Below are 113,022 nucleotides of genomic sequence, written 5' to 3'. Positions count from 1 at the left end.
CGCGTCATGGCCCATGACCAATGGCCCGCTATGATCCATACAGGTATGGAGTGACCCTGGAATCCCATGAACGATGCTTTGCAGATCGAGCGCCGCGGCGCCGTCCTCACCCTCTGGCTCAACCGGCCGGAGCTGCACAACGCCTTCGACGCCAGCCTGATCGCCCGGCTGACCGCCGCGCTGGAGGCCGCCGGACGCGACGAATCGATCCGGGCCGTGGTGGTGGCCGGCCACGGCGCCTCCTTCTCGGCCGGTGCCGACATGCAGTGGATGCGCGGCATGGCCGCCGCCAGCGAGGCCGACAACCGCGAGGACTCGCTGGCCCTGGCGCGACTGATGCGCACCCTGGACGAGCTGCCCAAGCCGACCCTGGCCCGGGTCCATGGCGCGGCCTTCGGTGGCGGCGTCGGCCTGGTCGCCTGCTGCGACATTGCCATCGCAAGCAGCTCGGCGCGCTTCGGCCTGACCGAAAGCCGCCTGGGCCTGCTGCCCGCGGTGATCTCGCCCTATGTGATCGAGGCCATCGGTCCGCGCCAGGCCCGTCGCTGGTTCGCCACCGGCGAGCACTTCGATGCCGAGACTGCGCTGCGCATCGGCCTGGTCCACCAGCTGGTCGAGCCCGAGCGCCTGGACGAGGCGCTGGAGCGCCAGCTGGCCCTGCTCGACAAGGCCGGCCCGATCGCCTCGTCCACCGCCAAGCAGCTGGTCCGGCAGGTCCGCGACAGCCATGACCGCGACACCCTGGATCGCGATAATGCGGCCCTGATCGCGCGCCTGCGGGTGTCCGCCGAGGGCCAGGAAGGCCTGGGCGCCTTCCTCGACAAGCGCGCCCCTCACTGGGTCACGGAAGCCTGAACATGCTCGATCATCTTGGTTTGACCAGCGCCGACCTGGCGCGCAGCAGGACCTTCTTCCTGCAGGCACTGGCGCCGCTGCAGATCGGCGTGGTGATGGAAGTGAGCGCCGAACAGACCGGCGACCACGACCACATCGGCTTCGGCAGCGACGGCAAGCCGTTCTTCTGGCTCGGCAATGGCGGCACCGCCAGTCACGGCGTGCACGTGGCCTTCGCCTGCGCCAGCCGCGCGCAGGTGGACGCCTTCCACGCCGCCGCCCTCGCCGCCGGTGGCCGCGACAACGGCGCCCCGGGCCTGCGCCCGTGGTACCACCCGGATTACTACGCCGCCTTCGTGCTCGACCCGGACGGCAACAACATCGAGGCGGTCTGCCACCGCCCCGCCGATGGGGCAGCCGCATGAGCGATTACGTCCGCATTGTCGAGGTCGGCCCGCGTGATGGCCTGCAGAACGAAAAGCAGTTGGTGTCCACCGCCGACAAGATCGAACTGATCAACCGCCTGTCGGCCACCGGCCTGCGCAGCATCGAGGCGACCAGCTTCGTCAGCCCGAAGTGGATTCCGCAGCTGGCCGATGCCGCCGAGGTCTACGCCGGCATCCAGCGCCGCCCCGGCATCCACTACCCGGTACTGGTGCCGAACGAACAGGGCTACGACCGCGCCCGAGCGGTCGGCGTCGAGGAGGTGGCGGTGTTCACTGCCGCGTCCGAGGCGTTCAACCGCACCAATACCAATGCCAGCATCGACGAGTCGCTGGCCCGGTTCGAGCCGATCCTGCGCCGCGCAGCCGCCGATGGCGTGCGCGTGCGCGGCTACGTCTCCACCGTGCTCGGTTGCCCCTACCAGGGCGAGGTGCCGCTGGCCGACGTGGTGCGCGTGGCGCGCGCGCTGCACCAGATGGGCTGTTACGAAATCTCGCTGGGCGACACCATCGGCGTCGGCACCCCGCGCAAGGCACGGGCGATGCTGCAGGCGGTGGCGGCCGAGATTCCGATGGAAGCCTTGGCCGTGCACTTCCACGACACCTACGGCCAGGCCATCGCCAACATCGCCACCTGCCTGGAAGAAGGCGTGCGCGTGGTCGACAGCGCCGTGTCCGGCGCCGGTGGCTGCCCGTATGCCAAGGGTGCCAGCGGCAACGTCGCCAGCGAAGACGTGGTCTACCTGCTGCAGGGCCTGGGCCTGGACAGCGGCGTGGACCTGCCGGCACTGGCCGAGACCGGCCGCTGGCTGGCTGGCCTGCTCGGTCGCGCCACCGCCAGCCGCACCGGGCAGGCGCTGGCCGCCGCAGGTTGACCGTCGCGCTGCGCCGCCCTGCTGCGGCGGCGCAGTGCACAACAGCGACGGTCGCCGCTTCCGTTAGAATCGGCGGTTCTCGAACCAGCAGGACCGTGCAATGCAGCTGTCTTCCGTACGTGCCGTGATCACTGGCGGCGTCTCCGGCCTCGGCCTGGCCGTGGCCCAGCACCTCGTCGCCCAGGGCGGCAAGGTGGCCCTGTTCGACCTCAACGACGACAAGGGTGCAGCTGCCGTTGCCGGGCTGGGTGCCGACAAGGCCCGCTATTTCAATGTCAACGTCAGCGATGAGGCGGCCGTGGCTGCAGCCATCGACCAGGCCCACGATTTCCTCGGCGGCCTGAACGTGGCGATGAACTGCGCCGGCATCCTCGGCGCCGGTCGCGTGCTCGGCAAGGAAGGCCCGATGCCGCTGGCCGGCTTCCAGGGCACGGTGATGGTCAACCTGGTCGGCAGCTTCAACGTCGCCAAGGCCGCGGCCAACCGCATGCAGCACAATGAAGCCGGCACCGACGGCGAGCGCGGCGTGATCATCAACACCGCCAGCATCGCCGCCTATGAAGGCCAGATCGGCCAGGCCGCGTATGCCGCCAGCAAGGGCGGCGTGGTGTCGATGACGCTGCCGATGGCACGCGAACTGTCGCGCTTCGGCATCCGCGTCAACACCATCGCCCCAGGCGTATTCTGGACGCCGATGGTCGATGGCATGCCCGAAGCCGTGCAGCAGTCGCTGGCCGCCTCGATCCCGTTCCCGCCGCGCCTGGGCAAGCCGGAAGACTTCGCCAGCCTGGTCGGCTTCATCCTTGGCAACACCTACCTCAATGGCGAGACCATCCGCCTGGACGGCGCTACCCGCCTCGCTCCGAAGTGATTCCCCCGGGCGCCGGGACGGCGCCCTCCCCCAACGACCTAGATCACCATGAAAGCCAACGACATCAAGAAGGGCAACGTCGTCGAGTACAACAACGGCGTGTACCAGATCCGCGACATCGAGCGCAGCTCGCCGCAGGGTCGCGGCGGCAACGTCCGCTTCCGCTTCATCATGTACAGCGTGCCGGGCGGCAACAAGCTCGACGCCAGCTTCGATGCCGACGACAACCTGGTCGAGGTCGAACTGCTGCGCCGCCAGTCCACCTATTCGTACAAGGACGGCGATGCCTTCGTGTTCCTCGATGACGAGGACTACACCCCCTACACCCTGGACGCGGACGTGATCGGCGACGACGCCGGCTACATCACCGACGGCCTGACCGGCATCTACGTGCAGGTGATCGACGAGCAGCCGGTGGCGATCCAGCTGCCGGCCTCCGTGGTGCTGGAAGTGATCGAGACGCCGCCGGAACTGAAGGGTGGCACCGCCACCAAGCGCCCGAAGCCGGCCAAGCTCAACACCGGCATCGAGATCATGGTGCCGGAGTACATCGTCAACGGCGAGCGCGTGCTGGTGAACACCGCCACCGGTGAATTCGCCGGCCGTGCCGACTGAGCACCCTGCGCCGATCGCCTGCCGCTCCCTGCCTGCGGCGTGTTCGCCGCAGGCAGCGGACGGATCATCGGTGGCAGCGGTTGTGTAGAGCCGAGCCCACGCTCGGCTGCTGTGGGCTGGACAGCTACTGCAGCCGAGCGTGGGCTCGGCTCTACAGGTAACTTACGGCTGTTTCGCACCGAAGTTGCCGCAGCCATGGTACTGGCGGGTACCGACAGTCAGCATCGCCTTGGCCTCGAATGCCTCGCCGCTCATGTCATCCTGGCAGGTGGTGCGCTGGAAGCTGAGCTTGACGTCGGTGCCGTCGGACGCCTTCCCGCTCCATCCATCAGCGCCCTGGGTGGGTTTGGCCACGTCGAAGCGGCGCTCGCCATAGTCAACTTCCACCTGCAGGCCCGGCATATCGCCATCGACGACTGCAAGCCATCCAGGTTCATTGCCGGTGGCACGGAACGCGGCATTGCCGGCGCTGCCATCGCCTTCGGTAGCTTCCACCGCATGGCACTCGCGATCCGGTTCGCCCTTCAGGCTCAGCAGGCCATCATTGCTGCCCCTGGTCCAGAAGCTGTTGCCAAGGCCATCGCTGTACTTGGCGCCGGATGCCGCGCGCTCGGAGGTCATGGCGAAGCTACGCTCGCCGATCACCAGCGTGGCAGCATCCTCGCCATTGAATGTCGCGCCCACACTCAGATCACCACACTGGTAGGCGGTCTCGCTGCCACCTTCCGTGTTGGCGCTCGGCTGCGGCGTGGCAGGCGGGGCGTCATTGCTGCCCGCCGCGGGTGCCTGGGCCGGCTGGCACGCGGCCAGGACCAACCCCAGGGAGGCTGCCAACAGACTGGGAACTACACGCATGGCTCGACTCCTTGTCGACACTACAGGAATGCTCGACCCTACCACCTCGCGGTGAGCGGGGCCTGAAAACGGCCTGACCGCACTCATGCGGCCAGCACCGCCATCGACAGCAGCTGCGCACCACTGCCGCCGGAACTGCAGGTCCAGACCCGCAACAGGCGCAGCTTCACTTCGCGCTCGCCGCCCTGCTGCCAGACCGACATCCGTACGTCGCTGGACAGCAGTGCCAGGCGACCACACAGCAGCGTTTCAACTGCGTGCAATTGCAGGCCTCGCACCTGCAGGCTACCCGCCAGCCAATCGCCCAGCCACGGCAGCTCGAGCATGCGGCCGCCGTGGCCGTCCATCATGAACAAGGCCGGCGATACCAGCGCGGTCAGCGCATCGTGATTGTTCTCCAGCAGCGCTGCGCACAGGCGCTGCTCCAGCGCCAGCAACTGCTGCTCATGCAGATCTTCAACGATGTTCCGTTCCATCCACGGTTCCTCCCGGCATCGGCCGGCGCCTGCGCAGGCGTTGCGCGATCCACTGCCGCGCGCCCTGCACCACTACATAGAAGACCGGCACGAAGAACACGGCCAGCACGGTCGCACTGACCATGCCGCCGAACACACCGGTTCCAATCGCCTGCTGGGTTTCCTTCGACGCGCCCTGCGCCAGCATCAGCGGCACCACGCCCAGCGCGAATGCCAGCGAGGTCATCACGATCGGCCGCAGTCGCAGCCGCGCTGCCTCCAGCGCTGCTTCAACCAGGCCGCGACCCTGCTGCTGCAGCTGGCGCGCGAATTCGACGATGAGGATCGCGTTCTTCGCCGACAGCCCGATCACGGTGATCATCCCGACCTTGAAGAACACGTCGTTGGGCATGCCCCGCAACAGCACCGCGGCGACCGCGCCAAGCAGGCCCAGTGGCACCACCAGCAGCACCGCCAACGGAATCGACCAGCTCTCGTACAGTGCCGCCAGCACCAGGAACACCACCAGCATCGACAGCAGCAACAGCCACGGCGCCTGCGCCCCCGACTCACGCTCCTGCAGCGACTGGCTGGTCCACTGCAGGGCGAAGCCGGACGGCAGCTTCTCCGCCAACCGCTCCATCTCCGCCATGGCCTGGCCGGTCGATACGCCGGAGGCCGGTGCGCCGGACAGGTTCAATGCCGGGAAGCCGAGATAGCGCTGAAGCTGCAGCGGCGCCTCGGTCCAGTACGGCGTCACCAGTTCCGACAACGCCACCATGCCGCCCTCGCTGTTGCGCACGTACAGCTTCAGCACGTCTTCCAGCTCCATCCGGTGCGGCGCATCGGCCTGCAGGATCACCTGCTGCAGCCGCCCCTTGCTGGGGAAATCGTTGACGTACTGCGAGCCCATCGCCGCAGACAGCGTACTGCTGATCTGCTCGAACCCCACGCCCATCGCCTCGGCCTTGGCGCGGTCGATGTCCAGCCGCACGCTGGTACCTGCCGGCAGGCCATCGGCATGCACCTCCGACAGCAGCGGACTGGCCTCGGCCAGCTTCAGCAGCTGCTGCAGGGCCGCGCGCAGCTCGGCCTGGCCCTGCCCGGTACGCGCCTGCAGGGCCAGCGAGAACCCGGACGAACGGCCCAGGCTGTCGATCGCCGGGGGCATCACACTCATCACCTCGCCCTCGGCAACCGTGGCCATCGCCTTCTGCGCGGCCTCCACCTCGCCGGCCGCGGTGGCGCCAGCACGCTCGCCCCAGTCCTTCAGCATGGTGTAGGTCAGCGCCGCACTCGGGCCGGAACCGGAAAAACTGTAGCCGAGGATCGACTGGTTGGAGCCGATGCCCGGGCGCGAGGCCACGTGCCGTTCGTAGGCTTCGACCACCGCCAGCGTGCGTTCGGTGGTGGCTTCGGCCGGCAGCTGGATCGAGGTCATGAAATAGCCCTGGTCCTCTTCCGGCAGGAACGCGCCCGGCAGCCAGTGCAGGCCCAGCAGCAACGCCGCCACCAGCGCGGCGAACACGCCCATCACCCGCCCGCTCCGCCGCAACACCAACGCCACACCACGCTGGTAACGCCCGGTCATCCGCTCGAAGCCCCGGTTGAAGGCGCCGAACAGCCCGCCGCGACCATGATGGCCGTGGGTGGCCTGGCGTAGCAGGGTCGCGCACAGCGCCGGCGTCAGGCTCAGGGCCAGCAGCGCCGAGAACAGGATCGACACCGCCATCGCCACGGTGAACTGGCGGTAGATCGCGCCCACCGAACCGCTGGCGAACGCCATCGGGATGAACACCGCAGTCAGCACCAGGGTAATGCCGATCACTGCGCCGGTCAGTTCACGCATCGCCTTGATGGTGGCCTCGCGCGGTGGCAGGCCCTCCTCGGCCATGATCCGTTCCACGCCCTCAACCACCACGATCGCGTCGTCGACGATGATGCCGATCGCCAGCACCATGCCGAACATGGTCAACACGTTGATCGAAAAGCCCAGGGCCAGCATCACCGCGAAGGTGCCCAGCAGTGCGATCGGTGCGACCAGCGCTGGAATCAGCGTGTAGCGCCAGTTCTGCAGGAACAGGTACATCACCGCGAACACCAGCAGCATCGCCTCCAGCAGCGTCTGCACCACCTTCTGGATCGAGATCTTCACGAACGGCGCGGTGTCGAACGGGATGCTCGCTTCCACCCCGCGCGGCAGCAGCGGTGCCAGCTCAGCCATGCGTTCACGCACTGCCGCAGCGGTACGCACCGCGTTCGCGCCCGGGCGCAGCTGCACGCCGGCGGCGGTGGCAGGATGACCATCCTCGCGGGTGCCCCAGGCATAGCTCTGCGCGCCCAGCTCGACGCGGGCGACATCACCCAGCACCACCCGTGAACCGTCGGCGCCGGCACGCAGTACGATCGCCGCGAACTGTTCCGGCGTAGACAACTGACCGTCGGCGCTGAGCGGCACGGTGATGCGCTGGCCTGGAACACCCGGCGAATCACCAATGCGTCCTGGCGAAATCTCCAGGTTCTGCTGCTCGATGGCGGTTGCCACATCGCCCATGGTCAGGCCGTAGCCGGTCAACCGGGTCGGGTCCAGCCACACGCGCATCGCCTGCTCGGCACCGAACAACTGCACGCGGCCGACGCCATCGATACGGCGCAGCTCTTCGATGATGTTGCGCGCCATGAAGTCGCCCAGCGCGGCCTCGCTGACGCTGGCATCGGGCGAACGCAGGCCGACCAGCATCAGGAAGCCGGAATCAGCGGCCTCCACGAACAGGCCGTTCTGGCGCACGCTGCGCGGCAGCCGTGGTTCGATCGCCTTGATCCGGTTCTGCACGTCCACCTGCGCCAGCTCCGGATTGGTGCCGGGCTTGAAGGTGGCAGTGATCGACGCTTCGCCGGACGTGTCCACCGACGACTCGAAGTACAGCAGGTGCTTGACACTGGACAGCTCGCGCTCGATCAGGCCAACCACTGCATCATTCAGCGTCTGCGGGCTGGCACCCGGGTAGCTGGCATAGATGCTGACGCTGGGCGGGGCGACTGCTGGATAGCGCTCCACCGCCAGCCGTGGGATCGCCAGCGCGCCGGCCAGGATGATGAAGATCGCCAGCACCCAGGCGAACACCGGGCGATCGATGAAGAAACGTGCCATGTTGGATTTTCCTGGAGGGACCGGCCCGGAACAGGCTCAGCCCTTGCTGCCGGCCTGCACTGCACCGGCGCTGGCAACCGGCATCTGCCAGTCGCGCGCATCGACCACCACGCCTTCCTGCAGGCGTTCCTGGCCCTCGACCACCACCTTCTCGCCCGCCTTGAGGCCAGAACGCACCAGCCACTGGCGATCAACACTGCCCTCCACTTCCAGCGTGCGGATCACCGCCTTGCCGTCGGCGCCGATCACCCAGGCATAGGCCTGGCCACCGGCGCTGCGCAGCAGCGCCTGCTGTGGCACGGTCAATGCACTGGCCGGGGCACCGCGTGGCACTCTTGCACGCACATACATGCCGGGCAGCAGCTTCCGCTGCGGGTTGTCGACCAGGATGCGCAGGATGACATCACCGGTTCGCGCATCGACATTGATGCCGGAGAACAGCAGCTGGCCGCGTTCGGGCAGTGGCTTGCCGCTGGCGCCGATGATCGTCACCGGCCGCTCGCCGCCACCGGCGGCAGTCCGCTGCAGAGACTCCAGCTGCGCCGCCGGTTGGCGCACATCGACGTAGACCTGGTCGATCTGCTGCACCACTGCCATCGGCTCGGCATCGGCCACGCCGACCAGCGCACCTTCGGTCACCAGCGCCTGGTCGATACGGCCGGCAATCGGCGCACTGACCGTCGCATAGCGCAGGTCGAGCTGGCGACGCGACAGGATCGCGCGCGCTTCGTTGACTGCGGCGCGGGCCTGTTCGTATTCGGCGTGGGCGTCGTCGCGATGCTGCTGGCTGACGGCCTGCGCGGCGGCCAGCGCATGCAGGCGCTGCGACTGCACGCGGCTGCGGCCAAGCGCGGCCTCACTGCGCTGCAGGGCAGCCAGTGCCGAATCGACGTCGGCCCGGAACGCGGCCGGGTCGATCTGGAACAGGGCCTGGCCGGCGCTCACCTCGGCCCCCTGGTCGAACAGCCGGCGCTGCACGATGCCGCCCACCTGCGCACGGATCTGCGCGGTGCGCACGGCGGCCACGCGGCCGGGCAGTTCGTCGTCACGCTGCACCACCTGCGGGCCGACGGTGACCACGCTGACACGCGGTGCGGCTTCGGGAGTGGCTTCGGGAGTGGAGCAGGCCGTCATGGCCACGGCGAGGGCCGCGATCAACGCGACCGGAGTCCTGAAGGTTCTCATTGCTGTGCACAATGCCGCGCGGGCGGCGGATAGGTTCTGAAGCGCGCAGTGTGCGTGGCGATGATGGGGTTTCGATGGAGGAACTGTGGAGATACGATGGAGACAAGCACCTTACGGCCCCGCCCCTGCATGCATGCCTCCCCCGCCCTCGCCGCTCTCGTCCTGATCGTCGAGGATGAGGCCGAGATCGCCGATATTCTCAGCGCCTACCTGCAACGCGAAGGACTGCGCACGCTGCGCGCGGCCGATGGCCATAGCGCACTGGACCTGCATCGCAGCGCCCGCCCCGACCTGGTCCTGCTCGATGTACAGCTGCCACGCCTGGATGGCTGGAGCGTGCTGACCCAGCTGCGCCAGCGTGGTGAGACGCCGGTGATCATGCTGACTGCGCTGGACCAGGACCTGGACAAGCTGACCGCGCTGCGCATGGGTGCCGACGACTACGTGGTCAAGCCGTTCAACCCGGCCGAGGTGGCGGCGCGCGTGCGCGCGGTGCTGCGGCGTACGCTGCGCGCCTCGCGCGTGGACGCGCCCACTGCGCTGCGCGTCGGCCCGCTGCTGATCGACTCGGCCACCCACGCCGTGCACGTGGAGGGCGAAGGCTACAGTCACGAAGTGCTGCTCACGCTCACCGAGTTCAAGCTGCTGCACTGCATGGCGCTGGCACCGACCCGCATCTTCAGCCGCAGCGAGCTGATGCACGAATGCCTGCCGGAAAGCGAAGCGCTGGAGCGTACCGTCGACAGCCATGTCAGCAAGCTGCGCCGCAAGCTGGACGAAGTGGGCATGGTCAATGTTCCGGCCAGTGTGCGCGGCGTCGGCTACCGGTTGATGGCTGACCGCTGATGGCCCGACTGCGCCGTTCCGGGCTCAGCCGCCACATCATCGTCTCGATGTCACTGATGGTGATCGGCGTCATCGTGATGATGATCCTCTCGTCGTGGCTGCTGTATGCGGTGCTGGTCGAGTTCTTCCCCGGAAGTACCGAAGAGCCGGAAAGCTGGCTGCCGACCGGGCCGGAGCTGGCATGGATGGTGGGCGTGATCCTGACTGGTCTGGCGCTGGCCATCGCCGCCTCGTTCCGCCTCGCCCACCGCATCCTGTCGCCGTTGAATTCGCTGGTGGACAGCGTGCGTGCGCTCGCCAGCGGTGACCTTGGGGCGCGCGCCAGCGTCGAGGAGAATTCGCCGGGCGAAGTGGCGACCCTGGTTGAAGACTTCAATGCGATGGCGCGCCGCCTGCAGCACATGGAGAGCGAGCGCGCGATGTGGCATGCGGCCATCGCACATGAGCTGCGTACTCCGGTGACGATCCTGCGCGGCCGCCTGCAGGGACTGGCCGAGGGCGTGTTCCAGCCGGACGAGTCGCAGTTCCGCAGCCTGCTCGCCCAGGTCGAAGGGCTGTCCCGCCTGATTGAAGATCTGCGCGTACTGAGCCTGTCCGACAACGCACGGCTGGACGTGCGTCGCGCACGCACCGACGTGGTGGCCGAGGTGCATTCGGTGATGACGCTGGTCGACCCGCAGTTCCGCGCTGCGGGCTTCGTGCTGGAACTGGAAACCAGCCGCGAGGAACACAACGCGCACTGTGATCCCACGCGCCTGCGCCAGGCCCTGCTGGCGCTGCTGGAGAACGCGCGTCGCTATGCCAGCCCAGGCAAGGTACGGATCGCCGTGCATGACACGCCGGGCCATGTGCAGGTGGCCATCGAGGATGAAGGCCCGGGCATTGATCCCGGACTGCACGCCGACATCTTCACTCCGTTCATGCGCGCCGACGGCTCACGTTCGCGCCAGGGCGGTGGCAGCGGGCTCGGCCTGGCGGTGGTCAAGGCCATCGCCGATGCACATGGTGGCCGTGCCTACTGCACGCCCGGCAGCTGCGGCGGCAGCCGTTTCGTCATCGAACTGCCGCGCCAGTAGCCGGACCAGCGGCCTGCGTGCGCAGGTGTGCTCCCAGCGCGGCCAGATTGGCGTCGATCGCATCCATTTCCTCACGCTGCCGCGCCGGCAACTGCTGGCGAAGCTGCACACGCAATGCCTGCCATGCCGGTACCGCCTGCGCACTGGCAGTGGCCACGGCCGCAGACAGCAGCACCTGCTCGTCGCCCAGCGGCAACCCATAGCCGCCGTCCTGCAGCAGCGTCCCCGGGCGCAACCACTGCCCACTCTGCGCCAGCAGGCCGCGCAGGCTACGGGTTTCGGCGCTGTCCGCAGCAGCCAGCAACTGCCGCTTGAGCACATCGCGTGCTCGCAGCTCGGCACGCCGCTGTGCGGCCTGTTCCAGCAACAGCAGGCCGGCACTGGCGCGCAGGTCGCCCTTCAGCAGCCAGGGTGCCCGTTGTTCTGCCGGCAGCTTCAACCAGCCGCGCACATCGCGGGCGGGCAAGCTCAGCTGGGTCGCCGCCACTGTGAACAACTGCTGGTAGTGGTCGCGCGCGGAAGCGAAGTAATAGCCCTGTGACTGCGCTGCGTTGCGGTCCGTGAGTACCCGCTCGTCGAGCATGCCCAGCCGCGCCAGCCGGCGCTTGAGACCGCGCGGACTCAGCTGGGCCAGCCCGGCCTCGCCCAGCCGCGGCACTCCGGCCTGCAGCAGCTTGGCGGTCTCCACCGCACAGTTGTTGCTGACGAAGTAATAGCGCCCGTCATAGCTCCAGTGCACCTGGGCGGTGCGCTCGAGCAGGCTGGCGATCTCATCACGCTGCAGCCGCAATGGCAGCGACTGCAGGCCGCGCAGTTCGACCTTGGTGTACTCGTCCACCACCTGCTGCAGCGGCAGCACGAACAGCCGCGACGGGTAGCCGCCGGTCAAGCCGCGCCAGTTGGATATCTGTACGTCGCCCACGAACGCGCGGAAGGACAGCACGCGGTGGTATTCAAGATCCAGCCGGCAGTCCGGCCCCGGTGCACGCCCGGGCCTGCAGATCACCAATCGCAGCATGCTGTGGCCCCAGCGGCTCATCGGCTGTGCGCTGCCTTCGGCGAACAGGTAATCCACGGCGTAGACCCGCGCGGGGTCGAGCTGCAGCAGCGATGCCGCCCCCTCTTCCGATTCGGCCTGCAGCAATGGCAACGCGTTCGCGCAATGCGACTGCGGCAGCGATGGCGGCGTTCCGAAATGGGCCTGGTACCACTGCGCCAGTGCCGGGCGCCGGCAGGCAAACTCGCTGTCGAGCACGAAATGCTCGGCGTTCACTGCCAGGTACTCGGCCGGGCCCTTCAGTTCATACGCATCGGGACTGCGGTCACGGAAGTCGTTGTCACCACGGCCGAGATGCCAGGGCTTGCGCTGCCAACCCGCGAGGTCACGCCATCGCATGCTCTGCGACCAGTTCGCACCGCCACGGTCGGCGACGTGGGTCAGTTCATGCACCAATGCGCTGCGGCGCGCACGGCGGCTGCCGGGCATGCTGTCATCCAGCAGGTTACGGCGCAATGTGATGCGGCCGGCGAAAGCGCGGCCATGCACCTCGGCGGGAAGGTCATCACGCCAGCGCACCTGCACCTGAGGCGGCAAAGCGCGCCGCAGGCCCTCCGGCAGCAGTGACTGCACGTCGGCCAGGGTCTGGCTGGCGAGCTGCTGCTCTGCAGGGCTCAGCCCCGCCGGGTCGAGCTGCAGGCGATCGGCTGCGGGCGCGACGTGGGCGATCAGCAGTAGAGCCACGCCAAGCGTGGCGCCGTTCCGTGCAGATGTCATGGAGTTGCCGGCCAGCGGCCGGCACTACCCGAAGGCCGGATCAACGGGCCAGCAGCGCGCGGGCCAGTTCGAGGTCGCTCTGCTGCTGTGCGGTAGCGCTCTGCTCACGCAGGTGGACCAGCGCGGCCTGCAGGCGGGCGCCACGGATCTGGCCGTCGCTGGCGACGAACGCAGCGGCATCGTCGCGCGCAGCCAGCACCACCTTGTCATCACCCGAGCTGCTGCCCGAGGAGCCGGAGGAAGCACCGGTGGCCGAACCGGCCGAGGTGCCGGCGAAGCTGGAAGCAAAGCCGGCCAGCGGCAGGGACAACAGGGCGAGCAGCAGAAGCGGACGGGTCATCGTTCGAAGCCGGTTGTGAGGATGCGTGGAGCGTAACGGGTGCGTGAAGGATTTGCCCGGCTCAGGCGTCGAACAGCTTGCCGGGATTCAGCCGCGCTTGGGGATCGAACGCGCGTTTGACCGCCTTCATGAGCGCGATCTCGGCTGGGCCGCGGGTGCTGTCCAGGTAGCCCTTCTTGACCAGTCCGATGCCGTGCTCGGCCGAGATGCTGCCATCGAAGCGGGCCAGCACCTGCGCCAGCAGCTTGGTCACCTGCTCGCACTGCGCCACGAAGTCGGCGTCGCTGGTGTCGTCGGGCTTGAGCACGTTGATGTGCAGGTTGCCGTCGCCGATGTGGCCGAACCAGACCACGTCGAAGTGCGGGTAGGCCTGCCCGATCAGTGCCTGGGTCTCGGCCAGGAACGCCGGCATCGCCGAGATCCGCACCGAGACATCATTCTTGTAAGGTTTGTAGCGCGCCAGCGACTCGGTGATGCCTTCGCGCAGGCGCCACAGCTGGGCCGCCTGGGCGTCGCTGGCACTGATCACACCGTCGCTGACCCAACCGTTGCCCATGCAGTCCTCGAAGGCCGCCATCGCTGCCGCTTCCTGCGCCTCGTCGTTGGCGGCGAACTCGGTAACCACATAGTACGGATGCACTTCGTCGAACGGCGCCTGCGCGCCGTGCGCCAGCACATGCTCCAGCGCCCGGTCGGTGAAGAACTCGAAGGCCTGCAGCTGCAGGCGCGCGCGGAACGCGGCGAACACCTGCATCAGCACTTCGAAGCTGGGTACTGCCAGCAGCATCACGTTGCTGGCCGGCGGCGGATCGGTCAGCTTCACCGTCGCCTCGACGATCACCCCCAACGTACCTTCCGAACCAATCAGCAGCTGGCGGAAGTCATAGCCGCTGGAGTTCTTGATCAGGCCCTTGTTGAGCTCGAGCAGTTCGCCGCTGGCGGTGACCACCTTCAGCCCGGCAATCCACTCGCGGGTGTTGCCGTAACGGATCACGCGGATGCCACCGGCATTGGTGGCGATGTTGCCGCCGATCGTGCAGGAACCACGCGCGGCGAAATCCACCGGGTAGATCAGGCCGTGGTCCAGCGCGGCGTTGTGCACGGCTTCCAACGGCATGCCGGCCTGCACCACCAGGGTGCGATCGACCGCGTCGTAGGCCAGCGCCTTGTTCATCCGTTCCAGGCTGAGCACCAGCTCGCCGTTGGCCGCCACCGCGCCACCCGAGAGACCGGTGCGGCCGCCCGACGGCACCACCGCCACGCCCTCGGCGGCACTCCAGCGCATCACCGCCTGCACTTCCTCGACCGTGGCCGGCAGTGCGACCGCCAACGGCGCAGGCGTCCAGCGCCGGGTCCAGTCGCGCCCGTAATGCTCCAGGTCGGCCGGGTCGGTCTTCAGCTTCAGGCCGGGACAGGCCTGCTGCAGCGAGGCAATGCGGGAATCGGTCATGACGGTCCAGCGCGGGGCGTGAAGAACGGGCAAGCGTGCCAGCGGCACGCGCCAGCGTCCAGCCCCGCAGCCGGGCAGATAGCTACGGATGCAACCAATTGCGCACTGCACCATGGGCGTTGCGATCTGGCATAGTGGTCAGCCCCTGTCCCACTGGCCGTGTTGCCCCATGTCGCCGAAGAAGACCTCGTTCCCGAAGCAGGATATCCGCGTGCTGTTGCTGGAGGGGGTCAGCCAGACCGCCGTGGAGGTGTTCAGCGCCGCCGGCTACAGCCAGATCGAGGCGCACACCAAGGCACTGCCCGAGGACGAACTGAAGGCGCGCATCGCCGAGGCGCACATCGTCGGCATCCGCTCGCGCACCCAGCTCAGCGCCGAGGTGCTGGCCGAGGCCAAGCGCCTGATCGCGGTGGGCTGCTTCTGCATCGGCACCAACCAGGTCGACCTGGATGCGGCCGAACTGGCCGGCATCCCGGTGTTCAATGCGCCCTATTCCAACACCCGCAGCGTGGCCGAGCTGGTGATCGCCGAGGCGATCATGCTGACCCGCGGCATCCCGCAGAAGAACGCCGAATGCCATCGCGGCGGCTGGTCGAAGTCGGCCAGCGGCAGCCATGAAGTGCGCGGCAAGACGCTGGGCATCATCGGTTATGGCCACATCGGCACCCAGGTCGGCGTGCTCGCCGAATCGCTGGGCATGCAGGTGATCTTCCACGACGTGGAAACCAAGCTGGCACTGGGTAACGCCCGTGCAGCGGCCAGCCTGGACGACCTGCTGGCACGCGCCGACATCGTCACCCTGCACGTGCCGGAGACGCCGTCCACGCAGTGGATGATCGGCAGCACCGAGCTGGCGAAGATGCGCAAGGGCGTGCACCTGATCAACGCCGCGCGCGGCACCGTGGTCGACATCGATGCGCTGGACGCGGCCCTGGCCAGCGGCCACGTCGGTGGCGCCGCGCTGGACGTGTTCCCGGTCGAGCCGAAGGGCAACGGCGATATCTTCGAATCACCGCTGACCCGCCACGACAACGTGATCCTCACCCCGCACGTCGGCGGCAGCACACTGGAGGCGCAGGACAACATCGGCGTGGAAGTGGCGGCCAAGCTGGTGCGCTACAGCGACAACGGCAGCACGCTGTCGGCGGTCAACTTCCCGGAAGTGACCCTGCCCGAACACGAAGACAGCCTGCGCCTGCTGCACATCCACCAGAACGTGCCGGGCGTGCTGTCCAGGGTCAACGAGATTTTCTCGCGCCACAACGTCAACATCGACGGCCAGTTCCTGCGCACCGACCCGAAGGTGGGCTACGTGGTGATCGACATCACCGCCAGCGAAGCGCAGGCCGCCGCCGTGCGCGACGAGCTGGCCGCGATTCCAGGCACGCTGCGGACTCGCATTCTGTATTGAGCAAGGCGTCGCCGGGCATGACCCGGCGGATTGCTTCCGGCATCGCGCCATCCACGCCATGCGTGGATGGGACACCTCAGAACCTTACGGCGTGGAGGTTCTTGTAAAAGTCCCAATGGATCAGAACCCTGTCTTCCATAGACAGGAACAGCGTATCGACGAAATCCAGCTCGTCGGCATGAACCAGCCAGTCCTGCAGGCGGCTGCCCAGCGAAGGTACCGCCCCATCCACCTGGACAACCGTCAACGCTGCCTCGCTTGGCAAGCCAACAGCATCTGCGATGGCGCTCAACTCCTGCGCCAGCCGCTCCCGCCCCACCGCGGGGACCTCCAGGCGCGATGGCACGCGCTCCCAGTCGATGGATGTGATGACTGGCAATGCAGCCTTGATCATCGCGAGTGCCGCATTCTGCTTCGCCTCACCACAGGCATGAGCCGCAACAAACGCTGCACAGCCGTCCGAGAGCATCAACGTGCCAACCAGCGGCGCGCCATGCGCTGCATGGACTCATCCGACTCCGGGTCAGCCGCGACCTCGGTCACCGGCCGCCAGGCCAGGTCCAGTGATTCCTCGCTGGGCACGAAGGCCTCGCCACCCAGCGCCCGGATCACGAAGCGCACGTCGTAGTGCCAGTGTCCCGGCACGTCCTTGCGCTCCGGAATCCAATGCTTGTCCAGATCGAAGATGGCCGGGTCTTCCAGCACCAGGCCGCTCAGGCCGGACTCTTCCTCGGCTTCCTTCAGCGCCACCCGGGCCAGGTCGCGGTCGCCGTCGGCGTGGCCGCCCAGCTGCAGCCAGCGCTGCAGCTTGCGATGGTGGGTCAGCAGCAGGCGCTGCTCATCGGCGCTGACCAGCCAGCAGCTGGCGGTGAAGTGGCCGGCCAGCCGCTCACGCCGGAACGGATCTTCCGGATCATCCAGCAATGTGCCGAATTCGGCAGCCAGGGCGTCGTGGGCGGGTTCGCGGTGCGCGTAGTCCCGGAGCAGGCCGCGCAGGCGATCGTCAAGCGCGGCAAGGGTTTCGGCGGTCTGGCTCATGAATGGGGGCGGTTCGGAAAAATACTGCTCATTATCGCCGTTCATTGTTGCGATTGCGCTTGTGCGTTGGCTTCAGCTTTGGCTAAGGTACAGCGGGCCGTTCGCACGGCCTTCACCATTCAAGGCAGCCGGCAACGTATCGGCCGCCCACCCCATCCGATCACTAGGAAGTACTGCATGCTTAAAGCTCTGTTGAGGGTCAAGCCGGTCGAGCCGGCCGGGCACGTCGATGCCGGCGAACCCATCGAAGGCAGCCTGGACGGCGAAGCCACGTTGAAACGGACCCTCACGGCTAAACACCTCATCCTGCTTGGCGTGGGTGCGGTGATCGGCGCTGGTATCTTCGTGCTGACCGGGCAGGCCGCAGCCAACCACGCGGGCCCGGCGGTCATGCTGTCGTTCGTGCTGGCCGGTTTCGCCTGTGCGCTGGCAGGCCTGTGCTATGCCGAGTTCGCGGCGATGATGCCGGTCTCCGGCAGTGCCTACTCCTATTCCTATGCCACCCTCGGCGAAGGCATGGCCTGGTTCATCGGCTGGTGCCTGGTGCTGGAGTACCTGTTCGCCTCGGCGTCGGTCGCGGTGGGCTGGTCGGCCTACCTGATCAGCTTCATCACCACCACGCTGCACATGCCCTTCCCGGACATGCTCAGCGCCGCGCCCATCGCCTGGACCGGCAGCGAGTTCGTCTCCTCCGGCAAGCTGTTCAACCTGCCGGCAGTGCTGATCGTGGCGGCGGTATCCGGCCTGCTGTACGTGGGCGTAACCCAGTCGGCGTTCGTCAACGCCATCATCGTGGCGATCAAGGTCACCGTCATCTGCCTGTTCATCGGCATCGGCGCGGCCCACATCGACCCGGCCAACTGGCAGCCGTTCATCCCGGAAAACACCGGCGTGCCGGGTGAGTTCGGCTGGAGCGGCATCTTCCGCGCCGCCACCATCGTGTTCTTCGCCTACATCGGTTTCGATGCGGTCTCTACCGCCGCCGGTGAGACCAAGGATCCGCAGCGCAACATGCCGATCGGCCTGCTCGGCTCGCTGGCCGTATGCACCATCGTCTACATCATCGTCTGTGCGGTGCTGACCGGCATGATGCCGTACCACCTGCTGGGCACCGACAAGCCGGTGGCGACCGCGCTGGAGCCCTACCCGACCCTGTCCTGGCTCAAGACGTTCGTGGAAGTCGGCGCCATTGCCGGCCTGTCCTCGGTGGTGCTGGTGATGATGATGGGCCAGACCCGCATCGCCTACACCATCTCCCGCGACGGCCTGCTGCCGAAGTTCTTCGGCAAGGTCCACGCCCGCTTCCGCACCCCGTACTGGGCCACGATCGTCGTCGGCGTGATCGCCGCCGCACTGGCGGGCCTGGTGCCGCTGAACGTGCTGGGCGAACTGGTGTCGATGGGCACCCTGCTGGCCTTCGCCACCGTCTGCATCGGCGTGCTGGTGCTGCGCTATAGCAAGCCTGAACTCCATCGCCCGTTCCGCGTGCCGGCGGTGTGGATCATCTGCCCGCTTGGCGCCGCGGCCTGCCTGTTCCTGTTCTGGCAGGCGTTCGTGGTGCACTGGCACCTGTTCGTCGGCTGGACCGTGCTGGGCATGCTGATCTACCTCGGCTATGGCATGCGCAACAGCAAGCTCGCCAAGTCGCCTTGATCCGCCTCCGGGCCGGCCTCGCGCCGGCCCGTCCGTTTTCCCGTGCGCCGCTCATGGCGCACTTCGACAAGACCACCACACATGTTCAAGCAACTGTGGGCCACCAAGCACCCGCATGCCGCCCATGAAGACGCCAACGGCCTGAGCCTGCGCCGCCACCTCGGTCCCTGGGGCCTGACCGCCCTCGGCATCGGCGCGGTGATCGGCGGCGGCATCTTCGTCATCACCGGCCAGGCCGCCGCCAACCACGCCGGCCCGGCGATCATGCTGTCGTTCGTGCTGGCCGCCATCTGCTGCGCCTTCTGCGCGCTGGCCTACGCCGAGTTCGCCTCGATGGTGCCGGTTTCCGGCAGCGCCTACACCTATACCTACGCCACCTTCGGCGAGCTCTCGGCCTGGTTCATCGGCTGGATGCTGGTGCTCGAGTACGGCGTGTCCGCCTCGGCGGTCGCGGTCAGCTGGACCGGCTATTTCCTCAGCCTGCTCAGCCAGTTCGACATCCACCTACCGGCGGCCCTGGTCAGCGCCCCGCTCGACGCCCAGCTGCGTCCGACCGGCGCGATCGCCAACCTGCCGGCCGCCGCACTGGTGCTGCTGCTGACCTGGTTGTGCTACGTCGGCATCAGCAAGTCCTCGGCGATGAACATGGCGATGGTCGTGCTCAAGACCGGCCTGATCGTGCTGGTCATCGTGGTCGGCTGGAAGTACGTGGACACCAGCAACTGGACCCCGTTCATTCCGGCCAATGAAGGCCCGGGCAAGTACGGCATGGAAGGCGTGCTGCGTGGCGCGGCGATGGTGTTCTTCGCCTACATCGGTTTCGAGGCGGTATCGGTGGCGGCGCAGGAATCGAAGAACCCGCAGCGCGACATGCCGATCGGCATGATGCTGTCGCTGGTGATCTGCACCGTGTTGTATATCGCAATGGCCGCAGTGATGACCGGCCTGGTGCCATTCCAGCTGCTGGGCACCGACGAGCCGGTGGTGACCGCAGTCGCGGCGCATCCGCAGCTGGGCTGGCTGCGCTGGGTGGTCGAGGTCGGCGCGCTGGTCGGCCTGTCCTCGGTGGTACTGGTGATGATCATCGGCCAGCCGCGCATCTTCATGATCATGGGCCGCGACGGCCTGCTGCCGCCGGTGTTCACCAGGATCCACCCGAAGTACCGCACCCCGCACATCAACACGGTGATCACCGGCATCGGCATCGCGCTGCTGGCGGCGCTGTTCCCGCTGGACATCCTCGGCGAGCTGACCTCGATGGGCACGCTGATCGCGTTCGCGGCGGTGTGTGCCGGCGTGCTGATCCTGCGCCGCACCCAGCCGGACCTGCCACGCCCGTTCCGCATGCCGATGGCCTGGCTGATCTGCAGCCTGGGCGTACTGAGCTGCCTGGCGCTGCTGTCGGCGATGACGATGCACAACTGGATGCTGATGGGCGTCTGGACCTTCGTCGGCTTCGTGATCTATTTCTGCTACGGCTTCAGGCACAGCCGCCTGCGGGGGAAGTAAGGGGTTTTGCATTGCAGGGCCTGCCGCCCTGCACCCGCCTTTGGTGCCGGAGCAACGGCAACAGCAACGGCAACAGCTGGGCTGAGGGCTTGGCGGGGAGGCATGGGTTCGCGGGGGACGCCGTGAATCCATCCCTGGAGGCTTGGCCGCGGCATCCATGCCGCGGACACCCCCGCGAACCCATGCCTCCCCGCCCCTGACAGTATCCCGGTGCGTCCGGTGGATCCACGCCATGCGTGGATGAAGCGTTCTCATGAACGAATGTTCCGGAATGAATGTTTCTGTCGAGCGGAGCCATGCTCCGCTCCGAGCAAGCGCAGCGCCGCGACCCGCCTTTCGCTTTTCCTTCTTCACTGCGTGGCCGGCCGTACACCGGAACCTGTCAGAGGCGGGGCGGGTGGGCCGTGCAGGGGCGTTGGCGCCATGGATGGCGCCATCGAGCTTACAGGGACGTACTTGCAGCGTCCCCTGCACGGCCCACCTGCCCCGCCCCGCCCATGAACCGCTCTATACGACCAGCCCCGAGGGGCTCAGCCGTTGGCCGAATCCAGTAAAATCGCCGGCATGAACGCCCCCACCTTCCCGTACGACACCGCGCGCCTGAGCGAACTGGCCCAGCTGCTGATCGACAACGTCCGCGAACTGGCCCGCGCCGGCTGGACCCCGGCCACCAGCAGCAACTTCTCCCACCGCCTGGACGACCGCCACGCGGCGATCACCGTCTCGGGCAAGGACAAGGGCCGCCTGATCGAGGACGACATCATGGTGGTGGACTTCGACGGCCAGGCCGTCGGCCGTCCGCTGCGCCCGTCCGCCGAGACCCTGCTGCACACCCAGCTGTACCGCCGCTTCCCGGACGTCGGCTGCGTGCTGCATACGCACTCGCCGGTGCAGACCATCGCCTCGCGCCTGTACGCGCCGCAGGGTCATATCCGCCTGGAAGGCTACGAGCTGCTGAAGGCCTTTGCCGGCAACAGCACCCACGAGATGGCCATCGAGGTGCCGGTGTTCGCCAATACCCAGGACATGAACGTGCTGTCGAAGCAGGTCGATGACCTGCTCGACCGGCAGAACCTGTGGGGCTATCTGATCGATGGCCACGGCCTGTACGCCTGGGGCCGCGACATGGCCGAGGCACGTCGCCATCTGGAAGCGTTCGAGTTCCTGTTCCACTGCGAACTGGAGCTGCGCAAGCTGCGCGGCTGAACCGGCGCGCAGGTGCAGATGCCGATCCGGAATCTGCACCTCGCCCCCACCCTGCTACCCTGTCCTCCCCCCGAGACGTTCAAGCTGCCGCCATGAGCCGACTGCGCATCTACGACGACACCCGCCCCGAATCGCCGCTGCTGGACACCCAGGACGGCGCGGTCATCGCTGCCGAGCTGCGGAAGATCGGCGTCACCTTCGAGCGCTGGCAGGCCACCGCACCGGTCGCACCGGGCGCCAGCCAGGAGGAAGTGTTCGCCGCCTACCGCGCCGACATCGACCGCCTGGTTGCCGAGCGCGGTTTCAAGAGCGTGGACGTGGCCTCGATCGCCCCGGACAACCCGAACCGCGCCGAGCTGCGCAAGAAGTTCCTCGACGAGCACTTCCACAAGGAAGACGAGGTGCGCTTCTTCGTCGCCGGCTCCGGCCTGTTCACCCTGCACGTGGGTGACAAGGTCTATGAGATCGAGTGCGTGAAGGACGACCTGATCGCCGTGCCCGATGGCACCACCCACTGGTTCGACATGGGCGAGGAACCCAGCTTCGTGGCGATCCGCTTCTTCACCGAGCCGGACGGCTGGGTCGGCCATTTCACCGGCACCGACATCGCGCAGAAGTTCCCTCGTTACGTACCCACCCAGGCGTCCTGATCCATGCAAGCCCGCGTCATCCTGACCGACATCGAAGGCACCACCAGCAGCATCTCGTTCGTCAAGAACGTGCTGTTCCCCTATGCGCGCAAGGCGTTGCCCGCGTTTGTCGCCGAGCATGGCCAGCAGCCGGACGTCCGCCGCTGGCTGGATGCGGTGGCTACCGAGATCGGCGGTGCCTGCCAGGACAGCCTGGTGGCCGAGACGCTGCAGGGCTGGATCGACCAGGACCGCAAGCACACCGCACTGAAGGCGCTGCAGGGACTGATCTGGGACGAAGGCTACCGCCGTGGCGACTACACCGCGCACTTCTACCCGGAAGTAGCGCCGGTGCTGAAGGGCTGGCACGCTTCCGGCCTGCCGCTGTACGTGTACTCCTCCGGTTCGGTGCCGGCGCAGAAGCTGTTCTTCGGTTTCAGCGATGCCGGTGACCTCAGCCCACTGGTGTCGGGCTGGTTCGATACCGAGATCGGCGGCAAGCGCGAGGCCGACAGCTACCGCCGCATCGTGCAGGCCATCGGCGTACCGGCCGGCGAGATCCTGTTCCTGTCCGATGTGGTGGAAGAACTGGATGCCGCCCGCGAAGCCGGGTTGCAGACCCGCCTGATCGATCGCCTGGATGATTACCCGATGCCGCGTACCGGCCAGGCCGCCAACGGCCACGAACGGGTCGAGAATTTCCAGCAGATCCAGCTGTAAAGCGCCGGGTAGATGCCAACCTTGGTTGGCACCTACCAAAGCGCGATACCCCTCAACGATCGTTGAGGGTCTTCACCTTCAGCGCTTCGCGCAGGGCAACCAGATCCACCGGGCCGCGCACTGCGATATCGCGGGTTTCGCCCGGCAACAGGTCCAGCAGATTGTCTTCGACCTGCACATCCAGCGCGCCGAAGTCGATCCACGCCGCGCGCACGTACGCCGCGCTTTCCAGCCGCAGACGATAGTGGTCCCCTTCGATGGACAACGTGGCCTTGAGTTTCTGCCGCGGCAACACCTGGTCCTTGGCCTCAACGAAACCGACCACCTGCCGCGCACTCACGTTGCCGTCCTGCAGCAACTCGAACACCGCCACCGTACGCGTGGGGTCGGCACCGGCCAGCAGCTCTGCATCGCTGAAATCGCCCATCGAGGTGACACCCGCCGCCGCCAACGTCACCGTTTCCTCGCGACGACGCAGCACCTTGCCCTCCACGTCCATCACCCGCAGACGCCAGCGTACATCAAGTGCGGCACCGTCGTTGATCAGGCGCACCCGCGTGCTGCCCTCGTCGCGCAGCGCTGCCACCGTCACTGGCGCGAAGAAACGCCGCGCGGCGAAGTGCAGCGCCTTCCAGCGGCCGAAATAGTCCACGCTGGACCAGGAGGCGCCGGGCCAGACATCGTTGAGCTGCCAGTACAGCGAGCCCATCGTGTACGGGCGCGAGGCGCGATGGTGCAGTGCCGCCAGAGCGATGCCATCGGCCTGCATGACCTGGCTGAGGTAGACGAAGTCCTCGAAGTCCTTCGGCGTACCGTAGCCCAGCTCGATGTAGTGCAGCAGGCGGCTGTTGCCCTCGCCAGCCATGAACTTCTGGTGCGCACGGATCACTGGACTGTCGATGCGCTGCTCGGCGCGGGTGGCGATCTGGTCCACCGTCGCCACCGACGGCCACGCCTGCAGCCCGTACTCGGACATGAAGCGCGGCGTCTCACGCAGGTAGGCCTGCACCGGCAGCGCCGGATTGCCCCAGACCTGCCAGTAGTGCTTGTCGCCGCGGGTCGAGTCGTTGGCCTTTTCGTCAAGATCGTTGCTTGGTGAACTGGACCAGTACGGCACGCCCAGCCCTTCCTCGCCCACCACCGCGCGCAGATCGTTGCCGAACAGGTCGACATAGCCCTGCCAGACCTCCGCTGCAAACGCCGGGTCGGCCGCCTTCAGGTCGCGACCATGGCCCCAGTCCTTCCAGGCGGTTTCTTCCTCGTTGTTGCCACACCACAGCACGATGCTGGGGTGGTGGCGCAGGCGGCGCACGTTGTCACGTGCTTCGGCCACCACGCTGGCACGAAACGCCGGATCGTAGCCCGGCTGCATGCCGCCGCCGAACATGAAGTCCTGCCAGACCAGCAGGCCCAGTTCGTCGGCGATGTCGAAGAACGCGTCCTCCTCGTAGTAGCCGCCGCCCCAGTTGCGCAGCATGTTCATGTTGGCGTCGCGCGCGGCCGTCAGCACCTGGCGCAGGCGTGCGGCATCGACGCGCGCGGGGAAGGCGTCGAACGGAATGACGTTGGCGCCCTTGGCGAAGATCTCCACGCCGTTGATGACGAAGGCAAAGCCCTGCCCGCCCTTGCGGTCTTCCTCGCGGCGCAGTTCGACCGTGCGCAGCCCGATGCGCTGCTCGCGCGCCAGCTCCGGCGCGCCACCTTGGTCCAGGCGGGCCTGCACCGTGTAGCGGTCCTGCGCGCCGTGGCCGACTGGCCACCAGCGCCGCGGATCGGCCAGTTCAACCGGAACCTCGATGCTGTTCTGGCCGGGCTTCAGCAGCACCGTGCGCTGCACCTGGGCCACGTTGCGGCCCTGCGGATCCTGCACATCCACATTCACCACGGCCGAGCCCGCCGCCGCGCCCTGCTCCACTTGCAGCAGCACGGCCAGCTTCGCCTGCTCCGCGCTCAATGCATCCGTGCGCACCGCAAGATCGGTCAGGCGGTGCGCGTCCCAAGCCTGCAGATCGATTCCGCGCCAGACGCCGGCGGTGACATAGCGCGGACCCCAGTCCCAGCCGAAGTGGTAGGCCGGCTTGCGCGCGAAGTTGCCGACCATCGCGTCCTTCGGCTCATCGCCATACGGCGACGGGTAGTTGCCAGCGATCTTGTGCGGCATTGCCTGCACGCCCGGCAGCAGGGTGCGGATCGGCGAACGGAACACGATCTGCAGTTCATTGTTGCTCGCACGGAGGCGGCCTTCGACCCGGGCACGCCACGTGCGGTGTGCGTTGTCCGCGCGCAGCAGCGGCTTTCCGTTGAGGCTGACTTCGGCGTAGGTATCCAGCCCATCGAAGCGCAGTTCGGCATTGGGCCTGGACAGCGTCGCGGCATCGACGTCGAAGCGCGCGCGGTACTCCCAGGCAGCCAGGCCGATCCACTGCAGTTCGGCCTCGGGCGCACCGACATACGGATCACGGATCAATTCGTGAGCCAGCAGGTCGGTGTGCACGCTGCCCGGCACCGTCGCCGCCCGCCATTGCTGCAGACCTGGGTGGGCGGCGCCCTGCGCGTCGCCGGGCAGCATGCGGAACTCCCACTGTGCCTGCAGCGGCGCGGCAGCGACCGGGAAGGCGGACGCCGCGATCAGCAGCAGGAGCAGGCGGACAACGAGGGGAAAGCGATGCACGGGATGCTCCTGTTATTCCGCCGGGCTTGGCCCGGCGCTACCTGCAAGTCCAGCTCACGGCAGCACCGGGCCATGCCCGGCGCACCAACCTCAACGCACCACGTTCAACACTTCGTAACACGCACCCATGGTGTGGTAATCCACCTTGCCGGCCGGGCTCTTCTCGTCGCTGTACTTGCGATTGTCGGCATCGAGGATGCGGAACCAGGCGCCGTACCGGTGATCGACGAAGTGTTCCCACGAATACGCCCAGATACGCTGGTACCACTGCCAATAGCGGTCATCGCCGGTACGCTTGGCCATCAGTGCGGCGGTCGCCAGCGTCTCCGCCTGCACCCAGAAATACTTGTCGTCGTCGCAGACGAAACTGTCGCCACCGATCGGGGCGCCATCCATGCCCGGCTGCCGGCGCGATTCCGGCGCGAAACCGTAGTACAGGCCACCCCGCGCCTCGTCCCAGCTGCGCGCCACGGCCACGTCGAACAGGTGCTGCGCGGTCGGCACCAGCCAATCGGCCTGCACATGGCGGTCCAGGATCAACAGCAGCTTGGCCCATTCGGTCTGGTGGCCCGGCTGGAAGCCCCACGGGCGGAACAGGTGCTTGGGGTCGTCCAGGTTGTAATCCCAGTCGATCTCCCAGTTGGAATCGTAGTGCTCCCACACCAGGCCACCGGCCTTGGCGGCCTGGCGGCGGGTCATGTTGTCGGCCAGCTGCAGCGCGCGCTCCACATAGCGCTGTTCGCCGCTGGCCTCGAAGGCGGCGAGCATCGCCTCGCACATGTGCATGTTGGCGTTCTGGCCACGGTAGCCGGTGAAATTCCACTGCCCATCGGCTTCGTCCTTGTAGAGGCCGTGCTGCGGCTCCCAGAAGCGCGCTTCCAGCAGCTGCCAGGTCTCGTCCATCCATGCGCGGGCCTGTTCGAGACCGGCCTTCAGTGCGCAGCTGTAGGCCAACAGCACGAACGCCACGCCGTAGCAGTGGTTCATGTCATCCTCGACCTTGCCATCGCGCAGGGTCCAGGCGTAACCGCCGGTGGCCGGGTTGCGGTGCACCTCGCGCAGGTAGCGCACGCCGTGCTCGACCGCCTCACGGTACTCGGCGTTGCCGAATTCGCGGTAGGCCATCGCGTAGTTGAAGACGAAACGCGTGCTGCTCACCAGATGGCGATGGTTGGCGTCGTAGATGCTGCCGTCGTCCCGGAAGTAGTGGAAGAAGCCACCGTTCGGATCGATGCAGCGCGGATGGTAGAAGGCCATCGTATCGGCGATGTGCCCGCGCAGGAACGCGGGCGAACGGAAGTCGGGGGAGGTGCTCATGCGGTAATGTCCTGGGCCTGCAGCAGCTGCTGCACTTCATCGAACGAGGGCATCGCGGCGAACGCGCCCTTGCGGGTAACAGCCAGCGCGCCGACGGCGGCGCCGAAGCGCAACGTGGCGGTGATCGCCTCCGGGTCCTGGCAGAAGGCGGCAAAACCGGCACCGGCGCCGCCGCGCTCCAGCAGCCCAACCAGCACGCCACCGACGAAAGCATCGCCAGCCGCCGTGGTGTCGACGGTAGCCACGCGGAAGCTGGTGACCGTGCCGTGGTTGTCGCGCGTGTACCAGTGCAGCGTGGCCGCACCGTCGGTGACGATCACCCAGCGCGCGCGAGCAGCGAGCAGGCGCCGCAGTACCGCTGCCTCGCCATCGGCACCCAGCGGCGCGGCCAGGTAGTCCAGCTCCTCGCGCGACAGCTTGACCAGGTCGGCGCGTTCCAGCGCCTGCCACAGGCGCGGTGTCGGGTCTTCGTTCGCCGGCCACAGCGCCGGACGCAGATTGAGGTCGAGGCTGACCACCGCACCAGCCGCACGCGCGCGATCCATGCCGGCGAGGGTCGCCTCGGCGATCGCCGCTTCGGTCAGGCTGTTGGAACAGACATGGAAGCACTGTGCGCCGTCGAAGCACGCAGCCTGGAAGTCGCTGTCACGGAACAGCAGGTCGGCTGCCGGCGGACGATAGAAGCTGAAGCTGCGCTCGCCGCTGGCATCCAGTGCGACGAAGGCCAGTGCGGTCTTGGCCGCATCGGTACGCACGATGTAGTCCGTGCCAACGCCGTGCGAGACCAGGCTGTCGGCCAGGAAGTCGCCGAACATGTCGCGGCCCAGCGTGCCGACGAACTGGGTCTTCGCACCCAGCCGTGCGGCGGCCACCGCGACATTGGCCGGCGCTCCGCCGGCGTACTGCAGGAACGCGCGCGGTGTATCGGCCGAGGCCGGCGGCTGCGCTAGTAGATCGATCAAAATCTCGCCGAAGCAAACGATGGCACCCATTCCGGACTCAGCCTCCCTGCGTTGCGGAAGCCGGCGTACGTGCGCCGACCAGTCCGTAGAAAATGATGTAGCCGTAGCACAGCAGCGGCAGGATGAAGCTGGCCTGGACACCGATGTGGTCGGCCAGGACGCCCTGCAGGTACGGCACCACGGCACCGCCGACGATGGCCATGATCAGCAGGCTGGAGCCCTTGTTGGTCAGCGGCCCCAGGCGCTCGATGCTCAGCGCGAAGATGGTCGGGAACATGATCGAGTTGAACAGGCCGATCGCCACCACCGAGTACAGCGCGATGCTGCCGGAGCTCAGCATGGTCGTGACCAGCAGCGCCACGTTGACCAGCGCGAAGATCGCCAGCAGGCGGCTGGGCGAGAAGCGCGCCAGCAGCGCGGAGCCCGCGAAGCGGCCGATCATCGCCATCGTCCAGTAGGCCGACACGTAGTGCGTGGCTTCCTGTTCGCTGAAGCCACCGATGTTGGGCATCGACAGGTAGTTGACCAGGAAGCTGCCGATCGACACCTCAGCGCCGACGTAGAAGAAGATGCCCAGCACGCCCAGCAGCAGGTGGCGCTTGCGCAGCGCATCCAGGTAGCTGTGGTGGTGGCCCTGGTCGGCCTGCTCGGTGGCGTCGCTCAGCGCCGGCAGGCGGAACAGGAACACGAACAGCGCCAGCAGCACCAGCGCCACCGCCAGACCCACGTACGGTCCCTGCACGGCCTGCGCCTCGGCGGCACGGTAGGCCAGCTGCTCGGCGGCCGGCAGCGCCGCGATGTCGTCAGCGCTCTTGACCGTGTTGGACAGGATCAGCATGCCGCCGAAGATCGGCGCGATGGCCGTGCCCAGCGAGTTCAGCGCCTGCGCCAGGGTCAGGCGACTGGAACTGGTCTGTTCCGGGCCCAGCAGCGCGACGTACGGGTTGGCGGCGACCTGCAGCACGGTAATGCCCGTGGCCAGTACGAACAACGCACCGAGGAAGGCGCCGTACACGCGCAGCTCGGCCGCCGGCCAGAAGCCCAGCGCGCCAATGCCAGCGATCACCAGGCCAGCCACGATGCCCTTCTTGTAGCCCAGCGCCGCCACCAGGCGGCCCGCCGGCAGCGACATCAGGAAGTAAGTACCGAAGAAGGTGAACTGCACCAGCATCGCCTTGGCGTAGTTCAGTTCGAACACCGCCTTCAGGTGCGGGATCAGGATGTCATTGAGGCAGGTCAGGAAGCCCCACATGAAGAAGATCGTGGTGACGACAGCCAACGCCTTGCCGTTGGTGACGGCGGGTGCGTTGCCCGAAGAACCCGATGGACGGGGCGTTGCGGAGATCGGCATGCGGTACGCGCCTCGATGCGCGGAAGGTCGTTGTTGCGTGGAAGGGGTATGCGGAAGGAATCAGTTCGGTCGTGCGGCACTGCTTTCGCGGATGCGCAACTGCACCGGCGCGACCGTGCGCCGAGGCGGCGCGTCGGGTTCGTCCAGCCGCTGCAGCAGCAGCGCGGCAGCCTGGCGGCCACGCTCGCGCGGGTCGGCGGTGAGCGTGGTCAACGGCGGCACCGCGACCGACGCCTCGGAAATATCATCGAAGCCGGTCACGGCGAAGTCGCCGCCCGGGCGGATGCCGCGCGAGTTCAAGCCCAGCATCAGGCCGAGCGCGACGGTGTCGTTGTAGCAGACCGCTGCACTCGGGCGGTGGCCATCGGCAAACAGCTCATCGGTGCGCGCAGCGGCCTCCAGCCGGTTCGGCGCCGACTCGATCATCCAGCCCGGCGGCAGCGACAGGCCCGCTTCGGCCAGCGCCTGCTGGAAACCGGCACGGCGCTGGTGGCACGAGCTCGATGCAGCGTGGCCGCCGAAGAAGGCGATCTGGCGGTGGCCGCGCTCGATCAGGTGGCGCGTGGCCAGATAGGCGCCGTGCTGGTTGTCCAGGGTCAGGAAGTCCCAGTCAGCCCCGGCCAGTTCGCGGTTGAACAGCAGCACGTTGGCATTGGCACCCAGCGCCTGCCGCAGCTGTGCGGTGTCGCTGCCCTCGGCCGGCGACAGGATCAGGCCGGCCGGGGTGTGCTCCATCAGCGTGGACAGCACGGCCTGCTGGCGCTCCGGCGATTCTCCGGTGCTGCCCAGCAGGGTCACGTAGCCACGCCCGCCCAACGCCTCGTCCACGCCCGATGCGAACTCGGCGAAGAACGGGTTGGAGAGATCGTTGATCACCAGCGCGATGCTCGACGAGGTGCGCCGGCGCAGGTTGGCCGCCGCACGGTTGTAGACATAGCGCTGGCGGCGCAGCTCGGCCTCGACCTTGGCCCGGGTATCGACGTTGACCAGCGGGCTGCCACGCAGCACCAGCGACACGGTTGCCCGTGACACGCCGATCGCACGCGCGATGTCGGTCACCGTCACCGCCTTGCCGGCGCGCTTGCTGGGACTGCTGCCGTTGTCGTTCATCGTCTTCCCGGACTCCGCTGGAGGCTCAAGCCTAATGGATCAGGGCCGTGTCGTGCCGTGCCGTTCGCTGGGTCACCGCGAACGGCACAGTCCGGCTCAGCGCAGCTGGCTGCCCGGTGCCGCGCACCAGGACACCGGCAGGTCCTTCACCGCGGTGCCCCAGCCCTGCTCCGGCGCCTTCGCGTCGAGTGCGAACTGCAGGCGCGGGCCCTGCTGCAGGCGGTCCCAGTCCAGCCACACCGGTGCATGCGCCTGGCCGTCGACCCGCACACCCTGCACGTATTGCAGGCGGCGGCCATCGGCACCCGGCGCGTCGATGCGCAGGGTGCGGCCATTGCCCATGTCCACTTCGACCTTGCTGAAGCGCGGCGTGTGCAGCAGGAACTGGCCGCTGCCCGGCACCGCCGGGTACACGCCGATGGCGCTGAACAGGTACCAGGCCGACATCGTGCCGAGGTCATCGTTGCCGGTCACGCCATTGGGGGCATTGGTGAACAGCTGCTGCGCGGCACGCACCACGGCGGCAGTCTTCCACGGCTGGCCGATCAGCGTGTACAGCCACGGCGAGTGCAGGTCCGGCTCGTTGTTCGGGTTGTAGCGGAACTGGTTGTAGTAGCTGTACGGCCCGACCACCCACGCCTTGCGGGCGGCATTGAGCGGATCGGCCTGCAGCGCGTCCATCGCGAAGAACGCATCCAGGCGGCGACCGGCCTGTTCGCGGCCATCCATCGCTTCGACCAGGCCCGGCACGTCCTGCTGCGCCAGCCACTGGTACTGCCACGCCGTGCCCTCATGGAAACCGTGGTGCGAACGCGGACTGTAGTGGCCATCGGCCGGCGTGTACCACTGGCCATCCTCGGTGCGCGGGCGCGGGAAGCCGGTGAAACCAGTCTCGGCATCGCGCACCTGCGGGTCCCACACCTTGCGCCAGTTGCGGCCACGCTCACGCAGTGTCGCCGCATCCTGCGCATGGCCCAGGCCATCGGCCATCTGCGAGAGCGCGCAGTCGGCCAGCGCATATTCCAGCGTGGCCGAACCACCATGGTGCGGATCGACATCCATGCCCTTGGACGGGAACGCGCGGTCGTAGGCCACATAGCCCTTGGTCAGGTAGGTCGGGTTGCCGGAGCGTCCGGCCATGCGCGAGTTCAGTGGCGGCGTGCCGAAGGCATTGCGGCGCAGTGCATCCCAGGCCTGCGATTCACGGCCCTGGAGCGCGCCGAAGCGCCACAGGTCGACCATGAACGGGGTGACCGGATCGCCGGTCATGATGTTGGTCTCGAAGTTGGCATAACCCCAGCGCGGCAGCCAACCGACCTGTTCGTCGATCGCCAGCAGGGTACGGCCGATGTCGCGCGCCACGTCCGGGCGGGTCAGCGTCAGCCACTGGTTCTGGGCGCGATAGGTATCCCACAGCGAGAAGTACTCGTAATAGGTCCAGCCATCGGCGCGGTGGATACCGTCGTCATAACCACGGTAGCGGCCGTCGGCGTCGTTGCCGGTCATCGGCTGCAGCAGCGCGTGGTAGACCGCGCTGTAGAACACCGCGCGGTCGTCGGCAGTGCCGCCCTGCACACGCACCCGGCCCAGCTGCTCGCGCCAGGACTGCTGGGACAGCGCACGCATGCGGTCGAAGCCGAGCAGCACCCCATTCTGCATGCCTTCTGCGCGCAGGTTGGTGCGCGCGCCTTCGGCGTCCACATGCGAGATGGCGCTGACCGCCGTCACCGACTGGCCCTTGGTCAGGTCGAAACTGAGCCAGGCGCCGTTCGGCTTCTGCTCGCCTTCCATGCTGTGGCGCGCGCCCGGCAGGCCACCGCCCTCACCCCAGGTGCCATGCGCCTTGAACGGACGGTCGAACTCGATGCGGAACCAGGTGGTGTACTGGTGGCCGCCACAAAAGCTCTTGGTGACCAGTTTGCCTTCCACCACACGGTCGCCGACCACATCGACCACGCTGCCGATCACCGAATGGCGCTCGTTGGCCTGGCCGACATTGACGAGGACGTGGCCATCGCCGCTGCGCTGGCTGAAGGTGTAGCGCTCGGCCGCGGCACGGGTGCGCGCGGTGGCTTCCGCATCGATGCCGCCGTAGCTGGTCAGGCGTACCTTGTAGTAGCCGGCCTGTCCGATCTCGCCGTCATGGGTGTAGGTCGATGCGTAGGCCTTGTGGTCGAACTGCTTGGCATTGCCGGTATCGAAATCACCGCCCGGACCGATCGAGCCGGTCACCGGCAGCACCGACACCTGGCCGCCCTGTTCCCAGCAACCCGCGCCGGAGATGAAGGAGTGGCCGAACCCGCGGATCTTCTCATCGTCATAGCGCCAGCCCGAGTAGTGGCTGCCGATCGGGCTGACCTGGATCAGGCCGAACGGTGCCGACGCACCCGGGAACGTGTTGCCGTCGTCCTTGCTGCCGATGAAGGTGTTGACCTCGCGCTCCAGCGCTACCGGGGCAGCCTGCAACAGCATCGGCGTGGCCGACAGCGCAAGCAGGCAGGCCAGGCGCACCAGCGGGCGCGAGGATGATGGGACGGCGGGAGCGGACGGCACTGGACGCATGTCGGGTTCCTGTAGTCGATGGCGCGGAGGCAGACGGCCGGGGCCGTCCGGCAGCGTTCCGCTGAGCCCTGCCCTGACCTGCAGAGAGCTCCCCCTGGAATGACGCCCGACCCACCAGACCGTGAATTTAGATCGATTCAAGTAGAGCACGCAGGTTCAGCCGAATGCATTCTGCGGCGCAGCATGAGGGGGTTCGGCAGGGCTGCGCCCTGCCCCGGGTAGTGCCGGCCGCTGGCCGGCAACCTCAGAAGCAACAGCCGAAGCAACAGCAAAAGCCGGCGATCCGTGGGATGGCGGGGTAGGTCCGGTTGCGGGGGACGCCGTAAATCCCGCTCCGCGGTCCGGCCCAGCCGCTGGCGGCTATGCGTTCGGGCGCTTGCGAAGCAGTGCTTCGCAAGCAAAGCGCCCTCACCCATGTAGCAACTGTGTTGATGGAGGGAGTGGCCCCTCCAGGAGACGGGCACGGTAGTGCCGGCCGCTGGCCGGCAGCCTTTGGTCTGCGCCCTGGCTGGCCTTAGGCAGGGACCAGCCCGTTTTCAGCGTCGCGCACCCGGGCGTTGAGAATCACCAGCATTTTCCGCATCACCGCCACGATGGCTACTTTTCCTTCTTTGCCCCGGGCTCGCAGCGACTGGTAGAAATCGCGCAGTCGAGGTTCATGCCGCATGGCCGACATGCTGGCCATGTAAAGCACCTGGCGGATCTCGGCCCTGCCGCCATGGATGCTTCGTTTGCCGCGCATGGTTCCGCTGTCGTGGGACATGGGGGCCACACCGACCAGGCTGGCGATGGCCTTACCACTGATCCTCCCCAGTTCGGGAAGATAGCTTGCCAATACCGCCTGCAGGCCAGGGCCAACGCCCTTCATCGACTTCAGGACAGCCAGTTGAGGCTGCTGGGCAACCTGCTCGGCAATTTGCTTTCCCAGACGTTCAACCAGCGTCTGCAAGCGGGTGATGTTGGCCTGCAGTAGCCGGCGCAATTCACGATCACCGACCATTTCCTGCTGCTGCCGCGCGATGGTCAGCGCGTGCATCGCCTGTCGACGTGCCCGGACGAATTCCCGCATTTTCTGCTGCCAAGGCTCCAGCGGCTGGTAGGCGGGAAGTTTCACCAAGGCCGCCATCTGCGCCAATGCATAGGCATCCAACCGGTCGGTCTTGGCCATCTGGCCCATCCCCTGGGCCAGCCTGCGGGCCCGCAGGGCATTGGCGCGGACCACCGGATGGCCCGCTGCGTGCAGAAAATCCAGCACTGGCCGCTCGTAACCGCCGGTGGCTTCCAGCACGATCTGGCTGACCGGACGCTTCTTCAGCCAAACATCCAATTCAGAAAAGCCGGAGCGGTTGTTCCAGACCTGTAGGGTCTCTCCATCCGTCGTACCGACATCCAGTTGGCGCTTGCTGACATCAATCCCGATCCCGTTCATCACCGGACTCCGTATAGTCTGGAAGGGTCGAGAGCTCCCCCGCTTGCCCAGTCTTATCACTGCGAGTGTCAGCTCCAGCAACTGTTCGGGCGGATCAAGGGAGATTCCGGCGTGTGCGCCAAGCTACATGGCGATCGTCGAGATCCAGGCTTACACGGCGGCCCACGCCGGCTCTCGACACCTACGCTGCCAGATTCCGATCAGATAAGGCTCGGTCGCCGCTTGCTCGTGTGCGCAGTCCTGCGCACACGGCAAGACCAGGGTTGGGCGTCCTGCCCAACCCGCCCGAGGCATGCCTCGGGCCCATGCGGCTCACGCCCCCGCAACCGGACCCACCCCGCCTTCGACAGATCTCCGCGATCTGCGGTAGATCCACGCCAGGCGTGGATGAATCTCTGTCAGATAACGAAATCGATTGGGGTCAGATCCGTTTTCCAAAGGAAAACGGATCTGACCCCACGATCCCATGTCGTTCCAGGATCAGTCCAACCGTCACCGGGAAACTGTCGAAGGCGGGGCGGTGTCGGATTGCGGGGTGTCCGCGGCATGGATGCCGCGGCCAAGCCCCCATGGACGGGTTTACGGCGTCCCCGCAATCCGACACCGCCCCGCCCAACCCACAGGAAACCAGAGCCGTTTTTGGCTTTGGTTTTCGCTGTTGCCGGCCAGCGGCCGGCACTACCCCACAGATGCAGGGCGCAGCCCTGCCGACCCACCCTCCCCTCTGCGCACGAAAACGATTTCACTGTTTTCAGCAAACCGTCATCCCTTCGCCACGCCAGTACCATATTGCGGAGCAGCATGCGCCCACGGACGACCCGTGCTAAAAATCGCCCGCCCATCGCTTAGATCGATCCAAGAACGACACTGCGATGGCCGGGAGTTGGGGGAGCAGCAACAGGACGTACCAGGCCACACGCGCGGCGCTACTGCCATTGCACGGCGACAGCCGCAAAGTCACTTCAAATTAGATCGATTCAAGTTGTCCGTGCCACGTCACCGGATCAATCCAGGAGAGAGGGAGAGATGGGAATGAAGCATTCAACACGTACGCACGGCCAGGACGCATTGTCGCTGGCCATCGCGCTGGCCCTGGCCGCCGCCGTCGTTCCGGCTGGCGCCGCCGCGCAACAGGCCACGTCCACCGGCGGGCAGGATGCCACCACCCTGGACAGCGTCCAGGTCACCGGCTACCGCTACGCCATTGAAAAGAGCCTCGAGCAGAAGCGCGACGCCAACGCCGTGGTCGAGGTGATCACCGCCGAAGACGTTGGCAAGTTCCCCGACAAGAACGTGGCCGACGCACTGCAGCGCGTGCCCGGCGTGGTCATCACCCGCAGCGGTGGCGAAGGCAAGAGTGTCAGCGTGCGCGGCCTCGCGCCGGACCTGACCCTGACCCAGTTGAACGGCAACTTCGTCGCCTCCTCGGAAACCAACAACGAAGCGACCCGCTCCTTCAACTACACCCTGCTGCCGTCGAACATGCTGTCCAGCGCCGAGCTGTTCAAGTCGCCGGAAGCGCGCATCGACGAAGGCGGCATCGGCGGCACGGTCATCCTGCATACCCGGCGTCCGCTGGACATGGAATCCAACTCCGGCTACGTGAACCTGGAGGGCACCACCTCCGACACCAGCCACGATGTCGATCCGCAGGTGTCGGCGCTGTACTCCTGGCACAGCAAGGACGAACGCTTCGGCGTACTGGTCGGCGTCACCCAGCAGAACCGCACCACCCGCACCATGGAAGCCAGCACCGAGGACTACCAGTGGTACGGCAACGGCACCACCGCCCGCGATGCCAACGGCAATCTGCTGGAACAGGACGGCATCCACTACTGGTGGGGCCAGTCCGGCTTCAACAACCAGGCCGGCAAGAACTACAGCGAATTCTTCATGCCGACCTCGGTGAACTTCGCAGTGAAGGAAGAAAAGCGCGAGCGCAAGGGCGGCCAGCTGACCTTCCAGTTCAAGCCGGTCGACAACGTCACGATGACGGCCAACTACTTCCGCTTCGAACTGCAGGGTGACTACACCCAGAACATGCTGAAGGTGCCGGAGTGGAACCTGGCCCGCTACAACCAGGACGGCAACTGGGCCGGCGGCCGCCTGCTCAACGGCCTAGACTTCGACCCGAGTGGCAGCATCGTCACCGGCGCGCAGTACCAGAAGCTGGCCGGAAAGACCTACTACTGCAGCGAAGAAGAAGCGGCGGCCGCCGGCCTCAAGCCCGGCGGCTGGGGCCCGGACGACTGCACCATCCCCACTCCGCAGCTCACCGGCGGCTACAGCAAGGAAAAGGCGCTGTCGCAAACCGCCGACCTGACCATCGACTGGGACATCAGCCCGCTCTGGAAGGCCTCGTTCACCGGCGGCCGCACCTGGTCCGAAGGCGGTCCGTCGATGAATTTCCGCATGTCGGCCAAGCCGCGCCGCAAGGTCGGCAACCAGTGGCAGTCCGGCAACCAGTACACCGCCTGGGACCTGACCGGCACGCCGTCGGTGCAGTTCTCGCCCGACCTGCAGCAGCAGTTGATGGCGGGCGTGGCCGAAGTCGATACCGGCTCGACCGATTCGTCGTGGATGCAGACCGAGGTCAAGCAGAACTACTTCCAGGCCGACGTCACCAAGCTGTTCGAGGCCGGCTGGCTGGATTCGATCCAGTTCGGCGCCAAGTACCGCGATGGCAAGGTCCACCGCAACACCGGCAACACCTATTGGGTGTGCCCGGGCCTGGATCCGTCCGACTATGACAACAATCGCTACCAGGCCGGTTGCGATCCGACCGCAGGCGATGCGCAGCCGGGCTTCTTCCTGTCCAACCCGATCAGCAACATCACCGGCGCGTTCAACGCCAACGTGTTCCCGGGCATCAACTACCCGGCCTACATCGACTACCTGAACAAGACCTACGGTGGCTCGCACAACCGCACCGAAGAAGACTTCGTCTACGACGTCAACGAGAAGATCCATTCCGGCTACTTCCAGGCCAACTTCCGCACTGAGCGGGTACGCGGCAACATCGGCGTGCGCGTGGTGCGGACCAAGCAGTTCGCCCAGTCCAGCGATTCGGTCGAGCGCTTCAACGACTACTTCGTCGACAACGCCAGCGGCGCACCGATGAGCTGCGATGATCCGGCCGCCGACCCGAACCTGCGCTGCCAGGGTGGCTTCGTCCGCCTGCCCGACCCGCAGGTGCGCGACAAGGTGTATGCCCTGTCGTCGCTGGAGAAGACCTATACCGACGTGCTGCCCAGCTTCAACATTGCCTGGGACATCACCGACAACCTGGTGCTGCGTGGCGCGGCATCGAAGGTGGTCGCGCGCCCGAGCTACACCAGCATCGCCTATCCCGGTGGCCTGCGCTACATCAGCGAAGAGTACGCCAACGACCGCCGCGTCACCGGCGGCACCGACACGCCCGGCTGGTACGGCTCGGGCAGCAACAAGGCGCTGGAACCGTTCAAGGCGGTCCAGTTCGACCTGGGCCTGGAGTGGTACTTCAAGCCGGGCGCGGTCGCAGGTGTTTCGCTGTTCCGCAAGAACGTGGACAACTTCACCGTGCCGGTGGTGCGCGACCAGCAGATGAACGTGGGCGGGCAGTCGGTCACCGTGCAGAAGTACGAGACCCAGGCCAACGGCCGCGATGGCGTGTCGCAGGGCGTGGAACTGTATGGCCAGTACACGTTCGACTTCGGACTGGGCGTGCAGGCCAACTACACCTACAACGACACCAACCTGGCCTCGATCGTGCTGGATGGCGAGGAAATCGGCTCCTCGCCGCTGGTCGGCAGTGCCAAGAACCAGGCCAACGTTACGGTGTTCTACGAGAACGACAAGTTCCTGGCGCGCGCCTCGTACAACCGTCGCGGTGAAGTGGTCGGCGGCCTGAACAATGGCATGACCACCTACACCAAGCCTTACAGCCAGCTTGACCTGAACGTGGCCTACAACCTCACCCCGGACTGGACGGTGACCGCCGCCGTACTGAACGCCACCAAGTCCGAGCTGCGCAGCTACATCGGCAACGACAGCCAGGCCCGCCTGCTGTCCAACCTGTACGCCGGCCGCCAGCTGTACTTCGGCGTGAACTGGAAGTTCTGAGGCAGCGCCGGGCCTGGCCCGGCGCAGTCTTGCCCGCCCCGGCGGGAAGGGTCCTCCACGGCAGCCGCGCTGGTACAGGCGGCTGCCGTTTTCATTGGTGCCTGCGCCGCCGTTCAGCCACCTGCTTGACCCTGCCATCGTTGGAAGGTGCACACTGGTTCCACCTCACGAGCACCGAAGGAGCTACAGATGGAATTCCACGTTGACGGCATGACCTGCGGCGGCTGCGCGCGCAGCGTGACCCGCGCGATCCAGCAGATCGATCCGAACGCCAGTGTGGTGGCCGATCCGCCGACCGGCCTGGTCAAGGTGCAGACCACCGCATCACAGGAGCAGGTGTTCGCCGCGCTGAACGATGCGGGTTTCCCGCCGCGCACTGCCTGATCCCCTGTCTTCTGCCACAGCGAAGCCCGCCCCGTGCACTGTCACCGGGCGGTTTTTTTTGCACGCGACATGGAAACTCAGCGCTTGCGCGCGCGCCGCCGCACCGCGCCGGTCTTCGCCACATCGACCGGCAGCGGGGCCTCATCGTCTTCACCCAACCGCTCCAGGATCGGGCACTCCGGGCGCTCGTCGCCCGCACAGCAACGGATCAGCGATTTCAACGTGTCGACCATCTGCCGCATGCTCTCGATGCGTTGTTCCAGGTCGGCGATGTGCTGCTCGGCCAGGTGCTTGACGTCGGCACTGTGCCGCGCGGTGTCGTTCCACAGGCCCAGCAGTTCACTGATTTCGGCCACCTGGAAGCCGAGATCGCGCGCGCGGCGGATGAAACGCAGGCGATGGATGTCCGCCTGCGAGTACGCCCGGTAGCCCGACTCGGTGCGATCGGCCGCAGGAATCAGGCCAATCTGTTCGTAGTAGCGGATCATTTTCGCCGACACACTGGAGGCGTTGGCGGCTTCACCGATGTTCATGCGGTTCTCCTTCAATGGGTCGCGGCGTGGGCATCCGTCATCGGCGGCTGGAAGCGGCGCAGGCGCAGCGCGTTGCCCAGCACGAACACGCTGGACAGCGCCATCGCACCGGCAGCGAACACCGGCGACAGCAGCACGCCCCAGACCGGGTACAGCACGCCAGCCGCCACCGGAATCAACGCCGTGTTGTAGGCGAACGCCCAGAACAGGTTCTGCCGGATGTTGCCCAGTGTTGCCTTGGATAGTGCAATGGCATTGGGCACGCCCTGCAGGCTACCCGACATCAGCACCACATCGGCCGACTCGACCGCGATATCGGTGCCGGTGCCGATGGCCAGGCCGACATCGGCCTCGGCCAGCGCCGGCGCATCGTTGATGCCGTCGCCGACGAAGGCGACGTGGCCGTGCGTGGCCTTGAGGCGGCGCACGGCCTCGACCTTGCCTTCCGGCAGCACCTCGGCCACCACTTCATCGATGCCGAGCTGGCGCGCGATCGCCTGCGCGGTCCCGGCGTTGTCGCCGGTGATCATCGCCACCTTCAGGCCCAACCGATGCAGTGCCGCGATCGCTGCCGGGGTGCTCGGCTTGATCGGATCGGATACCGCGATGATCGCGGCCAGGCTTCCATCGATGGCCACGTACATCGGTGACTTGCCCTGCGTGCCAAGTTCCGCCGCCAATGCTGCGAATGCAGTGATGTCCACACCCAGGTCGCGCATGAAGCGATCGGCACCGACCTCCACGCGTGCACCCTCGACACTGGCCCGCACGCCCATGCCGGTGACCGATTCGAAGTCGACCATGCCCGGCAACGCGATGCCCTGCCCGGTCGCAGCATCAACAATCGCGCGGGCAATGGGATGCTCCGAGCGCGACTCCACCGCGGCCACTGCCGCGAGCACTGCGCTGCGATCGTAACCGTCCGTGATCTCGAAGTCGGTCAGGCGCGGGCGGCCTTCGGTCAGCGTGCCGGTCTTGTCCACCGCCACCACCTGTGCATCCTTCAACAGCTGCAGCGCTTCACCCTTGCGGAACAGCACGCCCATTTCGGCGCCACGACCGGTTCCGACCATGATCGAGGTCGGCGTGGCCAGGCCCATCGCGCACGGGCAGGCAATGATCAGCACCGCCACCGCATTGACCAGCGCGAAGCTCAGTGCCGGCGAGGGCCCGAAGATCAACCAGACCGCGAAGGTCGCCACTGCGGCCAGCATCACCGCGGGCACAAACCACAACGTGACCTTGTCGACCACCGCCTGGATCGGCAGCTTCGAGCCCTGCGCCTGTTCGACCATTCGGATGATCTGCGCCAGCAGGGTCTGCGCGCCCACGGCCGTGGCTCGCACCGTCAGTGCGCCCTTCTGGTTGACCGTGCCACCCACCACGCTGCTGCCCGGCAGCTTCTCGACCGGAATCGGCTCGCCGCTGATCATCGATTCATCGATATAGCTGCGGCCTTCAACCACCTCGCCGTCGACCGGGACGCGCTCGCCCGGGCGCACTTCCACCACGTCGCCGCTCTGCACTTCATTGACCGGGATGTCGACCGCGCGGCCGTCACGGATCACATGGGCCACCTTGGCCTGCAGGTTGACCAGGCGCTTGATCGCTTCGGAGGTGCGGCCCTTGGCCCGGGCCTCCAGGAAGCGGCCGAGCAGGATCAGCGCGACGATCACCGCCGCCGCTTCGTAGTAGACGTTCACCGTACCGGCCGGCAGCAGCCTTGGCAGGAACGTCGCCACCACCGAATAGCCGAACGCCGCAGCGGTGCCCACCGCCACCAGTGAATTCATGTCCGGCGCACGGCGCAGCAATGCGGGGACGCCCTTCTGGTAGAAGCGACGCCCGGGGATGGCCAGCACCAGGAGCGTCAGTGCGAACTGCAGGTACCAGCTGGCCTGCATGCCGATCGTGGACATCACCCATGCGTGCATGCCGGGAATCAGGTGCGAGCCCATTTCCAGTACGAACACCGGCAGTGCCAGCGCGGTGGCCACGATCAGGTCGCGCTTCAGTTCGGCGCGCTCGACATCCTTCTTTTCCGCAGCCTGATCATCGGACTGCACACCCGCCTCGATCACACGTGCGTCATAGCCGGCCTTGTCGATCGCTGCGACCAGCGCAGCCACGTCCGCCATGCCACGCACCATGGCCCGCTCGGTGGCCAGGTTGACGCTGGCCTGGCTGACGCCCGGCACGGCCAGCAGCGCGCGTTCGACACGGCCCACGCAGGAAGCGCAGGTCATCCCCTCGACCGCCAGTTCGGTGGTAGCCGCAGGCACGTCATAGCCCACCCGCTCCACCGCCTGGATAAGCGCCGCGCGATCCACCGGGCCCGACGGGCGAATGTCCGCCCGCTCGGTGGCCAGATTCACCGAGACACTGCCCACGCCCTCGACCCTGGACAGTGCTGCCTCGACCCGGCCCACGCAGCTGGCGCAGGTCATGCCCTCGATGGGCAGGCTGATGGTGGAGGGGCTGGCAGGGGCGGCAGCGGCGCGCGGCGTGCTCATGATCGGATTCCCGGGTTTCCTTCTGGATGCGGACAGGCTAAACCTTGCCATCGTGGGAAGGTCAAATCCAGCCTGTCCGCATGCCTGAAGGGGGCGCCGCCCCGGTGGTCCGCTTCCGCATCCACGCATGGCGTGGATCCAGCGGCGGAGGTCGGTCTCCTCAGAAGGTGAACACATACTCCAATGCGAACTCGCGGCCGACCGCGCTCAGCAACCGGGTCGGGGCGAAGTCATAATCCAGCTTGTACGGGTCCTTGTGGTTCCAGCTGGCCGAGTTGAACACGTTGTTGACGTAGACATTGACCTTGGCGTGCTCGGTCACCTGGTAGCCCACGTTGACGTTCCAGGTGATGAACGGCCCAACCCGGCCGAAGTAGCGCGAGGTCGTCTGGCCCGCGTTGGGGTTCGGATTCACCGAACCATCCGGCAGCCGCGCCGGTTCCAGGCAGTTCAGCGCGGGACTGTCACTGGGCACGTAGCCATCGGCGAACGGCAGGCAGCCGCCGGGATTATCCAGGCGATCGGTGCCCCAGTGATAGCGCACGCCCGGCACCGAGCCCACGCGGTCGGCATAGACGTTGGCGTTCCAGTTGCCGCGCTGCCAGGCCAGGCTCGCGCGCAGCTTGCTGCGCAGGTCACGATCGCGGCGTTCCGGATTCGGGTCGTTGGCGTAGCGCTGCTCCTTGGTCGAGATCTGGTTGGTGTAGTTCAGGCCCAGCTGGAAGCTGCCCCACTGCGCGGTTTCCAGGCGATAGCGAGCAGTCAGGTCGATGCCGCGCACTTCCCGGCTGGCCAGGTTGAACGGGCCGCGCTCGATCGATACCAGGCGGCCGTTGCTGTCACGGTTCACGCGGGCCAGGATGCCGGCGCAATAATCGCCACCGGCCGGATTGGCCCACGGCGTGCCATCGATGTTCTTGCCGGTCAGGCAGCCGGCCTCGCTGGCCAGCACCTCGTCGGCGCCGACGTCGACGATCATGTCCTCCAGCTTGATCGCCCAGTAGTCGGCGCTGACCGACAGGTTGGGCATCACGTCCCAGACGAAGCCGACCGTCCACGAATCGCCGGTCTCCGAGCGCAGCAGCGGCGTGCCACGACGGTTCACGTCGAAGGTGTACCAGACATCGGTGTTGCCCACGCCACAGTTGTTGACCAGGTAGGCACCGCTCTGGATGCAGCGCAGGCGGTCATAGGTCTGCACTTCGGAACTGCTCGGCTGGCCCAGCAGGTAGTGCATGTCCGGCGCGTGGAAGCTGGTGGCGTACGAGCCACGCACCAGCAGCGATTCGACCGGGCGCCATTCCAGGCCGACGTTCCAGGTGGTCTCCTTCTGGCTGCCGATATCCAGCGCTTCACTGCTGTCATCGGCCTTGTAGTTGCCATAGCGGTCGTAGCGGGCGGCGGCGGTGGCCGTCACGCTCTCCAGCAGCGGGATCTTGAACTCGACGCCGGCCGAGTAACGGGTGCGCTCGCCGCCACCGCGATCGACGTTCTGCAGATCGAAGTCGACGCCGGCGCGCGGGTCCGGGCTGAGGTGATAGCCCTGCTGCGCGACTTCGGCCACGGCGGCGAACGAGATCGGGCCGGCCCAGCCCTGGAACAGCTCGCCGGTGATGTCCGCCGAGGCCTGGTTGACCCACGATGACGCGCGGTTCCTGGCCACTGTGCCCATCTGCCAGTACTGGTCAGGCGTCAGCGGGTTCCACCAGCGCGATTCGTTCAACGCGTAGATCGCCTCGCCATCGGCGGTGGTGCCCAGGCGCGGGCCGAGGAAGTAGTCATACGACTTCTGCTCGTCCACCACGTTCTGCCGTTCTTCCACGCGATAGTAGGAACGGCCCACCGTGGCGCTCCAGTCGAAGCGATCGGCAAGGCGGCCACGCAGGCCCGCGCTCCAGTCCCAGGACAGCTCACGGTTGGTGTTGCGCAGGGTGTCCAGGCCACCGACTTCGTTCGGAGTGAACTGGCGCACGCCCAGGATCGGGCGGTTGCGATTGGCATCCCAGTAATAGCCGTTGTCGTCGTCGATCAGCGAGACGCTGGGCGGGTTGGTGCCCCAGATTGCTTCGGAGCGGTACACCGCCAGGTTGGTCCAGGCCTGCAGGTCGCTGCTGAAATCGAAGGTGGCATAGAGGTTGCCGGACACGTTCTCGGCGCCACCGGTGAGCAGCCAGTTGGCGTAGTCGGCGCTCATGCCGCACAGGCGGCCGGTGTTGGTGATGCGGTTGGCGGCGTAGTTGTATACCAGTCGATCGGCCGTGTAGTACTCACCGTCGAACTTCTCGCAGGTACCGGTGGGCGGCGCCAGGCGCTGGCCCGTCGTCGGATCGATCAGCGCCAGCCCGGCCGTGGGACGGAAGCCGACCTTGCGCTGCTCCATGTTCCAGGACGCATACGGTGCATCATCGGCATCGTCCATCTGCGGGCGATCGCGGCCGAACAACGGATCGCGCTTGGTGTACTGCAACGCATAGGTCACGCTCCAGTTGTCCCCTGTCCTGCCGCCGGCCCAGGACAGGTCCCAGGTATCGCGTCCCCCTTCGGTGGAGGTGCCGCCGCGCACGCGCACTTCGTCACCGTCGTAGTTGGTTTTGAGGATGACGTTGACCACGCCGGCGATCGCATCCGAGCCGTAGATGGCCGAGGCGCCACCGGTCAGCACTTCGATCCGCTCCACCGCCGCGGCCGGAATGTTGCCGTAGTTGGAGAAGTTGGTTTCACCGCCGTATGGCAGCGGGTAATCGGCCACGCGGCGGCCATTGACCAGCAGCAGCGAGCGGTTCGGCCCCATCCCGCGCAGGTTCAGGCCACTGGCATTGGGCGTATGCGAGCCCCACTGCGAGGCGGCTTCAACAGTTCCGGTCGCTTCGGTGAGCGTCTTCAGCGCGTCATACACGCTGACAAAGCCCTCTTTCTGGATCTGCTGCGCGGTGATCACGTTGACCGGGGCCGGGCCTTCGACCGCGGCGCGCTTGATGCGCGAACCGGTAACGGTGACCGCGTCGAGGTCCTTGGTAGACGAGCTTGAGGCTTGCTGCGCATTGGCAGCCAGGGGAAGCAGGGCCAGGATCAGGGCCTGGGACAGCAGGTGGCGACGCTTGTGGACGATCTGAGCCATGGGTGGTTGCTCTTCGAAGATGTGGACGCACGGGCGGACGGTGGCGCGGCACTACGACGGATCCAGGCGCCTGGACCGGTTCATGACCGATCTGGGCACCTCCCCTGTGGATCGATCCAAACTAAAGCACAGCTGAACCACGCCCGGCATGCGGCGGCGCAACAAGAGCCGGCGGTATGCCGCTAACGACCGTCGGTATCCAAAACAATCAAAGAGTTGCGACACATCGCTGAGAGAACGGCGCACGAAGTAGTGACACGATCACGACAACCGCGCGCGGAACGGTTTTGTCCGCCCTCAGCGATTCCCCTCACCCGATCGAGTCGGGACGAAGCGGTCATTTCGGAGCGCGTAGTGGCTCGACGTATCGCCTCCGGGTCCGATACCCCACCACTCGATGGTGAACCCGGCCCTCTGCCAGATGACCGAGGAAAAGTCGGATTCACTGTTGGATCGCCCTGAGTTCTGGCTCGCCAGAGACAGGGCTTCAAGGCAGCTGCTGATCAACACCCTGCCGCGCTCAATGGGCTTCGGTAGGGTCAATTCGTAGACGAACAGATGGATCTCGCGCCCAGCGCCGCAAAGGCCCATCGGGTTATCCGCGTTGGAATCGAATACCTGATACAGCGCGCGCAAACGCCTCGCCCCGATTCGATGTGTACGCGTGTCGAGGAACGCGCCCCGCGCGGTTGGCTCCAGCCTCACGCCAACCATTTCGGGGTCAACCTGCAGGTCCTTGTCGGCAGCCACCTCCCGCACCCACTCCGGTGCATGCCCTTCACGTGCGCAGACTGCAATGGCTGGCACCGCGCAGACAAGCAGCAGGAACAGTCGAAACATGCGGGAATTCGTTGGCGAACGACGGTATGAACCACTATCGGCAATCACCGACTGCGCCGCCATGCGACGGCGCACCAGCGTATCCATTTCAACGACTTGGCCTGCCGCCCTAGCCGTTCGAACGTGCTGTAAGCGTCACTTCTTCGGCCGCAACGATGGGCAGGCCCGGGGTCGGAGCCATTCTGCGAAGGGATCCAACCCCGGTCCAAAGAGCAGCCGAGCGTGGGCTCGGCTCTACAGGACAAGCGGGCTACCTTGCGCCGTCCAGCGCCTGCCGCAGCGCGGCCACGGTGGCGGTGGCGGTCTGGCTCCAGTCCGGGTCCAGCCCGCGCAAAGCCGGGTTCTGGAACTGCATGGCCGAGCGCCGCAGGCCCTTGGCCGAGGCGTGCAGTTCGGTGCAGCCGGTCCGTCGCGCAACGGCGGCGATATTGGCCGGGCCCAGCCCGGCGCCGGCCATCACACTGATGCGTCCCTTCGCCTCGGTCACCAGGCCGGCCAGTACTTCGGCGCCGGCCTCGGCGCTGGCCTGGCCGCCCGAGGTCAGCACGCGCTGGCAACCCAGTCCGATCACCTGTTCCAGTGCCGCAGGCAGATCGCGGGCCGCATCGAACGCGCGGTGGAAGGTCACCTGCAGTGGCCCGGCGGCCTGCACAAGTTCGCGGCACAACGCCACGTCGATGCCGCCCTGCACGTCCAGCGCACCGATCACCACGCCATCGCAGCCCAGCGCGCGGCACTGCGCGATGTCACGCAGCATCAGTTCGGTTTCCACTGCGTCGTAGTGGAAGTCGCCCGGGCGCGGGCGCACCAGTACGAACAGCGGAATCGACAGGCGTTCGCGGGCCATCGCGATGCTGGCGAACGACGGCGTGGTGCCACCTTCGGCCAGGTTGTCGAACAGCTCGATGCGGTCGGCGCCGCCGGCCTGCGCGGCCAGCGCCGAGGCCAGCGAGTTGCTGGCGATTTCCAGAGTGAGCCGCGTGCTCACGCCTGGGCGCTCGTGTAGATCGACGGCGAGTCACGCAGGTCATCCTGGCGCTGCGCATCGCACACCGCATAGACGAAGCCACGATGCAGCGCGTAGGCGCCGACCTCGCCCTGCTTGTTCATGGCCAGGAAGCACACCTGCAATGTCCTGCTCGCCTCCGGGCGCTTGCGCACCACACGGTCGATGGCCTCGCGGCAGGCCTGCGCCGGCGAGCGCCCCTGGCGCATCAGCTCGACCACCAGGAACGAGGCGGCGTTGCGGATCATCTCCTCGCCCACGCCCGAAGCAGTGGCCGCACCCACTTCGTTGTCGACGTACAGGCCGGCACCGATGATCGGGCTGTCGCCGACCCGGCCGTGCAGTTTCCAGGCCATGCCGCTGGTGGTGCAGGCGCCGGCCAGGTTACCGCGGGCATCCAGCGCCAGCATGCCGATGGTGTCGTGGTTGTCGCTGTTGCCAGGAATACCACGGCGCTCGGCATTGATCTGCGGCTGGTACTTCTCGGTCTTCAGCCACTCGCGCCAGGCCGCTTCGGCCTGCGGCGTCAGCAGGTGTCTGCGCTCGAAACCCTGCTGCACCGCGAACTGCTGCGCGCCCTCGCCCACCAGCAGCACGTGCGGGCTGTTTTCCATCACTTTGCGGGCCACCGACACCGGATGCAGGATGTCGACCAGCGCGGCCACTGCGCCACAACGGCCATCGCCATCCATGATGCTCGCATCCAGGCTCAGCACGCCGTCGCGATCCGGGTTGCCGCAATGGCCGACGGTGGGGTTGCACAGTTCGCTCTCGGCCCAGCGTGCACCGGCTTCAACTGCATCCAGTGCGCTGCCACCCTGCGCCAGCACCTTCCACGCGGCCTGGTTGGCCGGCACGCCGAAGTCCCAGGTCGAAACCACCCTGGCCCCACCCTGCGTGCGCGCCTGCACGCCCGGCAAAGCCGCCATACCTGCGGCCAGTGCGCCGGCCTGCAGGAACTGCCTGCGATCCACCATCTTCCCCTCCCAGTCTGCAATGCACGGCCGGCCCGATGCCGGTCGCGACGATCAGTCGTGCGTGGGCTGCCGCGCGGCATGCCAGACCGCTGCGCCGAGAACGCCCAGCTGGCCATGCTCCACGCGCCATACCGGCACCTGGCGCAGCACCTCGGTCAGCACGCCCTTGTTGAGGAAGCGCTCACGGAAGCGACCATCGGCCAGGAAATCCTGCACATGCGCGGAAATGCCACCGGCCAGGTACACCGAACGGGCGCCGACGGCGATCGCTGCGTCGCCGGCCAGGCTGCCCAGCCAGGCACAGAACACCTGCAGCGTTTCCACGGCCAGCGCATCCTCACCGCTGCGCGCGGCACCGATCAGTGCTTCGGTACTGCTCCACACTGGAGTGACGCCACGCAGTTCGCACAGGCACGGATACAGGTTCATCAGGCCACTGCCGGACAGCACGCGCTCATTGTCCACATGCGACCAGCGCTGCAGCAGCTTGCCCAGCACCTGCAGCTCCAGCGCATTGCCGGCGCCGAGCGCGGCATGGCCGATTTCACTGGCCAGCACCGGGCGCTCGCCATCGGCAAAGCGCAGCGCGGCGCCGAGGCCGGTACCCGCACCCAGCACCAGCGCCGGGAACGCCTGCGCCGGGTCGGCATCGCCGTTCAACGGCACCAGCGTATCCGGCTGCAGGTAGGGAATGGCCAACGCCACCGCCTCAAAATCATTGATCAGCTGCAGTTCATGCAGCCCGGACTGCGCTCGGGTGGTCGACAGCGAGACCGTCCACGGCAGATTGGAATTGATCAGCACGTCGCCATCTAGCAGGCCGGCGATGGCGACCACCGCGGTCTGCACCGGCTGGCCGAGGCCAGCGGTGAAATCGGCCAGGATCGCGGCCAGGCTCGGATGCTCGGCGCAGGCATAGGTGCGATGGCTGCCCAGCAGGGGTGCCTGGCCGGGCTGCGTTTCAGCCAGCGCCAAACGGGCGAAAGTGCCGCCGACATCGGCGACAACGAGACTGCGCGGAAGACCGCCGCGGGCGGAGTCGGTGGAAACCGGGGACGCTGCTGCGATGGTCACGCTGGCCTGCTTGGATCGATTGAATCGCCCCGATTCTCAGGCATCGGGGCGGCTTTGCCTAGCGCGCCGGCGGTTCAGGTTGGCCTACATGCCTTCCTGTTCGGCTACCTGCACGCCATCCACCAGCACGCGCAGGCGCTGCGGGCGGAAGCCGGCGAACAACAGCGGCCGGGTGCGCTCGACCAGCACCTCATGGCCGGCGATGTGGCGCAGCCACGACTGTACCAGCGAGAACGAGAAGTGGGTGCCCGGATGCAGCGGGTGCTGCACCCAGACCTTCTCGGAGGCGCTCTGCAGCAGCATCGCGCCGGTGAACCAGTGGCGGCTGAGAGTGACCGGCGTGGTGCCGGCCATGAAACGGATATCCATGCGGGGTCCTTTCGCTGGAACGGTGGTGCGGGATCAGGGCTGGGCGGCCTGCAGGCTGTAGCGGGTGGTCGCGGTGAACACCGCGCCATCGGGCTGGGTGGAGCGTACCTCAACCTTGTGGCTGCCCACCGCCAGGTCGGTCGGCAGCGCACCGCGCCAGAGGTGCGGCGATGCGGTGGCCTCCGGTGAGCGGTCGTAGCCGCGCAGGGTGTCGGCCAGGTCGTCGGCCACGTTCTCCACCATCAGGCGCGGATCGGGCTGGCTGACCTGCTTCATCGGCTGCCAGGCGCCACCATCGACGCGGTACTCGACCATGCTGGCATCCTCACCCATATAGACGTTGGCATAGATGCCCCACGCCGGGTAGGCCCCCTGGCGCAGCACCTTGGGGGCATGCAGGCCGATCTGCTCGCTGGCCGGCTTGCCGGCCACGCGGTACTGCAGGCGATAGCTGCCGTTGCCGGCCACGTCGAGCAGTGCATAGCCCTTCGGCGTGCCGTCGCTCATGGTGCTGTCCGGCACACCAGCGGCATTCTTCACCCCCGACCAGAACGCACCGCAGTTGGCACCGACGTTGTATTCGTGCAGCGGCTTGTCACCGTTCCAGCCCTCGGCCTTGCCGTGGTAGACGTGCTGCTGGGTGTGGCTGTGGCCGCTGAGCACCAGCACGTTGCGGAAGTCCTTCAGCAGGTCGAACAGGCGCTGGCGGTCAGCATGACGGAAGGTCTCGCGCCCCGGCGCGGCGTCGAACAGCGGGATGTGCATGCCCAGCACCAGCAGACGGTCCTTGTGCAGGCCCTTCAGGTAGCCGGCAAGGAAGGCGAACTGGTCTTCGCGCAGGCCACCGACATACTTCGGCCTTGCGTTGGGGTCGTACACCACGTCGTCGAGGAACACGAAACTGGCACCGCCCTCTTCCACCGCGTAGGTGTCCGGGCCGTAGATGTTGCGCCAGCTGTCCAGCGAATGCTCGTCGCTGGCTGCATCGAAATCGAGGTCGTGATTGCCCGGCACATGGAACCACGGCACGCCCAGCGACGTGGTGACCCTGTTGATTGCCGGATACAGGGTCAGATCGTCGCTGACGATGTCACCCAGGGTGGTGCCCATGCGCGCCTTGGTCTGGCCGACCAGCGGCGCCACGATCGACTGCTGGTAGTAGCCGATGTCCTTCAGGCTGGCGGTCTGGGAGTCGGTGAAGACCAGCATCTGGAAGCCGCGACGGCTGTCATGGCGATCCGACTGCAGCGCGAATTCCCAGTTGCGGGTGACATCGCTGGTGGCGGCGATGCCGCCGTACTTCAGCGCCGGCGAGCCGTTCGGGCGGAAGTGGCGCCAGAACGAAGGCAGGCCGTCTGCCGCCTTCGGGAACGAATACGCATCGGGCTTGATCACGAACACGGTCTGGCCATCGCGCACCGGCAGGCTGTAGCTGCCGTCGGCGGCGGTCTTGACGATGACCTCGCCGTTGGAGACCTGCACCCCGGCCAGGCCCGGATCGGTCGCACCGCGGCCCGGCTTGCCGTCACGCTCCAGATAGACCTTGCCGGTGACCACGGTGTCCGCAGCCCAGGCCGGCGAGGTCAGCAACAGGCAGCACAGCCAGGCGGCAGGCAGTTTCATGGGAGACATCCGGCAGAAAGAGACGCGGTATTGTAGAGCCCAGTTACGCTCGGCTGCATTGCCGGCGGGCATGCCGGCCGCTGGCCGGCACCCCCTCGATGCCCGAAGATGATGATGTTGCCGGCCAGCGGCCGGCACTACCACGCTTCAACGATGGCGTTTTTCCAGCACCGCCCGCGCATCGTCCAGCGACAGACCGCGCGCGCGCAGCAGTACCAGCAGGTGGTACAGCAGGTCCGAAGCCTCGCCGAGCAGCGCCTCGTCATCCTGCGCCACCGCCGCCAGCGCGGTCTCCACCCCCTCCTCACCCACCTTCTGTGCGATGCGGCGGATGCCGCCCTCGAACAGGCTGGTCGTATAGCTGCCCGGCGGGCGCTGCGCCTCACGCATCGCCACCAACTGGCCCAGCCCGCCCAGGAAGTCCTTCGGCGCCTGGTCGAAACAGCTCTCCGCACCCGTGTGGCAGGTTGGTCCCGCCGGGCGTGCCATCACCAGCAGCGTGTCGGCATCGCAGTCGACGCTGATCGACTGCACCACCAGCACGTTGCCGGACTGCTCGCCCTTGGTCCACAACCGCTGCTTGCTGCGGCTGAAGAAGGTCATGTGGCCGATGGCCAGCGTGGCCGCCAGCGACTCTGCGCTGACATAGCCCAGCATCAGCACCTGCAGGGTATCGGCATCCTGCACCACGGCCGGCAGCAGGCCGTCGCCCTTGCCCCAGTCCAGCGCCTGCAATGCGTCCAACGACGGCCTGACTTCAATAGACATCCCGCACCTCGATCTGCTGTCCGCGCAGGTAGCGCTTCAATTCTGGAATGGCGATGGCGCCGCTGTGGAACACGCTCGCCGCCAGTGCACCATCGACGTCGGCCTGGTCGAAGGCTTCTGCGAAATGTTCCATCGCACCGGCGCCACCGGAGGCGATCAGCGGCACCTGGCACAGTGCCCGCGCCTGCTGCAACTGTGCGACATCGTAGCCGCGGCGCACGCCATCGCTGTCCATGCAGTTCAGCACGATCTCACCGGCGCCCCGACGTTGCGCCTCGACAATCCAGTCCAGGGTGCGCAGTGGCACCGCCTGGGTCTTGGCCGGGTCTCCGCTGAAACGGCGCACCCGCCATTGGCCATCCGCTTCGCGCACCGAATCGACACCGACCACCACGCATTGCACGCCGAACTCGTCGGCCAGTTCAGTGATCAGTTCGGGACGGCCCAGCGCGGGCGAGTTGATCGACACCTTGTCGGCACCGGCGAACAACACGCGGCGCGCGGTTTCCACGCTGTCGATGCCACCGGCCACGCAGAACGGAATGTCGATCAGCCGCGCGATGCGCTCGATCCAGGCAACGTCGACCGAACGCGCCTCGGGGCTGGCGCCGATGTCATAGAACACCAGCTCGTCGGCGCCCTCGTCGCGATAGCGCTGCGCCAACTCGGCGATGTCACCCATGTCGACGTGGTCGCGGAAGCGCACACCCTTGACCACCCGGCCATCGCGCACGTCAAGGCAGGGAATGATGCGGCGGCTCAACATGCCAGCGCCTCCGCCAGGTCCATGCGCTGTTCCAGCAGCGCCTTGCCGAGGATCGCACCGCCGCAACCCGCACTTCGCGCTTCAGCAACGTCGGCCACGTCACGGATGCCGCCGGACGCCTGCACCGCCACTCCCGGCAGCAATGCCGACAGGTGCTGGTAGAGGCCGATATTGGGCCCGGCCAGCATGCCGTCGCGGGCGATGTCGGTGCACAACAGGTGGCGCATGCCGGCGCGCGCGTAGCGCTGGGCCAGGTCATCCAGGGTCACCCCGGCGTTCTCGGTCCAGCCGTGCACCGGCAGCTGCCACTGCCCCTGTGCGTCCTGGCGGGCATCCAGCGCAATCGTGATGCGCTCGGCGCCGAATTCCTCCAGCCAGCCGACCACCTCATCGGGGCGACGCACCGCCAGCGAACCCACCACCACGCGGCCGGCGCCGGCATCGAGGATGCGCGCCACGTCGTCGCGGCCGCGCACGCCACCGCCGGTCTGCACCTGCAGCGGCGTGTGCGCGCGGATCGCCGCCAGCAGCGGCGCCAGCGTATAGCCACCGGCGCGTGCGGCATCCAGATCCACAAGGTGCATCCACTGCGCGCCCTGCGCGGCGAACGCCTGCGCGCGCGGCAGCGGATCGTCGCCGTAGGAGGTTTCCTGCGCGTAGTCGCCCTGGCGCAGCCGCACCACGCGGCCGTCGCGGATATCCAGCGCGGGGTAGACGATGAAACTCATGCAGCAGTGCCCTCGAGGAAATTGCGCAGCATCAGCGAGCCGGTCTCGCCGGAGCGCTCGGGATGGAACTGTGCGCCGTAGTAACGCCCCTGCTCCACCACGGCAGTGAACAGCCCGCCGTGGTCGCAGGCAGCGACGGTATGGGTATTGAGCGGCGCCGCATAGCTGTGCACGAAGTAGGCGCTGGCGCGTTCCGGCACACCCTGCAACAGCACCGACTCACGTAGCGGCAGCAGGCGGTTCCAGCCCATGTGCGGCACGCGGATGCCACAGGCCGGCACCAGCTTGCGCACCACGCCCGGAATCAGTCCCAGTGTCTCCACACCCGCTTCCTCGGAGCGTTCGAACAGCAGCTGCATGCCAAGGCAGATGCCCATCAGCGGCACCTCCAGCCGCTGCAACGGCTCGACCAGGCCCTGCGCGTGCAGGCGCTGCATGCCGGGACCGGCGGCGCCGACGCCGGGCAGGATCACCCGCTGCGCACCCACCAGGCCGTCCGCATCGCGCACCAGCCGCACCGTCGCGCCCAGCCGCTCCAGTGCGTAGCGCACCGAGCCCAGGTTGGCACCACCGGCATCGATCAGCGCAACATCGCTCACAGCGCCCCCTTGGTACTGGGCAACGCGGTGCCCTGCCTCGCCAGCGCCGGGCGCAGTGCGCGCGCCAGCGCCTTGAAGCAGGCCTCCACCTTGTGGTGATCGTTGTCGCCGCGCACCTGCAGGTTGAGGTTCAGGCCGCTGGCATCGCACAGCGAGCGGAAGAAATGCGGCACCAGCTCGGTCGGCATGTCCCCCACCCGCTCGCGCTTGAACTCGCCCTCGAACACGAAGTACGGGCGGCCGCTGAAGTCCAGCGCAGCACTGGCCAGCGTCTCGTCCATCGGCAGGGTGAAACCGTAGCGGCCGATGCCGCGCTTGTCGCCCAGCGCCTCGCGCAGGGCCTGGCCCAAGGCCAGCCCGGTGTCCTCGATGGTGTGGTGCTCATCGATGTGCAGGTCACCCTCGGCCTGGATATCGAGGGCGAAGCCGCCGTGCTTGCCGATCTGTTCCAGCATGTGGTCGAAGAACGGCAGGCCGGTGGAGATGCGTGCATCACCGGCGCGATCCAGGTCCAGTTCGACGCGGATCTTGGTCTCCTTCGTGTTGCGCTGGACCACGGCGGTGCGCGGCGCGTCGGCCAGCGCGTGGGCAATGCCCGGCCAGTCCCACTCGCCCCCGAACTGCGCGGTGCGCAGCTGGAAGCCACGGATGTTGAGGTTGTCGGCGAACTGCAGGTCGGTGATGCGGTCGCCAACCATGGCCGAGCGTGCCCAGTCGATGCTGCGGTCCTGCAGGTAGGCGGTCATCAGGCCGATGCCCGGCTTGCGGGTCGTGGCGTTGTCCTGCGGCCAGCTGCAGTCGATCAGCACGTCGCGGAAGGTGATGCCCTGGCTTTCGAAGATCTGCAGCATCAGCTCGTTGGGGCCATCGAAGCTGGCGCGCGGGTAGCTGTCGCTGCCCAGGCCGTCCTGGTTGGTGACGATCACGAACTGGTAGCCGGCGTCACGCAGCTTCAGCAGCGCCGGGATCACCTGTGGCACGAAGCGCAGCTTTTCGTAGGCGTCGATCTGGAAGTCGGACGGCTCCTCGATGAGGGTGCCGTCGCGGTCAATGAACAGGATCGGGGTCATGCTGCGGCCCTCCGCGCCGACAGGGCCGCAAGCACGCGGTCATTCTCTTCGGGGCTGCCGATGCTGATGCGCAGCGCATCACCCAGCTGCGGCGCGGCGCGCTGGTCGCGCACCACCACGCCCGCAGCCAGCAGCGTATCGAACGCGGCCTGGGCATCGGCGAAGCGAACCAGCAGGTAGTTGCCGGCCGAGCGGTAGACGCGACGCACGCCGGGCAGGCCCGGCAGCGCCACGCGCAGGCGTTCGCGCTCGGCAATCACCGTGGCTACGCGCTCGGCGGTCCGGGCCAGCGCGGCGGGTTGCAACGCCTGCACCGCCAGTTCCGCGCACGGCGTCGGCACCGGGTACGGCGCCTGGCAGCGGCGCAGCACGGCAATCAGCTCCGGGGCGGCCATCAGGGTGCCGATACGGGCAGCAGCCAGCGCGTGCGCCTTGGACAAGGTGCGCAGTACCGCCAGGTTGGCGTGTGCGGCCAGAAGCGTGGTGGCCGATGCGCGCCCCGCGTACTCCACATAGGCCTCGTCCACCACCACCAGCGCCTGCCCGCGCAGCGCAACCGCCACACGCTCGACCTCCTCCAGAGCGATGTCACTGCCGGCCGGGTTCGACGGTGCGCACAGGAACACCAGCTTGGCTCCCTGCGCCTTGGCCGCGTCGATCACCGCATCCAGATCGGCGCGCAGGCCATCCTCACCGTCCACCAGCGGCACTTCAATCAATGCGGCACCCTGCAGGCGTGCGCAGACGGCGTACATGCCGAACACCGGCGGCGTGACCAGCACGCCATCGCGACCGGGCACACACAGCGCGCGCACCAGCAGGTCGATGGCCTCGTCACTGCCGCGGCCGACCAGCAGCTGCTGTGGCGTCACTCCGTACAGCGCCGCCAGTTCCTCACGCAGCGCCAGCGGTTGCGGTTCGGGATAGCGCCGGCTGCTGCCAGCCGCATCGGCCGGATTGGCCCAGGCCGACTCGTTGGCATTCAACCAGACCTCGCCCTGCACCACCGCACTGCGCGCCGAGCTGTAGCCGGCGAAGGCCTGCAGATCCGGGCGCACCAGTGCCAGCACGTCATCAATGGCGGCGCTCATGCGGCGGCCTCCATGCGCAGGGCCACCGCACGTTCGTGCGCGTCGAGGCCCTCGGCAGTGGCGATGGTGCGCGCGCAGCCGCCGATCGCGGCCAAGCCGGCGGCGCTCGCGCTCTGCACGCTGATCAGGTTCTGGAAGCTGGCAACGCTGACGCCACTATAGGCACGCGCGGCACCGGCGGTCGGCAGCACGTGGTTGGTCCCGCTGCAGTAGTCGCCCAGTGCTTCGGGGGTGTAATCCCCCAGGAACACCGAGCCGGCGGCCTGCACCTTGTCCAGCCACGCGCGCGGATCACGCAGGGCCAGGATCAGGTGCTCGGGTGCATAGCGGTTGCTGATCGCGAAGGCCTCGTCCAGCGAATCGACCTGGATCAGGCGCGAGGCCGACAAGGCCTGGCGCGCGATCTGCTGGCGCGGCAACACGGCCACCTGGCGCTCGACCTCGGCTTCGACCGCGGCCAGCATCGCGGCATCGTCGGTCAGCAGCAGTACCTGCGAATCCGGACCATGCTCGGCCTGCGACAGCAGGTCGGCGGCGACGAATGCCGGATTGGCGCCGGCATCGGCAATCACCAGCACTTCCGAAGGACCGGCCGGCATGTCGATGGCGGCGGCGCCGTCCTGTGCGACCTGCTGCTTGGCTTCGGTAACGAAGCTGTTGCCCGGCCCGAACAGCTTGTCGCAGGCGGGAATGCTTGCGGTGCCATAGGCCATGGCAGCGATCGCCTGCGCGCCGCCCAGCTTGAACACGCGCTGCACGCCGGTCAGCCGCGCCGCCACCAGTACGGCCGGGTCTGCGCTGCCATCGGCTCGCGGCGGCGTGCACAGCACCACCTGCGGGCAGCCGGCCAGCTGTGCCGGAACCCCCAGCATCAGCGCGGTGGACGGCAGCGGCGCGCTGCCGGCTGGCACGTACAGGCCCACCCGCCCGATCGGACGCAGCATGCGTTCGCAGACTACGCCCGGCGCGGTTTCAACTGCGTATCCCTTGCCCATGCCGGCGGCGTGGAAGCGGGCGATGCGCTCGGCCGCGTCCACCATGGCCTGGCGCAGTTCGCCGGGTACGGCGGCTTCGGCCGCAGCGTACTCGGCTTCGCTCACTGCAAAGGACGACAGTTCGACACCATCGAAGCGTGCGGTGATCGCACGCAGCGCGTCGTCGCCCTGCGCGCGCACCTGTGCAATCAGCGTCGCCACCGCGTCGCGGGTCTGCTGCGCCACGGTCTGCACCGGGCGGGTCAATGCCGCGCTGCGCGCGGCCTCATCAAGTCGGGACCAGATCAGACGGTTCATGCCAGCGACCGCTCCACGCTCAGTACCATCAGGCCCTGCGCACCCGCGCGCTCGAGTTCCTCCATGCGCTGCCAGCTCAGCGGGCCGGGGCACATGGTCTGCAGGCGCAGCGCACCGCCATCGGCCGGCAGCCGCACCAGCGGCTCGGCATCGGCCAGCAACTGCGCCAGCGCGTCGACGCGATCCTCGCTGGCGCGGAACATCAGCAGCTTGCGGTCCTGGCGCTGCACCACGCCGTCGAGGCGGCGCAGCAGCATCGCGCGCAGCGATGCACGTGCATCATCCGGCACGCGCACCGCACCAGCCAGCACCGCCTCGCTGTCGAGCAGGTTGTGTACCGGGGTCAACTGGTTGGCACGCAGCGTGGCGCCGCTGGACACCAGATCGCAGATCAGGTCGGCGGTACCCAGGCGCGGGGCGATTTCCACCGACCCGGACAGCTCGACCACCTGCGCGTCCACGCCCTGCTCGGCCAGCCACTGCGTGAGGATGGCCGGGTAGCTGGTGGCGATGCGGGTGCCGGCCAGCTGCGCCGGGCCCTGCCACTGCCATTCCTCGGGCACCGCCAGCATCAGCCGGCACTGGCCGAAGCCCAGCCCGCGCAGCGCCTGGTAGGCGTCGGGCAGGCCGATCTGGCGACGTGCCGCGGCCTGCTCGTCCAGCTCGTTGCGGCCGACGATGCCGAGGTCGCAGACGCCGTCGGCGATCAGGCCGGGGATGTCGTCGTCGCGCACCAGCAGCAGGTCTACCGGCAGCGATTCGCCGTAGCAGAACAACTTGTCACGGCTTTCGCGCCAGCTCAGGCCACAGGCGCTGAGCAGGTTGCGGGCGGGCTCGGCCAGCCGGCCACTCTTCTGGATGGCGATACGCAGCCGGTCTCGTGCCGGCGCTGCCTGGGTTGCACTCATGGGGGAGGTCTCGAAGTTCGGAACGGGGCGCGGATCAGCGCGAAGCAAGGCGGTCGATGGCGGCGGCATAGCCCCGATGGCCATGCTCGAGCGTGCGCGCCACCCGTCCGGTGGTGGTCACACTGACGCCGGTGCGCTCGTGGATCTCGCGGTACGGCACGCCCTGCTGCAGCAGCGGCACCACCTTCCAGCGGTCGGCCATGGCTTCCAGCTCGGCCGGAGTGCACAGGTCGCGCAGGAAGGCTTCCACCTGCTCCGGCTCGCGCAGGGCGGCAAAGGCCCGGGCCAGGGCTTCCAGGTCGGCCTTGGGGTCTTTGGCGGCAATATCGGGGCGGGCTTTCACGGGGCTGTTTCCATGCATCAATGTAATAGCGCGTTAGTACATTAGCGCATTCTTGCGCAGCGCGTCAAATCTGGGGGAGGCTGGGCGGCGCTGCCCCTGCGCCTGCTGCATGCGAAGCAAGGTCAAATGCCAGGTTGCTGAGGGTTGGCGGGGGCGGATCCGTTTCTGGAGGAAAACCGCCCTGACCCCAGGCAATGGCAAAAAAAAACGCCCACCGGGTGGCGGGCGTTTTCGTGGCGTGGTGGCGCGCGGCCAACCGGCCGTTACATCACCTTCGACTGCTCCAGCTCGACCTGCAGGGTGCTGGCCAGCTCGTCGCGGGAGACTTCGAACTGCTGCTCGCGCACCAGGTCCTTCACCGCCACCACGCCGCGCGCCAGCTCATCCTCACCGGCCAGCACCACGAAGCGGATGCCGGCCTTGGCCGCGTACTGGAACTGCTTGCCGATCTTCTTCGGCTCCATCTGCACTTCGGTGTTGATGCCACCGGCGCGCAGGCGGCGGGCGATGTCCAGCGACTGCGCCATGCCCTGCTCGTCCATCAGCGCCACCAGCGCCTGCACGCTGCTGGCCTCGATGCCATCGATCAGGCCGGCTTCGCGCAGCTGCCAGAACAGGCGCGACAGGCCGATGGAGATGCCCACGCCCGGCAGCTTCGACTTGCTGTAGTGGCTGGCCAGGTCCTCGTAACGGCCGCCCGAACAGATCGAGCCGATCTGCGGGTGGTCGGTCAGCGTGGTCTCGTAGACGGTGCCGGTGTAATAGTCCAGGCCGCGCGCGATGGAGAAATTCAGGCAGTACGCGCTCTCCGGCACACCCAGTGCCTGCACCAGCTGCAGCACTTCGCGCAGCTCGGCGACGCCGGTGCGCAGGATTTCCGAAGAGCCGGCGTCGGCTTCAAGTGTGGCCAGCTGCGCCAGCGCATCGGCATGGCCCTGCGAACGCACGGCCACGAAGGCCAGGATCTTCTCGACCTGCTCGCCCGGGATGTTGAAGCCCTCGCCCACCAGCGTCTCGCGCACGTAATCGGCGCCGCGCTTGTCCAGCTTGTCCACTTCGCGCAGCACCGCCAGCTGGCGCTCGCCTTCGGCCACGCCCAGGCTTTCGAAGAAGCCGCGCATGAGCTTGCGGTTGTTCAGCTGGATGCTGAAGTCGCCGATGCGCAGCTCCGAGAACACGGCGTGGATGACCGCCAGCACTTCGGCATCATAGCGAACGCTGAGGCTGTCCTTGCCGATCACGTCGATGTCGCACTGGTAGAACTCACGGAAACGGCCGCGCTGGGCACGCTCGCCGCGGTACACGCGCTGCATCTGGTAGCGACGGAACGGGAAGGTGAGTTCGTGTTCGTGCTCGGCCACGTAGCGTGCCAGCGGCACGGTCAGGTCGAAGCGCAGCGCCATCTCCGGCAGCGAACGGTCGCCCGATTCGGCCGCGTTGGCCAGCGCGCCGGTGGACTGCACGAAGTACACCTGGCGCTCGGTCTCGCCGCCGGACTTGGTCAGCAGCACGTCGGACAGCTCGAACACCGGCGTCTCCACCGGCAGGAACCCGAAGCGCTCGTAGTTGCGGCGGATGACGTCCAGCATGCGCTGGAACGCAATCTGCTCGCGCGGCAGCAGTTCAAGGGTGCCGGGCGGGGTACGGGGCTTGATCACGGGCGGAACTCCTGCTGGAACGGGACGTGGGAGGGGGCGACATTCTAGCGCCCCCGCCTCGGGCAGGGTCGAACGGCCGCTTGAAGTATCATAAGGCCCTCCCCGCCCGCGATACGCCCCCGCACCATGTCACGGCCTTCCGGCGCTCCGCCGGCCACCAACGATCCCGCCTCGCCGTCCTGCACCACGCTGGACTGCCTGCACTGCTCGGTTCGCCATCTTGCGGTGTGCTCGGCGCTGTCGCCCGATGAAGTGCAGGCGCTGGAACAGGTCACCGTTTCGCAGCAGGTGAGCATGGGCAGCACGCTGGCCCGCACGGGTGAAGAGCGAGACCATGTCTATACACTGACTGCCGGCGCACTGCGCCTGGTACGCACCCTGGCCGACGGCCGCCGCCAGATCAACGGCTTCGTGCTGCCCGGCGACTACCTGGGCCTGAGCGGCAGCGACCACCATCGCTGCGACATCGAAGCCATCGCCGACAGCCGCGTGTGCCGCGTCGCGCTGCCACAGATGAAGCTGCTGCGCAGCCGCTTCCCTCATCTGGAGCGCAAGCTGCTGCAGCGTGCCTGCCAGGAACTGGATGCCGCGCAGGACGCCGCACTGGCCCTGGCACGCCTGCAGCCGGCCGAGAAGCTGGCCGATTTCCTGCTGCGCCTGGCCGCGCGTGAAGCCAGGCTGGGCGGCGACGGCCTGCGCGTGTCGCTGCCGATGGGCCGAGGCGACATTGCCGACCATCTGGGCCTGACCATGGAAACGGTCAGCCGCACCTTCACCAAGCTGCGCCAGCAGGGACTGATTGCCCTGCCCCACCTGAACGTAGTGGAGATCCTCGACGAGGACGGGCTGCGCGCGCTGGCCGGTGAAGGGTTGATCTGACCGTATCGCGGTTGGTTGGGTTGCCGGCCAGCGGCCGGCACTACCGGACGGATGCAACACGGGTAGTGCCGGCCGCTGGCCGGCACCCGCATCCCTCTCCGATCAACGCAACAACACCTCGCGCAACGCCGCGTAATCTGCCGCCAATGGTTCGGCGTGCGCCGGTCGCTGCAGCAACGCATCCAGCGCAGGCGGCACCGTCACCGTTTCACCGATCAACGGCTCGACCACGGCCTCGAACTTGGCCGGATGTGCGGTGGCCACCACCGCCCAGTCGCCCTTGGCACCGCGCGCGCGCAGATCCTGCAGCACCTTCACCGCCGTAGCCGTATGCGGGCAGAACAGCTCGCCACTGCTGGCATGGGCCGCCGCAATCGTCGCGCGGATGGTCACGTCATCCACCGCGAACGCGCGGAAAGCTGCACGCAGTTCCGCGTCGTCGCCGTGGTAGAGCCAGCGCAGTCGCTCGAAGTTGCTCGGCGCACCCACGTCCATTGCATTGGCCACGGTGGCCACACTGGCCTGCGGCTGGTAGTCGCCGCCACCGAAGTACGCGGGCAGCACGGCATTGGCATTGGTGGCCAGCACGATCTGCCCGATCGGCACCCCCAGTGCGCGCGCCAGCACCGCGGCCATCGCGTTGCCCAGGTTGCCGGTCGGCACCACCAGGTTGAGCCGGCGACGATGCAACGCGTAGTGGCTCAGTGCCGTATGTGCGTAATAACTCATCTGCGGCAGCAGGCGACCGAGGCTGATGCTGTTGGCCGAGCTCAGCGGCACCTGTGCCTGCAGTTCGCGGTCGGCCAGCGCCTGCTTGACCATGGCCTGGCAGTCGTCGAAGGCACCGGCCACGCGCAGCGCCTGGATGTTGTCACCGAAGCAGCCGAGCTGGTGCGCCTGGCGCGGTGACACGCGGCCATCCGGATACAGCACCACCACGCGTACGCCTGGCTGGCGATGGAAGGCTGCGGCAACGGCGGCGCCGGTATCGCCGGAGGTGGCGACGACGATGGTCAGATCACGGTCCTTGCCGGCCTGCAGCCGCGACAGCGTACCGGCCAGGAAACGCGCACCAATGTCCTTGAACGCCGCCGTCGGTCCATGGAACAGTTCCAGCACGTGGTCACCGTCGCCGAGCGCACGCAGCGGCACCGGGAAGTCGAACGCCTCGCGGCAGATCGACGGCAATGCGGCCTCCAGCGCATCCCCGGCGAAGAACGGTGCCAGTAGATCTGCAGCGGTATCGGCCAGGGCCGCACCGGCTTCCAGCTCACGTGGCGCCGGCAGTACCTGGGGCACGTACAGGCCACCATCGGGCGCCAAGCCTGCAGCGATGGCCGCACTGAGGCCACCGGCCGGGGACCGGCCGCGGGTCGAAACGAAGTGCATGGGTTCAGTATCCAAAGAAGGAGAAGGATTCAGCACAGCCGGGCTCCCGGCGCATCCAGCGGCGACACCCAGGCATCGCTGTCGAAGCCGGCAGCAGCGAATGCGGCCTGCACCGGCGCCGCGGCAGCGTGGGCCCGGTCGGCATCTTCGAACCAGGCGAACACGCTGGGGCCGGCACCGGAGATGCCTGCGCCCATTGCACGGGCTGACAACGCCGCATCGCGAGCCGCCTCGAAGCCGCCGATCAGTCCCGCCCGTCGCGGCTCCACCAGCACATCGCGCAGGCCAGCGCGCACCAGCGCCGCGTCGCTGCGATGGCAGCCGCTGAGCACCAACGCAAGATTCGCACTCTGCGCCACGAATTCACCCAGCGCATAGCTGCCTTGCAGCGCCTGGCGTGCCAGACGGGTTTCCAGCACCGCGTGCGGGTGCACCAGCAGGCTGTGCCAACTGGCTGGCACAGGGATCGGCAGCAGGCCGTCGGCCGTGCACAACGCCAGCCCGCCGAGCAGCAGCGGGCCCACGTTGTCGCCGTGGCGGCCCCCACTGGCCACGGCCTCGCCGTCCAGCGCGAACGGATACAGCGCCTCGCGCGGGAGTGGCGCATCCAGCAATGCATTGGCAGCAACCAGCGCGGCGACGCACGACGCTGCCGAGCCGCCCATGCCCGAGCCGAATGGAATGCCCTTGTCGATCTCCACCGCGAAGCCGAAGTCCAGGTCCAGCCCTGCGCGCAGCGACATCAACGCCGCACCTGCGGTGTTTCCGGCCGCCTCCAGCGGCAGTTCGACCGCACTGCCACGGATCGCCTCGATGCGCACCACCGGCTCATCGATACGCCGCACGCTCACCGTATCGCCGACGCCTGCAATGGCATGCCCCAGAATGTCGAAGCCCACCGCCACGTTGGCCACCGAGGCGGGCGCAAATGCACGTGCGATCACAGGCGTGCCCCCTCGCCAGCGGCTACCCGCAGCAGGTCGGCGAACACGCCCGCCGCCGTCACTTCCGGTCCAGCGCCCGGTCCCTGCACCACCAGCGGGTTGTCGCAGTAGCGGCGGGTACGGAACTGCACCACGTTGTCGGTCAGCCGCAGGTTGGCGAAGGCGTGGTCGGCCGGCAGCTCCTGCAGGCCCACCGAGGCGCCGTCGGCGCCCAGCCGTGCCACGTAGCGCAGCACCGCGCCACGCGCCCGCGCGTCCTGCAGGCGCTGCAGCAGGCTGGCATCGGACTCGCCCAGCCGCGCCATGAAGTCATCCACGCTGCCGTCGCGCAGCAGTGCCGGCACCAGGCTTTCCACCTGTACCTGCTCCAGGCTGAGCGCGTGACCGGCCTCTCGGGCAAGGATCACCAGCTTGCGTGCTACGTCCACCCCCGAAAGATCATCGCGCGGGTCCGGCTCGGTATATCCCATCGACCGCGCCTGCGCGACCAGCTGCGAGAACGGCTGACTGCCATCGAAGCGGTTGAACAGCCAGGCCAGCGTGCCGGAGAAGATGCCTTCAATCGCCAGCACTTCATCACCGGTATCGACCAGGTCGCGTAGCGTGGTGATCACCGGCAGGCCCGCGCCCACGGTGGCCTCGTAGCGGAAGCGCGCGCCACTGGCCGCTGCGGCGGCGCGGATGCGCTGGTAGCGCGGCAGCGGCCCGGCACCCGCCTGTTTGTTCGGGGTGACCACATGGATGCCCGCCGCCAGCCAGCCCTCGTAGCGCTCGGCCACCTCGGCACTGCCGCTGCAGTCGATCACCACCGCATGCGGCAGGTGCGCAGCCAGCAGGTGTTCGGTGAAACGATCAAGATCGCTGGATTCACCCGCGTCCCGCAGGGCCTCGCGCCAGTCCGCATGCAGGCCGTCCACTTCCAGGCGCATGCGCGAACGCGAGGCCAGCGCGCGCAGGCGAAGATCCACATTGGCCTTGGCCAGCAGCTGCGGGCGCGCGGCCAGCAACTGGTCCAGCAGTGCGGCGCCAACGTTGCCGGGCCCGATCACACCGACCGCGAAGGTCTGCGGCGACAGCCAGAAGCCTGCATGCGCCGCGCGCAGCGCACGGGTGGCATCGGCACTGTCCACTGCGACCGAGATGTTGCGCTCGGACGAGCCCTGCGCAATCGCCAGGATGTTCACCTGCGCACGCCCCAGTGCCTCGAACAGGCGCGCCGCCACGCCTGGCTGCCCGGCCATGCCATCACCGACCGCGGCCAGTACGCTGACGCCTTCACTGACCTGCACGCGCTGCACCTGTCCCGCTGACAACTCGTGCGCAAATGCGTGCAGCAGTGCATCGCGGCCACGGCCGGCTTCGGCAGCACGCACCACGCAGCAGATTGAATGTTCCGACGAACCCTGCGAGATCATCACCACCGACACCTGCGCCTGGCGCAGGGCGGCGAATACGCGCTCTGCAGTGCCGGGCACGCCGATCAGGCCGGTGCCTTCCAGGTTCAAAAGGGCCAGGCCCGGGCTCAGGGTCAGGCCCTTTACCGGCCCACGCGGCGAGCGCTCGGCACTGATGCGCGTACCCGGATGCGCCGGCTGGAACGTATTGCGGATGAAGATCGGCAGACCGAGGCGGATCGCCGGCGACATCGTCTGCGGGTGCACCACCTTGGCGCCGAAGTACGCCAGTTCGCAGGCCTCGTCGTAGCTCAGCGCTTCCAGCTGCACTGCCTCGGGCACCAGCCGTGGGTCCGCCGACAGCACGCCATCGACATCGGTCCAGATGTGCAGCTCGTCAGCGTTGAACAGCGCGGCAAAGATCGCACCGGAATAGTCGCTGCCGTTGCGGCCGAGGGTGGTGATGCGGTCATCGCGATCGCGTGCGACGAATCCGGTGGCGACCAGGCGCGACTGCGGATGCTGCAGGCGCCACTTGGCCAGGCGGTCGGCACTGGCTTCCCAGTCGACATCCACGCCGAGTTCGCCATGCCCGACCACCAGCACATCGCGCGCGTCGAGTACCGCGCAGTCTTCGCCCAGCGCGCGCAGATGCGTGCCAAGCAGCTGTGCGGAAAACACTTCGCCCAAGCCCTGCACACGGTCCAGCACCTCGCGCGGCAGCTCGCCGATCACCGCCAGCGCGGCCAGCACCTCGGCCAACTGATCGAAGCGGGCGTCGATCCACTCGACCGTCTCGCCCACCTGCTCGCCCAGCAGCGCCACGGCAGCGCCGCGATGGCGTGCGCGCAGGGCATGCCAGGCCTCACGCCAGCCTTCGTCGCCCTTGGCCGCCAGCTGGGCCAGTTCGATCAGCGCGTCGGTGACGCCCTTCATAGCCGAGACGACAGTGACCTGCAACGATTCGGGACGGGCCAGCAGCAGGCCGCCCACATGGCGATAGCGTTCGGCATCGGCCACCGAGGTGCCGCCGAACTTGTGCACGACAGTGGACGGTGCAGCCAGGTCGGCCGGGGCAACGGAATGAGCGGGGGCGTGGGAAGACATGCAGACCTCGGTAGGAGGCCCCGTCGCATGCAGGTGTCGAGTTTCCCCGCCACCTGGATGGTGCGGGGCCGTGGTTTTCGGGAGTTACACGAAGACGACGGGCCGCACCAGGGCAGTGGTGACGGTGGTGGTGGTAATGGTGGTGATGGTCGCGACCGGCGCAGTCGAACGGCCCGCAGTGGCGGGGGCGATCAGGCTGGCGTGGGCGGCATCAAGGACCATGGCGCACAGAAAACACCGTGCGCCCGGCCGCTGTCAAGTGCTGCGATGCAGAAAACCGCTGCCGCGATCATCGGCCAACGTGCCGCCATTTGGTTGCAATTGAGACAAAGCCGGCATCAGCACGCTTGACGACTGCATTCAGCCGGCATGTTCGGCGATCGCCCGTGGTGTGCGATGCGCGTGCGCGCACAGCATCACGCCAGCCACCAGGAACACGATTGCCAACGCTTCCAGCAACGAGGGCCAACGCCGCTGCCAGGCAAACGCGTACAGCAGCGCGAACAGGGTTTCGAACACGATCATCTGGCCAGTCAGGGTCAGTGGCAGCAGGCGGCTGGCGCGGTTCCAGAATGCATTGCCGAGGATCGAGGCCACCACTGCCACGCCGGCGCTGATCGCCCAGAACCCGCCCCATTGCGCCGCCGTATGGCTGCCGGTGTGCCCGGTGAAGGCCATCGGCACCAGCAGCAGGGCCAGGCCGCCGGTGGTGACGCCGTTCAGCAGCGACCAGTCATGGCTGGACAGGTCCGGCCTGCGCGCCAGCCAGCGGCTGTTGCCGATCGAATACAGCGCCCACGAGAACAGCGCACCGAACGCGCACAGCAGCCCGATCAGGCGCTGCCGCCACGGGGTCGCCAGGTGCTCGGACATCAGCGCTTCCCAACCCACCAGGGCGACCCCCAGCACGCACAGCCCCAGTGCCGGCAACAGCTGCTTCAGTGGTACAGCGCCCTGCTCGCGCACGCCAACGAGGGTGACCACCACCGGAATCAGGCCAACGATCAGCGATGCCGCAGCGCCACCGGCCCACTGCACGGCGGTCGCCAGCAGCAGGAAGTACACCAGGTTGCCTGCCAGGCTCAGCCACAGCAGGCCGATCCATTCGGCACGGCCCAGCCGCGGCGCCAGCCGTTTCCATCGCGGCAGCAGCAGGGCGACGGCAATCAGGCCATAGACCAGGTAGCGGCCGGCAGACAGTTGCAGCGCATTGAACGACTGAAGCACGGCAGGCGCGAGAAAGACCACGCCCCAGAGTGCGCCAGCGGCAACGCCATTGGCGATGCCCACGGCCATCGGGTTGTTGCGCATTCGGTTGTCCGGGGGGGATGGAACGGGCCGCGCAGTGTAAGCGCTGGCCCGCGCGGCATGCTTGACCGAGGCTACTGCGCTGCGCTGCCGCTGACCTGTGAACCGAGCATCGGCTCGGCTCTACACGTCAGCCGGCACCCCTGCGCCACGCAGCGGGGGTCTGGCCACATTCGCGGCGCAGCGCACGGGTCAGTGCGCTCTGCTCGGAATAGCCTGCAGCCAGTGCGATATCGCTGATCGGCGCGGCAGTGGTGCGCAGCTGATGCTTGGCCCAACGCAAGCGGCACGCGCTTAGCCAGGCCTGCGGGCTCAGCCCGAACTCGCGCTGGAACAGCGCGTGCAAGCGGCTCTCGCTGACACCGACAAAGCCGGCCATCCGGGCAACCGGCCAGGCCCGGCCGGGATCGGCCTGCACCGCCGCGCACAGGCCCTGCATGCGCGCGCCACTGCCCGCCGGTGCAAATACCTGCAGCAACTGCGGCAGCAGCGCCGGCATCGGCTGCCCTGCCTGCACGTCGGCCAGGCGCTGCCGCAACGCCAGCGGCAGATGCAGCCAGCGCTGGCGGCACAGATGCTCCTGCGTGCCGTCATCAAGCACGCCTGCAGGACAATCAACGATCACGAAACCATTGGGGCCGTCCGCCATCTGGTCATGTGCTTCGCCGGCGGCGACAAATGCCCCCTGCAGCAGGTCCAGCCGGCCGCCGCGCCCTTCGATCTCGAACTGCAGTTCGCCCTGCAGCGGCAGCACCCACTGCGCGTAGTCATGGCGGTCCAGGCCGGTGGCCTGCCCGTAGTGCCGCAGATGGAAGATGGCGCCCATCCGGGCAGTGTGCGCGCGTAACAACGGCCGTGCAAACCGCTGCTATAGTCGATCCGTCATCCAACGCAGGGAGTGCAGGTCATGACCCATCGGCAGCTGTCCCTGGTGCTTGCCACCAGCCTCGGCCTGGCGCTCACCGCCTCGGCCTCCGCGCAGGAACGTACCCCACCGGCCCCGCACTGCATGGACGCGGTCGGCGTCCAGGAAGTGGAGCAGGCGTCACCGCGTTCAATCGCCCTGCGGGCCGCTTCCGGCCAAGCTTATCGGATCGACTTCAGCGGGGAGTGTCCCGGCGTCCGCGGTGCCACCACGCTGAAGCTTGAGGCGCCCGCCGGCTGGGCCTGCGGTCGCCCCAGCGAGCGTGTGGTGGTCGATGGCCGCAGCTGCGCGATCAGCGCGGTGACCCCCGTGCAGGATCGCGACTACGCCAGCATGGCCCGCGACAGCGACCGCCTGCGCATGGCCACCCTGCCCGCCCTGACCATCCGCGAGCGCAGGGACATCCGCCGCAGTTTCGGTGGTTCGCCGTCGTACTGCTTTGCCACGCGCAACGTGCGCGCGTGGTCGTCCGACCCGCAGGGCATGCTGGTGGAGACCAATCCGCATCGCAATGGTGGCCACCGCTACTATCGCGTGGAGCTTGGCAGCCACTGCCGCCAGCTCGACCGTGCGCCACAGCTGAGCTTCCACTCCGGCATGCAGAACGGGCTGATCTGTGGCAATCCGGGCGATCGCATCCTCACCGCCGGATTCGAGAACGGTGACCTGCGCAACGACGCGCTGGCGCCGCTGCCGCAGTACACCCGCGGCGGCTGCACGATCCAGGCGGTCTATCCGGCTTCCAGCCAGGCGTCGAACTAACCGTCGACGCCGAGGAACGCGAACGGTGCGCTGGGCACGAAGTGGCCCAGCGCGTCGCCGGAAAAGGTATTGCGCTGGTCCGGACCGAGATCGAGCTTGAGCACCTTGCCGCCGAAATCGACCTTGTTCAGGTCGACCCAGAAGGTGTTCGGTGTCAGTGCCGATTCGAAGAAGTACAACCGCCGCTTGTGGTCGGCCACGGTGCGCCAGCGCGTGGATGAGATATTCGGTTCGCCGGGGGTGGTGATGCCATACGGTACCGAGGCGTTGCGGATCACGCTGAACACACTGGCCAGCGCCACTACCGGGTCTTCCGCCTTGGGAATGGCGTTGATGTAGAACGAGGCACGCGCGAAACGGTCGGCTGAGCGGTTGGTACCCGGCAGCATCACCGTGCCGCCGATCTGCTGCCAGTAGCTGTTGAGTGCCAGCTGCTGCTCGAAGATCGGTGAGTTGGTCATCACCTGGTAGCGCCGGTCATGGTGGATCACCTGGCGACCGCCGATGTATTCGACGATGGCGCTGTCGCCACTGGCATCTGACAGCGACAGGTGCAGCGTGGCCTGGCGGTCTTCGCCCGGCACCTTGTCGGTGACGATCGAGTAGGGCTCGCGCTGCAGCGCCGCGACCGCCTCGTCTACGGTGGCGAAGTTGTCCAGCACATACTGCGCCCATAGTGAGATGGCCAGGCCCGGCTTGTTGCCACGCTGCTTCGGATACTCCGATTCGACCAGCCACAGCAGGTTGGCCACCAGGCCCTTCTCGTTCATGCCATCGGTGGTCGATACGTCGTAACCGGTGGCCACCACCGAGCCGTAGCGCGCCGTCCAGGCCAGTGACTTCGGCCCGGCCTGGCCGGTGCGCGCGATGCCGCGCGGCAGCACGTAGAGGTTGGTCGCCACATCGACCTTCCAGTCCATCGAGCGCGCGGTGATCACATCACCGTTGTCGCCCAGGTAGACCGCGCGCGTGCAGGCCAGCGCCGGTGCCACTGCGGCGGCCAGCGCGACCGCCAGCAGCGCCCTTTCCTTCCACTTCATCCGTGCCATGTCGTTGCGCTCCTTTCCCCGTGATCCGTGGATATGACCCGATTCAGGGTGACACAGCGGTGAAGCCCCGGCGAGCCAGGCGATCGTGCAGCCAGAAACCTGCAAGCATCGCCGGCACGAACCAAAGCGCTTCGCGCGATCCCACCGCCAGCCCGGCGATGGCAGGGCCCGGGCAATAGCCTGCCCAGCCCCAACCCATTCCGAACAATGCCGCGCCCAGCACCAGGCGCACATCGACAGCGCGCGCGGCGGGCAATTGGAAGCGCGTTGCGCATGACGGCCGCGGGCGCCGCACCGCCCAGTGCTGGCCGACCGCGCTGACCAGCAGTGCCGAGGCCAGCACCCAGGCCAAGGTGGGATCGAAATCGCCGGCGATGTCGAGGAAACCGAGGATGCGGCGCGGATCGGTCATGCCGGCCAGCGCCAGGCCCGCGCCGAACAGCGCCCCTGCCGCGCCGGCGGCCACCATCACGCGGCTCATGCGAAGCCCCCGCCATGGCGGATCAGGAATGTGGTCAGCATTGCGCAGGCCATGAACACCAGCGTCGCCAGCAGTGACCGCATTGAGCCGCGGGCCACGCCGCACACCCCATGACCACTGGTGCAGCCGTTACCCAACCGCGTACCGAATCCGACCAGCAAGCCGGCGCCAACCAGCTGCCACGCCGGCAAGGCGTCACGCAACAGGTTGCGGGGCGCTTGACCTGGCCCGGTCTGCCAGTACAGCACACCCCCGGCAGCGGCAAGCAGGCCGAGCAGGAATGCCCAGCGCCAGCCGCGCTCGCCCGGTGTCGCGCGCACGCTGCCAGCGGCAATACCGCTGATGCCGGCCACCCGGCCCGTGGTCGCCAGCAATACCACCGCCGCCGCACCGATCAACGCGCCCCCCGCGACGGCGGCCCACGGCACGGTCATGACCTGCCTCCACTTGTTCCGTTCATTCGCTTGCCTTTTGAATTAGCTTTTTCTAAATTAGCTTCTTCTAAAACAAAAGGTCAACCATGACCCGCATCGAGCTCGACAGTGCCGCGGTGGCCGGGCATGCCGCCCAGGCCGCGGCGCTGCTCAAAAGCCTGGCCCATCCTGCGCGGCTGCGCGTGCTGTGCCGGCTGGTCGAAGGCGAGGCGCCAGTACCGGAACTGCAGGCACTGACCGGGCTCAGCGCATCAGCGCTGTCCCAGCATCTGGCGGTGCTGCGCGGACTTGGCATCGTCGCGACCCGGCGCGAAGCGCAGGCGATCCACTACCGGGTAGTGGAAGGGCCGGCGCTGGGCGTATTGCAGGCATTGCACGCGGCGTACTGCGGAAGTACAGCGCGCTGAACCTTCCACGCAGGTTCAACCTGCGTGCAGCACCGGTTGCACGACCTGATCGAGCAGATCCACCGGGGTCGGCGCCGACAGGTCACCATGCAACGCGCGGGTAAAACCTGACCAGTCGCTGGAAGACAGTTGCCGCAGCAGCGCCTCCTCCACCGGCAACGCGCGCATCGACCAGTACGGAAACTGGCGCTGGCCGAGGCGGCCACGCGCCAGTTCGATGATGTCGATATGGCTACCGGCCTGCAGGATGCGTTCGTACACCGAATCGATACCATCCGGCGGCCCTTCGATGTACTGCAGGAATCGCGCGCCGTCATGCAGCAGCACACCGGTCACGCCCGCCAGCTTGTTGAAGCGGGCTGCATCATCGACCAGCGCCTGCAGCCGTTCAGCGGAAAGATCCGGCAGCGCCTGGCTGACGTAGGCGATGGCACGCAGTGGCATGGCGCTTCCTTGACAAGATGTACACCCACGGTAGCAGCTGCGGACGAGTCCGTCTCAGTGCCCGCGGGTATTTCCTGAAGAGTTCAGGTAGCGGCCGCCGGCAGCCCCTCTGCGCGTCTCGGCAACCGGGCTTCGAACACCACCTGGCCGGCTTCATTTCGCGCTGCGATGTGCCCGCCGTGCGCGCGCACGAACTGATCGACGATATACAGGCCCAACCCCAGGCCATTGCTGGGGTGGAAGCTGGCCTTGAACGGCTCGAACAGACGCGGCAGCAGCGCGTCGTCGATCCGTCCCGCGTTGCTCACCCGCAGCAGCACGCTGCGCGGATCACGGCCGTCCACCTCCACCCTCGCCTCGCTGCCATGGGTGAGCGCATTGCCGATCAGGTTGGCGGCAACCTGACCCAGCCGATCCAGATCACCCTGCAGGCGGGTATCGCCCTGCATATCCAGATGCACCCGTGCGTGGCCGTGGGCGCTGCCCGCTTCGGCCACCACCGCACGCGTGACCTCGGCAAGATCACAGGCGCTGGCCTGCAGGCGCAGGCCGCCGCTGCGGATCCGCGAAAAGTCCAGCAGCTGCTCGACCATGCGCGCCATGCGCAGCGTGCTGGCCTCCAGGTGCTTCAGGGTCTGCTGCGCGCCGTCATTGCCCGCAGGAAGCTCCAGCGCCAACTTGTCGGCACACAGCAGGATCGCCGACAGCGGCGTGCGCAGATCGTGGGTGAGCACCGCCGCCATCGTCTCGTTGAGCTTGAGCGAACGCTCCAGCGCCTCGTTGCGCGCCTTCAGCAGCTGACGCTGCTGGTACAGCTCGATGAAGACATTGACCTTGCTCAGGATCACCTGCGGCGCCACCGGCTTGTGCAGGAAGTCGACCGCGCCGGTTTCGTAGCCCTTGAACGCGCGCAGCGGGTCGTCCGGCGAGGCGGTCAGGAAGATGATCGGCACATCCCGGCTGCGGTGTGAACCGCGCATCAGCTCGGCCAGGGTGAAGCCATCGATCTCCGGCATGTGCACGTCCAGCAGGGCCAGCGCCACCTCATGCTCCAGCAGCAGTTCCAGCGCCTGTGCGCCCGAGCCGGCCAGCAGCAGGTTCACGCCCTCGCGCTGCAGCAGCGCCTGCATGGCCACCAGGTTCTGCGGCACGTCATCGACGATGAGCAGGTTGACCGGGGTCTGCGACTGCGCAGGGTCCGGTGGCAGCAGGTTCATGCAAACAACTCCTTCAGGCGACGGCACATCAGTTCGAGGGGCAGCACGGCATCGGCGCCGGCGTGCTGCAGGGCGGAGGCCGGCATCATCGATGCCTCGGCCTCCTCGGGACATTGCAGCCAGGCGCGGCCACCGGCAGCGCGCACCGCGGCCACCCCTTCACTACCATCGCTGCTGGCACCGGTCAGCAGCAGGGCCAGCACCTGCGCGCCGAACACGGCCGCAGCCGACTCGAACAAGGGATCGATCGCCGGGCGCGAAAACAGCACCGGTGCGTCCACCGACAATGCCAGCGAACCGGCGTCTTCCACCAGCAGGTGATAGTCCGGTGGCGCAAAGGTCACCGTGCCAGGCTGCAGCGGCTGCTTGTCTTCGGCCTCGCGCACCGGCAGCGCACAGTACGGCGCCAGCACTTCGGCGATGCGGCTGCTGCGATCGCGCGGAAGGTGCAGCACTGCCAGCACCGGCGCCGGCAGAGCCGCGGGCAGCGCGCCGAGCACCGCCTGCAGCGCCGCGACCCCACCCGCAGAGGCCCCGATCACCAGCACGGCCGGTCGTGTCGGCAGTGCCATCAGGCAACTTTCCGGTACAGGCGATGCTCCCGCGAGCAGGTCTCGAACGCGCCGTGGTGGCGCCCGAACTGCAGCGACTCCTTGCTGCCCAGGCCAAGGAAGCCGCGATGCACCAGCGCTTCACGGAACAGGCCTACGGCGCGGTCCTGCAGATCGCGGTTGAAATAGATCAGCACATTGCGGCACGACACCAGGTGCACCTCGGAGAACACGGTGTCGGTGGCCAGGCTGTGGTCGGCGAACACCACGTTGCGGCGCAGCTGGCGATCGAATACCGCGCCATCGTAGGCCGTGGCGTAGTAGTCGGACAGCGAGGCGGTGCCACCGGCCGCCAGGTAGTTCCGGCTGAACTGGGCCATCCGGTCGATGCCATAGGCGCCGGCCTCGGCGGTGGCCAGGGCTGCCGGATTGATGTCGGTGGCGTAGACGATGCTGCGCTCCAGCAGGCCTTCCTCGTGCAACAGGATCGCCAGCGACCACACTTCCTCGCCGGTACTGCACCCGGCCACCCACAGCTTCACCGACGGGTAGGTGCGCAGCACCGGCACCACCTGCTCGCGCAGCTCACGGAAATAGGCCGGGTCACGGAACATCTCCGAGACCTGCACGGTGAAGAACTGCATCGCCTGCGCAAACAGGTCCGGCTCGTGCAGCAGGCGGTGCTGCAGGTCGGCCAGCCGCTCGCACTCATAGCGCTGCATGGCCTGGCGGATCCGCCGGCGCAGCGACGACACCGCATAACTGCGGAAATCGTAGTGATAGCGCTGGTAAAGCGCTTCCAGCAGCACCTTCAGCTCCAGGTCGAACAGGGCCTGCTCGTTCATTGCCGCGAGCACCAGACCCGGCACAGCGATACCAGCTTGTCGACGTCGATGGGTTTGGCGATGTAGTCGTTGGCGCCGGCCTGCAGGCAGCGCTCACGGTCGTCCGGCATGGCCTTGGCGGTCAGCGCGATGATCGGCAGGTCCTGCAGGTGGCGCTGCGCGCGGATTTCGCGCATCGCAGCAAGGCCATCCTTCTCCGGCATCATGATGTCCATCAGCACCAGGTCGACCTCGCGCTCAGCCAGCCGATCCACCGCTTCCTGGCCATTGCGCGCGATCTCCAGCGTGACGCCGAGGGGTTCGAGCACGCTGGACAGTGCGAAGATGTTGCGCACGTCGTCCTCGGCCAGCAGCACCGTCCGACCGTCGAGCACGGTGTCGCGACGGCGGGCCTCGCGCAGCAGGCGCTGCTGGTCGGTTGGCAGGCTGGCCTCCACGCTGTGCAGGAACAGGGTCACCTCGTCCAGCAGGCGCTCGGGCGAACGTGCGCCCTTGATGATGATGCTCTTGGAATAGCGGCGCAGGCGCTGCTCTTCCTCGCGACTGAGTGCGCGACCGGTATAGACGATCACCGGCGGGAAACCGACATCGTCGTTGCCGGCCATGTGCTCGAGCAGGTCGTAGCCGCTGCCGTCGGGCAGCGACAGGTCCATCACCATGCAGTCGAACGTGACCGTACTGAGCTGTTCCAGTGCGCTGGCCAGGGTGCCTACAGCGACGATCTGCAGCTGGTCACGGCCCAGCAACAGTTCCAGGTTGTGGCGCAGCTCGTTGTCGTCTTCCACGATCAGCAGCCGCCGCATGTCGCGCTGGCTGGTCTGTTCCAGCTGTTCGATGGCCGTCACCAGCCGCTCGCGCGTGGTCGGCTTGATCGCAAAACCGATCGCGCCCAGCTCGCGCGCTACCTGGCTGCGGTCCGTGGCCGAGACCACATGCACCGGGATGTGGCGGGTGTCCGGATTGCGCTTCAGGCGTTCCAGCACGCTCAGGCCCGACACGTCCGGCAGGCCGATATCGAGCAGGATGCCGTTCGGGCGCAGTTCGCTGGCCAGGGCCAGCGCCTCTTCCGCCGTGCCCGCTACCACGCAGTCGAAGTCCAGTTCATGGGCCAGCGCCACCAGCGCTTCGGCGAACGTGGCATCGTCCTCGACCGCCAGGATCAGGCGCCCGGCGCGCTGGCGGCGACCGCGGTCGTCGGCTACGCCGGCCATCGCAGTGACCGGCGCTGCTGCGGTCGCAGCGCGTACGGGCGCGGCCGGCAGCACGGCCGGCGCCGTCGGCGGCGCTGCCACGGGGACCTCGGCAGCGACGGCTGCGCTCGCCGCGGGCGCTCCCTGCAGCGGCAGCTCCAGGATGAAGCAGCTGCCGCGCCCGGGCTCACTGTCGACCTGGATGCCGCCGCCCATGCGCTCGGCCAGATCGCGCGAGATCGACAGGCCCAGGCCGGTGCCGCCGTAGCGACGGCGGGTGCTGCCATCGGCCTGGCGGAACGCTTCGAAGATGACATCCAGCTGCTCGCGGGCAATGCCGATGCCGGTGTCACAGACCTCGAACCGGATGCGGCCGTTGCCGCCGGCACGCACGTGCAGGCTGACCTTGCCATGCTCGGTGAACTTCACCGCGTTGGCCAGCAGGTTCTTCAGGATCTGCTGCAGCCGCTGGCTGTCAACCACCATCTGGGTCGGTGCCAGGGCGTCGGCTTCGATCTGCAGGGCCAGGCCCTTCTGCCGCGCCATCGGCTCGAACGTCTCGCGCAGGCGCTGCAGCGCGCTCTCGACCACGACCACTTCATCGGACAGTTCGACATGGCCGGCCTCGATGCGCGACAGGTCGAGGATGTCGTTGATCAGCGCCAGCAGGTCGTTGTTGGACGACAGGATCGCACGCGCGTACTTCACCTGTTCCTCGGTCAGGGTGCCGTCCTTGTTGTCGGCCAGCAGCTTGGCCAGGATCAGCGAGCTGTTCAGCGGCGTGCGCAGCTCATGCGACATGTTGGCCAGGAATTCGGACTTGTAGCGCGAGGTCGCCGCCAGCTCGTTGCTGTTGCGCACCAGCTGGCTCTGCGCGACCAGCAGTGCCTGCTTCTGCGCCTCCAGCTCGTGGGTGCGCTCTTCCAGCTGCACGTTGCTCTGTTCCAGCTCGGCCTGCTGTTCTTCCAGGTGGCTCTGCGACTGCAACAGGCTGCGGCTCTGCTCTTCCAGTTCCTCGTTGGCCACGCGCAGCTCTTCCTGCTGGGCCTGCAGCTCCTCGCCCTGGCGCTGCGACTCCTCCAGCAGCACCACCAGCTGCGCACGCAGCAGCGATGCGCGCAGTGCCATGCCGATGGTGTCGGCGCAGCGCTCAAGCAGCTCGCGATCCAGGTCACGCTGTTCACCCGCCCGCGCGCGGCCCAGCTCGATCACACCGACCACCGCACCATCGCTGCTGATCGGCGCCAGGATGCGCTCGCGCACCGGCAGCCGGCCCAGGCTGGTCTGCAGTTCGAGCACGGCAGCGTCTTCGCCGTGCAGGTGGCGGATGCGTTCGTCCCGGGCAACCTGCCCGGCCAGTCCTTCGTGCAGGGCCAGGGAGGCCGGCGTCCCAGCGGGCAGCGCCACGCCACCGGTCAGCTGCAGCCGGCCGCCGTCCAGGCGATAGACCGCACCGACCTCTGCATCCAGCTGCCCGGCCAGGCTTACTGCTGCCGCCTCGGCGATCTGCTCCGGCCCGAGGTCACCGCGCAGGCTCATCGCCACGGCGTTCTCGGCCTCCTGCAGCCAGAGAGCGCGCATCGCCTGGCGTCGGGCCTGGATCGCGCGCGAGACGATCAGTGCGATCATCAGGAAGGCGCAGCCACCGACGGTACGGTTGACAAGCGAGAACGACGAGTTGTTGCTGGCTGGCGCAACGTTGAAGCCGATCACCAGCAGGACACAGGCGATCACCGCGACCACGAACGGCGCGCGTGCACTGCGCTGGAACACCGTCACGCCGACCGCGAGGAAGTAGGCCAGCCATACCGCGTAGCCGAGCGGGACGACCAGTTCCAACGCGATGGTCGCGGCCAGCAGCACGGCGGACGTCATCCAGATCCAGCGGTCACGCGTAGTCGCACCAGGACGCATGCAGGTCGGTTCCAGAAGGCAAAGGGTGGAAGATGGTACTCCGTGTCGCATTCAGCCGCACAGGACCAATGGCACGTGTCAGGCGTGCACGCATCCTTCACACTTGAGTGCCTAGCTTCACGTCCCTCACAGGGGTAACACTTATTTACACGTGGACGCAGCCGCCTCTACGACGTCCGTGCTGACGGACCCTTCCCGACAACTGCGACTGCTGATCGACAGCGTGCGCGACCATGCGCTGTACCTGCTTGATCCTGAAGGCATCGTGTGCAGCTGGAACCCGGGCGCCGAACGTATCAAAGGCTATTCAGCCGATGAAGTGGTGGGAACGCACTTCAGCCGCTTCTACCTGGCCGCCGACCGCGAGGCCGGCGAACCGCAGCGCCTGCTTCGCGCCGCAGCGCAGCAGGGGCATGTCGCCAGTGAGGGCTGGCGCGTTCGCCGCGATGGCTCGTCGTTCCGCGCAAGCGTGGTCATTGAGCCGGTCGTGGAGGCCGGCGAACTGCTGGGCTTCGTCAAGATCACCCGTGACATCACCGAGCAGTGGCAGGCGCAGCGGCTGCTGCGCGATGCCCAGCGTGCGCTGCGCAATACCCAGCAGTTCGAGACGGTCGGTCGGCTCAGCCGCGGCCTGTCACACGAGTTCAACAACCTGCTGACCACCATCGGCAACGCACTGGACCTGCTGTCGCTGCGTGTCAGCGGTGACGATGCACGCGCGGCCGAGCTGCTGGATGCCGCGCAGGCAGCCACTGACCGCGGCGCGCTGTTGACCCGCCAGCTGCTGGCCTTCAGCACCGGCCAGACCCTGATCCGGGAATCGGTGGACATCAATGCGCTGGTACGGCAGTGGCTGCCGGACCTGCAACGCGCCTGCCCGCCCACGGTGGCACTGGATGCCCATCTCACCCCTGGCCTGCCGGAGGTGAGCACCGATGCGATGCAGCTCCAGACCGCCCTGGCGAACCTGGTGGCCAATGCCGTGGAGGCCACCGCCGATGGCGGTCGCATCCTGATCGGCACCGCGTTGGAACATCGCCTCGACCCGGATGCGGACACCACGCTGCAACGCGGCTATGTCACCCTCAGCGTCTGCGACGAAGGCCACGGCATGGCCGCCGACATCGCCGAACGGGCCAGCGAGCCCTTCTTCACCACCAAGGACATCGGCAAGGGCAGCGGCCTGGGCCTGAGCCAGGTGTTCGGATTCACTACCCAGAGCGGCGGCTTCGTCGATGTGTCCACCACGCCCGGTGTCGGCACCACGGTCAGCCTGCTGCTCCCCGCAACCGAGGATGCAACCCATGACCGATGACCCGATCCGCGTACTGATGGTGGAGGACCAGAACGATCTGCGCGAGATGATCGGCATGGCCCTGCGCGATTTCGGCATCGAGGTGTCCACCACCGCCGACGGGCATGAAGCCGCTGCGTTGCTGAAGGGCGACGCACGCTTCGACGTGGTGTTCAGCGATGTCAGCATGCCCAATGGCATGTCCGGAATCGAACTCAGCGAGCACGTCGCGCGTGAGCAGCCGCATGCACGCATGATCCTGTCTTCCGGCTATGCGCGTTCGCAGCTGCCGCCGCTTCCGGAGCAGGTGGAGTTCCTGCCCAAGCCCTATCGCCTGCGCCAGCTGGTCGAACTGCTCAAGCAGGACTAAAGGCGTACCGGCCTGCATGGCCATGCTCAGCGCCGGGCCTGCTGCATGAACAGCAGCGCCGGCGTAGATGCAGCGTCCACTGGCTCGAAGCCGAGGGTCCGGTACAACGCAAGCGCGGCGGCATTGTCCCGATAGACGCGCAGGGTCAGCCGTTGGACAGCATCAGACTGGAACGCCTGCTCGATCAGCGCGTGTACCAGCGTCCGCCCGAGACCGCAGCCCCGCGCCTGAGGGGCAACCAGCAGACGGCCCAGATGCATCGTACCCGGCTGGGTGCACCAGGCCTGGCCGAAACCCACGCGCATGCCGTTTTCTGCCAGCAGCAGCCACCCCGGGCGTTCGCGCAGCTGCAATACGTTCTCGAACTGATCGGGCGGCAGTGGATAGGGCACGCCCGGCCCGGCCCAGCGCAGCGTGGCTGCGGCCGAATCCAGCCACCCGGCGATGCGCGCGTAGTCGTGGGGTTGCACGGGCTGCAGGCGGTGGTCCATGGCGGCCGGTTCGCGAGGCGAAGCGCCAGCATATCCGAGTGACCTCGCAGGCAGTGCACGCGGACGTGGCGCCGCGTACATGGTGACCCCGGCCCGATTCGAAGGGGCGACCTTCGCCGTAGGAGGGCTTCCATTGCGACCTAAGATCAGTGATTTGCAGGTTTAATGGGGTCGCTGCTGGCGTTCGACCTGCGAAAGGACCCTGACCCTCTACTGCCCGGGGACAACGTGGGCGATTTGCACATTTTCACCATCATCGTCCGTCCGCGACGCCAGAAAATCGGGGCAGAGTTCACTACGCAGCTGACCCAACAGACATTCATGTACTGCGGTTCACTACCAGCAGGATCGCCATAGCCTCTTCGGCGTTCGCTTGAAGAATCACCGCCGCGATCTCTTGGAGGCAGTCGCGTAGCGACTGCCTCCTTATCTGGCAGTGGCGCAGATCATCGATAAATCAGAGCCAGATGTAGCCCATGATTCCTTCGTTTACCGGATACTTCACGCCTTCGCAGTTGGCATCCAATGTATCGAAGTGATCTGCCCAGTTGTTCGGTTTCAGACCACCGCGCATGCAGCGGTACAAGGGGACAGTGCCCGGGAGCTGCGTAGCCGCGATGTAACCCGTAATCGGCATGCCGTTCGTGGTCTTCATATGGCCTTCGCAATTCGGATCCATCGAAGAGAAGCTATCCAGCCAGTTGTTGTTGAGGCATGCGTACATTGTCACACTGCCTTCGAATGGATAGTAGGAAATGAAGCCCAAAGTGCCTTCCTTCCTGCCTGGATGCTGCATTCCACCCGGAGTGTTCAGCGGCCGCGCCGAGAAGGTGTCATCCCTACTGCGCCAACGCTCAAGTTCAACCAGCTGAACGCCCGCCGGCAAGTCCGCCGCCTGCGCATTGGCCTCTGCCAAGAGCTTGGGCGAGGCTCCCAGGTAATCCACCTCTTGGGCGGACGCGTTCACGGCCAAAGCTCCGGCCAATACGGCTGCTACAACGATCATCTTCTTCACATCTACTCCTTAGAGAATGGACATACAGATTTCCAGCGGGCGTCTTGCCCGCTCCTCGATTTTAGGACATGGAAATTTGCGTTACCGAGACCCGTATCGAATTTGACGTGCAAAAGAGCCGAGTTCTAGCGGTCGCTCGGCAATACCTCTAAGTGCACCAGCCACATCGGCAACTGCGGCAGGAACAGCAGTAGCGAGCAACACGCTTCGGCCAGGGCCACGATAAAGATCGCAGTGTTCTTGCGCGATCTCCTTCCCGGGACGGTCATCTACGGTATGTAGTGCGAGAGCAGGCGCCCCATCATCCGCCATAAGAGGTGCCGACCATGACTGAGCGCCTGCGCACCGTTCAGCTGGTACCCCAACCGACACGGGAGAGGTCATTTTCGCGCTCGGCATCCTGCCATCCCGCTTCCCGGAAGTTCCTGGCCGCCTGCAACGATCGCAGCATCGAGTCCACCGTGTTCGCGGAGTCAGGCACGTGGCGCGAGGTGTTGCCGAACCGGTATGCGCGCTGGGCGCTGCGCCACCTTCCCGATCCGCTGGTGGCCGTGCACAAGGACACCGTGTCTGACTGGTTCGCATCCGATGCCAAGCGGGCGGGGATCGGCGGCAGCCTCCACCGGCTACGGCACACCTTCTGCGCCCACGTGGTGATGGCCGGCGTTCCATTGCGAAGGGTGCAGATTCTGGCCGGGCACGCTGATTACGCCGCGACCGAGAAGTTCTATGCACACCTGACGCATGAGCGCGACGATGGCGCCGTTGCAAAGCTCAGGTACTAGGCGGACCGCTGGGACCACTGGGACCAAATCCTGTGGATATGCGGGAAACAGTGGGAAATGATCACCACTGAGTCTGCCTAAGTCATTGATTCTGGTGACCCCGGCCCGATTCGAACGGGCGACCTTCCCCTTAGGAGGGGGACGCTCTATCCAGCTGAGCTACGGGGCCATGCAGCCGGGAAGTTTACAGGCAACACACCCTGCCCTCCAAGCATTCGTGCTCCACACGGCGGCGCTGGCGCGTTGCACCATGGCCGGACAGGCCGCTCTGCTACCATCGGCGATTCAGTTCATCGCGTCCCCCACCTGCCCGCGATGGCACCAAACAACGTAACGAAATACAGGAGTCTGCATGTCTTCCGAGCTGCTCAAGTCCCTTGGCCTGGACGCGATCAACGCTGGCACGTACCTGGGCAACGGGGAGTGGTCGAGCGCGACCAGCGGTGAGCTGATCACCCCGGTCAACCCGACCACCGGCGAGCCGATCGCGCAGGTCCGCGCTACCACCGAGGCCGAGTACGAGACCGTCGTCGCCCGCGCCCAGGAAGCCTTCAAGGTCTGGCGTACCACGCCGGCGCCGCGCCGCGGTGAAGCCGTGCGCCTGTGCGGTGAAGCACTGCGCAGGCACAAGGACGCCCTGGGTTCGCTGGTTGCCCTGGAAATGGGCAAGAGCAAGCCGGAAGGCGATGGCGAAGTGCAGGAGATGATCGACATCGCCGATTTCGCCGTGGGCCAGAGCCGCATGCTGTACGGCTACACCATGCACTCCGAGCGCCCCGGCCACCGCATGTACGAGCAGTACCACCCGCTGGGCCTGGTCGGCATCATCTCGGCCTTCAACTTCCCGGTCGCGGTGTGGAGCTGGAATTCGTTCCTGGCCGCCATCTGTGGCGACGTGTGCATCTGGAAGCCGTCCAACAAGACGCCGCTGACCGCCATCGCCTCGCTGAAGATCTGCAACGACGCCCTGCGCGAAGCCGGCTTCCCGGACATCTTCTTCCTGATCAACGATGCCGGCACCGCGCTGTCGGAGAAGATGGTCGACGACCGCCGCGTACCGCTGATCAGCTTCACCGGCTCGACCCAGGTCGGCCGCACCGTCAACGAGAAGGTCGCACGCCGCCTCGGCCGCTGCCTGCTGGAGCTCGGCGGCAACAACGCGATCATCCTGGACGAAACCGCCGACCTGAAGCTGGCCGTGCCGGGCATCGTGTTCGGCGCCGTGGGCACCGCCGGCCAGCGCTGCACCACCACCCGCCGCCTGATCGTGCACCGCTCGATCTACGCTGACGTGCTGTCCACCCTGGTCAAGGCCTACAAGCAGGTGGAAGGCAAGATCGGCGACCCGACCGATGCCGCCAACCTGATGGGCCCGCTGAACAGCGAAGGCGCCGTGCAGCAGTTCCTCGATGCCATCGCCCAGGCCAAGGCGGCCGGCGGCACCATCGAGACCGGCGGCACCCGCATCGACCGCGCCGGCAACTTCGTGCTGCCCGCAATCGTCACGGGCCTGAAGAACAGCGACGCCGTGGTCCAGCACGAGACCTTCGCACCGATCCTGTACGTGATGCCGTACGACAGCATCGACGAAGCCATCGACATGCAGAACGGCGTGCCGCAGGGCCTGTCCTCCTCGATCTTCACCCAGAACCTGAAGACAGCCGAGAAGTTCCTGTCGGCGGCCGGCAGCGACTGCGGTATCGCCAACATCAACATCGGCACGTCCGGTGCGGAGATCGGTGGCGCCTTCGGTGGCGAGAAGGACACCGGCGGTGGCCGCGAGTCCGGCTCGGATGCCTGGAAGGTCTACATGCGCCGCCAGACCAACACCATCAACTATTCGGATTCGCTGCCGCTGGCGCAGGGCATCAAGTTCGACCTGTAACGCTGTTTTGTAGTGCCGAGCCATGCTCGGCAGGACGGGCCATGAACACCGCAGGAAGTGCAGCCGAGCCTGGCTCGGCGCTACAGGCTGGCAAGCCGGTGATTGATTTCACCGGCCGCCGCGTGCTCATCGCCGGCGGCAGCAAGGGCATTGGTCGTGAAATGGCACTGGCCTTTGCCGGTGCCGGTGCGCAGGTCTCGGTCTGTGCGCGCGGCCAGGCCGGCCTGGAGGCCCTGTGCGCCGATGCCCAGGCACAGGGCGCGCCAGTGCACGCGTTTTCCGCTGATCTGGCCGACCCCGGCCAGATCCAGGCCTGGCTGCAGGCCGCCGCCGATGCCTTCGACGGCATCGATGTGCTGGTCAACAATGCCACCGGCTACGGCATGGCCGACGACGAGGATGGCTGGGCCGCGAGCCTGCAGATCGACCTGATGGCAGCCGTGCGTGCCTCGCGCCTGGCACTGCCATGGCTGCGTGCGTCCGGCGACGCCTGCATCCTCAATCTGTCGTCGATTGCCGCGCAGCAGCCGCGTCCCGGCGGCGCGCCCTACGCCGCTGCCAAGGCCGCGCTTTCGCACTACACCACCTCGCAGGCGCTGGCGCTGGCCAAGGACCGGATCCGGGTCAACGCCATCGCACCGGGCTCGATCGAGTTCGATGACGGGCTCTGGGACCGTCGCCGCATCGAGGATCCCGCGCTGTACCACGGCACCCTGGCGAAGATCCCGTTCGGCCGCTTCGGCCACCCGCGCGAGATCGCCGACGCCGCCTTGTTCCTGTGCTCGCCGCTGGCGCGCTGGGTTACCGGCAGCGTGCTCAACGTGGATGGCGGCCAGGTGTTGATGGGCTGACACCGGCCCGCCGGTCGCGGCCAACCCTGGTTGGCGCGTCCGCAACCGCTGGGCATGGGATTGCCCGGGCAGAGGCACTATCATGTGCACACTGCCAAGGAGGACCCGATGAGCGTGGCACCCCGACAGACAAGCGCCCTGGCCGTGGTCAGCCTGGTCATGGGCATCGCCAGCTGGACCGTCCTGCCCTTCGTAGCCAGCATCGTCGCCATCATCACCGGCCACATGGCCCGCGCCGAGATCCGCCGCCGCCCGCATGAACTGGAAGGCGATGGCATGGCACTCACCGGCCTGGTGCTGGGCTGGGTCATGGTCGGCGCCGTGCTTGCCGCCGTCCTGGTCTTCATCCTGTTCTTCGGCGGCCTGGCATGGCTGGCGGCGGTGTCGAACTGACGCCATGACCGCCTCCGACAGCACTGAACGCTTCAGCAGCCGCGTCGCCGACTACGTCCGCTACCGGCCCGACTACCCGCCCGCACTGCTGGACTGGCTGCACGGCCCGATGGGCGTCAGCCACCAGGCCCGTGTCGCCGACATCGGCGCCGGCACCGGCATCTCCAGCCGCCCGTTTCTCGCCAGCGGTCATCCGCTGGTGGCGGTCGAGCCCAACGCTGCCATGCGCGCCGCCGCCGAACAGTGGCTGGCGCCGCAGTATCCGGACTTTTCCGCTGTCGATGGCCGTGCCGAGGCCACCGGCCTGGAGGACACCAGCATCGATCTGGTCAGCGTCGCGCAGGCGTTCCATTGGTTCGACACCGTGGCGGTGCGCGCCGAGTGGCAGCGCATCCTGCGCCCCGGTGGCCAGGCACTGATCTACTGGAACTCGCGCCTGCTCGATGCCAGCCCGTTCCTGATCGGCTACGAACAGTTGCTGCTGGACTACGGCACCGACTACACCGCTGTGGCCGAGCGCTACCAGGACGATGCCACCATGCAGGCCTGGTTCGGCCCCGGCCTGCGCGGCAGGGTAGAGCTGCCGAACGTGCAGCATCTGGACTTCGACGCCCTGCGCGGGCGCCTGCTGTCCTCCTCCTACGCACCCCAATCCGGTCATCCTCGCCACGCGCCGATGATCGACGCTCTGCAGGACCTGTTCGCCGCCCATGCGGTGGACGGCCAGGTCGCTTTTGAATATCGAACCCGAGCCTTCCTCGGCACGCTGGACTGAACCGACGCATGTATTCGCTTGCCCGCCCCTTCCTGTTCTCGCTCGACGCCGAGCGCGCCCACGGCCTCGGCCTGTCCGCACTGGACCTGGCCTATCGCACCGGCACCACGCCGCTGCTGGCCGCACGCATCGCGCCGATGCCCAGCACGGTGTTCGGGCTGACCTTCCCCAATCCGGTCGGCCTGGCCGCCGGCCTGGACAAGAATGGCGAGCACATCGATGCACTGTTCGCGCTCGGCTTCGGCTTCGTCGAAATCGGCACCATCACCCCGCGCCCGCAGGCCGGCAATCCGCAACCGCGCCTGTTCCGGCTGCCGGAACACAATGCGATCATCAACCGCATGGGCTTCAACAACGCGGGCGTGGACACGCTGGTGCGCAACGTCGAGCGCGCGCGCAACCGCCGCGGCCTGCTCGGCATCAACATCGGCAAGAACAAGGACACCCCCAACGAACAGGCCGTGGACGATTACATCGCCTGCCTGGACAAGGTGTACCCGCTGGCCGATTACATCACCGTCAACATCTCCTCGCCCAACACCGCCGGCCTGCGTGAGCTGCAGGAAGAGACCGCGCTGCGCCAGCTGGTCAGCCAGCTGCGCGACCGCCAGGAAGACCTTGCTGCCCGCCACGGCCGACGCGTGCCGATGCTGGTGAAGGTGGCGCCGGACCTCAGCGAACGCGATATCGACGCCGCCGCCCGCGTGCTGGGCGAACTGCAGGTGGACGGCGTGATCGCCACCAACACCACCATCGACCACAGCAAGGTGGCCGGCGATCCGCTGGCCAATGAGGCTGGCGGCCTGTCCGGTGCACCGGTGCTGGAGCAGTCCACGCTGGTGCTGCGCCGCCTGCGCGCGCGCCTGCCCGAATCGGTGCCGCTGGTCGGCGTCGGCGGCATCCTGTCCGGCGCCGATGCGGTCGCCAAGATGGCGGCCGGTGCCGCACTGGTGCAGTGTTACAGCGGCCTGATCTTCCGTGGACCGGCGCTGGTTTCCGAATGCGTCGAGGCGATCCGTCGCCGCCGCGAAGCGCCGAGCCGCGGCGCGGTGGCCCCGCTGTGAGCGCGCCTATGGATACCATCGACGGCAACGCCCCGCTGCGCTGGACGCTCACCCGCAATGCGCCGCTGCAGGCGCTGAATACCTTCCACGTGCAGGCCAGCGCCGCGCAGCTGCTGGAACTGCACGATGCCGCGCTGCTGCCGGAGGTGCTGGCATTGCCCGAGGTGGCCAGCGACCCACTGCTGGTGCTGGGCAGCGGCAGCAACGTTCTGATCGCCGAGGACCTGCCGGGCACCGTACTGGTGTTCGGCAACCGTGACATCAGTTTCCTTGAACACCGCGCCGACCATGCCGTGATCCGTGCCGGCGCCGGCGTGCCGTGGCATGGCCTGGTGATGTGGTCGCTGCAGGAAGGCCTGTCCGGGCTGGAGAACCTGGCGCTGATTCCCGGCACCGCCGGTGCCGCGCCGATCCAGAACATCGGCGCCTATGGCGCGCAGGTCGGCGAGTTCATCCAGGCCGTCGAGGCCTGGGACTGCCAGCAACAGGCCTGGGTACGGCTGGACAACGAACAGTGTGGCTTCGCCTACCGCGACAGCGTGTTCAAGCAGCAACCCGATCGCTACCTGATCACCGCCATCGAACTGAAGCTGCCACTGCTGCACGATCTGCGCATGGACTACGCCGGCATCCGCGAGGAACTGCAGGCACAGGGCGTGGAGCTGCCGAGCGCAGTGGACGTGGCCAATGCCGTGATCGCGATCCGCCGCCGCAAGCTGCCCGACCCGGACGTGCTGGGCAATGCCGGCAGCTTCTTCAAGAATCCGGTGCTGCCGCTGGAACAGGTCGACGTGCTGCTGCAGCACTTCCCCGAGCTGCCGGTGTTCCCGGCCGAGCAGGACGGCAAGCGCAAGGTCTCGGCGGCCTGGATGATCGAATCCTGCGGCTGGAAGGGCTTCCGCGAAGGTGATGCCGGTGTGGCGCCAAGCCACGCGCTGGTGCTGGTCAACCACGGCAATGCCAGCGGTGCTGAGCTGCTGGCGCTGGCGCGCCGCATCTCGGCCTCGGTGCTGGAGAAGTTCGGCGTGCCGATCGAACCGGAGCCCCGCCTGCTCGGCGCACAGTGGTGAACACTCCCGCCCTCTCCCCCGGCGCCGCCCCGATGCGGGCGGCGCTGTTGATGCTCGGCAGTACGATGGCGTTCGGCCTGATGGCGGTAGCGATCCGCTATGCCACCCGGTACGTGCCGACCCAGGAGGTGGCGTTCTTCCGCAATGCCTTCGGCCTGCTGGCGTTGCTGCCGATGCTGCTGCGGCCCGGCCGTGCGCCGCTGAAGACGCGGCAGCTGCCGCGCTATTTCGTGCGTAGTGCGATTGGCCTGGGCTCGATGCTGTGCGCGTTCTGGGCACTGGGCCACCTGCCGTTGGCGCAGGCGGTGTCGCTGTCGTACTCCACGCCGCTGTTCGTCACGATTGCCGCCGTGCTGTGGCTGGGTGAAACCGTGCGCGTGCGCCGCTGGGCCGCGGTCGTGGTCGGCTTCATCGGTGTGCTGGTGATCGTGCGACCCGGTACCGCCGGCTTCACCGCGGGCAGCCTGGTCGCCGTGGCCGCCGCGGTGCTCAGTTCGCTGGTGGCGATCCAGATCAAGCAGCTCACCCGCGTCGACAGCGCCGATACCGTGGTGCTCTACACCTACGTGTTCTGGGTGCCGCTGTCGCTGCTTCCGGCGCTGTTCGTCTGGGTCTGGCCGAGCGGCGTGGCCTGGCTGTGGCTGCTGGCCACCGGCGTGCTCGGCACCATCGGCCAGCTGTTGTGGACGCGGGCGCTGCGCCTGGGTGAAGTCTCGGCGCTGACCCCGATCAGCTTCCTGCAGCTGCCGCTGGTAACGCTGTTCGGCTGGCTGCTGTTCAACGAAAGCGTGGACCGCTGGACGATCATCGGCGCCGGCATCATCCTCGCCGCCAACGCCTACATTGCCCACCGCGAGGCCGTACTGTCGCGCCGCGCCGCCAGCGCAGCGGCCTCTGCAGCGGCCAAGCCCGCAGAGTAGATCCACACCCCGCGCAGACACCGCGCGCCCCTGTAGATTTGGGCCATGCCCGACCCGCCGCGCAGCGTGAGGGTTCATCGTAGGAACTGCCATCCACGCATGGCGTGGGATCTACAGCGCGCGATACACCCGCTCGGCCGCGTCGAATACATTGCCCGGTGCGAACTGCTCGCTCAGATAGTGCAGCGACTGCCGGCGCAGCTGCGGCGAACGATCCTCTCCATCGCTGCCCAGCAGGACCTGCTGGAACTCGATCAGGTCCTGCAGGATGCGCCAGTGACGGTACCAGGCAATCCAGCGAGGGTCGCCGCGGTCGCTGCCATAGCCCTCCTCGAATCCCAACGGATTCTCGCGGCCCCAGCGCCCGCCGACAGCGCCACCGATGAACATCAGGTCGCGCTCGCGCGGTGCCAGCGACAAGCCATCCCAGTCGATCAGGTGCAGGCCGCCGTCATTGGCCATCAGCAGGTTGCCGGCATGAAGGTCGGTGTGGCACAGGTGCAGCCGCACCGGCACATCCTGCAACGCCGCGTGCAGCTGCAGTGCCTGCGCGTGCAGTGCCGCGATGCGCGCGTGCTGCTGGTCCCAGACCGAGACGAAGGCACGGCCCAGCCCATCCTTGGCAGCCGCCAGGCCTTCGCCGGCCAGCCACTGCCCGACGGTCTCCAGCGCCGCGGTTTCCGTCCGGATGCTCGGCAGCGCTTCCTGCAGCGCCGGTGGCGGGCACGCCTCGTGCAGGCGCCGCAGCACCTCGCCCAACCGTTGCCACTGCGTGCGACTCAATGCCGCCTCGAAACCGGACTGGCCTTCCACATACGGGAACAGGGTGAACTGCAGGCCCCAGCGCTGCACCGATGCCCCGCCGGTCAGCGCCGGCCAGGGCGCAACGATTTCCTCGATACCCAGCGTGCCGCGCAGCCAATGCAGGGTGTCCCAGACGGCAGGGGCCACCTGGTAGCTGCGGCATTTCAACCACCACTGCCCGCGCCGTGCATCGATGCGATACACGCTGGCGTTGGCATCGGCGCCAACCGGGCGTGGCACCACGGCGGTCGCGGTGATGCCATAGGACTGCTGGAGGACTTCGCCGAGATGCTGCGCCGAAGCGAATGACATGGATGCAAGCGGAAAGTGTTATCTGCGACAACTATCGCAGATGTGCCCGCCACGACACAGACATGTCCGTCACAACATCGTGCCTGCGCGACCGACGTGCTAGCCGGCGACGCGCCGCATCACCGCTTCCAATGGCCCCCGCGTGAACCGCCACGACCACAGCCACGCTGCGCCCGTGGCCAGCATCAGGAACAACAGCGCCCACAGCAGCACGGTCGGTAGCGACGCGCTGCCATCGAGCAGGCCCAACCATTCCAGCGTACCCATGCCCAGCAGGATGTGGCCGACGTACAGGGTCAGGGTCATTCGCCCTGCTGCAGTCAGCGGTTCCAGCCAATCCCCCGGATGCCGGCGGCTGATCCAGAGGCACGCGGCAATCGCGCTGCAGGCTGCGCCCGCACCGGTCAACACGTAGGCCGGTCCCGGCGGCATCGGCTGCGTTGACAGCCACGGCTGCCAGGGCGTTCCCTGCGCAAGCTGCTGCACGGCCTGGCCTGCGCCGATCAGCAGCAGGCCCGCCAGCAGCAACGCACGCTGCACCCGCGCTTGTGACAACGGCAGGCGCGCCAGCAGCATGCCCAGCAGGAAGAAGCACATCCAGGGCAGCAAGGGATGGAAGCCGTTGAACAGCAGGTTGCGCGCGGCACCCGGCCATTGCCAGAGACCGGCATACTCCAGCGTCTGCCAGTTCCAGCCTTGGCTGTAATTCCAGTGCAGCAGTGCCCAGAACGACCCGGCCGCGAGGCCGGCGATGCTGGCCAGCAGCACCCGTGGCGACGTACGCAGCCACAGCACCGCCAGCGCGAAATACACCGCGTAGTAGTGCAGAATGTCGGCCGGGAACAGGGTCAGGTTGAGCAGGCCCAGCACCAGCAGGAACAGCGCGCGCTGCCAGGTCTGCGCGCTGGCCGGCATCCAGCCAAGGCGCTGCGTGGCCAGTACCAGGCCAAGTCCGGCCAGGGTGACGAAGGTCGCAGAGGCCTTGCCTTCCAGAAAGTGGAAGACGCCTGCCAACCATCCGGCGCCCTCTGCTGGCACGGCCATTGCCAGGCGGAAATTGACCAGCACCATGCCAGCCAGCGCCAGATACCGCGCCAGATCAAGGCCGTGTAATCGCCGGTCAACCGCGCTCATGCGCGTGCACCGAGCAGCAGCGCGAGCAGGCCAGGGTCCAGCGGAGCCTCATCGGTGCCACCGGCTTCGCCCAGCCCTCGACGCAGGGCATCGCTTTCGATGGCATCCAGCAACACCTGCGCCTGCAGCGCCGGGGCCAGCACGGGACGCCGACGTTCACGCTTTGCCACCTGCTGCAGGGCTTCGGCCAGCACAGCCTGCAGTTGCCTGCGATTGGCCGCAAATGCCTCGGCCACGGCCCGATTGCGTGCGCTCTCGGCCAGCACTTCGACGGCGAGCGTCGCCCATTCCGGCTGGCTGCACAGCGCGTGGAAATCCTGCAGGAACGCCAGCACCTGCGTGCGATCACCGTCGGCCACGGCCAGTCGCTGCAGCAACGGCGCCAATTCTTCGCTCTCGGCCACTGCCACTGCAAGGATGATCGCCTCCTTGCCGGGGAAGTGGTTGTAGAGATTGCCCAGGCTGACGTCGGCCGCCCGCGCGATGTCACGCATGCTGGTCTGGTGGAATCCCTTGGCGAGGAAGCACTGCAGGGCGGCCTGCAGGATCTGCGCGTTGCGTTGCGCGTTGCGGTCGGCTCGGTTCATGACGCCAATAGTGAACGAACGTTCGTCCAACTGGAAGCTGGCAACCCGGCCACCAGCGAGCTCCGTTCAGCCGGCCCTTGACCTCAACTGCGGTTGAGGCCCGATGCTGCGCGGCCCGTTCCAAGCCCAACCTGGAGTGACTTCATGCCACGGATGATCACCGCCCTGCTCGACAGCCGCGTGCTGTGGTTCCTGGCCCGACTGCTGCTGGCCGTGGTGTTCCTGTCATCGGGTCTGGCCAAGCTGCTGGCGTGGGACAACAGCGTGGCCGAAATGCAGGCGGCCGGGCTGCAACCGCCTGTGCTGTTCAACCTCGCCAGTGCCGGGGTGCTGCTGGGCGGCTCGATGTGCCTGCTGCTCGACCGCCTGCTCTGGCTGGGGAGCGGCGCGCTGGCGGTGTTCATGCTGCTGACCATCGTCATCGTGCATACCTTCTGGACCAAGCACGGCGCGGAACAGCAGCTGGCGATGTTCTTCGCACTGGAGCACCTGAGCGTGGTCGGTGGCCTGATCTGCGCGGCCATCGCCAGCCGCGCGCGGGCTCAGAAGAACTCGTCGAGCAGCCGGTAGAACGCCAACCGGCACTCGTCGGCCACAGCGCCGTAGCGCTGGAACAACGGTGTGACCCAACGCGTATCACCGAAGTTGTGGACCAGGCTGCGCGCGGCCAGCGCCAGGTCCTGGTAGCGGTCGGCCACGCCCAGTCGCCCACAGTCGATGAACCCGCTGAAACGCCCCTCGGCCACCATCAGATTCGGAAGGCAGGCATCGCCATGGCTGACCACCAGATCTTCATGATCGGGCCGTGTGCTGCACAGTTGGGCGAAGACCTGCTGCGGACTCTGGCCCAGGCGTTCGTCATCGAAGTCATCGGCGTCCACCAACCCGGCCTCGACCCGCGCCTGCGCGACCGGCAGGCGCGAGGCCAGCCGCTGATCGAACGGACAGGCTGCCACCGGCAACGCATGCAGCCCGCGCAGCGCGTCGGCCAGTATCTGCACCCGTTGCTGCGGTGCGAGTTCCGGCGACGAGGCCAGATCGCGGCCAGGCAGCGCGCTCATCAGCAACCAGCGCCGGCCCGCTTCTTCAGCCGTGGCAATCACCGTTGGCGCCGGCAGCCCCCGTGCCTGCAACCAGCGCAGGCGCGCGATCTCATCGCCCAGCTCACTGAAGGCGTCGATCAGTTCCGACTTGACGAAGGCATCGGGGCGGCCCGGCCGCTGCACGCGGGCAACGTCGGCCCGCGAAACACCCATCGACTGCCGCTCGATGCGCGCATCGGCCAACGCTTTCTGCCACGCCAACGGCAGCGGTATGCCATCAGGGGTGGCGTTGTGCTCGTCCATGCCAGGAGATTCCTGTTGCCGGTGACCCTGCGCATTCTCGCTCATCCTGGAGCACGTCGACCCGCGTGCGGCAGGCAGCCTGAGCGAGCTGACCGGACGGTCGGAGGCCATTACGTCCCAGCGCCTGCGTCAGCGACGGCAGTGGCCGCCCGGAAGTGGCGTTCGGCGCCTCGACGTTCGCCCTCAACGCATCGCCGATGCGCTGCGCGAGGACTTCGGCGATCGCCGGCTGGCGGTGACCAGCCTGCAGTTGGGCTACCTCAACACCGGCGACGCCTTGTCGGTGCCGGTGGCCGAGGCCGCAGCGCGCGGCGACGGTGGGCAGGTGCCGGTCCACGATGTCGTGGCCATGGCAAGCGCCCTGTTGCAGCAGTCATCCTCCGGCTTCGTGCGCGAACGGGTGCTGCCCGCCATCGCCGACCCGCGCTACTGGCCTTGCCGGCCGCCGCAGGGCACCCTCGGTGGCCGCGCGCGCGGCCGTGGTTTACCCTGCTCGTCACTGGCCGTCGGTCACAGGCGGGAACCTGCTATGGATGCGCTTTCACGGGTCTCGGCCCAGGTCCTGGACAGCGCCCTGCCCAGCCTGCCGCTGTACCTGCTGCAGGCCACGGCAGTGATCGGCATGATCGGCGTACTGCTGATCGCCACCCGCCGCGCCGGGCACGCCATTGAAGGTCGTCGCCTGTATGTCGGCGTAGCGCTGGGCCTGATCTACCTGTTCAATTCCTGGTTCGTGGCCCGTTATTCCCAGGGTGTCGTCAAACTGCACCTGGGCTTCGACATCCTGCTGGTCAGTGGCCTGCTGGGCGGCTGGCGCGGCGGCCTGGGCTGCCTGGCTGCCGCCCTGCTGGCCCGCTACCAGTTCGTCGGTATCCCGTTCTTCCTGCCTGCCAGCCTTGAGGCCGTGTTGCAGACGGTGGCGGGCGTCTGGCTGCGCAGGCACCTGTACCCGCGCATGCTCAACGAGCTCTCGCCGCGCATGATCCTGCAGGCATGGTCCGTGCGTATCGGAGTAACCGCTCTGGGTTTGGCGCTGGGTGTGGCGATCATTGGCGCCGATCAACTGCCGGTGGCCGAGCTGGCGATCCAGCGCGTGCTGGCACTGCCGGTCTCACTGCTCGTGCTCGGCGCCGTGTTCGCGCTGGTCTACAACGATGCCCAGATCGATGCGCAACGCCAGCGCGAACAGGCCTGGCTGCGCATCGATCCGATCAGCGGGCTGCCCAACATGCGTGCGCTCGGTGAACGCCTGCAGCAGTACTGGCGGGACAACGACGGCACCGGCAGGGCCTGCCTGATCGTGGCCGAGATGGGCAACCTGCGCGATCTGCGCCTGCGCTACGGGCCGTTGCAGGACAACGGCCTGTGGCAGCGCGACAGCACCGAAGAAGTGCATCGGCTGCTGCCCTCGCTGTCGGCCGCGCAGCTGGAGATCTACCAGTTCGGTGATGCCGCGCTGGCGATCCTGGTGCGGGGCCTGACCTTGTCCACACTGCGCACGCAACCGCAGATCACCGAGCTGGCCAGCAACCTGGCCGATCGGGTCGGCCGCGATTGGCCGGGCTTCCGGCCGCTGTTCCGCTGTGCAGTGGTTGAATTGAAGCCCCCTGCTGAAGCCGACGAAGGACATCTTCCGTTCCGCGCCATCACCGTGGCACTGAGCGCGATCGAGTCGGGCGTGGTGTTTTTCGATGACCCGATCCAGCGCGACAGCGAGATCGACGCCCTGATCGAGGTGGCCCTTGAGCACTGGCTGCAGCAGGGCAATGCGCCGCTGTGCTACCAGCCCAAGCATCGCCTGCAGGACCGCCAACTGGTCGGCGCTGAAGCACTGCTGCGCATGCGCGACGGCGAAGGCCGGCCGATTGCCCCGATGCGGGTGATCTCGCTGCTGCGCCGGCAGGGGCGGCTGGCAGACCTGGAATGGGCCACGCTGCGGTCGGCGGTGCACTTCCTGCAGCACTGCCGGCGGGACGGCGCGGCGCTGACCATTGCAGTCAATGTTTCAGCAGAATCGCTGCGCCTGCCCGACTTCGGCCTGCGCCTGCAGGAGCTGCTGCAGCTGCATGACATCCCCGGTGCGATGCTGCGGCTGGAGATCGTCGAATGGACCGAAATCGTCGAGCGCGACGTGGTCGATGCCAACATCGCACAGCTGCTGGCAGCCGGGATCACCCTGTCGCTGGATGATTTCGGCGCCGGCTATTCAACCCTGATCCTGCTCTCGCAGCTGGCCATCGCCGAGGTCAAGATCGAGCAGGCACTGATCGCCACGCTGTCCGACGCCAAGTCGCAGTCGATCGTGCGCTTCATCGTCGAAGTCGCGCACCGCTGCGGCGCGATCGTGGTGGCCGAGGGTACCGAGACCCTGGCCCAGGAACAGAAGCTGCGCGCACTCGGGGTGGATGTCGGCCAGGGCTACCTGTACTCGGCGGCGCTGCCGGCCGACGAGTTCCGTCGCTTCGCAGCCAGCTAGACCGCGTAGAACCCCAGGAACATCGCCACCGCCGATTCGGCCACGCGCGCACGTTCCTGCGCGGTCAACGGTGGCTGCCCCATCGTGACCTGCGGCCAGAACGCGAAGCTCTTCACCAGCCCATGCAACTGGTGGCCGGCAAAGTCCGGATCCACCTCGCGCAGGCGGCCATCGGCAATTGCTGCGCGGATCCAGGCACTCTCGCCACTTTCCTTCTCGCCCATGCGGCAGACGATGGCCTGCGCACGCTCCGGTGAATGGATGATCTCGGCCATCGCCACCCGCGCCAGATCGATGAAATTCCCATCGCTGAGCAGGTCCAGCTTCTGGCCCAGCAACTGCAGCAACTGCGTCTGCAGCGGCTGGTCAGCGCGGTATGGCAGTGCGTCGCTGGCCACGCTGCGCTCCCACAGCTCCTCCAGGATCATCGAGAACAGCGCTTCCTTGCTCGGGAAGTGGTTGTAGACGGTGCGCTTGGAGACCCCCGCCACCTCGGCGATGCGGTCCATGCTGGTCGCCTCGTAGCCCGAGGCACGGAACTCCTCCACCGCCGCGCGCACGATGGCGTCGCGTTTGCGGTCGGTCAGGCGTTGCGGGGCACGGGACATGGCGGGAACCGGATAACTGAACGGATGCCTCCATTTTACACTCGGCGGTGTACTTTTGAAAAACACAAAACTACACTGTGCAGTGTACTCAGCGGACGTCACCCATGAAGCGCCTGCTCCTTGTCCTCCTGCTCGGAATCCTCGCCGTGACCGCCTACACCTTCTGCAAGTCCTGGTCCCTCCCCGACTTCCCCGATTCGCCGCAGTACCGTGATGGCAAGTTCCACAATGCCCTGCCCCGTCCGGCGATGGGCCTGCGGGACGGCGCGGAGATCTGGTGGACGTTCCTGTTCAACAAGCCCAAGGGGACCGTGCCCGCACACCCGGTTCCGGTGAAGCCGCTGGACCGCGCCACGCTGGACGCCGCACCGGATCGCAGCCTGTTCCGGCTGGGGCACTCCACGATCCTGCTGAAGCTGCGTGGCCAGTACTGGCTGACCGATCCGGTGTTCTCCGAGCGGGCCTCGCCGGTGCAGTGGATGGGGCCGGCACGCTTCCATGCACCGCCGATCAGCATCGACGCGCTGCCGCCGATCGCCGGTGTGATCCTCTCGCACAACCACTATGACCACCTGGACCATGCCGCGGTCATGCAGCTGGCCGGCAAGACCGCGCGCTTCATTGCACCGCTTGGCGTCGGCGACCAGCTGATCGCGTGGGGAGTGGATGCGCGCAAGGTCGAACAGCTGGACTGGTGGCAACCCACCGAGGCCAATGGCCTGCGCCTGACAGCCACCCCGGGCCAGCATTTTTCCGGCCGCGGCCTGGGCGACAGCGACCGCAGCCTGTGGGCCTCGTGGGTGATCCAGGACGGTGACTTCCGCATCTTCTTCAGCGGCGACACCGGCTACTTCGACGGCTTCAAGGCCATCGGCGAGAAATACGGTCCGTTCGACCTGACCATGATCGAGACCGGCGCCTATGATCCGCGCTGGGCATTCGTGCACATGCAGCCGGAACAGACGCTGCAGGCGCACCTGGACCTGCGCGGCAAGTGGCTGCTGCCGATCCACAACGGCACCTTCGATCTGGCCCTGCACGCATGGCAGCAGCCGTTCGAGCGCATCACCGCATTGGCGGCCGCAAAAAATGTACCGGTGGCCACGCCGATGATGGGCGAAGCGCTGGACATGCAGGCGCCGCAGGCGGGTACGCGCTGGTGGGAGACGGTGGAGCTGTAACAGGCGGGCGCTTGACCTGCCGGGAACCATGTAGAGCCGAGCCCTGCTCGGCTGCATCGACCACAGAAACGGTCTGCGCCGCTGCAGTGCGTCATGTAACCGATTACATCCCTTGCTAGCGTAGCGCTCGCCCGATTCCGGCCGAACCTGCGAGGCAGTCCGTAATGACGTTGCGCGCCAAACGCTCCAAGGTCTCCACCCTGCTTTTCCCGTTGCGCCCTGCCGCCGCCCTGCTGCTCGTCGCCCTGGCGTCCTCCGCGCAGGCCCAGACGCTCCCGCCGCGCAGCCAATGGCAGGCCAGCAGTTCCTCGCAGCAGGTACCGGCGATGGCGATCAGCCACCTGATCGACGGCGACCCGAAGACCGTCACCGGCGGTGCATTCAGTCCGGGCCACTGGTTCCAGATCGATCTGGGCGCGCCGGCGATGCTGGCGGGCGCACGGCTCACCTGGGATGTCTCCAACCCGGAGGGCTATTCACTGCAGACCTCGCTGGACGGCAGGCAGTGGCAGACCGCGTACACCATGGCCGATTCGCTGGGCGATGTGGAAACGCTGTACTTCGCGCCGCGGCAGGCGCGCTACCTGCGGCTGGCCAGCCCGCAGCGCACGTCCGACTGGGGCGTGTCGATCTTCGAGATGGAGCCTCTGGACAGCACGCTCAGCGCACGCCTCAGCGGTATCGATGCAGCGCAGGCGGCGGCGCTCTGGCAGGGCGGCGGCACCGTCGCGATTCCGGCCGGAAAAGGTGGATCCCATACGCTCGAGATCCTGCTGCCTCGCGCCCAGTCCACGGCCGGTCTGGCGGTCGACTGGGCCGATGGCGAGCGCGGCGCCGCCCGCTTGCAGGTGCAGGACGCACAAGGCCGCTGGCAGGACCTCGCACACGATGCACAGGCGGCCAATCATCGGCAGAGTTGGCTGGCTGCTGACACGGCACAACCTCTACGTGCTTTCCGCCTGAGCGTGGACGGCGCTGCGCCGCAGATCGCACGCCTGCGCCTGCTCGGTCCGAAAGCCGTGATGACGCCGATGAAGCGGTATCAGATCGTTGCCAGCGGCGCCCAGCGCGCGTTGTTCCCGGCCTCGCTGCAGATGCAGCAGACCTACTGGACGGCCGTGGGTGTGCATGCAGGACGACAGAAATCGATCTTCGACGAGTACGGCAACCTGGAAGCCTTCAAGGGCGCACCGCTGGTGCAGCCCGTCTGGCGCAGTGCTGATGGCCTGCCCGCCGGCGCCGCCGGGCAGACCATGCAGCATGCCCTGCGCGACGGCTGGAAGCCGATGCCCTCCGCCACCTGGTCACCGCAACCCGGCCTGCAGCTGCGCAGTGAAGTATTCGCCATCGAGCGCGATGGCCAGCCGGTGACCTTCCTGCGGCATCGCCTGCAGAACACGGGAAGCACGAAGATCGAGGGCACGCTCAGCCTCGTGGTGCGCCCGATGCAGATGAATCCGCCGTGGCAGAACGGCGGGTTGTCCCCGATCCGCGAGGTGACCATCGATGGGCAGGCCCTGCGTATCAATGGCCGCACGCTGCTGCAGTCGCTCACGCCGGTGGCTGCGTCGGGCGCGGCGCCATTCGGCAAGGATGGCGCAACGGAGATCACCGCGACCCTCGCTGCCGGCCAGCTGCCTTCCACGCAACAGGCGCGCGACGACCAGGGGCTTGCCTCGGCTGCATTGAACTACCGCGTCTCGTTGGCGCCGGGAACCAGTGATGCCATCGTGGTCGCGTTCCCGTTGGGAACCGCCGCCGCCGATGCCAATGGCGTGCTGCCCGAAGCGCCTGCGCTGGATCTGACCACGCTGCCCCGCGATGCCAATGCGGCGTTTGATTCACTGGCCACGCAGGCGTCTGCGGACTGGCAGGCACGGCTGGGTCAGGTCGGCCTGCGCCTGCCCGATCCGTCGCTGGTGGACATGCTGCGCGCGCAGGCCGCCTACATGCTGATCAACCAGACCGGTCCAGCCATGCAGCCCGGCCCGCGCAACTACAACCGGTCCTTCATCCGCGACGGCATGGCCACCTCGGCGGTGCTGCTGCGGATGGGCGAAGCCCGCGTGGCGCGCGACTACCTGGCCTGGTACAGCGAACACGGCGTGCATGCCAACGGCCTGGTCTCACCGATCCTCAACGACGATGGCAGCGTCAACACCGGCTTTGGATCGGACATCGAGTACGACAGTCAGGGCCAGTACGTCGCGCTGGTGGCCGATGTCGCGCGCCTGGACGGCGGCCCCGAGTCTGTGCGTGGCTATCTGCCGAAAGTGAAAGCGGCGCTGCGCTTCCTGCAGGAACTGCGCGAGCGCACGCTGGTGCCCGGTTACAAGGCTGACCAGCCTTCGCCGGAACGGTTCGCGGGCATTCTTGCGCCGTCGATCAGCCATGAGGGCTACCCCTCGCCCACCCACAGCTATTGGGATGACTATTGGGGCCTGAAGGGCTGGCACGACGGCGCCTGGCTGGCCGAATCGCTGGGCGACCACCAGACCGCAGCCTGGGCGCGCGAACAATACACGCTGCTCTACGACGCACTGCATGCCTCGATCCGGGCGACGATGGCGTGGAAGGGCATCGACTTCATTCCCTCCTCGGCCGACCTGGGCGATGGCGATCCCACCGGCGTTTCGATCGCACTGGACCCGACCGGCGCACAGAGCGTGTTGCCCGCCGAGGCGCTGCGGACAACCTTCGCGCGTTATCTGGAGGACGTGCGCAAGCGCAGCCAGCCCGGTGCGCTGTACGCGTACACACCTTACGAGATCCGCAACGTGCTGAGTTACGTACACCTGGGCCAGCCGCAGGTCGCCGATGAGCTGCTGCAAGGGCTGCTGCATGACCGGCGCCCGCTTCAGTGGCAGGTGCTGGCCGAGGTCGTGCACTCGCGCCTGCGCTTCCCGCGCTACCTGGGCGACATGCCGCACACCTGGATCGGCGCCGAATACGGCCGCACGCTGTTCGGCATGCTGATGCGCGAAGACGATGATGCGCTCTCGCTGCTGCCGGGCACGCCCCCCTCGTGGGTGGCGGGCGATGGATTGGCGGTGGAACGCCTGCCAACCGCGTATGGCACGTTGCAGATGCAGGCGCGGCAGCAGGACGGCACGCTATCGATCACGCTGGGCAAGGGCCTGCGCAGTGGGACGGCGGTGAAGGTCTGGTGGCCGGCGCGCACGATGCCGAAGACGGTGCGTGTGGATGGGCGCGACGTTACCGCGTTCGATGCGGAGGGCGTGCGGTGGTCGAAGCCGTTCAAGACGCTGGAAGCGCGTTGGTAGAGCAGCCGAGCATGGCGCGGCTTTACAGAAGGCAGACTCCGCCTGTAGATCCATGCCATGCGTGGATGCTCCTGTAGCATCAGAGCGTCGGCAGCCCCGGCGGATTGGTCTGCGACTGCGGCACCGCCTCCTCGGCCACGTTCCAGCGCTTCAGCGCCTGCGCGTAGGTGCCGCTGCCGATCTGGGTGTTCAACGCCTGCGTCACCGCATCGGCCAGGCCGCTGCCCTTGCGCGTGGTCACCGAGATCGCCGCAGCATTCGGCCAGCCACCGGGGAACAGGCCGACGCGCCGCACCTTGCCATCGCGTGCCGAGTAGGCGCCGGTGGCATTGGGCTCGAACGAGACATCGGCGCGGCCAGTGATCACCGCCAAGCGGCCGACCACGGCGTCATCGAAGTACTGGTACTCCACCGGTTTCAGGCCGGCCGCAATGTTCTGCCGATCCCACTGCCGCAGGATCTGATCCTGGTTGGTGCTGGCGCCCACCACCACCTTCAGCCCGGCCACATCAGCGGGTTTTTCGATCTTCTGGATGGGCCCATCGCTGCGCGTGTAGATGCCCAGAAGATCGTAGCGGTAGCTGGAGAAGTCGAACTTCTTCTTGCGCTCTTCGGTCACCGTCACGTTCGACAGCACCGCATCGTACTTGCCCGATTCCAGCCCCAGCGGCCAGTCCGCCCACGCGACCGGCACGATCACCAGGTTCAGGCCCAACGCATCGGCGATCAGCCGCGCGATGTCCGGCTCGATGCCGACCACGTCCTTGCTGTCGGTGCCGTAGTCGGCAAGCGGCAGCTGCCCCGGATGGGTGGCTACGGTAAACGCACCAGGGGTGACGAACTGATAACCGGCGGGGATCAACGCCTGCGCCTTCGGGTCGAACGTGCCCTTCAGGACGGCCGTGTTCGCGCTGGCCAGGCTGGTCGCGGCCACGGTGCCTGCATCCGGTGCCTGGCGCAGGCGCGAGTAGACGATACCGGCAATGCCGATGACCAGCACCGCCACGATCAACAGGGTGCTGCGCGAGGGACGACGCGATGCTGCACGACTCATGGTGCTCCTTCCGGGGTTACAGGGTCCTGGCCAGGAAATCGGCCGTGCGTTGCTGGCGCGGCCGCTCGAATACGGCGTCGGGCGTGCCCTGCTCGATCACCCGCCCCTGGTCCATCATCACGACGTGGTCGGCCACGCGGCGGGCGAAGCTCAACTCATGGGTGACAATTACCAGCGTGGTGCCGGAGCGGGCCAGCTCCTCGATCACACTGAGCACTTCAGCCACCAGTTCCGGGTCCAGCGCAGAGGTGGGTTCGTCGAACAGCAGCACCTTCGGCTGCAGCGCCAGCGCGCGGGCAATCGCGATGCGCTGCTGCTGGCCACCGGACAGCTGGCGCGGGAAGGCATCGGCCTTGTCGGCCAGGCCGACCCGCTCCAGCAGTGTGCGCGCCTGCTGCTCGGCCTGCGCGCGCGATACACCACGTACCGCGATCGGTGCCTCGATGATGTTCTCCAGCGCGGTCAGATGCGGGAACAGGTTGAAGCCCTGGAACACCATGCCCACCTCGGCACGCCGACGGCGGATCTCGCGCTCGGGCAGTTCGTACAGGGTGTCACCGTCACGGCGGTAGCCGATCAGCTGGCCGCCGACGGTCACGTAGCCGCTGTCGGCACGCTCCAGGTGGTTGATCAGCCGCAGCAGCGTGGACTTGCCGGCGCCCGATGGGCCGATCAGCACCGTCACGCTGCCGGCGCGCAGGTCCAAATCCACATCCTCCAGCACCGGCTGCTCGCCGAACGCCTTGCTCACGCCATGCAGCGATAGCGCCGCGCCCTCGCCCGATTCGACCTGGGTGGCGATGCGCGGTCGGTGGATCAAGCGCGGCGCAGCATCGCTGTGCACGCGCAGCGGCGATGACACGCGCGACGCCGAGCGCTCGCGCTGCAGCTGGCCGCGCGCGAAGCGCTGCTCCACGCGCCGCTGCAGCAGTGAAAGTACGGTCAGGATCACCAGGTACCAGACCGTGGCCACCATCAGCAGCGGCACCACCTCCAGGTTGCGGCGGTAGATCACCTGCACGGTGTAGAACAGCTCCGGCAACGCAAGTACGTAGACCACCGAAGTGCTCTTGGCCAGGCCGATCACATCGTTGAACGCGGCCGGCAGGATCGAGCGCATCGCCTGCGGCAGGATGATGCGGCGCACCTGGCGGCCACGTGGCAGGCCCAGCGCGGCGGCGGCCTCGTACTGGCCGTGGTCAACCGACAGAATGCCGCCCCGGATCACTTCGGCCGAGAACGCGGCCTGGTTCAGGGTCAGGCCCAGCACCGCGGCAGTAAACACACCGATCAGCTGCGTGGTCGGGTACGAGAACAGGTTGATGCCGGTGAACGGCACGCCCAGCTCGATGGTGCTGTACAGGTAGCCCAGATTGTTCAGCAGCAGCAACAGCACCAGCAGCGGGATCGAGCGGAACAGCCACACGTAGCCCCACGACACCGCCGACAGCAGCGGCGAACCGGAGACGCGGGCCAGCGCCAGCAAGGTGCCCAGCGCAAAACCGAGGCCGGTGCCGAGTGCGGTCAGCAGCAGCGTCCGGCCCAGGCCTTCCAGCACCGGGCGTGCGAAGAACCACTCGGCAAAAGTGCCCCAGCCCCAGCGTGGATTGCCAAGGACTGATTGAAGGCCGATCAGGATCAGCGCGAGCGCCAGCACCGTACCAACCCCCTGCAGTGGATGCCGGGCCGGCACGATCTTCAATTCGGGCGCTGGCGCAGGACGCGCAGTGATTCCTTCAAGCGCAGACGACGGTGTACTCATGCATGGGCCCCGTGCAGCACGGCCTGCGATGGCGAAAGCACTGGCGCCGGTTGCCCAAGGTGCTTCTCGAAGGGCAGATGCGCGACGGCTTCCGGATCGGCATCCAGATCGAACAGCGCGGTGTAGCCATGGCTGAGGTAAAGGCCGACCGCCTCGGGCTGGCGGAAGCCGGTGGTCAGGAACACGCGCCGATAGCCCTGGCGTGCCGCCTGCTCTTCCAGTTCCTGAAGCACACGCCGCGCGATGCCCTGGCGGCGCACCCCCGGCAGCGTCCAGATGCGCTTGAATTCGGCGGTGTCGGGATCGCGGTGCGGCATGAAGGCACCGCCAGAGATCGCCACACCTTCGCGCAGCAGCAGCACAAACGCCCCTACCGGCGCGGCAAATGCCTGCGCCGGGTAGCGCTGCAGTTCCTCGCGGGCGCTGCCGCCGATGCGTCGACGCACATCAGCGTAGCGACTGTCGTATTCCTGCTCCAGGCCGTCGAACAACGGCCGCGCCAGCGGGTCATCGACCGAGGTATAGAGGAAGCGTTCGTCGTGGCTCATGTCGCGTCCTTCACCAGGTAGTCTTCGGCCAGTCGCGCCCACAGGCTGGCGGCGGGGGCAATGGCGGCGTCGTTGAACACATAGCGCGGGCTGTGCAGCGGTGCACTGTCACCGTTGCCGACGAACACGAAACTGCCCGGCCGCGCCTGCAGCAGGAACGCGAAATCCTCGCTGGCCGTGCGCGGCGCAAACTCGGGAACGATCTGTTCGGCACCGAAGCCCTGCACCGCTACTTCGCGGATGTAGGCGGTCTGCTGCGGGTGATTGATCACACTGGGAAAACCGCGCGGGAACTCGATCTCGGCGCGCGCGCCGAACGCGGCGGCGGTCTGCTCGGCAAGTTCAGTGACCCGCCGCCGCAGCGTGTCGCGCACTTCCGGCAGATAGGCGCGCACGGTCAGCTTCAGCTCGACCACGTCCGGAATCACGTTGGCGGCCTGCCCGCCGTGAATCGAGCCAACCGTAACCACGCCCATCTGCCGCGGGTCGACATTGCGCGACACCACACTCTGCAATGCGGTGACGATATGCGCCGCCGCCAGGATCGGGTCCACGCTGCCCTGCGGCTCGGCACCGTGGCCGCCCTTGCCGATCACCTTCAGCCGCGCCCAGTCGACCGACGCCATCGCCGGGCCGTCGACGAAGCCGAAGTGGCCGACCGGTACGCCGGGCCAGTTGTGCAGCCCATAGATCGCATCCACCGGGAAGCGCTCGAACAGGCCGTCGGCAATCATCTTCGATGCGCCCGAACCCGTCTCCTCTGCAGGCTGGAATACCAGCTGCAGGGTGCCGTCGATATTGCCGTGATGGGCCAGGTAATGCGCGGCGGACAGCAGGATGGCGGTATGGCCATCGTGACCGCAGGCATGCATCAGGCCCTCGGTCTGGCTGGCGTAGGCCAGGCCCGAGTCCTCGTGAATCGGCAGCGCATCGATGTCCGCACGCAGGCCAAGGCAACGACTGCCCTGCCCGCGCTGCAACGTGCCGACCACGCCGGTGCCGCCGAGACCGGTGGTCACCTCATAGCCCCACTGCTGCAGCAACTCGGCCACACGGGCGCTGGTGCGGTGCTCCTCGAAGGCCAGCTCCGGGTGGCGGTGCAGGTCATGGCGGATCGCGATGGTGGCCTCGGCGCGTGCCGCGATCTCCGGCAATATGCCGCTGGTTGGGGAAGTCCGCCCGGCGTGGCCCGGCGCTACCGCGGTTTCTCCGCTCATCGCCTTATCCTGCCTTCCGTGCCGGTTCGGCATCGGTCGCATAGCGGCTGGCCTTGTACGGCAGGCCCAGATGGTCGCGCAGGGTCTGCCCTTCCAACTCGCGCTGGTGGTAGCCGCGCGCCTGCAGGATCGGCAGTACCTGGGTCACGAAATCGTCCAGGCCCTCGCGCTGCGCGGCAAAGCCCAGGATGAAGCCGTCGCTGGCACCAGCATCGAACCAGCGGATCAACTCATCGGCCACGTGCTCCGGCGTACCGATGAAGTCCGGTCGCGGGCTCACCGCCTCCAATGCCACCTGGCGCAGGCTCAGCCCCTTTTCTCGCGCATCCTGCTTGATGCGATTGGTGGTGGAACGGAACGAGTTGCTGCCGATTCCACCCAGCTCCGGGAAGGCAGCATCCGGGTCGTACTGGCTGAAATCATGATGGTCGAAGAAGCGGCCGAGATAGGCCAGCGCATCCTCCAGCGTGGCCAGCGCGGCAATCGCCTGGTACTTGGCTTCAGCCTCCTCGACGGTACGGCCGACGATGGGGCCGATGCCCGGGAAGATCTTCACGTCGTTGCCGCTGCGACCATGCGCGATCGCCGAGTTCTTCACCTTCTGGGTGAACGCGCGGGTTTCTTCCAGCGACGGCGAATGGGTAAACACCGCGTCGGCATACTTGCCGGCCAGCGCGATGCCATCGTCGGACGAACCGGCCTGGAAGATCACCGGTTGGCCCTGTGGCGAACGCTGGATGTTGAGCGGCCCTTCCACCTGGAAGAAGCGGCCTTTGTGGTCGAGCCGGCGGAATTTTTCCGGTGCGAAGAACGTGCCGCTGTCGCGCTCGCGCACGAACGCGTCGTCATCCCACGAATCCCACAACCCCTGCACCACCTCCAGGTATTCGTCGGCGATCTGGTAGCGCAGCGCATGCTCCGGATGGGGGCGGCCGTAGTTGCGGCCGGAACCTTCCAGTGGCGAGGTCACCACGTTCCAGCCGGCGCGGCCGCCGCTGAGCAGGTCCAGCGAGGCGAACTGGCGGGCCACGGTGAACGGATCGCTGTAGGAGGTCGACAGCGTACCGGCCAGGCCGATCTTCTTCGTCGCCGTGGCCAACGCCGACAGCAGCGAGATCGGCTCGAAGCGGTTGAGGAAGTGTGGGATCGACTTCTCGTTGATGTACAGGCCGTCGGCCACGAAGCCGAAGGCGATGCCGTTGTCCTCGGCGGTGCGCGCGATGTCGATGTAGAACTGCAGGTTGACGCTGGCATCAGCCGGATTGGACGGATGCTTCCAGGCATGCATGTGGCTGCCGGGACCCTGCAGCATGATGCCGAACGGAATGTGGCGCGGGGTCGTGCTCATTGGGGATCGCTCCTGCAGGTCAGGCCACCGCCGCGCGCGGCGCGGGCGACAGCAGTTCGAGGGATGTCAGGCGTGCGTCGAGGTCGGCCACCGGCGCGTCGAGAATGAACTCGCCTACGCCGAAACGCCGGTGCAGCGCGTCCAGTTCGCCGCGTACGTGCTGCGCATCACCGGACAGCACGCTGGGGCGCGTTTCCTCGATGCGGAAGTCGGCCACGCCCACCTGGCGCGCATACTCGGCAGCCGCATCGGGGCTGGGCAGGTTCACCGCCTGCCCGGGACCAAGGTGCAGCTTGTAGACGCGCAGCGCACCGATATGCCGCGCAGCCGCTTCGGCCGTAGGTGCGGCGAAGGCCACCGTGGCCAGCAGCGGGGGCTGCGTAGCGGCACTGCGATAGGCATCGAACGCGGCCTCGATGTGCTTCGGCTCGCCATCGAAGTGCGCGGCATACACGAAGCGCCAGCCCAGTTCGGCTGCTTGCTTCGCGCTCTGTGGGCTGGCACCGAGCAGGAAGCGCTCCGGCGCCTGCTGTGGAATCGGGCGCGCCAGCGCCTCGGATGCGGCATCGGACAGATAGCCCTCCAGGTCGCGCAGCTGCTGGTCGAAATCGGCGAACGCCGGGCGCCCCGCCGCCAGCGCGGCGGTCGATGCCGGCAGGCCACCGGGCGCCTTGCCCACGCCCAGATCCACGCGCCCCGGCGCCAACGCCGCCAGCAGGTTGAAGTTCTCTGCAACCTTGTACGGCGCATAGTGGCGCAGCATCACCCCGCCACTGCCGATGCGGATGCGCCGGGTCTGCGCCAGCACCCAGGCCGCCAGCACTTCCGGCGCCGGGCTGGCAAGCGCCGGAGCGGCATGATGCTCGGCGAACCAGTACCGGTGATAGCCCAGCTGCTCGGCGCGCTGCGCCAACTGCAGGCTGTTGCGCAGCGCCTGCTCTGGCGAGGCGCCTTCGGCCACCGGGCTCTTGTCCAGGACGCTGATCAGATAGCTCATGGTCGTGTCCTCGCTCAGGGATGGGCCACGGGGATGCCAAGCAATCCGTTCAGCGCCGCCAGGATCGGCTCGGCACCGGAAACGTACTGGCGATCCTGGTGGGCACCACTGGCCAGCGCGCTGTGCACGCCCTGCGGCAGCACCAGCTTCGGCAGCGACTGGTCCTGCTCGCCAATCTCCGCGATCACCTCGCGACGTGGTCGTGCGAAGCCGATGCGACGTACGTCCAGCTGCGCGTCGAGGCCGTCGATGCTCGACAGCGCCCCTTCCAGCAGCAGGCTGTGCCGGCAGAAGAAGCGCTGGCCAGGAATCTGGCCATCCTCGAACTCGCGGTCGAGCAGGAACAGGATGGGTTTGCTTGCTGCGTCGAGCGTCATTGGGGGGTCCTCATCTGGGCCGGCAATGCGGTGCCGCTTCGATTTCGATGCTAGGGATGCCGGTGCTTGCGGTGGCGGTGCCAGGCGACAATCGGCGGTCAGATCCGGCCACGCAGATGCGCCTTGGCCATAAGCAAAGCGCCGCCGGTTATGGCATCAGGCGATGCGTCGCAGCGGCGCAGGTGCTGCCAGCGCCTGCGCAGCCAGATGCCCGGCCGCCCGCTCGGTCGCCAGCGCGATGCGGGCCTGCAACGCTGCACTGTTGATGTGCTCGCCATCGAAGTCAGCCGGTGTGGCATACACCCCGATCGGCAGCGTGTGGGCCTGCAGGAAACTGAACAATGGCCGCAACTGGTGGTCGATCACCAGTGCATGACGCTCGCTGCCACCGGTCGCCGCCAGCAGCACCGGTGTATCCACCAGCGCCTCCAGCTCGATGAAGTCGACCAGGTGCTTGAACAGCCCTGGGTACGAACCGCGATGCACCGGCGCGGCGACCACCAGCAGTTCGGCGGTCTCGATGGTCTGCAGCGCCTGTTCCACCGCCGGCTCCACTTCACTGCGCGACAGCGACTGCCCCACTGAGCGCGCGATCGGCGCCAGCTCCAGCAGCTCCACGCTGGCGTGCACCCGCTGCTGCAGCGACGCCAACAGATGCCGCACCAGCAGCAACGTGCGCGACGTCGCCGAGCTGGTCGGTGACCCCACCACTGCAACCACCCTCAATGCAGAAGACATGAACTGCTCCTCGATGATGCCGGACCCTGTCCGGCCGCCTTTCGCGTTTTGTAGAGCCGCGCCATGCTCGGCTCCTCCACATCAGAACCGGTAATTGATCCGCCCGTACCAGAACGTCCCGATCCGGCTCAGCACGTCGCCCGAATCCCACGTCGTCTCGATGCTGGCCACATCGGTAGCACTGCGCGCGTACTCCGGCACCCTGCGGGTGCGCTTGTCGAACACGTTGTTGATGCCCAGCGCCGCGCTCCAGCCCGCACCCAGCTCCACGGCACCGGACAGGTTGGTCACCAGCACCGGCGGCTGCTTGTACTCCACGCCGTTGTTCAGGCGCTTGATCGGGCCGTAGTAGGTAACGTCGACATTCGAGCGCCAGCGCCCGTTCTGCCAGCCCAGCCCGGCCACCTGCGTATAGCGGGGCGTGCGGAAGCGCAGCGCGTATTCGCTGCTCTTGGTCAGCAGGTTGATGTTGGGCAGCCCCTGCAGCGCCGCCGGAATATCACTGACCTTCCGGATCGTGGTGCGGCCGACGTTGGCCGCATAGCTCCAGCGCAGCTTGCCCCACGCCGTTTGCTGGTTCGCTTCCAGGGTCAGCTCGACACCGCGTGTGCGGGTATTGCCCACATTGGTGAAGTAGCTGGCGTAGAACGCATCACCCGGCAGGATGCTGATGCCGGCCGAACCCAGCAGCGCATCGATGGTGTTCTTCTGCGCCGCAGTCAGCACCGTGCCGCTGTTGTCGGTGATGCGCGCTGGATCCTGCGCGTTGTAGCCGACCTGGCTGGACTGGCCGAGCTGGCCACGGATGTCGATCTGGTACGCATCCACTGCCAAGTGGAACGCCGGGCTCGGATCCCAGGTCACGCCCAGGCTGTAGTTGGTGGCCTTTTCCGGCTTCAGCGGTGTGGCACCCAACGCAATCGCCGCCGGCGAAGACACCTGCGCCACCAGCGTGGTCCCGCACGGGCAGCTGCCGGTGGCCTGGTAGAACTGCGCGCCCAGGCTGGGGGCATGGAAGCCGTTGCTGGCCGTGGCGCGCACGCCCAGCGCGTCAGTGAAGTCGAAGCGCGTGGTCAGGCGACCGGTGGAAACGCTGCCGAAGTCGGAATGGTCTTCCCAGCGCGCGGCGGCATCCAGGTACCAGCGCGAGGTGATGTTGGTGGCCGCACCCACGTACACTGCCTTGCTGTTGCGAGTAGCCTTCACCGCATCGGCAGTCGAATAGCCGACGAAGGCGGCGGCACCGAAGCCGGTGTACGACTCCCACTGCCCTGCCCCGCGCTCGTACTGTTCATGCTGGTACTCGGCGCCGGCGCTCACTTCCAGCGGCGAAGCGAATGCCGCCACCTCGAAGCCACGTCGCAGGTCCAGGTTGGCGATGCCCTGCTGGTAGTCCAGCTTGCCATCATAGAAATCGGTGGGCGAACCGGGGTACGGCAGCGAGTAGTTCACCGAATTGCGGGTATACGTGCGCACCGTGCTGCGGTTGCCGGTCAGGCTGGCGTCGTAGTCCCAACCTACGATCTGGCCTTTCACACCTGCAGTACCTGTGTACTGCTTCTCCTTGGTTTCCAGCACCGGCAGGAAGCCATCGGGAAATACGCTCAGCACGCCCGGCGCCTTGTAGGTGGTGAAGATGGTCGCCGGCAGGCGGAAGTTCTGGATCGCCTGCGCGGTGCGATCACTGGCGGTGGCATTGGCGTAGAACTGCGCGCTGTCGCCCAGGCCATGGCCCACGTTCACCGCAAACGCCTTCAACGCATACGATGGCGAACTGAGGATGGTGTTGGCCTCGGCATCGCGGCTGGCCTCGGCCGGGTTCGGCGATGCGCCGGCCGGCAACCGGTTGTTCGGACGCAGTGCGACCAGGTTACCGTTGGCATCCACCGCCGGATAGCTCAGATAGCCATCGATGTAACGGCGGGTACGGATCGCGTGGTGCTGCCGCGTGGTCTCGCCAGACAGGTTGACGAAGCCATCGGCGCCCCACGGCAGACCCACGTTGGCACGCACGCTGGTGCGCGAGCCATCGCCATCAATGCTCTGCCCGCTTTCCACGGCGAGCTCGCCACCGTGCGCCTGCGACTTCAGGATCACGTTGACCACGCCGGTGATCGCGTCCGAACCATAGATGGCCGACGCGCCATCGCGCAGCACTTCCACATGGTCGATGGCCGAGACAGGAATCAGCGCCAGGTCGGCCCAGGCATGGCCCGGGAAGCCGCCGCCGTTGGCACCGCTCACATAGGCACTGGCATTGCGGCGCTTGCCGTTCACCAGCACCAGCGTGTAACCCGGCGACAGATTGCGCAGCTGGTAGCCACGGATCAGGCTCTCCTGGTCGCTCTGGTAGCCACCGATCTGGCTCAGCGACGGCAGGCTGCGCTGCAATGCTTCCAGCAGGTTGCCCTGGCCGGTTGCAGCAAGATCCTCTGCGGAAATCACATCGATCGGTGTGGAGCTGTTCTTCACCGTGCGCGTGCTGGTGCGCGACCCGGTAACGACCACCGCATCCAGCGTGGACGCAGCCACGTTGGCTGTCGCGGCGGTCGCAGCGGGATCGGCATCGGCTTCAGCCGCGTGGCCAGGCGATGCGGCCAGAACGGAGGCGATCACGACGGCGAGAGTGTTCAGCACAGGGGCATGGGCAGCAGGCATGGGGGCTCGTGGGAGTGGGCCGGAAACACGCTTCCATTCAAGGGCCTGTTCACCCGCGGCAACAGGCGGGATCGCGTCACCCTGCCGTAACATCCGGCCACCCACATGACAGCTGGTAATGACGTTAGACGGCCGCACCGGTGCGCTGCTGCCTGCAGGGCCGAGCCCACGCTCGGCTGCTCTTCGCGACGGCGTCAGATGCATCCCCCCGCCGGCACTGAGCCGAGCGTGGGCGCGGGTCTACAGGAAGGGAGCGACCGCTCCATATGCCTGCCCGGCATCACCTCATGCCCGCGCAGCACTCAGCGCCACGCACCGCCACCCGTAGCATCAAGCCATGCCCAGCCCACCCGCCGATCCCAGCGCACCGCTCGTCGCCATCGTTGCCTGCCACGGCCAGGGGCTGTTCGAGTTCGGCTGCGCGGTTGGCCTGTTCGCACCGGTGCGGCCGGAACTGGGCGTGGCCTGGTACCGCACCCAGCTGTGCGCAGGCGAGCCCGGCGCGCTGCGCATGCTCGGTAATGCGCAGGTGCAGCTGCCCTACGATCTCAGCACGGTCGATGACGCCGACATCATCGTCATCCCCGGCTGGCGCGAGCCCAGCGAACGCCCGCCACAGGCGCTGCTCGATGCACTCGTCCGTGCGCATGCCCGTGGCGCGCGCATCACCTCGATCTGCTCCGGCGCCTTCGTGCTGGCCTGGGCCGGGCTGCTCGATGGCCGCCAGGCCACCACGCACTGGCGCCTCACCGAAGCACTCGCACGCGACTTCCCGCGCATCGACGTCCGCGAGGATGTGCTGTACGTGGATACCGGCAGCATCATCACTTCGGCCGGCTCGGCCACCGGCATGGACATGATGCTGCACATGGTGCGCAAGGATTACGGCGCGCGCGTGGCCAACCTGGTTGCCGAACGGCTGGTGCTGGCGCCGTGGCGCGACGCCGGGCGCAGCCAGCGCGTCAGCCGTGCCATTCCCAACGGCGAGCCCACGCGGCTGGCGAAACTGATGGAATGGATGCGCCACAACCTGCGCGAGCCGCACTCGCTCGGCAGCCTCGCCGAGCAGGCGGCCCTGAGCCAGCGCACCCTGCAGCGGCAGTTCCTGGAGGCCACCGGCCTTTCGCCGATCGACTGGCTGATCCGCGAGCGCGTTGCGTTCGCCCGCGAGCTGCTGGAAACCACTGATCGGCCGCTGCAGTGGATTGCCGAGCAGGCCGGCTTTGGTTCGCAGGAGTCGTTCCGCCGGCACTTCCGCGGCCAGGTCGACGCCAGTCCTGCCGAGTACCGCAACCAGCACCGCAGCGGTCTCGGTGCCGACCGCCTGGTGGGCTGTTGACCCGGTGCGCTGTGCCAGGCGTGGCGTGAGCAAAGCCTCACGACGGTGCGGGCTTGCGTGCGTATAGTGACATGCGTCACAAGAAGCCCCTTCCATGCTCCATGCATTTGCTTACTCCAGCCGCATGTCGGCTGGGCTGTCCAATCAAGCCCTCCGCCAGATCATCTCGCAATCTGCCGCGTTCAATCGCCGGGTGGACATTACCGGTGCGCTGATCGTCGACGGGCAGCGGTTTTTCCAATACATCGAAGGCCCGCCCGACGGCCTGGCGGCGGTCAGGCGCCGTATCCAGGACAGCCGTTCGCACGCCGCCATCGCCCCCGTGCTGGACATGGCAATCGGCGCACGCGCCGTACCCTACTGGGCGATGACCTGCATCGAGACCGGACAGATCGTGGTATCCGGCCTGGTGAATGCGCGCTGGGACGAGTTCGGCCACGCCATCCCGGGCATGGACCAGCTCGTCGGCCTGCTGCGTCCGCATTTTCCACGCGTCGGCACCGTCGGCGCGACACGCGCAAACGCCTGATACACACTGAACCGTCGCCTTGCACGCGCACGCCGACGCGGCCGCACGTTGCGTTCAGGCGTCATCATCCAGATCCCCCTTCCCATCGTCTGCGCCACGCCCATCGCATGCCCGTACCCGCCCACCCTGCAACGGAAACACGCGCATCGCCTGCCGACCTGTTCGAGATCATCGTCGTGCGTGCAGGCACCGTCCTGTTCGCCATCGACGTCCAGGCTGCGGTCGAGATTCGCGGTCCGGAGAGATTCGGCCCTGCAGACCACCATGGCAGACCGACCCTGGAGGTCCGTGGGCAACCGTTACCCGTCGTCGACCTGCGCCGCATGACCGGCCAACCGGCATTCGAGGGTGGCAGCCCGGCCATGCTGTTGATCAACGCCGGCACCGCAACACTGGCGCTGGCCGTGGACGAAGTGCTGGAGATCGAGGCGCCCGACGCGACCGCACGCGTCCCCGAGCGTGCCGCAGGCC

100 protein-coding genes, 1 tRNA gene and 1 pseudogene (1 of these 102 only partly in view) are annotated in these 113,022 nt (G+C 67.3%); 36 read left to right on the top strand and 66 right to left on the bottom strand.

Translation table 11 applies throughout. The features are described from left to right. The first annotated feature begins 66 nt into the window (after positions 1-66). The 5 genes from ACMGRF_RS07255 (at position 67) to yeiP (ending at position 3,638) form a co-directional block, all read left to right on the top strand. Positions 67-855 carry an enoyl-CoA hydratase/isomerase family protein gene (locus tag ACMGRF_RS07255; protein WP_049416286.1) on the top strand — a complete coding sequence of 263 codons (789 nt, stop codon included), beginning with the start codon at positions 67-69 and terminating at the stop codon, positions 853-855. Between the two features lie 2 nt (positions 856-857). Beyond that, positions 858-1,259, top strand: a complete 402-nt coding sequence (locus tag ACMGRF_RS07250) for a VOC family protein (protein WP_049441164.1) — start codon at positions 858-860, stop codon at positions 1,257-1,259. After that, the gene (locus ACMGRF_RS07245) at positions 1,256-2,152 is read left to right on the top strand and encodes a hydroxymethylglutaryl-CoA lyase (protein ID WP_049413506.1); all 897 of its coding nucleotides are present in this window, start codon (positions 1,256-1,258) and stop codon (positions 2,150-2,152) included. Before ACMGRF_RS07250 ends, ACMGRF_RS07245 begins: the two co-directional genes overlap by 4 nt. Before the next feature lie 100 nt (positions 2,153-2,252). Next, on the top strand, positions 2,253-3,023 hold the full coding sequence (locus ACMGRF_RS07240) for an SDR family oxidoreductase (protein WP_099487498.1): 771 nt from the start codon (positions 2,253-2,255) through the stop codon (positions 3,021-3,023). 48 nt (positions 3,024-3,071) lie between these two features. Continuing rightward, positions 3,072-3,638, top strand: a complete 567-nt coding sequence (yeiP, locus tag ACMGRF_RS07235) for an elongation factor P-like protein YeiP (RefSeq protein WP_005409468.1) — start codon at positions 3,072-3,074, stop codon at positions 3,636-3,638. A gap of 162 nt (positions 3,639-3,800) precedes the next feature. Here yeiP and ACMGRF_RS07230 read toward each other — a convergent pair whose 3' ends face one another. The 4 genes from ACMGRF_RS07230 to ACMGRF_RS07215 all read right to left on the bottom strand — a co-directional run bounded on the left by ACMGRF_RS07230 (position 3,801) and on the right by ACMGRF_RS07215 (position 9,284). Next, on the bottom strand, positions 3,801-4,493 hold the full coding sequence (locus ACMGRF_RS07230) for a COG3650 family protein (protein WP_049441167.1): 693 nt from the start codon (positions 4,491-4,493) through the stop codon (positions 3,801-3,803). A gap of 83 nt (positions 4,494-4,576) precedes the next feature. Then, positions 4,577-4,969 (bottom strand): nuclear transport factor 2 family protein, encoded by a 393-nt coding sequence (locus ACMGRF_RS07225; protein ID WP_414485767.1) that lies wholly within the window; start codon positions 4,967-4,969, stop codon positions 4,577-4,579. Further along, complete coding sequence (locus ACMGRF_RS07220) at positions 4,950-8,099, bottom strand: multidrug efflux RND transporter permease subunit (protein WP_180880869.1); 3,150 nt, start codon at positions 8,097-8,099, stop codon at positions 4,950-4,952. The genes ACMGRF_RS07225 and ACMGRF_RS07220 overlap by 20 nt, the downstream gene beginning before the upstream one ends. A gap of 36 nt (positions 8,100-8,135) precedes the next feature. Next, entirely contained in the window at positions 8,136-9,284 is a 1,149-nt protein-coding gene (locus ACMGRF_RS07215; RefSeq protein ID WP_414485766.1) for an efflux RND transporter periplasmic adaptor subunit, read from the bottom strand. A gap of 129 nt (positions 9,285-9,413) precedes the next feature. Here ACMGRF_RS07215 and ACMGRF_RS07210 point away from each other — a divergent pair, with 129 nt between their 5' ends. Further along, positions 9,414-10,130, top strand: a complete 717-nt coding sequence (locus tag ACMGRF_RS07210; RefSeq protein WP_099495370.1) for a response regulator — start codon at positions 9,414-9,416, stop codon at positions 10,128-10,130. Then, complete coding sequence (locus ACMGRF_RS07205; protein ID WP_049413288.1) at positions 10,130-11,206, top strand: ATP-binding protein; 1,077 nt, start codon at positions 10,130-10,132, stop codon at positions 11,204-11,206. Before ACMGRF_RS07210 ends, ACMGRF_RS07205 begins: the two co-directional genes overlap by 1 nt. Here ACMGRF_RS07205 and ACMGRF_RS07200 read toward each other — a convergent pair. The 3 genes from ACMGRF_RS07200 to ACMGRF_RS07190 form a co-directional block, all read right to left on the bottom strand. Further along, entirely contained in the window at positions 11,184-12,980 is a 1,797-nt protein-coding gene (locus ACMGRF_RS07200; RefSeq protein ID WP_049413290.1) for a DUF4105 domain-containing protein, read from the bottom strand. The two genes, ACMGRF_RS07205 and ACMGRF_RS07200, sit on opposite strands and share 23 nt — an antisense overlap. 40 nt (positions 12,981-13,020) lie before the next feature. Next, positions 13,021-13,320, bottom strand: a complete 300-nt coding sequence (locus ACMGRF_RS07195; protein WP_049413291.1) for a DUF2388 domain-containing protein — start codon at positions 13,318-13,320, stop codon at positions 13,021-13,023. Between the two features lie 61 nt (positions 13,321-13,381). Beyond that, positions 13,382-14,770 carry an FAD-binding oxidoreductase gene (locus tag ACMGRF_RS07190; RefSeq protein WP_134709170.1) on the bottom strand — a complete coding sequence of 463 codons (1,389 nt, stop codon included), beginning with the start codon at positions 14,768-14,770 and terminating at the stop codon, positions 13,382-13,384. Positions 14,771-14,939: 169 nt separating this feature from the next. On the opposite strand from ACMGRF_RS07190, the gene serA reads away from it, so the two are divergent. Beyond that, complete coding sequence (serA, locus tag ACMGRF_RS07185) at positions 14,940-16,181, top strand: phosphoglycerate dehydrogenase (RefSeq protein ID WP_049441186.1); 1,242 nt, start codon at positions 14,940-14,942, stop codon at positions 16,179-16,181. A gap of 76 nt (positions 16,182-16,257) precedes the next feature. Here the strand turns inward: serA and ACMGRF_RS07180 are convergent, their stop codons facing one another. Further along, on the bottom strand, positions 16,258-16,650 hold the full coding sequence (locus ACMGRF_RS07180; RefSeq protein WP_099485329.1) for a hypothetical protein: 393 nt from the start codon (positions 16,648-16,650) through the stop codon (positions 16,258-16,260). After that, entirely contained in the window at positions 16,650-17,264 is a 615-nt protein-coding gene (locus ACMGRF_RS07175) for an NUDIX hydrolase (protein WP_080352975.1), read from the bottom strand. The genes ACMGRF_RS07180 and ACMGRF_RS07175 overlap by 1 nt, the downstream gene beginning before the upstream one ends. Before the next feature lie 132 nt (positions 17,265-17,396). Here ACMGRF_RS07175 and ACMGRF_RS07170 point away from each other — a divergent pair, with 132 nt between their 5' ends. From ACMGRF_RS07170 to mtnC, 5 genes are all read left to right on the top strand, one after another. Next, positions 17,397-18,872 (top strand): amino acid permease, encoded by a 1,476-nt coding sequence (locus ACMGRF_RS07170; RefSeq protein WP_099495368.1) that lies wholly within the window; start codon positions 17,397-17,399, stop codon positions 18,870-18,872. A gap of 81 nt (positions 18,873-18,953) precedes the next feature. After that, entirely contained in the window at positions 18,954-20,381 is a 1,428-nt protein-coding gene (locus ACMGRF_RS07165; protein ID WP_021204531.1) for an amino acid permease, read from the top strand. Positions 20,382-20,945: 564 nt separating this feature from the next. Next, positions 20,946-21,587 (top strand): methylthioribulose 1-phosphate dehydratase, encoded by a 642-nt coding sequence (locus ACMGRF_RS07160; RefSeq protein ID WP_180880867.1) that lies wholly within the window; start codon positions 20,946-20,948, stop codon positions 21,585-21,587. A gap of 92 nt (positions 21,588-21,679) precedes the next feature. Next, a complete protein-coding gene (locus ACMGRF_RS07155; protein WP_053500751.1) occupies positions 21,680-22,237 on the top strand; it encodes a 1,2-dihydroxy-3-keto-5-methylthiopentene dioxygenase in 558 nt (185 codons plus the stop codon). A gap of 3 nt (positions 22,238-22,240) precedes the next feature. Beyond that, positions 22,241-22,936 carry an acireductone synthase gene (gene mtnC, locus ACMGRF_RS07150; RefSeq protein WP_049415198.1) on the top strand — a complete coding sequence of 232 codons (696 nt, stop codon included), beginning with the start codon at positions 22,241-22,243 and terminating at the stop codon, positions 22,934-22,936. 52 nt (positions 22,937-22,988) lie between these two features. On the opposite strand, the gene ACMGRF_RS07145 is transcribed toward mtnC, so the two are convergent. The 7 genes from ACMGRF_RS07145 to ACMGRF_RS07115 all read right to left on the bottom strand — a co-directional run bounded on the left by ACMGRF_RS07145 (position 22,989) and on the right by ACMGRF_RS07115 (position 34,338). Continuing rightward, a complete protein-coding gene (locus ACMGRF_RS07145; RefSeq protein ID WP_414485765.1) occupies positions 22,989-25,607 on the bottom strand; it encodes a beta-mannosidase in 2,619 nt (872 codons plus the stop codon). Between the two features lie 90 nt (positions 25,608-25,697). Beyond that, complete coding sequence (locus ACMGRF_RS07140) at positions 25,698-26,924, bottom strand: AGE family epimerase/isomerase (protein ID WP_049415191.1); 1,227 nt, start codon at positions 26,922-26,924, stop codon at positions 25,698-25,700. Beyond that, a complete protein-coding gene (locus ACMGRF_RS07135) occupies positions 26,921-27,916 on the bottom strand; it encodes a carbohydrate kinase family protein (protein WP_049415186.1) in 996 nt (331 codons plus the stop codon). Before ACMGRF_RS07135 ends, ACMGRF_RS07140 begins: the two co-directional genes overlap by 4 nt. Before the next feature lie 7 nt (positions 27,917-27,923). Then, positions 27,924-29,237 carry an L-fucose:H+ symporter permease gene (gene fucP, locus ACMGRF_RS07130; protein WP_049415184.1) on the bottom strand — a complete coding sequence of 438 codons (1,314 nt, stop codon included), beginning with the start codon at positions 29,235-29,237 and terminating at the stop codon, positions 27,924-27,926. A gap of 60 nt (positions 29,238-29,297) precedes the next feature. After that, positions 29,298-30,347: a LacI family DNA-binding transcriptional regulator gene (locus ACMGRF_RS07125; protein WP_049415183.1), complete on the bottom strand. Its 1,050-nt coding sequence runs from the start codon at positions 30,345-30,347 to the stop codon at positions 29,298-29,300. A 96-nt stretch (positions 30,348-30,443) separates the two neighbouring features. After that, positions 30,444-32,909, bottom strand: a complete 2,466-nt coding sequence (locus ACMGRF_RS07120; RefSeq protein ID WP_414485764.1) for a GH92 family glycosyl hydrolase — start codon at positions 32,907-32,909, stop codon at positions 30,444-30,446. 514 nt (positions 32,910-33,423) lie between these two features. Then, a complete protein-coding gene (locus tag ACMGRF_RS07115) occupies positions 33,424-34,338 on the bottom strand; it encodes an IS110 family transposase (RefSeq protein ID WP_049417105.1) in 915 nt (304 codons plus the stop codon). 1,026 nt (positions 34,339-35,364) lie between these two features. Between ACMGRF_RS07115 and ACMGRF_RS07110 the strand changes: the two genes are divergently transcribed. Both ACMGRF_RS07110 and ACMGRF_RS07105 read left to right on the top strand, forming a co-directional pair. Continuing rightward, on the top strand, positions 35,365-38,439 hold the full coding sequence (locus ACMGRF_RS07110) for a TonB-dependent receptor (protein WP_049435715.1): 3,075 nt from the start codon (positions 35,365-35,367) through the stop codon (positions 38,437-38,439). Positions 38,440-38,628: 189 nt separating this feature from the next. Beyond that, positions 38,629-38,823 (top strand): heavy-metal-associated domain-containing protein, encoded by a 195-nt coding sequence (locus ACMGRF_RS07105; protein ID WP_049438338.1) that lies wholly within the window; start codon positions 38,629-38,631, stop codon positions 38,821-38,823. A 77-nt stretch (positions 38,824-38,900) separates the two neighbouring features. Here the strand turns inward: ACMGRF_RS07105 and cueR are convergent, their stop codons facing one another. The 19 genes from cueR to hisS all read right to left on the bottom strand — a co-directional run bounded on the left by cueR (position 38,901) and on the right by hisS (position 60,099). Continuing rightward, complete coding sequence (gene cueR, locus ACMGRF_RS07100; RefSeq protein ID WP_049413774.1) at positions 38,901-39,356, bottom strand: Cu(I)-responsive transcriptional regulator; 456 nt, start codon at positions 39,354-39,356, stop codon at positions 38,901-38,903. An 11-nt stretch (positions 39,357-39,367) separates the two neighbouring features. Next, positions 39,368-41,869: a heavy metal translocating P-type ATPase gene (locus ACMGRF_RS07095; RefSeq protein WP_414485763.1), complete on the bottom strand. Its 2,502-nt coding sequence runs from the start codon at positions 41,867-41,869 to the stop codon at positions 39,368-39,370. Positions 41,870-42,029: 160 nt separating this feature from the next. Continuing rightward, positions 42,030-44,987 (bottom strand): TonB-dependent receptor plug domain-containing protein, encoded by a 2,958-nt coding sequence (locus tag ACMGRF_RS07090; RefSeq protein WP_134709258.1) that lies wholly within the window; start codon positions 44,985-44,987, stop codon positions 42,030-42,032. Between the two features lie 297 nt (positions 44,988-45,284). Then, positions 45,285-45,914 carry a hypothetical protein gene (locus ACMGRF_RS07085; RefSeq protein ID WP_414485762.1) on the bottom strand — a complete coding sequence of 210 codons (630 nt, stop codon included), beginning with the start codon at positions 45,912-45,914 and terminating at the stop codon, positions 45,285-45,287. A 163-nt stretch (positions 45,915-46,077) separates the two neighbouring features. Next, positions 46,078-46,815 carry a copper homeostasis protein CutC gene (locus tag ACMGRF_RS07080; protein WP_414485761.1) on the bottom strand — a complete coding sequence of 246 codons (738 nt, stop codon included), beginning with the start codon at positions 46,813-46,815 and terminating at the stop codon, positions 46,078-46,080. After that, complete coding sequence (locus tag ACMGRF_RS07075; protein WP_414485760.1) at positions 46,812-47,810, bottom strand: N(4)-(beta-N-acetylglucosaminyl)-L-asparaginase; 999 nt, start codon at positions 47,808-47,810, stop codon at positions 46,812-46,814. The genes ACMGRF_RS07080 and ACMGRF_RS07075 overlap by 4 nt, the downstream gene beginning before the upstream one ends. Positions 47,811-47,861: 51 nt before the next feature. Next, positions 47,862-48,884 carry a glucokinase family protein gene (locus ACMGRF_RS07070; RefSeq protein ID WP_049413782.1) on the bottom strand — a complete coding sequence of 341 codons (1,023 nt, stop codon included), beginning with the start codon at positions 48,882-48,884 and terminating at the stop codon, positions 47,862-47,864. Positions 48,885-48,968: 84 nt separating this feature from the next. Then, positions 48,969-49,253 carry a hypothetical protein gene (locus ACMGRF_RS07065; protein ID WP_065199045.1) on the bottom strand — a complete coding sequence of 95 codons (285 nt, stop codon included), beginning with the start codon at positions 49,251-49,253 and terminating at the stop codon, positions 48,969-48,971. Between the two features lie 33 nt (positions 49,254-49,286). Next, positions 49,287-50,876: a calcineurin-like phosphoesterase C-terminal domain-containing protein gene (locus ACMGRF_RS07060; protein ID WP_414485759.1), complete on the bottom strand. Its 1,590-nt coding sequence runs from the start codon at positions 50,874-50,876 to the stop codon at positions 49,287-49,289. 147 nt (positions 50,877-51,023) lie between these two features. Further along, a complete protein-coding gene (hisIE, locus tag ACMGRF_RS07055; RefSeq protein ID WP_014037012.1) occupies positions 51,024-51,644 on the bottom strand; it encodes a bifunctional phosphoribosyl-AMP cyclohydrolase/phosphoribosyl-ATP diphosphatase HisIE in 621 nt (206 codons plus the stop codon). Further along, positions 51,634-52,410, bottom strand: a complete 777-nt coding sequence (hisF, locus tag ACMGRF_RS07050; protein WP_414485758.1) for an imidazole glycerol phosphate synthase subunit HisF — start codon at positions 52,408-52,410, stop codon at positions 51,634-51,636. The genes hisIE and hisF overlap by 11 nt, the downstream gene beginning before the upstream one ends. After that, entirely contained in the window at positions 52,404-53,138 is a 735-nt protein-coding gene (gene hisA / locus ACMGRF_RS07045) for a 1-(5-phosphoribosyl)-5-[(5-phosphoribosylamino)methylideneamino]imidazole-4-carboxamide isomerase (RefSeq protein WP_099495182.1), read from the bottom strand. The genes hisF and hisA overlap by 7 nt, the downstream gene beginning before the upstream one ends. Continuing rightward, the gene (gene hisH / locus ACMGRF_RS07040) at positions 53,135-53,737 is read right to left on the bottom strand and encodes an imidazole glycerol phosphate synthase subunit HisH (RefSeq protein ID WP_049413788.1); all 603 of its coding nucleotides are present in this window, start codon (positions 53,735-53,737) and stop codon (positions 53,135-53,137) included. The genes hisA and hisH overlap by 4 nt, the downstream gene beginning before the upstream one ends. Then, positions 53,734-54,807 (bottom strand): bifunctional histidinol-phosphatase/imidazoleglycerol-phosphate dehydratase HisB, encoded by a 1,074-nt coding sequence (gene hisB, locus ACMGRF_RS07035; protein ID WP_049413790.1) that lies wholly within the window; start codon positions 54,805-54,807, stop codon positions 53,734-53,736. The genes hisH and hisB overlap by 4 nt, the downstream gene beginning before the upstream one ends. After that, positions 54,804-55,898, bottom strand: a complete 1,095-nt coding sequence (gene hisC, locus ACMGRF_RS07030) for a histidinol-phosphate transaminase (protein ID WP_414485757.1) — start codon at positions 55,896-55,898, stop codon at positions 54,804-54,806. The genes hisB and hisC overlap by 4 nt, the downstream gene beginning before the upstream one ends. After that, entirely contained in the window at positions 55,895-57,190 is a 1,296-nt protein-coding gene (gene hisD, locus ACMGRF_RS07025; RefSeq protein ID WP_414485756.1) for a histidinol dehydrogenase, read from the bottom strand. Before hisD ends, hisC begins: the two co-directional genes overlap by 4 nt. After that, positions 57,187-58,098, bottom strand: coding sequence for an ATP phosphoribosyltransferase (hisG, locus tag ACMGRF_RS07020; protein ID WP_049438529.1), 912 nt, complete (start codon positions 58,096-58,098; stop codon positions 57,187-57,189). The genes hisD and hisG overlap by 4 nt, the downstream gene beginning before the upstream one ends. A gap of 34 nt (positions 58,099-58,132) precedes the next feature. Beyond that, a complete protein-coding gene (locus ACMGRF_RS07015; protein ID WP_049438528.1) occupies positions 58,133-58,441 on the bottom strand; it encodes a YerC/YecD family TrpR-related protein in 309 nt (102 codons plus the stop codon). A 263-nt stretch (positions 58,442-58,704) separates the two neighbouring features. Further along, positions 58,705-60,099 carry a histidine--tRNA ligase gene (gene hisS, locus ACMGRF_RS07010; RefSeq protein WP_049413795.1) on the bottom strand — a complete coding sequence of 465 codons (1,395 nt, stop codon included), beginning with the start codon at positions 60,097-60,099 and terminating at the stop codon, positions 58,705-58,707. 126 nt (positions 60,100-60,225) lie between these two features. On the opposite strand from hisS, the gene ACMGRF_RS07005 reads away from it, so the two are divergent. Beyond that, entirely contained in the window at positions 60,226-60,978 is a 753-nt protein-coding gene (locus tag ACMGRF_RS07005; RefSeq protein ID WP_099495177.1) for a Crp/Fnr family transcriptional regulator, read from the top strand. A gap of 102 nt (positions 60,979-61,080) precedes the next feature. On the opposite strand, the gene thrC is transcribed toward ACMGRF_RS07005, so the two are convergent. The 6 genes from thrC to ACMGRF_RS06975 form a co-directional block, all read right to left on the bottom strand. After that, positions 61,081-62,367, bottom strand: coding sequence for a threonine synthase (gene thrC / locus ACMGRF_RS07000; RefSeq protein ID WP_180879957.1), 1,287 nt, complete (start codon positions 62,365-62,367; stop codon positions 61,081-61,083). Positions 62,368-62,396: 29 nt separating this feature from the next. Further along, on the bottom strand, positions 62,397-63,311 hold the full coding sequence (locus ACMGRF_RS06995) for a homoserine kinase (RefSeq protein WP_180879959.1): 915 nt from the start codon (positions 63,309-63,311) through the stop codon (positions 62,397-62,399). Beyond that, a complete protein-coding gene (thrA, locus tag ACMGRF_RS06990) occupies positions 63,308-65,812 on the bottom strand; it encodes a bifunctional aspartate kinase/homoserine dehydrogenase I (RefSeq protein WP_049413801.1) in 2,505 nt (834 codons plus the stop codon). Before thrA ends, ACMGRF_RS06995 begins: the two co-directional genes overlap by 4 nt. A gap of 84 nt (positions 65,813-65,896) precedes the next feature. Then, entirely contained in the window at positions 65,897-66,034 is a 138-nt protein-coding gene (locus tag ACMGRF_RS06985) for a hypothetical protein (protein WP_164283343.1), read from the bottom strand. 138 nt (positions 66,035-66,172) lie between these two features. Then, entirely contained in the window at positions 66,173-67,123 is a 951-nt protein-coding gene (locus ACMGRF_RS06980) for a DMT family transporter (RefSeq protein WP_049440462.1), read from the bottom strand. A gap of 127 nt (positions 67,124-67,250) precedes the next feature. Continuing rightward, on the bottom strand, positions 67,251-67,946 hold the full coding sequence (locus ACMGRF_RS06975; protein WP_049440463.1) for a helix-turn-helix transcriptional regulator: 696 nt from the start codon (positions 67,944-67,946) through the stop codon (positions 67,251-67,253). An 81-nt stretch (positions 67,947-68,027) separates the two neighbouring features. Here ACMGRF_RS06975 and ACMGRF_RS06970 point away from each other — a divergent pair, with 81 nt between their 5' ends. Next, positions 68,028-68,807 (top strand): DUF6491 family protein, encoded by a 780-nt coding sequence (locus ACMGRF_RS06970; protein WP_049440465.1) that lies wholly within the window; start codon positions 68,028-68,030, stop codon positions 68,805-68,807. Here ACMGRF_RS06970 and ACMGRF_RS06965 read toward each other — a convergent pair. Genes ACMGRF_RS06965 through ACMGRF_RS06955 form a run of 3 tightly spaced genes read right to left on the bottom strand, consistent with a single transcriptional unit; the run spans position 68,804 to position 70,771 of the window. Then, on the bottom strand, positions 68,804-69,856 hold the full coding sequence (locus ACMGRF_RS06965; RefSeq protein WP_049413806.1) for a linear amide C-N hydrolase: 1,053 nt from the start codon (positions 69,854-69,856) through the stop codon (positions 68,804-68,806). The two genes, ACMGRF_RS06970 and ACMGRF_RS06965, sit on opposite strands and share 4 nt — an antisense overlap. Positions 69,857-69,899: 43 nt before the next feature. Further along, on the bottom strand, positions 69,900-70,337 hold the full coding sequence (locus ACMGRF_RS06960; protein WP_049413808.1) for a DUF6691 family protein: 438 nt from the start codon (positions 70,335-70,337) through the stop codon (positions 69,900-69,902). Beyond that, complete coding sequence (locus ACMGRF_RS06955; protein WP_414485755.1) at positions 70,334-70,771, bottom strand: YeeE/YedE family protein; 438 nt, start codon at positions 70,769-70,771, stop codon at positions 70,334-70,336. Before ACMGRF_RS06955 ends, ACMGRF_RS06960 begins: the two co-directional genes overlap by 4 nt. An 86-nt stretch (positions 70,772-70,857) precedes the next feature. Between ACMGRF_RS06955 and ACMGRF_RS06950 the strand changes: the two genes are divergently transcribed. Continuing rightward, positions 70,858-71,178, top strand: a complete 321-nt coding sequence (locus ACMGRF_RS06950) for an ArsR/SmtB family transcription factor (protein ID WP_262223402.1) — start codon at positions 70,858-70,860, stop codon at positions 71,176-71,178. A 15-nt stretch (positions 71,179-71,193) separates the two neighbouring features. On the opposite strand, the gene ACMGRF_RS06945 is transcribed toward ACMGRF_RS06950, so the two are convergent. The 5 genes from ACMGRF_RS06945 to ACMGRF_RS06925 all read right to left on the bottom strand — a co-directional run bounded on the left by ACMGRF_RS06945 (position 71,194) and on the right by ACMGRF_RS06925 (position 77,339). Further along, positions 71,194-71,622: a BLUF domain-containing protein gene (locus ACMGRF_RS06945; protein WP_099495169.1), complete on the bottom strand. Its 429-nt coding sequence runs from the start codon at positions 71,620-71,622 to the stop codon at positions 71,194-71,196. An 83-nt stretch (positions 71,623-71,705) separates the two neighbouring features. Then, complete coding sequence (locus ACMGRF_RS06940) at positions 71,706-72,839, bottom strand: hybrid sensor histidine kinase/response regulator (RefSeq protein WP_049413814.1); 1,134 nt, start codon at positions 72,837-72,839, stop codon at positions 71,706-71,708. After that, a complete protein-coding gene (locus ACMGRF_RS06935) occupies positions 72,836-73,411 on the bottom strand; it encodes a chemotaxis protein CheB (RefSeq protein ID WP_049413816.1) in 576 nt (191 codons plus the stop codon). The genes ACMGRF_RS06940 and ACMGRF_RS06935 overlap by 4 nt, the downstream gene beginning before the upstream one ends. Beyond that, the gene (locus ACMGRF_RS06930; protein WP_005416310.1) at positions 73,411-74,235 is read right to left on the bottom strand and encodes a CheR family methyltransferase; all 825 of its coding nucleotides are present in this window, start codon (positions 74,233-74,235) and stop codon (positions 73,411-73,413) included. The genes ACMGRF_RS06935 and ACMGRF_RS06930 overlap by 1 nt, the downstream gene beginning before the upstream one ends. Continuing rightward, positions 74,232-77,339: a response regulator gene (locus ACMGRF_RS06925; protein WP_049413817.1), complete on the bottom strand. Its 3,108-nt coding sequence runs from the start codon at positions 77,337-77,339 to the stop codon at positions 74,232-74,234. The genes ACMGRF_RS06930 and ACMGRF_RS06925 overlap by 4 nt, the downstream gene beginning before the upstream one ends. A gap of 151 nt (positions 77,340-77,490) precedes the next feature. Here ACMGRF_RS06925 and ACMGRF_RS06920 point away from each other — a divergent pair, with 151 nt between their 5' ends. Both ACMGRF_RS06920 and ACMGRF_RS06915 read left to right on the top strand, forming a co-directional pair. After that, positions 77,491-78,654 (top strand): two-component system sensor histidine kinase NtrB, encoded by a 1,164-nt coding sequence (locus ACMGRF_RS06920; RefSeq protein WP_414485754.1) that lies wholly within the window; start codon positions 77,491-77,493, stop codon positions 78,652-78,654. After that, positions 78,644-79,003 carry a response regulator gene (locus ACMGRF_RS06915; protein WP_049413819.1) on the top strand — a complete coding sequence of 120 codons (360 nt, stop codon included), beginning with the start codon at positions 78,644-78,646 and terminating at the stop codon, positions 79,001-79,003. Before ACMGRF_RS06920 ends, ACMGRF_RS06915 begins: the two co-directional genes overlap by 11 nt. 26 nt (positions 79,004-79,029) lie before the next feature. Here ACMGRF_RS06915 and ACMGRF_RS06910 read toward each other — a convergent pair whose 3' ends face one another. Both ACMGRF_RS06910 and ACMGRF_RS06905 read right to left on the bottom strand, forming a co-directional pair. Beyond that, positions 79,030-79,494: a GNAT family N-acetyltransferase gene (locus ACMGRF_RS06910; protein WP_262223405.1), complete on the bottom strand. Its 465-nt coding sequence runs from the start codon at positions 79,492-79,494 to the stop codon at positions 79,030-79,032. Between the two features lie 457 nt (positions 79,495-79,951). After that, on the bottom strand, positions 79,952-80,509 hold the full coding sequence (locus ACMGRF_RS06905; RefSeq protein ID WP_139727023.1) for a hypothetical protein: 558 nt from the start codon (positions 80,507-80,509) through the stop codon (positions 79,952-79,954). A 326-nt stretch (positions 80,510-80,835) separates the two neighbouring features. On the opposite strand from ACMGRF_RS06905, the gene ACMGRF_RS06900 reads away from it, so the two are divergent. Then, a complete protein-coding gene (locus ACMGRF_RS06900) occupies positions 80,836-81,294 on the top strand; it encodes a tyrosine-type recombinase/integrase (protein ID WP_414485753.1) in 459 nt (152 codons plus the stop codon). A 92-nt stretch (positions 81,295-81,386) separates the two neighbouring features. Here ACMGRF_RS06900 and ACMGRF_RS06895 read toward each other — a convergent pair. Continuing rightward, positions 81,387-81,463, bottom strand: a tRNA-Arg gene (locus ACMGRF_RS06895). A 183-nt stretch (positions 81,464-81,646) separates the two neighbouring features. Here ACMGRF_RS06895 and ACMGRF_RS06890 point away from each other — a divergent pair. From ACMGRF_RS06890 to ACMGRF_RS06860, 7 genes are all read left to right on the top strand, one after another. Then, positions 81,647-83,179, top strand: a complete 1,533-nt coding sequence (locus tag ACMGRF_RS06890) for an aldehyde dehydrogenase family protein (RefSeq protein ID WP_049413822.1) — start codon at positions 81,647-81,649, stop codon at positions 83,177-83,179. 41 nt (positions 83,180-83,220) lie between these two features. Then, positions 83,221-84,030: an SDR family NAD(P)-dependent oxidoreductase gene (locus tag ACMGRF_RS06885; RefSeq protein ID WP_134709273.1), complete on the top strand. Its 810-nt coding sequence runs from the start codon at positions 83,221-83,223 to the stop codon at positions 84,028-84,030. A gap of 108 nt (positions 84,031-84,138) precedes the next feature. Next, positions 84,139-84,423 (top strand): DUF4190 domain-containing protein, encoded by a 285-nt coding sequence (locus tag ACMGRF_RS06880; protein WP_049413824.1) that lies wholly within the window; start codon positions 84,139-84,141, stop codon positions 84,421-84,423. A 4-nt stretch (positions 84,424-84,427) separates the two neighbouring features. Next, entirely contained in the window at positions 84,428-85,198 is a 771-nt protein-coding gene (locus ACMGRF_RS06875; RefSeq protein WP_414485752.1) for a class I SAM-dependent methyltransferase, read from the top strand. An 8-nt stretch (positions 85,199-85,206) separates the two neighbouring features. Next, positions 85,207-86,262 carry a quinone-dependent dihydroorotate dehydrogenase gene (locus tag ACMGRF_RS06870; RefSeq protein WP_049440130.1) on the top strand — a complete coding sequence of 352 codons (1,056 nt, stop codon included), beginning with the start codon at positions 85,207-85,209 and terminating at the stop codon, positions 86,260-86,262. Between the two features lie 8 nt (positions 86,263-86,270). Then, positions 86,271-87,332, top strand: a complete 1,062-nt coding sequence (gene murB, locus ACMGRF_RS06865) for a UDP-N-acetylmuramate dehydrogenase (protein WP_099487420.1) — start codon at positions 86,271-86,273, stop codon at positions 87,330-87,332. A 32-nt stretch (positions 87,333-87,364) separates the two neighbouring features. Then, entirely contained in the window at positions 87,365-88,252 is an 888-nt protein-coding gene (locus tag ACMGRF_RS06860; protein WP_099487419.1) for a DMT family transporter, read from the top strand. 111 nt (positions 88,253-88,363) lie between these two features. Here ACMGRF_RS06860 and ACMGRF_RS06855 read toward each other — a convergent pair whose 3' ends face one another. From ACMGRF_RS06855 to ACMGRF_RS06845, 3 genes are all read right to left on the bottom strand, one after another. Continuing rightward, positions 88,364-89,368, bottom strand: coding sequence for a phosphotransferase (locus ACMGRF_RS06855; RefSeq protein WP_414485751.1), 1,005 nt, complete (start codon positions 89,366-89,368; stop codon positions 88,364-88,366). A 99-nt stretch (positions 89,369-89,467) separates the two neighbouring features. Further along, complete coding sequence (locus ACMGRF_RS06850) at positions 89,468-90,502, bottom strand: heparan-alpha-glucosaminide N-acetyltransferase domain-containing protein (RefSeq protein WP_414485750.1); 1,035 nt, start codon at positions 90,500-90,502, stop codon at positions 89,468-89,470. After that, complete coding sequence (locus ACMGRF_RS06845) at positions 90,499-91,089, bottom strand: TetR/AcrR family transcriptional regulator (protein WP_414485749.1); 591 nt, start codon at positions 91,087-91,089, stop codon at positions 90,499-90,501. The genes ACMGRF_RS06850 and ACMGRF_RS06845 overlap by 4 nt, the downstream gene beginning before the upstream one ends. Before the next feature lie 144 nt (positions 91,090-91,233). On the opposite strand from ACMGRF_RS06845, the gene ACMGRF_RS06840 reads away from it, so the two are divergent. Then, the gene (locus tag ACMGRF_RS06840) at positions 91,234-91,659 is read left to right on the top strand and encodes a DoxX family protein (RefSeq protein WP_049413833.1); all 426 of its coding nucleotides are present in this window, start codon (positions 91,234-91,236) and stop codon (positions 91,657-91,659) included. Here ACMGRF_RS06840 and ACMGRF_RS06835 read toward each other — a convergent pair. Beyond that, positions 91,632-92,435, bottom strand: a complete 804-nt coding sequence (locus ACMGRF_RS06835; RefSeq protein ID WP_414485748.1) for an APH(3')-II family aminoglycoside O-phosphotransferase — start codon at positions 92,433-92,435, stop codon at positions 91,632-91,634. The genes ACMGRF_RS06840 and ACMGRF_RS06835 overlap by 28 nt on opposite strands. Positions 92,436-92,575: 140 nt before the next feature. Here ACMGRF_RS06835 and ACMGRF_RS06830 point away from each other — a divergent pair. Together ACMGRF_RS06830 and ACMGRF_RS06825 are read left to right on the top strand one after the other, a co-directional pair. Next, positions 92,576-92,865, top strand: a pseudogene (locus tag ACMGRF_RS06830) (SDR family NAD(P)-dependent oxidoreductase); the annotation flags it as partial. A 99-nt stretch (positions 92,866-92,964) separates the two neighbouring features. After that, entirely contained in the window at positions 92,965-94,911 is a 1,947-nt protein-coding gene (locus ACMGRF_RS06825; RefSeq protein ID WP_414485912.1) for an EAL domain-containing protein, read from the top strand. On the opposite strand, the gene ACMGRF_RS06820 is transcribed toward ACMGRF_RS06825, so the two are convergent. Continuing rightward, entirely contained in the window at positions 94,908-95,519 is a 612-nt protein-coding gene (locus ACMGRF_RS06820) for a TetR/AcrR family transcriptional regulator (protein WP_049413835.1), read from the bottom strand. The genes ACMGRF_RS06825 and ACMGRF_RS06820 overlap by 4 nt on opposite strands. 104 nt (positions 95,520-95,623) lie before the next feature. On the opposite strand from ACMGRF_RS06820, the gene ACMGRF_RS06815 reads away from it, so the two are divergent. Together ACMGRF_RS06815 and ACMGRF_RS06810 are read left to right on the top strand one after the other, a co-directional pair. Continuing rightward, the gene (locus ACMGRF_RS06815; RefSeq protein ID WP_312547247.1) at positions 95,624-96,700 is read left to right on the top strand and encodes an MBL fold metallo-hydrolase; all 1,077 of its coding nucleotides are present in this window, start codon (positions 95,624-95,626) and stop codon (positions 96,698-96,700) included. Between the two features lie 164 nt (positions 96,701-96,864). Next, positions 96,865-99,984, top strand: coding sequence for a discoidin domain-containing protein (locus tag ACMGRF_RS06810; RefSeq protein ID WP_414485747.1), 3,120 nt, complete (start codon positions 96,865-96,867; stop codon positions 99,982-99,984). Positions 99,985-100,063: 79 nt separating this feature from the next. Here the strand turns inward: ACMGRF_RS06810 and ACMGRF_RS06805 are convergent, their stop codons facing one another. The 9 genes from ACMGRF_RS06805 to ACMGRF_RS06765 all read right to left on the bottom strand — a co-directional run bounded on the left by ACMGRF_RS06805 (position 100,064) and on the right by ACMGRF_RS06765 (position 110,683). Next, positions 100,064-101,038 (bottom strand): ABC transporter substrate-binding protein, encoded by a 975-nt coding sequence (locus ACMGRF_RS06805; protein WP_111096170.1) that lies wholly within the window; start codon positions 101,036-101,038, stop codon positions 100,064-100,066. A 16-nt stretch (positions 101,039-101,054) separates the two neighbouring features. After that, the gene (locus ACMGRF_RS06800) at positions 101,055-102,800 is read right to left on the bottom strand and encodes an amino acid ABC transporter permease/ATP-binding protein (protein ID WP_315974078.1); all 1,746 of its coding nucleotides are present in this window, start codon (positions 102,798-102,800) and stop codon (positions 101,055-101,057) included. After that, the gene (locus ACMGRF_RS06795; protein ID WP_134709282.1) at positions 102,797-103,348 is read right to left on the bottom strand and encodes a GNAT family N-acetyltransferase; all 552 of its coding nucleotides are present in this window, start codon (positions 103,346-103,348) and stop codon (positions 102,797-102,799) included. Before ACMGRF_RS06795 ends, ACMGRF_RS06800 begins: the two co-directional genes overlap by 4 nt. Further along, on the bottom strand, positions 103,345-104,565 hold the full coding sequence (locus ACMGRF_RS06790; RefSeq protein WP_100477977.1) for a M20 aminoacylase family protein: 1,221 nt from the start codon (positions 104,563-104,565) through the stop codon (positions 103,345-103,347). The genes ACMGRF_RS06795 and ACMGRF_RS06790 overlap by 4 nt, the downstream gene beginning before the upstream one ends. Before the next feature lie 4 nt (positions 104,566-104,569). Next, on the bottom strand, positions 104,570-105,913 hold the full coding sequence (locus tag ACMGRF_RS06785; RefSeq protein ID WP_414485745.1) for an LLM class flavin-dependent oxidoreductase: 1,344 nt from the start codon (positions 105,911-105,913) through the stop codon (positions 104,570-104,572). 19 nt (positions 105,914-105,932) lie between these two features. Continuing rightward, positions 105,933-106,910 carry an MsnO8 family LLM class oxidoreductase gene (locus ACMGRF_RS06780; protein WP_414485744.1) on the bottom strand — a complete coding sequence of 326 codons (978 nt, stop codon included), beginning with the start codon at positions 106,908-106,910 and terminating at the stop codon, positions 105,933-105,935. Positions 106,911-106,924: 14 nt separating this feature from the next. Next, positions 106,925-107,287 carry a DUF3088 family protein gene (locus ACMGRF_RS06775; protein WP_049413843.1) on the bottom strand — a complete coding sequence of 121 codons (363 nt, stop codon included), beginning with the start codon at positions 107,285-107,287 and terminating at the stop codon, positions 106,925-106,927. A 156-nt stretch (positions 107,288-107,443) separates the two neighbouring features. After that, on the bottom strand, positions 107,444-108,025 hold the full coding sequence (msuE, locus tag ACMGRF_RS06770; RefSeq protein ID WP_099487389.1) for an FMN reductase: 582 nt from the start codon (positions 108,023-108,025) through the stop codon (positions 107,444-107,446). Between the two features lie 81 nt (positions 108,026-108,106). Next, a complete protein-coding gene (locus ACMGRF_RS06765) occupies positions 108,107-110,683 on the bottom strand; it encodes a TonB-dependent receptor plug domain-containing protein (RefSeq protein ID WP_414485743.1) in 2,577 nt (858 codons plus the stop codon). Positions 110,684-111,020: 337 nt separating this feature from the next. Between ACMGRF_RS06765 and ftrA the strand changes: the two genes are divergently transcribed. The 3 genes from ftrA to ACMGRF_RS06750 form a co-directional block, all read left to right on the top strand. Then, a complete protein-coding gene (gene ftrA, locus ACMGRF_RS06760) occupies positions 111,021-112,022 on the top strand; it encodes a transcriptional regulator FtrA (RefSeq protein WP_111096163.1) in 1,002 nt (333 codons plus the stop codon). Positions 112,023-112,116: 94 nt separating this feature from the next. After that, positions 112,117-112,551, top strand: a complete 435-nt coding sequence (locus ACMGRF_RS06755; RefSeq protein WP_049438695.1) for a BLUF domain-containing protein — start codon at positions 112,117-112,119, stop codon at positions 112,549-112,551. A gap of 107 nt (positions 112,552-112,658) precedes the next feature. Further along, on the top strand, positions 112,659-113,022 hold the 5' portion of the coding sequence (locus ACMGRF_RS06750; protein ID WP_099495142.1) for a chemotaxis protein CheW. The gene runs 104 nt beyond the window's last position; 364 of the gene's 468 nt are visible here — the first part of the coding sequence; the start codon lies at positions 112,659-112,661; the stop codon falls past the right edge of the window.

The organism is Stenotrophomonas sp. EMP41, from assembly GCF_047495535.1.
In the GTDB taxonomy this organism is placed as follows: Bacteria; Pseudomonadota; Gammaproteobacteria; order Xanthomonadales; family Xanthomonadaceae; genus Stenotrophomonas; species Stenotrophomonas sepilia.
The sequence above is the reverse complement of the archived record's forward strand: the minus strand, read 5'-3'. Positions and strand labels throughout refer to the sequence as shown.

Bases quoted from the DNA above. Each gene is read 5' to 3' on its own strand.
- ACMGRF_RS07110 (WP_049435715.1), top strand. From the start codon at position 35,365: ATGGGAATGAAGCATTCAACACGTACGCACGGCCAGGACGCATTGTCG.
- ACMGRF_RS07250 (WP_049441164.1), top strand. From the start codon at position 858: ATGCTCGATCATCTTGGTTTGACCAGCGCCGACCTGGCGCGCAGCAGG.
- ACMGRF_RS06835 (WP_414485748.1), bottom strand. From the start codon at position 92,435: ATGGACGAGCACAACGCCACCCCTGATGGCATACCGCTGCCGTTGGCG.
- ACMGRF_RS07220 (WP_180880869.1), bottom strand. From the start codon at position 8,099: ATGGCACGTTTCTTCATCGATCGCCCGGTGTTCGCCTGGGTGCTGGCG.
- ACMGRF_RS06755 (WP_049438695.1), top strand. From the start codon at position 112,117: ATGCTCCATGCATTTGCTTACTCCAGCCGCATGTCGGCTGGGCTGTCC.
- ACMGRF_RS07090 (WP_134709258.1), bottom strand. From the start codon at position 44,987: ATGGCTCAGATCGTCCACAAGCGTCGCCACCTGCTGTCCCAGGCCCTG.
- thrA (WP_049413801.1), bottom strand. From the start codon at position 65,812: ATGTCTTCCCACGCCCCCGCTCATTCCGTTGCCCCGGCCGACCTGGCT.
- ACMGRF_RS07255 (WP_049416286.1), top strand. From the start codon at position 67: ATGAACGATGCTTTGCAGATCGAGCGCCGCGGCGCCGTCCTCACCCTC.
- hisC (WP_414485757.1), bottom strand. From the start codon at position 55,898: ATGAGCGCCGCCATTGATGACGTGCTGGCACTGGTGCGCCCGGATCTG.
- ACMGRF_RS06975 (WP_049440463.1), bottom strand. From the start codon at position 67,946: ATGGGCGCCATCTTCCATCTGCGGCACTACGGGCAGGCCACCGGCCTG.
- hisG (WP_049438529.1), bottom strand. From the start codon at position 58,098: ATGAGTGCAACCCAGGCAGCGCCGGCACGAGACCGGCTGCGTATCGCC.
- ACMGRF_RS07240 (WP_099487498.1), top strand. From the start codon at position 2,253: ATGCAGCTGTCTTCCGTACGTGCCGTGATCACTGGCGGCGTCTCCGGC.
- ACMGRF_RS07075 (WP_414485760.1), bottom strand. From the start codon at position 47,810: ATGGTGGATCGCAGGCAGTTCCTGCAGGCCGGCGCACTGGCCGCAGGT.
- ACMGRF_RS06825 (WP_414485912.1), top strand. From the start codon at position 92,965: ATGGATGCGCTTTCACGGGTCTCGGCCCAGGTCCTGGACAGCGCCCTG.
- ACMGRF_RS07180 (WP_099485329.1), bottom strand. From the start codon at position 16,650: ATGCTCTCGGACGGCTGTGCAGCGTTTGTTGCGGCTCATGCCTGTGGT.
- msuE (WP_099487389.1), bottom strand. From the start codon at position 108,025: ATGTCTTCTGCATTGAGGGTGGTTGCAGTGGTGGGGTCACCGACCAGC.
- hisD (WP_414485756.1), bottom strand. From the start codon at position 57,190: ATGAACCGTCTGATCTGGTCCCGACTTGATGAGGCCGCGCGCAGCGCG.
- hisIE (WP_014037012.1), bottom strand. From the start codon at position 51,644: ATGTCTATTGAAGTCAGGCCGTCGTTGGACGCATTGCAGGCGCTGGAC.
- ACMGRF_RS06890 (WP_049413822.1), top strand. From the start codon at position 81,647: ATGTCTTCCGAGCTGCTCAAGTCCCTTGGCCTGGACGCGATCAACGCT.
- ftrA (WP_111096163.1), top strand. From the start codon at position 111,021: ATGCCCAGCCCACCCGCCGATCCCAGCGCACCGCTCGTCGCCATCGTT.
- ACMGRF_RS06960 (WP_049413808.1), bottom strand. From the start codon at position 70,337: ATGAGCCGCGTGATGGTGGCCGCCGGCGCGGCAGGGGCGCTGTTCGGC.
- ACMGRF_RS06940 (WP_049413814.1), bottom strand. From the start codon at position 72,839: ATGAACCTGCTGCCACCGGACCCTGCGCAGTCGCAGACCCCGGTCAAC.
- ACMGRF_RS07190 (WP_134709170.1), bottom strand. From the start codon at position 14,770: ATGACCGATTCCCGCATTGCCTCGCTGCAGCAGGCCTGTCCCGGCCTG.
- mtnC (WP_049415198.1), top strand. From the start codon at position 22,241: ATGCAAGCCCGCGTCATCCTGACCGACATCGAAGGCACCACCAGCAGC.
- ACMGRF_RS07225 (WP_414485767.1), bottom strand. From the start codon at position 4,969: ATGGAACGGAACATCGTTGAAGATCTGCATGAGCAGCAGTTGCTGGCG.
- ACMGRF_RS07060 (WP_414485759.1), bottom strand. From the start codon at position 50,876: ATGAAACTGCCTGCCGCCTGGCTGTGCTGCCTGTTGCTGACCTCGCCG.
- ACMGRF_RS07175 (WP_080352975.1), bottom strand. From the start codon at position 17,264: ATGAACGGCGATAATGAGCAGTATTTTTCCGAACCGCCCCCATTCATG.
- ACMGRF_RS07245 (WP_049413506.1), top strand. From the start codon at position 1,256: ATGAGCGATTACGTCCGCATTGTCGAGGTCGGCCCGCGTGATGGCCTG.
- ACMGRF_RS06765 (WP_414485743.1), bottom strand. From the start codon at position 110,683: ATGCCTGCTGCCCATGCCCCTGTGCTGAACACTCTCGCCGTCGTGATC.
- serA (WP_049441186.1), top strand. From the start codon at position 14,940: ATGTCGCCGAAGAAGACCTCGTTCCCGAAGCAGGATATCCGCGTGCTG.
- ACMGRF_RS07125 (WP_049415183.1), bottom strand. From the start codon at position 30,347: ATGAACGACAACGGCAGCAGTCCCAGCAAGCGCGCCGGCAAGGCGGTG.
- ACMGRF_RS07065 (WP_065199045.1), bottom strand. From the start codon at position 49,253: ATGGATATCCGTTTCATGGCCGGCACCACGCCGGTCACTCTCAGCCGC.
- ACMGRF_RS06870 (WP_049440130.1), top strand. From the start codon at position 85,207: ATGTATTCGCTTGCCCGCCCCTTCCTGTTCTCGCTCGACGCCGAGCGC.
- ACMGRF_RS06910 (WP_262223405.1), bottom strand. From the start codon at position 79,494: ATGGACCACCGCCTGCAGCCCGTGCAACCCCACGACTACGCGCGCATC.
- ACMGRF_RS07140 (WP_049415191.1), bottom strand. From the start codon at position 26,924: ATGAGCACCTCCCCCGACTTCCGTTCGCCCGCGTTCCTGCGCGGGCAC.
- ACMGRF_RS06855 (WP_414485751.1), bottom strand. From the start codon at position 89,368: ATGTCATTCGCTTCGGCGCAGCATCTCGGCGAAGTCCTCCAGCAGTCC.
- ACMGRF_RS07135 (WP_049415186.1), bottom strand. From the start codon at position 27,916: ATGGGTGCCATCGTTTGCTTCGGCGAGATTTTGATCGATCTACTAGCG.
- ACMGRF_RS06795 (WP_134709282.1), bottom strand. From the start codon at position 103,348: ATGAGCCACGACGAACGCTTCCTCTATACCTCGGTCGATGACCCGCTG.
- ACMGRF_RS06850 (WP_414485750.1), bottom strand. From the start codon at position 90,502: ATGAGCGCGGTTGACCGGCGATTACACGGCCTTGATCTGGCGCGGTAT.
- ACMGRF_RS07105 (WP_049438338.1), top strand. From the start codon at position 38,629: ATGGAATTCCACGTTGACGGCATGACCTGCGGCGGCTGCGCGCGCAGC.
- cueR (WP_049413774.1), bottom strand. From the start codon at position 39,356: ATGAACATCGGTGAAGCCGCCAACGCCTCCAGTGTGTCGGCGAAAATG.
- ACMGRF_RS07165 (WP_021204531.1), top strand. From the start codon at position 18,954: ATGTTCAAGCAACTGTGGGCCACCAAGCACCCGCATGCCGCCCATGAA.
- hisF (WP_414485758.1), bottom strand. From the start codon at position 52,410: ATGTTGAGCCGCCGCATCATTCCCTGCCTTGACGTGCGCGATGGCCGG.
- murB (WP_099487420.1), top strand. From the start codon at position 86,271: ATGGATACCATCGACGGCAACGCCCCGCTGCGCTGGACGCTCACCCGC.
- ACMGRF_RS06970 (WP_049440465.1), top strand. From the start codon at position 68,028: ATGACCCATCGGCAGCTGTCCCTGGTGCTTGCCACCAGCCTCGGCCTG.
- ACMGRF_RS07155 (WP_053500751.1), top strand. From the start codon at position 21,680: ATGAGCCGACTGCGCATCTACGACGACACCCGCCCCGAATCGCCGCTG.
- fucP (WP_049415184.1), bottom strand. From the start codon at position 29,237: ATGCCGATCTCCGCAACGCCCCGTCCATCGGGTTCTTCGGGCAACGCA.
- ACMGRF_RS06840 (WP_049413833.1), top strand. From the start codon at position 91,234: ATGCCACGGATGATCACCGCCCTGCTCGACAGCCGCGTGCTGTGGTTC.
- ACMGRF_RS06885 (WP_134709273.1), top strand. From the start codon at position 83,221: ATGAACACCGCAGGAAGTGCAGCCGAGCCTGGCTCGGCGCTACAGGCT.
- ACMGRF_RS06785 (WP_414485745.1), bottom strand. From the start codon at position 105,913: ATGAGCACGACCCCGCGCCACATTCCGTTCGGCATCATGCTGCAGGGT.
- hisB (WP_049413790.1), bottom strand. From the start codon at position 54,807: ATGACCCCGATCCTGTTCATTGACCGCGACGGCACCCTCATCGAGGAG.
- ACMGRF_RS06950 (WP_262223402.1), top strand. From the start codon at position 70,858: ATGACCCGCATCGAGCTCGACAGTGCCGCGGTGGCCGGGCATGCCGCC.
- ACMGRF_RS07195 (WP_049413291.1), bottom strand. From the start codon at position 13,320: ATGACCCGTCCGCTTCTGCTGCTCGCCCTGTTGTCCCTGCCGCTGGCC.
- ACMGRF_RS07230 (WP_049441167.1), bottom strand. From the start codon at position 4,493: ATGCGTGTAGTTCCCAGTCTGTTGGCAGCCTCCCTGGGGTTGGTCCTG.
- ACMGRF_RS06810 (WP_414485747.1), top strand. From the start codon at position 96,865: ATGACGTTGCGCGCCAAACGCTCCAAGGTCTCCACCCTGCTTTTCCCG.
- ACMGRF_RS06860 (WP_099487419.1), top strand. From the start codon at position 87,365: ATGCGGGCGGCGCTGTTGATGCTCGGCAGTACGATGGCGTTCGGCCTG.
- ACMGRF_RS06780 (WP_414485744.1), bottom strand. From the start codon at position 106,910: ATGAGCTATCTGATCAGCGTCCTGGACAAGAGCCCGGTGGCCGAAGGC.
- ACMGRF_RS06965 (WP_049413806.1), bottom strand. From the start codon at position 69,856: ATGGCACGGATGAAGTGGAAGGAAAGGGCGCTGCTGGCGGTCGCGCTG.
- ACMGRF_RS06845 (WP_414485749.1), bottom strand. From the start codon at position 91,089: ATGAACCGAGCCGACCGCAACGCGCAACGCAACGCGCAGATCCTGCAG.
- ACMGRF_RS06925 (WP_049413817.1), bottom strand. From the start codon at position 77,339: ATGCGTCCTGGTGCGACTACGCGTGACCGCTGGATCTGGATGACGTCC.
- ACMGRF_RS06985 (WP_164283343.1), bottom strand. From the start codon at position 66,034: ATGGTCCTTGATGCCGCCCACGCCAGCCTGATCGCCCCCGCCACTGCG.
- ACMGRF_RS07115 (WP_049417105.1), bottom strand. From the start codon at position 34,338: ATGAACGGGATCGGGATTGATGTCAGCAAGCGCCAACTGGATGTCGGT.
- ACMGRF_RS07215 (WP_414485766.1), bottom strand. From the start codon at position 9,284: ATGAGAACCTTCAGGACTCCGGTCGCGTTGATCGCGGCCCTCGCCGTG.
- ACMGRF_RS06900 (WP_414485753.1), top strand. From the start codon at position 80,836: ATGACTGAGCGCCTGCGCACCGTTCAGCTGGTACCCCAACCGACACGG.
- ACMGRF_RS06790 (WP_100477977.1), bottom strand. From the start codon at position 104,565: ATGAGCGGAGAAACCGCGGTAGCGCCGGGCCACGCCGGGCGGACTTCC.
- ACMGRF_RS06880 (WP_049413824.1), top strand. From the start codon at position 84,139: ATGAGCGTGGCACCCCGACAGACAAGCGCCCTGGCCGTGGTCAGCCTG.
- ACMGRF_RS06955 (WP_414485755.1), bottom strand. From the start codon at position 70,771: ATGACCGTGCCGTGGGCCGCCGTCGCGGGGGGCGCGTTGATCGGTGCG.
- ACMGRF_RS07170 (WP_099495368.1), top strand. From the start codon at position 17,397: ATGCTTAAAGCTCTGTTGAGGGTCAAGCCGGTCGAGCCGGCCGGGCAC.
- ACMGRF_RS07095 (WP_414485763.1), bottom strand. From the start codon at position 41,869: ATGAGCACGCCGCGCGCCGCTGCCGCCCCTGCCAGCCCCTCCACCATC.
- ACMGRF_RS06815 (WP_312547247.1), top strand. From the start codon at position 95,624: ATGAAGCGCCTGCTCCTTGTCCTCCTGCTCGGAATCCTCGCCGTGACC.
- ACMGRF_RS06930 (WP_005416310.1), bottom strand. From the start codon at position 74,235: ATGAACGAGCAGGCCCTGTTCGACCTGGAGCTGAAGGTGCTGCTGGAA.
- ACMGRF_RS06945 (WP_099495169.1), bottom strand. From the start codon at position 71,622: ATGCCACTGCGTGCCATCGCCTACGTCAGCCAGGCGCTGCCGGATCTT.
- hisA (WP_099495182.1), bottom strand. From the start codon at position 53,138: ATGAGTTTCATCGTCTACCCCGCGCTGGATATCCGCGACGGCCGCGTG.
- ACMGRF_RS06775 (WP_049413843.1), bottom strand. From the start codon at position 107,287: ATGACGCTCGACGCAGCAAGCAAACCCATCCTGTTCCTGCTCGACCGC.
- thrC (WP_180879957.1), bottom strand. From the start codon at position 62,367: ATGCACTTCGTTTCGACCCGCGGCCGGTCCCCGGCCGGTGGCCTCAGT.
- ACMGRF_RS06820 (WP_049413835.1), bottom strand. From the start codon at position 95,519: ATGTCCCGTGCCCCGCAACGCCTGACCGACCGCAAACGCGACGCCATC.
- ACMGRF_RS07005 (WP_099495177.1), top strand. From the start codon at position 60,226: ATGTCACGGCCTTCCGGCGCTCCGCCGGCCACCAACGATCCCGCCTCG.
- ACMGRF_RS07200 (WP_049413290.1), bottom strand. From the start codon at position 12,980: ATGACATCTGCACGGAACGGCGCCACGCTTGGCGTGGCTCTACTGCTG.
- ACMGRF_RS06980 (WP_049440462.1), bottom strand. From the start codon at position 67,123: ATGCGCAACAACCCGATGGCCGTGGGCATCGCCAATGGCGTTGCCGCT.
- ACMGRF_RS07205 (WP_049413288.1), top strand. From the start codon at position 10,130: ATGGCCCGACTGCGCCGTTCCGGGCTCAGCCGCCACATCATCGTCTCG.
- ACMGRF_RS06915 (WP_049413819.1), top strand. From the start codon at position 78,644: ATGACCGATGACCCGATCCGCGTACTGATGGTGGAGGACCAGAACGAT.
- ACMGRF_RS06800 (WP_315974078.1), bottom strand. From the start codon at position 102,800: ATGAGTACACCGTCGTCTGCGCTTGAAGGAATCACTGCGCGTCCTGCG.
- ACMGRF_RS06805 (WP_111096170.1), bottom strand. From the start codon at position 101,038: ATGAGTCGTGCAGCATCGCGTCGTCCCTCGCGCAGCACCCTGTTGATC.
- ACMGRF_RS06875 (WP_414485752.1), top strand. From the start codon at position 84,428: ATGACCGCCTCCGACAGCACTGAACGCTTCAGCAGCCGCGTCGCCGAC.
- ACMGRF_RS07160 (WP_180880867.1), top strand. From the start codon at position 20,946: ATGAACGCCCCCACCTTCCCGTACGACACCGCGCGCCTGAGCGAACTG.
- ACMGRF_RS07210 (WP_099495370.1), top strand. From the start codon at position 9,414: ATGCATGCCTCCCCCGCCCTCGCCGCTCTCGTCCTGATCGTCGAGGAT.
- ACMGRF_RS07085 (WP_414485762.1), bottom strand. From the start codon at position 45,914: ATGGATACGCTGGTGCGCCGTCGCATGGCGGCGCAGTCGGTGATTGCC.
- ACMGRF_RS07120 (WP_414485764.1), bottom strand. From the start codon at position 32,909: ATGCGTCCAGTGCCGTCCGCTCCCGCCGTCCCATCATCCTCGCGCCCG.
- ACMGRF_RS06935 (WP_049413816.1), bottom strand. From the start codon at position 73,411: ATGGCACTGCCGACACGACCGGCCGTGCTGGTGATCGGGGCCTCTGCG.
- yeiP (WP_005409468.1), top strand. From the start codon at position 3,072: ATGAAAGCCAACGACATCAAGAAGGGCAACGTCGTCGAGTACAACAAC.